Raw genomic sequence first — 115343 nt, forward strand, 5'->3', positions numbered from 1 at the left:
GGAAAACTCCCTGCTAAGGGGAGGAACGGACGCGGCGGGGGGGGGGTGCGCGCCGAACCCCCCTGGGGGGGGGGGGGCCAGGGGGGGGGGGGGGGGGGGCTGTTCCCCCCCCCCCCCCCCCTCACTCGTCGCTCCCGACGACCCCGCCCCGGTCGTCGGCGTCAACTCAGCGGCATCCGGGGGAACCTGCGCCCCGCCTCGGCCTCCTCGGCCTTGACGACGGCCGCGTACCGGTCGACGTACTCCTGCTCGGAGAGCGTCAGGATGGCGTACATGATCTCGTCGGTGATGGCGCGCAGGACGGCCTTCTCGCCCTCCATCCCGGCATAGCGCGAGAAGTCGAGAGGCTTGCCGAAGCGGATCACCACGGGATGGATCCGCGGGAGCTTGCGGCCCGGGGGCTGGGCCTCGAAGGTGCCGATCATCGCGCAGGGGATGACCGGGGCCTGGGCCCGCAGGGCCATCACCGCGACGCCGACCTTGCCCTTGTAGAGCCGGCCGTCGTGCGACCGGGTGCCCTCGGGATAGATGCCGAGCAGCTCGTCCCCGCGCAGCACGCCGAGTCCCTCACGGATCGCGGCCTGCCCCGCCTCCTTGCCGGAACGGTCCACCGGAATCTGTCCGGCGCTGCGGAAGAAGGCCGCCGTCAGCCGCCCCTTGACGCCTGGCCCGGTGAAGTACTCGGCCTTCGCCAGGAAGGTGATCCGGCGCTTCAGGATCGCCGGCATCAGGAAGTGGTCCGCGAAGGACAGGTGGTTGCCGGCCACGATCGCCGGACCCGAGGACGGGATGTGCTCAAGGCCCTCGATCCGAGGCCGGAAGACCAGTCTCAACAATGGACCCAGAAGCACATATTTGAGCACGTAATAAAACACTGGGGCGCTCCTCATTTCCCCCGGGGAGCGATCAGTGTAGGCGCGGCCGTCGCCGGGCGTAACCATCGCGGTGTCACCCTCTGTGGCCACTTGGCCGGTATCGAACCCCTTGCGTCACGACTTCCTCCAGGGCCCCGGGAACCGACCGGAGTTCCCCGGCCTCGAAGGTGAGCGGCGGCGTGGCCGGTTGACCGCGCGGTGCGTGTCCTTGACCGGAATCGCCTCGTCCTTCACCCCGGACCCCGTGCCCCTGGGGGGGAGGTGCGGGGCCCGAAGCATCCCGCCTGTCGTGGACCGCTGCCCGGGCCCGGCTCCGCCCGGCGTGCTGTCAGCGCGTTCCGGCTGCGCGGCATCCGGCAGGGCGTCGCCCGTGCCACCTCCGGGCCGCGCGGACTGACCGTCGCCACCGAGACCTGCGCGGCGGCCCGGGAACGTGTCCTTCACTCCCGACCGGCGCGACTGGTCGGCCTGTACACCGGGGCCGACGGGAACCTCCACGTGGCGGTCCCGGCCGACGGCGGGGTCCGGTGCTGGTCGGAGACCCGGGCGGAGGAATGGGCGTACACCGGGCTGTGGGAGGGGTGATCACAGACGTGGACGCCGGACCCGGCGCCCACGGACCGCGCCCGGAAAAACGCGGCCTCGGGCGGCGCTGCCGTCCCGGCGCCGGTAAGGCGGTCCGTCCGGCGCGGACGGGCGCCTCCGCGCCCGTCCCGGTCCGCCGCTCCGACGGGTTCCGCGGCGTGTACACCGTGGGATGCCGAACGCGTCGGCGGCCACGGACCGACGTGATCACACCCCTTGCGTCAGCACCTTCTCCAGGGACCCGAGAGCCGACCGGAGTTCCTCGGCCGTGATGGTGAGCGGCGGCGCCAGCCGGATGGTCGAGCCGTGCGTGTCCTTGACCAGGATCCCCTCGTCCATCAGGCCCCGGCTGATCTCCCGGCCCGTGCCGATGGACGGGTCGATGTCGACGCCCGCCCACAGCCCGCGCGAGCGGAAGCCCTCGACGCCCCGGCCCACCAGGGCCGTCAGCCCGTCCCGCAGCAGGACGCCCAGCTCGGCCGCCCTGCGCTGGTACTCACCGGTCTCCAGCAGGCCCACGACCGCCGAGCCGACCGCCGCGGCCAGTGGGTTGCCGCCGAAGGTCGAGCCGTGCTCACCCGGACGCAGCACCTCCAGCACGTCCCGGCGTCCGACGACCGCGGAGACCGGCACGATGCCGCCGCCGAGCGCCTTGCCGAGCAGCAGCAGGTCGGGGACGACCGACTCGTGCTCCACCGCCAGCGTGGTGCCGGTGCGGCCGAGGCCCGACTGGATCTCGTCCGCGACGAACAGACAGCCGGCGCGACGGGTGAGCTCACGGACGCCGGCGAGATACCCGTCGTCCGGGATGACCACGCCCGCCTCGCCCTGGATGGGTTCGAGCAGCACCGCGGCCGTCGTCTCGTCGATCGCCGCTTCGAGCGCGGCCAGGTCGTTGTACGGCACGACCCGGAAGCCGGGTGTGAAGGGGCCGAAGCCGGAGCGGGCCGTGTCGTCGGTGGAGAAGCTGACGATCGTGGTCGTACGGCCGTGGAAGTTGTCGGCCGCCACCACGATGGTGGCCCGGTCGGGCTCGACGCCCTTCACCTCGTACGCCCATTTGCGGGCCACCTTGATGGCGCTCTCCACCGCCTCGGCGCCCGTGTTCATCGGCAGGACCATGTCCAGGCCCGTCAACGCGGCCAGGGACTCGGCGAATTCGGCCAGCCGGTCGTTGTGGAAGGCCCGCGAGGTGAGCGTGAGCCGGTCCAGCTGCTGGTGCGCCGCCTCGATCAACACGGGGTTGCGGTGGCCGAAGTTGAGGGCCGAGTAGCCCGCCAGCATGTCGAGGTAGCGGCGGCCCTCGACGTCCTCGACCCAGGTGCCCTCGGCGCGCGCGACGACCACGGGCAGCGGGTGGTAGTTGTGCGCCAGGACGGGTCCCTCGGCTCGGATCAGTTCCTCGGAACTGCGCGCACCGGCGCCGGCGGACGCGGTCGTACGGGCGGGAGCGGTCATGAACGGATCTCCTGAGTGCAGCACTTGATGCCGCCGCCGGCCTTGTGGAACTCCGACAGGTCGACGGGGACGGGAACGTAGCCGTGGCGGACGAGCTGGTCGGCGAGGGCCTCGGCGCGCGGCGCGATGAAGACATGACGGCCGTCGGAGACGGAGTTGAGGCCGAAGACGAGGGCGTCCTCACGGGTCGCGAGCACCGCGTCCGGGAACAGCCGGCTCAGCACCTCGCGGCTGCCCGGCGAGAAGGCGTCGGGGTAGTACGCGATGTTGTCGTCGTCGAGGACGAAGAGCGCGGTGTCCAGGTGGTAGAAGTGCGGGTCCACCAACTGGAGGCTGATCACCGGGACGCCGAAGAACTCCTGGACCTCGCGATGGGCCTCGCGCGTGGTGCGGAACCCGGTACCGGCGAGGACATAGCGGCGCGTCGGGACGAGATCGCCCTCGCCCTCGCACACCGACTCGGGGCGGTAGACGTCGAAACCGGCCGTCTTGAACCAGGTGTCGTACGCGGTGGACTCGGGGCGGCGCTCGGGTGCGTGGAAGGACGAGCCGAAGACGCGGCCCTCCAGGACGAGCGCGCAGTTCGCGGCGAAGACCATGTCGGGAAGGCCCGCGACCGGTTCGACGCGGTCGACGGTGTGGCCGTACGCGCGATAGGCGCTGATCAGCGCCTGCCACTGATCGCGCGCGAGACCGACGTCCACGGGGGTGTCGGGACGCATCCAGGGGTTGATCGCGTACTGCACGGCGAAGTGTCTGGGTTCGCAGACGAGAAAGCGCCGGGGGCGCGGCACACGGCTGTCAGGCACGAAGAGGTTCCCTCCGCTTCCTGCGGTGTCGGCTGGTGGGATGTCTCCACGGTAAGAAGCGGGGGATACGGACGACAAGCGACGAGAGCTGCGTGTATACGCAGTACCGCTGCGTGATCGACCGGATCAGCGCACGTTTCCTGCGTCGTCCGGGGCCGCGGCGGTCGCCCCGGCCTCCGGAGCCTCGGGCAGCAGGTGGGACAGCACCATGTAGCTGATCGTCTTCCGGATGAACGGCTCCACCCGGATGCGCTCCAGGATCTCCTCGAAGTGCTCCACATCGACGGCCCGTACGTGCAGCAGCGCGTCCGCGCCCCCGGTCACCGTCATCGCCGCGGTGATCTCCGGATGGTTGCGCACCACCTCCGCGAGCCGCCGGGGCGGCGCGGCGCCCTCGCAGTACACCTCCACGTACGCCTCCGTGCGCCAGCCGAGCGCCGCGGGCTTCACCGTGGCCGTGAACCCGGTGATCACGCCCGTCTCGCGCAGCCGGTCGACACGGCGCTTGACGGCCGTCGCGGACAGTCCGACCGCCGCGCCGATCTCCGCGAAGCTCGTCCTGGCATTGGCCATCAGAGCCGTGATGATCTTGCGGTCGAGCTCGTCGAACATCGCGGGCTTGCTGTTCATGGCCCGACTGTATCCAGCGACAACCGCCGGCCGGCCGGGGGCAACGGCCATGTCCCGCACATGTCCAGCCATGCCGATCGCTCATACACTCCACTGTCATGCTGCGCGTGCTCGCCGTCGACGACGAACAACCGTCCCTCGAGGAACTCCTGTATCTGCTGAACGCCGATCCCCGGGTCGGCAGCGCCGAGGGCGCGAGTGACGCGACCGAGGCGCTGCGCAGGATCAACCGGGCACTGGAGTCCGGACCCGGCGGACCCGAGGCGATCGACGTCGTCTTCCTCGACATCCACATGCCCGGCCTGGACGGGCTCGACCTGGCCCGGCTGCTCGGCGGCTTCGCGCAGCCGCCGCTCGTCGTGTTCGTGACCGCCCACGAGGGTTTCGCCGTGCAGGCCTTCGACCTCAAGGCCGTCGACTACGTCCTGAAGCCCGTACGCCGCGAACGGCTCGCCGAGGCGGTCCGCCGGGCCGTCCAACTGCGGGACACCGCACCCCTGATCCCCGTCCACGAGCCCGACCCCGACCACATATCCGTCGAACTCGGCGGGGTGACCCGCTTCGTGGCCGTCGAGGACATCACCCACGTCGAGGCCCACGGCGACTACGCCCGGCTGCACACCGCGCAGGGCAGCCACCTGGTGCGCATCCCACTGTCCACCCTCGAAGAGCGCTGGCGCTCCCGCGGCTTCGTCCGCATCCACCGGCGCCACCTCGTCGCACTGCGCCACATCGGCGAACTCCGCCTGGACGCGGGCACGGTGAGCGTCCTCGTCGACTCCGTCGAACTCCAGGTCAGCCGCCGCCACGCCCGCCAACTGCGCGATCTGCTGCTGCGCCGGACCACGAGCTGAGGAGCACCGTGTGCCGCAGGACCCCACCGAACGCCGCGTGGTCGTCACCGGAGCGCCCCGGCGCACCCGCCGGACATCGGGCTACTACCGGCCGAGGACCGAGATCGACGAACAGACCACACTCGGCCACACCTACGTCCGCTCTCTGATGCGCAGTCAATTCCGCGCAGCCAGTGTGACGTTGGCCGTCCTGGTGCTGCTCGTCGGACCGTTGCCGCTGGTCTTCGCGGCGATGCCGGACGGCGCGACCCTGGAATGGGCCGTGCTCGGATTCTGCCTCTACGCGCCGCTGGTGCTGCTCGCCCGCTGGTACGTACGGCGGGCGGAGCGCAACGAGAAGGACTTCGTACGCCTGGTCGAGGACCGCTGAACCGTGAACGAGAACTACTCCGTTCCCGCCGTCGCCCTCGTCGTCGTCGCGACCGTCCTGGTCGGCGCGTTCGGGCTGCGCATCTCCCGGACCACCTCCGACTTCTACGTCGCCTCACGCACCGTCGGGCCCCGGCTCAACGCGGCCGCGATCAGCGGCGAATACCTCTCCGCCGCCTCCTTCCTGGGCATCGCCGGCCTGGTGCTCGTCCAGGGGCCCGACATGCTCTGGTACCCGGTCGGCTACACCGCCGGCTATCTCGTCCTGCTCCTCTTCGTCGCGGCACCGCTCCGCCGCTCCGGCGCCTACACGCTGCCCGACTTCGCGGAGGCGCGGCTCGGCTCCCAGGCGGTGCGGCGGCTCGCCGGGGCGTTCGTCGTCGGCGTCGGCTGGCTCTATCTGCTGCCCCAACTCCAGGGGGCGGGACTGACGCTGGCGGTGCTGACCGACGCGCCCGACTGGTTCGGCGGGGTGCTGGTCGCCGTCGTCGTGGTGGCGACGGTCGCCGCGGGCGGCATGCGCAGCATCACCTTCGTGCAGGCCTTCCAGTACTGGCTCAAGCTCACCGCCCTGCTCGTCCCCGCGGTCTTCCTGGCCCTCGCCTGGCAGTCCCACGGCGCCCCCCGCGACGCCTTCGACGAACCGCCGACCTTCCGCGAACAGCGCCTCGTCCAGGTCGACTCCACGCTCGACCTCAAGCTGTCCAGGCCGCTCACCGTCACGGCGACGGGCACCGTCGACGGCCGCCGGTACGAGGGCGCGCGGGTCCGGCTCCCGCGGGGCGCCCACCACATCGAGAGCGGCACCCGGCTGACCTTCGACCGGGGCGACCCGGTCCCGGCGGCCACCCCAGGCAGCAACGGAGCCATGTCGACCTCCCTGGCCGCCGGGCGCGAGGAACGCCCGCTCTACGCCACCTACGGACTGATCCTCGCCACCTTCCTCGGCACGATGGGCCTGCCCCACGTCGTCGTCCGCTTCTACACCAGCCCGCACGGAGTCGCCGCCCGTCGCACCACCGTCGCCGTCCTCGGCCTGATCGGCGCCTTCTACCTCCTCCCGCCCGTCTACGGAGTGCTGGGCCGGCTGTACGCCCCCGAACTCAGTCTCACCGGCGACGCGGACGCCGCCGTACTCCTGCTGCCCGACCGGATGATCGGCGGCGCCGGCGCGGACCTCCTCGGCGCGCTCGTCGCGGGCGGCGCCTTCGCCGCGTTCCTGTCGACGGCGTCCGGGCTGACCATGGCGGTCGCGGGTGTGCTCACCCAGGACGTGCTGCCCTCCCGCGGGGTGCGGCACTTCCGGCTCGGCACCGTCCTGGCGATGGCCGTGCCGCTCGCCGCGAGCGTGCTGGTGGGCGGGCTGCCCGTCGCCGACGCGGTGGGGCTCGCGTTCGCCGTGTCCGCGTCCTCCTTCTGCCCGCTGCTGGTGCTCGGCATCTGGTGGCGCCGGCTCACCCCGCCGGGGGCGGCGGCCGGGATGCTCGGCGGCGGTGGCGCGGCACTCCTCGCCGTCGGCGCGACCATGGCGGGCTATCCGGGGACGACGGGTTCCCTGCACGCGCTGCTCGCCTGGCCCGCGCTCTGGTCGGTGCCGCTCGGCTTCGTGACCATGGTGCTGGTGTCCCTGGCCACCGCCGGCCGCGTACCCGCCGGGACGGCGGCCATCCTCGCCCGGTTCCACCTCCCGGAGGAACTCACGGACGGTCAGGTCCGCGCGGCGGTCAGCGGAACAGCGAGCGCGGCAGCGGGCGCGAAGGAGTCCGAACGGTGAGGACGTCGGCCGACGGGCCGCGAGGTGAGGGGTCTTCGCCGGGGTCGCGGCGGGACCGACGCCCGCCGGGACGGCTGCGCGGGTGTGCTCTCGCGGGTGGGGTGATGGTCGGCGTGCGAGGTGAGGGGCCCCGGCCAGGGGCGCTGTCGGATCGGTGGCCGCCGGGGCGGTCGTACGGGTGTGGCCTCGCGGGTGGGGTGATGGCGGGGCATGAGGAGCGGGCCCTGCCGGGGGTGCTGCCGGAGCCGTGGTCGCCAGGACGGCTCCGGCGCGGCCTCGTGGGTGGGGTGGTGAGCGGGTGAGCGGGTTCATCGCCGGGCTCTGTGTGGCCGTACTCCCGCTGCTGGCGGCCGGGTTCTGGCTCGGCAGGCGGACCGCGCGGCCCGAGAACCTCGGCGGGCTCGGCACCCCGGTCGAGCACGCGACCTTCCAGACCCTGCACACCGCCTCGCTGGCCGCGCCCCCGCTGCGCGCCGGACTCACCGAGGAGACGGCCCGCCGGTCCGCCCGACGGCTGCGCACCCTGCTCGGCACGGACGCGCTGTGCCTCACCGACCAGGAGACGGTCCTCGCCTGGGACGGAGCCGGCGCACACCACCGCGCCGAGGTCATGGAACGCCTCGGCGGCCCGCTGGAGACCGGCCGCGGCGAGGCCTTCCGGCTGACCTGCGACGAACCCGACTGCCCCCTGCGCTGGGCCGTCGTCGCACCGCTCACCGTCGACGAACGGGTGCACGGAGCGCTCGTCGCCTGCGCGCCCCGCGAGTCCGCGGTCCTCGTTCGCGCCGTCGGCGAGGTCGCCCGCTGGGTCTCCGTCCAACTGGAGTTGGCCGACCTCGACCAGTCCCGAACGCGGCTGATCGAGGCCGAGATCAAGGCACTTCGTGCCCAGATATCCCCGCACTTCATCTTCAACTCGCTCGCCGTCATCGCCTCGTTCGTGCGCACCGACCCGGAGCGCGCCCGCGAACTCCTGCTGGAGTTCGCCGACTTCACCCGCTACTCGTTCCGCAGGCACGGCGACTTCACCACCCTCGCCGACGAACTCCACGCCATCGACCACTACTTGGCGCTCGTGCGGGCCCGCTTCGGTGATCGGCTGTCCGTCACCCTGCAGATCGCGCCCGAGGTACTGCCGGTCGCGCTGCCCTTCCTCTGTCTCCAGCCCCTGGTGGAGAACGCCGTCAAACACGGACTCGAGGGCAAGACCGACAAGAGCCACATCAGCATCACGGCGCAGGACGCCGGCGCCGAGGCGCTCGTCGTCATCGAGGACAACGGCATCGGCATGGACCCCGACCGGCTGCGCCGCATCCTGTCCGGAGAGGCCAGTCCCTCCGGGGGTATCGGCCTCTCCAACGTCGACGAACGGCTGCGCCAGGTCTACGGCGACGATCACGGCCTCGTCATCGAGACGGCGGTGGGAGCGGGCATGAAGATCACCGCCCGGCTCCCCAAATACCAGCCCGGCGTGCACTCGGCGGCACGGCGGCCCCGACAGTGACGGGCGCGGCCGGCGGGCCGGTAGCGGGGGAGAGGAGCGGCCGGCGCACCGCACCGGGTCCGGACGCGTCCGCGGCGGCGGGCCGGGGCCAGGTGCCGCGGGAGACGGGGTCAGGTGCTGTGGGAGACCACCATCCCCAGGGTTATCAGACCGAGCACGACCCAGCCGAACCACAGCCAGCCGTTACTGCCCAGCGCCACCGTGTAGGCCGTCACCACGACGAGCCCGCCCACGGTGAGCGCCCCCATCGTCTTCGTCGAACCGGGCATGGCGGCACCCTCCTCCAGGCGGGTCCGCGACGCGGACCGTTGCCTTTGGGGCCATTTTCACCCGGAGGGGGGCGCTTCGCCAGAGCCGCGCGGACTACTGCGCCCCCTGCGCCGGGCGTCGCCCCTTCTCGATGAAGCAGACCACCAGGTAGTACGGCTGAGCCCACACACCCGTACCGCGCACACCATGACTCCAGTGCGTGGAGGCGTCGTAGTCGTACCGTTCCGGCGGCGCGTCGACCGCGCACTGGTCGTCCGCCTGCTCCAACGGGTCCTTCCTGGGCCGGTGGACGCTGAGGTGGCGGACAGACGACGGTGTCGCTCGCGGTGTCGAACCCTTTCGGGTGGGCACGACGGTCATGCTCCTGACGTTCCAGGCGAGCCCGGTCGTCACCAGGGCCGGACGCGAACAGCGTCACCGACGCGCCCCACTCCAGGGCGCTGCCCTCGAACGGCTGAGAGGAAGTGACCTGGGCATCGCCCGAGGGCAGGGAGCTGCCGCCGTAGGCGAGGGCCGTCCCGGGTCCGCCGGCCGTCCGCTCGCTTTGGCGAAATGTCAGGCCCGTGACCCGTGGAACGGTGTTCTCCGCGTACGGGTCGAAGGGTGTGCCGCCCTCGCTCACCGTGCCGGGCAGGCGCGTGATCCTCCGGCCGGGGTTCTCGATGCCTACGAGCCGGAGCCGGTCGATCCGTCCGGATCCCGCGAGCCGACGACCGGGCGCGGAACGCCCGCAGGGAGGCCCGGCGGAGCCGGGGAACACTTCGCCGGGTCGCTGTTGCCCGAATGACGGCAGTGCGAAAGGGGGCCGGCGAAGTTGGTTCCGGCCGATCGGGTCCGGGTTGTCGTTGGTGACTGTCGGTGTCCGGATCGTGCGACTTCGGTATGCCTTCCGCCTCGGCCCTGGGCCCGGTCAGCGCGTTGCGCGGGCGCGGGCGTCCGGGTGTGCGCGGGTGGTGTACAACGACGCGGTCGCCGCCCGGGAACGGGCCCGGCGGGAGGATGCCGCGTTTCCGAGTGCGGGCGCACTGTCGAAGACGCTGATCACCGAGGCGAAGCAGAACCCCGGGCGGTGGTGGCTGTCCGAGGTGTCGGCGGTGGTCCTGCAGCAGGCGCTGCGGGACGTGGAGCGCGCCTACGGCAACTTCTTCGCCTCGGTGGAAGGAGCCCGCCAGGGGCCACGGGTGGGGGCACGACGCCGCCAGGAACCTCAAACAGGCCGCCGGACCGGCGGTGACAGCCTGTCGGGCGCGGGTAAGACCAGAACCTGTGGTTCCGGCACAGCGCGAAGAAGCAGGAAGCCACGGAATCCACGCCGGGGTCCGTGCCGCGCAGCGGCACAGCACTCAGTGAGGAAGGCCGGAATCTCCCTGCTTCAGGGGAGCAAGTCAATGAACGGAAATGCCTTTTCCCACATGCAAGCGCGAATGACGCGGTTAATTCAGCGACCGCGTGCGTTGAGTGAGGCCAGATAGGCGTTGTAGGCCTCGAGTTCCTTGTCGCCGTCCCGGTCCGCGGCCCGGTCCTGGCGCTTGGCCTGCCGCTGCTCGGAGCTGTACCACTGGAAGAGCAGCGCGAGAAGGACGAGGACGGAGGGGATCTCGCTGAACGCCCAGGCGATACCGCCCGCGGCGGTCTGGTCGGCGAGCGCGTCGATGCCGAGGGAGGCCGACGGGTTCTTGTACGACTCGACCATCGGCTGGGAGGCCATCATCAGCGCGATGCCGAAGAACGCGTGGAACGGCATGCCCGCGAACAGCTCCAGCATCCGCATCAGGTAGCCAGGGCGGTGCGGGCCGGGATCCACGCCCATGATCGGCCAGAAGAACACCAGGCCGACGGCGAGGAAGTGGCACATCATCACGATGTGGCCCGTGGTGGAGCCCATCAGGAAGTCGAAGATCGGGGAGAAGTACAGCGCGTACAGGCTCGCGATGAACAGCGGGAGGGTGAACGCCGGGTGGGTGATGATCCGCATGTACCGGCTGTGCAGGAACATCAGCAGCAGTTCACGCGGCCCCTTGTTGCCCCGCGTGGCCGCCACCGGCAGCGCGCGCAGCGCCAGCGTGATCGGCGCCCCCAGCAGGATCAGGATCGGCGACAGCATGCTGATCACCATGTGCTGGACCATGTGCACGCTGAACATGACCATGCCGTAGTCGTTCAGCCGGGTGCAGGTGATGATCAGTACGGTCAGTACGCCGACGACGAAGGAGGCCGTACGGCCCCACGACCACGCGTCGCCGCGCCGCGCCAGCCGCACGACTCCCCAGCCGTACAGTCCGAGCCCGAGCAGGCACGCGACGAGGAAGAACGGGTCCGCGGACCACTCGAACCCCCGCCCCAGCGTGAACGGCGGCAGATCCATGGTCATGCCGTGCCCGCTGTGATCCATCCGCCGGCTCCTGTTTCTGGGGGATACCTCCCAGGCCCTTTTAAGGCACTGGGGGAGGTTGTGCGCTGTCTGTCCGCACCAGAGTAGAACCGCCCCCGGCCGCCGCTGCGACCGGGGGCGGTTCCGACTGCGTACGTCTCAGAGCACGCACTCCGCCTCTGCGTACCGCTCGTCCGGAACCGTCTTCAGGGTCTCGACCGCCTCCGCGAGCGACACCATGACGATGTCGGTCCCGCGCAGCGCGGTCATCTTCCCGAACTCGCCCCGGTGCACGGCCTCCACGGCGTGCCACCCGAACCGGGTCGCGAGCACACGGTCGTACGCCGTCGGCGTGCCGCCGCGCTGCACGTGCCCGAGGATGACCGGCCGGGCCTCCTTGCCGAGCCGCTCCTCCAGCTCGATCGAGAGCTGCCGGGCGATGCCCGCGAAGCGCTCGTGGCCGTAGATGTCCTTGCCGCCCTCGTCGTACACCATCGAGCCCTCGCGGGGCTTCGCGCCCTCGGCGGCGACGACGATGGCGAACCGCTTGCCCGCCTCGAAACGCTCGCCGACCCGCGCGGCCAGCTCCTCGATGTCGAAGGGGCGCTCGGGTACGACGATGGCGTGGGCGCCGGCGGCCATGCCGGAGTGCAGCGCGATCCAGCCGGTGTGACGGCCCATGACCTCCACGATCAGCACGCGCTGGTGGGACTCGGCGGTGGTCTTCAGCCGGTCGAGGGCCTCGGTCGCGACGCCGACGGCGGTGTCGAAGCCGAAGGTGACGTCCGTGACCGCGATGTCGTTGTCGATGGTCTTCGGCACGCCGACGATCGGCAGGCCGCCGTCCGACAGCAGGCGGGCCGCCTTCAGCGTGCCCTCGCCGCCGATCGGGATGATCGCGTCGAGCCCGAGGTCCGCGACATGGCCCTTGGCCCGCTCCACGCCGTCACGCAGATGCGCGGGCTGGACCCGGGAGGAGCCGAGCATGGTGCCGCCGCGAGCGAGGATCCCGCTCACCGCGTCGAGGTCGAGCTTGAGGTAGTCGCACTCCAGGAGACCCTTCCAGCCGTCCCGGAAACCGATGACCTCGTCGCCGTGGTCGACGACGGCACGGTGTACGACCGACCGGATGACGGCGTTCAGGCCGGGGCAGTCGCCGCCGGACGTGAGGACACCAATGCGCATAGCCCGAAATACCTTCTCAACGTGGTCCGGGGACCGGACCACGTTGTCCGGCAAGGATCGACGCCACCCTACCGGCGGGAGGGGGCCCGGCCGCACTGTGCGTCCGCCTGCTGGACGCACCCGCTCACCTGTGCGGATACGGTTTCAGACGGGCTCCGGACGAGGCTGGACGGACCGTTTCCCGGGGTGGAAACGGTTCCTCCCGGGAAACGCGAAGAGGAACCGTTCCTCCTTGAGGAACGGTTCCTCTGGCCCGCCGGGCGGGTCGGCCTACGCGGGCTGCTGGGCGGACGCGATGCGCTCGGAGCGCAGCGCCTCGTACCAGCGGTCGTCGATCGGCGGCAGCGCGTTGACGTCGAGGGCCAGCTTCAGCAGCAGGTCCGCGATCTGCGGATTGCGGGCGAGGACGGGCCCGTGCATGTACGTACCGAAGACGGTGTCGTTGTACGCGCCCTCGGTGCCGTCGCCCGTGCCGTTGCCCTTGCCGAGCCGCACGTTCGCGAACGGGCGGGCGGTGGGCCCGAGGTGGGTGACGCCCTGGTGGTTCTCGAAGCCGGTCAGCGGGGGCAGACCGAGCCGCGGGTCGATGTCCCCGAGGACGTCACCGACGCACCGCTCGCCCTCACCGCGCACCGAGACCACGTCGAGCAGGCCGAGTCCCGGCTCGCGCTGGCCGAGGTCGTTGATGAACTCGTGCCCGAGGATCTGGTAGCCGGCGCAGACGGAGAAGACGATCGCGCCGTTGCCGACCGCGCGGTCCAGACCGCCGTCACGGCGCAGCCGCTCCGCGGCGAGCCGCTGCGGCCGGTCCTCGCCGCCCCCGATGAGGTAGATGTCACCGGAGGTCGGGATCGGCTGGTCGCTGCGCACGTCGACGCGGGCAACGTCGAGGCCGCGCTGACGCGCCCGGCGCTCCACGACGAGGGCGTTGCCCTGGTCGCCGTAGGTGCTCAGCAGGTCCGGATAGATCCACACCAGACGCAGGCTGTTGTCACTCATTCTCTTCGTCCTCCGTGGCTCAGTTGCCGACACGACGCCTCAAGTCCTGGAAAGCGGTGTAGTTCGCGATGACCTCGATGCGTCCGGGCGGTGCCTGCTGCACGGCCTGGTCGAGGTTCTCGCAGACCTGGAACTGCTGGTTGGCGACTTCGAGGCGTACGGCGAGGTCCAGCTTGCGGTCGCCGAGGACGAAGATCGGGTGTCCGGTCAGACGGGTGTAGTCGACGTCCCACAGCCAGGAGGTGTCGGTGCCGTCGGCGCCGCGCGCGTTCACCGACAGGATGACCGGGGTCGGCGGCGGGTCGATCAGGGAGAACGTCTCCAGCCAGCCCGCGGGGTTCTTGGCGAGCAGCAGACGCAGGTCGCGCTGCATGAACTGCACCACGTCGTAGCGTCCGGCCACCGCCTGCACCTGGTACATGCGCTCCAGGGCGACCTGCGGCGGCACGCCGAAGACGGCGGCCACGGCGGCCGAGGAGGCGGCGTTCGCCTTGTTGGCGCGGCCCGGCAGCTGGAGGTGGATCGGCCAGGCGGAGCCGTGCGGGTCGAGGACGTGGTCCCCGGACAGGGCCCAGGTCGGGTTCGGACGGCGGAAGCCGCAGTCGCCGCAGAACCAGTCGTCGCCGGGGCGCTGCATCACGCCGCCGCAGGACGGGCAGGACCAGGCGTCTTCCTTCCACATCTGGCCGGCCGCCACCCACATGACGTTCGGCGAGGAGGACGCCGCCCAGACCACCAGCGGGTCGTCCGCGTTGGCGACCACGACGGCCTTGGAACCGGCAAGACCCTCACGCCAGTGCTCCGCCATCATCCGCGTCTCGGCGGCCCGGTCGAGCTGGTCGCGCGAGAGGTTCAGCAGGGCGATGCACTTCGGGTCGGTGTCACGTGCCACACCGGCGAGGTACTTCTCGTCGACCTCGATGACCGCGAACTTGGCGTCCGATCCGCCGGCCAGCGCCGAGGTGATGCCCGCGGGCATGTTGGCGCCGAGCGCGTTGGACACGACCGGGCCCGCGGCGCCCAGGGCCTCCGCGATCAGCCGGGTCGTCGTGGTCTTGCCGTTGGTCGCCGACACCAGGATCACGTCCAGGTGCGTGGCGAGCCTCGCCAGCAGGTCGGGGTCGAGCTTGAGAGCCACCCGGCCGCCGATCACCGATCCGCTGCCGCGTCCGGCGGCCCGCGAGACGGCCGCCGCCGCCTTGCCCGCCGTCACGGCCAGCTTGGCCCGCGGCGACAGCGGGTCCGAGTTGCCTGACATCGTTTCTCGATCCTCCTTGCGTACGCGCCGCGCCCCTGCCCCCGGCACCGTTGGGGGCTCAGCCTATCGAGATCCGCTCACGGGCCCGAATCGCGGCACCACCTCGGTGCCGGCGCGACACGCGCGCGCCTACCAGGACCGTACCCTTGCCGCCATGCGACACGGTTCCATCCCGGGCGCCCACGGGCGCGTCCGGCCCCTCACCCTGCTCGGCGACCCCATATTGCGCGGGGCCTGCGAGGACGTCACCGACTTCGGCCCCCAACTCGCCGGGCTCGTCGAGGACATGTTCGCGACGATGTACGCGGCCGAGGGCGTCGGCCTCGCCGCGAACCAGGTCGGCGTCGGCCTCAGGGTCTTCGTATACGACTGCCCGGACGACGACGATGTCCGCCATGTCGGACATGTGGTGAACCCCCGTCTTGTCGAGGCGGACGGTGTGGTCCTGCGCGGACCGGAAGGCTGCCTCTCGCTGCCCGGTCTGGAGGCCGGCACCGAGCGGTACGACCACGCGGTCGTCGAGGGGCGCACGGTGACCGGCGAGCCGGTCACCGTGCACGGCACCGGCTGGTTCGCGCGGTGCCTCCAGCACGAGTGCGACCACCTCGACGGCGGGGTGTACGCGGACCGGCTCACCGGGTGGCGCCGGCGGCGGCTGCTGCGCCAGGTGGCGCGGGCTTCCTGGAGCGGCTGAGAGCGGTACCGCGCGGCCGGCCGATTCCGGCCGGCGGTGCCGTGCCCCTGACGGGGTGTCCGCGTGAGTACGGGTCAGAAACCCGGTCCGCCGACGCGGTCGCCCGCCGCCGCGAGGCGGCCCCACAGCAGGTCGGCGAGGCTGCGCACCAACTCGGCGCGCGTGCACGGCCGTTCGCCGAGCCACCAGTCCCCGGCGGCGTGCATCATGCCGACGATGCCGTGGCCCCACACCCGTGCGAGCTGCTGACTGCCCGGTCCGAGGTCCACCCGCTCCTCGATGACCTCGGCCAGTTCCTCGCCCATGCGGCGCAGTACCGGCGCGGAGTACTTGCCCACGTCGAAGCCGGGGTCGCCCGGCTGGCCGCCCTCCGCCGGATGCATCAGGAAACGGTAGACCTGCGGGCGCGCCTCGATGGCGGCCAAGTACGTATCGAGCGTCGCCTCGACGCGCTCACGCCGTTCGGCCGGGGCGTCCAGTGCCGCCCGCAGCGCTTCGAGGAGTGCGTCGGTGTGCCGCTTGGCGAGTGCGGCGTACAGGCCGCCCTTGTCGCCGAAGTGGCGGTACAGGATGGGCTTCGTGATGCCCGCCTCGGCGGCGATGGCGTTCATGGAGGCCCCGGGGCCGTCGCGGAGCACCACTCTGTCGGCGGCTTCCAGCAGTTCGCGCCGGCGGCGGTCGGCGGACCTCTGCTGATCGGTCCGCTGTGTGGTGTCCATGTGCTCTCCCCACCCGTGGTGATTCGGTGACGCCTGCGCAAACTAACACTGATCGCCGTATGGGTATCGAACGGGCTGCCGAGCAGAGCTCGGGAGTTGACTTTCTCTACTAGCCGGTAACAGACTCCAGTTACCGCAAGTAACAGTTTAGTGCAGCCCTGGAGGGGATATGGCCGAGTTCACCATGGAGCTCAACGACGAACAGAAGGAGGTCCGGGACTGGCTGCACGGCTTCGCCGCCGATGTCATCCGCCCCGCGGCCGCCGAATGGGACGAGCGCGAAGAGACTCCCTGGCCGGTCATCCAGGAAGCCGCGAAGGTCGGCATCTACTCCCTGGACTTCTACGCCCAGCAGTACTTCGACCCCACCGGCCTCGGCATACCGACGGCCATGGAGGAACTGTTCTGGGGCGACGCGGGCATCGCCCTGTCCATCGTCGGCACCGGCCTCGCCGCCGTGGGCGTCCTCGCCAACGGCACCGAGGAGCAGATCGGCACCTGGATCCCCCAGATGTACGGCGATGCCAACGATGTCAAGGTCGCGGCCTTCTGCTCCTCCGAGCCCGACGCCGGCTCCGACGTCGCCTCGATGCGTACGCGCGCCGTCTACGACGAGGCCAAGGACGAGTGGGTCCTGAACGGCACGAAGACCTGGGCGACCAACGGCGGCATCGCCAACGTCCACGTCGTCGTCGCGGTCGTCGACGCCGAACTCGGCTCCAAGGGGCACGCCTCCTTCATCGTCCCGCCGAACACCCCCGGCCTGTCCCAGGGCCAGAAGTTCAAGAAGCACGGCATCCGCGCCTCGCACACCGCCGAGGTCGTCCTGGAGAACGTGCGCATCCCCGCCTCCTGCCTGCTCGGCGGCAAGGCGAAGCTCGACGAGCGCCTCGCCCGTGCCCGCGAGCGCGCGAAGGCTGGTGGCGGCGAGCGCGTGAAGAACGCCGCGATGGCCACCTTCGAGGCGTCCCGACCGGCCGTCGGCGCCATGGCGGTGGGCACCGCGCGGGCCGCGTACGAGGTCGCCCTCGACTACGCCAAGACGCGCGAGCAGTTCGGCCGCCCGATCATCGACAACCAGGGTGTCGCCTTCCAGCTCGCCGACATGCGCACCTCGATCGACGCGGCGCGGCTGCTCGTGTGGCGGGCGTCCTGGATGGCCGTCAACGGCAAGCAGTTCACGGCGGCCGAGGGGTCGATGTCGAAGCTGTTCGCCAGCGAGACGGCGAAGAAGGTCACCGGCCAGGCGATCCAGATCCTGGGCGGCAACGGTTACACGCGGGAGTACCCGGTGGAGCGGATGCACCGCGACGCGGCCATCTACACGATCTTCGAGGGGACCAGCGAGATCCAGCGGCTGGTGATCGCCCGCACCCTGTCCGGGATGCCGATCCGCTGAGGCGCCGCGCGGTCCGGGGGCCGGTCACGGCCCCCGTCGCGTTCCCCGCACCGCTGACGAGGCGCCGCGGAGCACCGGTGTGCCCGGCGTCGGGGGCGGACGCCTGGGTAGAGGGCGAGCGCGTCCGCTTCGCCTTCGATGCGACCGTCACCCGTCGGACCTGCGACATCGCGTCGGACCGCTCGGAACCGGAGTGCCGGGGCCGGGCATGGCACCCTGGTCGAAGGGGCTCGGAGTCTGCCGGACCGAAGGAGCGCGCGATGACGCGGACGGCCAGGGAAGTGCTGGAGGACATCACCGGGAAACTCGCCCCGGACCCCCATGCCAACCGGCTGCTGCCCCTGATCGACCGGGGCGCCGCCCAGCGGACCACGCTCGCCGCCCTCGCCCTCGAACAACGCCATGTGATCGCCGCCGACCACCGCGCGTTCCTTCATCTGGCCGAACGCTCGGCGGCGGGTTCGCAGACGTCGGCCGCCGACCCGGCGAGCGCCGCCTTCTTCGAGATGCTCGCGGAGGGCGAGGCACTGGCGGGGGACCGGCTCACCGCGTTCGCCGCCGCGGTGGGAGCCGACGAGGAACAGGCGGCGGCGTACGAACCGCTCGCCGACTGCCAGGCCTATCCGGCGTACGTCGCCTGGCTCGCCCTGAACGGGGAGCCGACCGACGTGGTCCTCGCCCTCGGAGCCAACTTCGCCGCGTGGGGCGGCTATTGCGAGACCATCGCCGAGGCCCTGCGCCGGCACTACGGCTTCGACGACGAGGCCTGCGGCTTCTTCGACCTCTTCGCCGCGCCCGCACCCGAGCTGGAGAACAGGGCGCTGGCCGCCGTGCAGGCAGGGCTCGACGCCGGACGGATCTCGCGGGACGACGTCCACCGCCAGGGGCGGCTGCTCCAGGCCTACGAGGCGAAGTTCTGGCACGCCCTGTGGGAACTGGACCAGCGGGTCGTCTGAGTCCGGGAACGGCGGGTCGCCGGACGCCCGGCGACCGCTCGCGGCCCAACCGTCACCCGGCGCGGCGCTGTCGCCTCAGCGACCGCTCGTCCCGCTGCTGTGCGCGATGCAGGCCACGTCGATCCGGTCGGCCAGCTTGGCCAGTTCGATCGTGAGCGCGGCCACCGTGTCCTCGTCGAGGCCGTCCTGGCCGGCCTCCACCAGATGCAGCCATCGGCCGCCCACCGTACGCAGCAGCTTGCTGACGTCGGCGGCCGCCACCTGCAACGTGCCGCGGTCGTCGACGATCAGAGGGAGGGTCACTTCGCGGTTCACACAGGGGATCGTAACTGCGGAACGCTCACGCTCCGTGCCATACGGTGGTGATGTTGCAGAACTCGCGGATTCCGTGTCCCGACAGTTCACGTCCGTAACCCGACCGCTTCTCCCCGCCGAACGGGAACGCCGGGTGCGAGGCCGTCATTCCGTTGAAGAACACCCCGCCCGCCTCCAGATCCCGGACGAACCGCTCCACCTCGGCCTCGTCCCGCGTCCACACGTTCGAGCTCAGCCCGAACGGGGTGTCGTTGGCGAGGGCGACCGCCTCGTCCAGGCCGGCGGCCCGGTAGAGCGTGGCGACGGGACCGAAGGTCTCCTCCTGGTGGACGCGCATCGCGGGGGTGATGTCGGTGAGCACGGTCGGCGCGTAGTACCAGCCGTCCCCGAAGCCGTCGGGGCGTTCGCCGCCGCACAGCACCGTCGCGCCGTTCTCCACGGCGTCGTCGACGAGTTCCTCCAGGTCGGCGCGGCCCTGCTCGGTGGAGAGCGGGCCGATCTCGGTGTCCTCGTCGAGCGGGTCGCCGATCCTGAGGGCCCGCATGCCCGCCGCGAACCGCTCCGCGAAGGCGTCGAAGACGTCGGTGTGCACGATGAACCGCTTGGCGGCGATGCACGACTGCCCGTTGTTCTGCGCACGCGCTGTCACGGCGATCCGCGCGGCGCGTTCGACGTCGGCGGACGGCATCACGACATACGGGTCGCTGCCGCCGAGCTCCAGCACCGTCTTCTTCACCTCGTCCCCGGCGACCGAGGCGACAGCCCGGCCGGCCGGTTCACTGCCGGTGAGGGTGGCCGCCTTGACACGCGGGTCGCGCAGGACGCCCTCGACCGCCCCCGAGCCGATCAGCAGCGTCTGGAAGCAGCCCTCGGGGAAACCCGCCCGGCGGAACAGGTCCTCCAGGTACAGCGCGGTCTGCGGCACGTTCGAGGCGTGCTTGAGCAGGCCCACGTTGCCCGCCATCAGCGCGGGCGCGGCGAACCGGACCACCTGCCAGAGCGGGAAGTTCCACGGCATCACGGCGAGCACGGGCCCGAGCGGCCGGTAGCGCGCGAGGACCCGGGAGGCCCCGGAGTCCGCGGCGTCGGCGGGGGCGGCCAGTTCGTCGGCGAGCAGATCCTCGGCGTGGTCGGCGTACCAGCGCATCGCCTTGGCGCACTTGGCGGCCTCCGCGCGGGCCTGCTTGACGGGCTTGCCCATCTCGGTGGTCATCACCCGGCCGATGTCCTCCAGGTCCTCGTCCAGGAGATCGGCGGCCCGGTGCATGAGCCGCGCCCGCTCGGCGAACGAGGTGGTGCGATACGTGCGGAACGTGGCCTCGGCGGCAGCGAGCCTGCGCTCGATCTCCTCGGCGCCGAGGGCGTCGTACGTCTTGAGCGTCTCGCCGTTCGCCGGGTTCACCGTCGCGATGGGCATGGCCGACCTCCTGAAAGCGGGCTGTTCCCCGACCCTCCCGCGCGGAGCGGCGCGGCGCAACGCGGAGGGCTTTCGGGGTGAGCCGGCGCTTCTGGCCGAACGCCGGCTCTCAGGCCGAGTGCTCCGCCAGCCGGTCGAGAAACATCGTCTGCGCCTTCACCAGCAGCGTCCGGGCCCGCTCCGGGGCCATCCACTCCACCCGGTCCAGCTCGGGGAACTCCTGCCGCTGCCCCGACCTCGGCGGCCACTCCATCGTGAACGTGCCGGGGACCATGGCCGCCGGATCGAGATCCGCCTCGACCGCCCAGGCCGTGACGACCTTGCCGTTCGTCTGGGTGACCTCGCCGAGCGCGATGGCCTCCCCGTCGGGCGGCGGCAGCCCGAGCTCCTCCCGGAACTCGCGGCGGGCCGCGTCCCAGGCGGTCTCGTCGGGCTCGTACTCGCCCTTGGGAAGGGTCCAGGCCCCGGCGTCCCGCCGAGCGAAGAAGGGGCCGCCCATATGGCCGAGCAATACCTCCAGGCCGTTGTCGGTGTGCCGGAACAACAGCAGTCCCGCGCTCCTCCTTCCGTGCTGCTCGCCGCTCATCGCGTCACCTCCGGGTGGGCGGCCAGCAGGGTGTCGACCGTGTCGGCCTCGGCCGGTGTTTTGTCCTCGCGATAACGCACGACCCGGGCGAACCGGAGGGTGACGCCGGCCGGGTAGCGGGTGGACCGCTGCAGACCGTCGTACGCGATCTCGACGACGAGCTCGGGCCGTACGGCCACCACGTGGCCGTCGTCCTCGACGGCCAGTTCCCGGAGCCGTTCGGTCTGCCAGGTGAGCATCGCGTCGGTCATGCCCTTGAACGTCTTGCCGAGCATGGCGAAGGAGCCGTCGCCGGTACGGGCGCCCAGATGCAGGTTGGAGAGCTTGCCGGTGCGCCGCCCGTGGCCCCATTCGGCCGCGAGGACCACCAGGTCCAGCGTGTGTACGGGCTTGACCTTCAGCCAGGCGGCACCGCGCCGGCCCGCGCTGTACGGGGCGTCGAGGGCCTTCACCACGACGCCCTCGTGCCCCCGGGCCAGCGTGTCGGCGAGGAACGCCTCGGCCTCCGCCGCCTTGTCCGGCCCCGGCACGAGCGTCCGCCTGACCCGCATCGGCTCGGGCACCAGCCGGGCCAGTTCCGCGTGCCGTTCGGTGAACGGCAGGTCCAGCAGCTCCCGCCCGTCGACCGACAGGGCGTCGAAGAAGACGGGGGAGACGGGCACGGTCTCCGCGGCCGTCGCCACGTCCACGCGGGACCCCACGCGCCCGGCCGTCTCCTGGAAGGAACGCGGCCTTCCCTGTTCGTCCAGCGCGATCACCTCGCCGTCCACGATGAACCGCTCGCCCCGCAACTCCATTGCCGCGGTGGTGAGTTCGGGCAGCCGGTCGGTGATGTCGTCGAGGGTGCGGGTGTAGACACGGACGTCCTCGCCGTCGCGGTGGAGCTGTACCCGGATGCCGTCGAGCTTCTCCTCGACCGCGCAGGCGCCGAGCTTGCCGACCGCCTCGGACACGGAGGCGGCGGTGTGCGCCAGCATCGGCAGCACCGGCCGGCCGACGGTGAGCCGGAAGCCGTCCAGGGCCCCGGGGCCGTCCGCGAGGAGGGCCCGCGCGACGGCCTGCAGCGAACCGGCGAGCATCACCGCCCGTCGTACGTCCCCCGCGGGCGCGCCGGTCGCCTCGGCGAGCCCCTCGACCGCGACCGCGTCCAGAGCGCCCTGGCGCACCTCGCCGGTGAGCAGCCCGAACAGGAAGCGCTGTTCGTCCTCGGTGGCCGCCACCATCAACTCGCCCACCAGACGGGCTCGTTCGGCCTGCGATCCGGTTCCGGAGACCTGGCCGAGCGCGGTGAGGCGGGCGTCCACCTCGCGCACGGTGAGCGTGGGTTCGGCGGCGGGGGCGACCCGCTCGCTCAGCACCTTCCAGCCGATACCGAGCCTGCCCTGCGGCAGCCGCCCCGCCAGATACGGGATCACGATCGGCACGTCGTCCGCGTCGGCGTCACGGAACAGCTCCGCGAGCAGAGCGGTCTTCCGGGACCGCGCCGAGGTGGCGGCGACCTCCTGGGACACATGGGCGAGCCGGCTCAGCAGCATGCAGCCATGGTGCAACGCGGACGCCGGGTTCACACCCGTACGGAGGCGGAGCGCGTGCGGCTCCCTGGCCGCACGCGGTGGCGCCTCGGCGGCTGCGCCGGGGCTCGGGCTCGCCGGAGGGGCGGCCCCGTGGTTCGGGGCCGGCCGCGGGCACTCGGGCCGCGCCCTCGCGCGACGCCGGTCCGCCGTCCCGGACGGGCCCGCCAAGCCCGGCGCGCAGGGGTACCCGGCCCCCGGCTCCCCGGGGCGGCTCCGCCTGATGCCCGGGAGTTCAGCCCCGCAGGTGCGCGACGGGCGCGTTGCGCGGCTCGACGGCGTCGACGACGAGCGTGCCGCGCCACGCCCGGCCGGGGACCAGCGCCGCGGAAAGCCCCGCCGTGCCGCCTGGGACGACGACCACTTCGTCTGTCCCGGTCATGGTGGCCACCTCCGCGGAGAAGGTCGCCCGGTACTCGCCGGATTGACAAATGGCTTTGCCGATTCTGCAATGAGGGGATGAGGCATGGGATGAGTGACGGGATGAGCGGCGCGGCCCCCGCGGGTGTCAGTGGCGGAGCCGGGCAGCGAGCGACCGGCGACGCGGCGACGGACGAGGTTCTCGCCGAGGTGGGGCCCCGGCTGCGGCGGATCAGGAAGGAGCGCGGCGCGACGCTGGCCGGACTGTCCGAGGCCACCGGCATCTCGGTGAGCACGCTCTCGCGCCTGGAGTCCGGGCTGCGCAAGCCCAGCCTGGAGCTGCTGCTGCCCATCGCGCGGGCCCATCAGGTCCCGCTGGACGAGCTGGTCGGCGCCCCGCCGGTCGGTGACCCCCGGGTCCGCGCCGAGCCGATCGTGCGGGGCGGCCGGACGCACTGGCCGCTGACCCGCCAGCCCGGCGGACTCCAGGCGTACAAGATGGTCGAACCGCGGCGGACCATGGAACCCGACCCGCGGACGCACGAGGGCTATGAGTGGCTGTACGTGCTGTCCGGGCGGCTGCGGCTGGTGCTCGGAGAGCATGACGTCGTGCTCGGGGCGGGGGAGGCGGCGGAGTTCGACACCCGGGTTCCGCACTGGTTCGGGTCGACGGGGGAGGGGCCCGTGGAGTTCCTGAGCCTGTTCGGGCCGCAGGGGGAGCGGATGCATGTACGGGCGCGGCCCAAGGCGCGAGGCAAGGAGCTGTGAGAACCGAGGGGGGGCGGGGCGGCTCGGGCCGGGCGTGGTGAAGACGACGGCCGCCGGCTGTTCCCAGGTCGGCAAGCGACCGCTTAGTATGCGATCGACCCCGGTCAGACGACGCAGTCCCCTGGAGGCCCCGCATGCAGGCATGGCAAGTGCACCAGAACGGCGAGCCCGCAGAGGCGATGCGCCTCCAGGAGGTGGATCGGCCGACGCCCGGTGACGGCCAGGTCCTGCTCAAGGTGCGCGCCGCGAACATCAACTTCCCGGACGCGCTGATGTGCCGCGGCCACTACCAGGTCAGGCCGCCGCTGCCGTTCACGCCCGGCGTGGAGATCTGCGGCGAGACCGAGGACGGACGCCGGGTGATCGCCACCCCCGCGCTGCCGTACGGAGGATTCGCCGAGTACGCGGTCGCGGACGCCGCCGCCCTGCTGCCGGCGCCCGAGGCCCTCGACGACGCCGAGGCCGCGGCCCTGCACATCGGCTACCAGACCGGCTGGTTCGGCCTGCACCGCCGGGCCCGTCTGGAGGCCGGCGAGACCCTGCTCGTCCACGCGGCCGCCGGAGGGGTCGGCAGCGCGGCCGTGCAGCTCGGAAAGGCGGCGGGCGCGACCGTCATCGGTGTCGTGGGCGGCGCCGACAAGGCCGCCGTGGCGCGTGAGCTGGGCTGCGACGTCGTCATCGACCGGCGGTCCGAGGACGTCATAGGCGCCGTCAAGGCGGCGACCGGCGGACGCGGCGCGGACGTGATCTACGACCCCGTCGGCGGCGAGGCCTACACCCAGTCCACGAAGGTCGTCGCCTTCGAGGGCAGGATCGTGGTCGTCGGCTTCGCGAGCGGCTCGATCCCGAGCGCCGCGCTGAACCACGCCCTCGTCAAGAACTACGCGATCCTCGGCCTGCACTGGGGCCTGTACAACACCAAGAACCCGAAGCTGGTCCTGCACTGCCACGAGCGGCTCACCGAGCTGGCCGCACGGGGCGCGATCAAGCCGCTGGTGAGCGAGCGGGTGCCGCTGAGCGGGGCCGCCGCCGCCGTGCAGCGGGTCGCCGACGGAGTCACCACCGGGCGGATCGCCGTGGTGCCCACACTGGAGAACGGAGCCGCCGCATGACCGACGCAGCCGAACTGCGCCGCCGCACCCAGGAGTTGCTCGCCGCGCATCCTCCGCTGGAAACCGATCACCTGGACTTCCTGAAGGCACGCTTCGACGCCGGACTCGCCTGGGTGCACTACCCCGAGGGCCTCGGCGGACTCGGCGCCCCGCGCAGTCTCCAGGCCGTCGTGGACGCCGAGCTGGCGGCCGCGGGCGCGCCCGACAACGACCCGCGGCGCATCGGCATCGGCCTCGGCATGGCAGCGCCGACGATCCTCGGCTTCGGCACCGAGGAGCAGAAGCGGCGCTTCCTGCGGCCCCTGTGGGTCGGCGAGGAGGTGTGGTGCCAGCTCTTCAGCGAGCCCGGCGCCGGCTCGGACCTCGCCGCGCTCGGCACCCGCGCCGTCCGCGCGGACGGGGACGCGCCGGGGAGCGGCGGCGACTGGGTGATCAACGGGCAGAAGGTGTGGACCTCCAGCGCCCACCTCGCCCGCTGGGCCATCCTCATCGCCCGCACCGACCCGGACGTGCCCAAGCACCGCGGCATCACCTACTTCATCTGCGACATGACCGACCCGGGTGTCGAGGTACGGCCGCTGCGCCAGATCACCGGCGAGGCGGAGTTCAACGAGGTCTTCCTCACCGACGTCCGCATCCCCGACGCGCACCGCCTCGGCGAGGTCGGCGACGGCTGGCGGGTCGCGCAGACCACGCTGATGAACGAGCGGGTCTCCATCGGCGGCATGCGCATCCCGCGCGAGGGCGGCATGATCGGCCCGGTCTCCAGGACCTGGCGCGAGCGGCCCGAACTGCGCACCCACGACACCCACCAGCGGCTCCTGAAACTGTGGGTCGAGGCCGAGGTCGCCAGGCTCTCCGGCGAACGGCTGCGCCAGCAGCTCGCCCTGGGCCAGCCCGGCCACGAGGGAGCCGGCATGAAGCTCGGCTTCGCCCGCCTGAACCAGGAGATCAGCGGACTGGAGGTCGAACTCCTCGGCGAGGAAGGCCTCTTGTACGAGGACTGGACGATGCGCCGGCCGGAACTGGTCGACTTCACCGGCCGGGACGCCGGATACCGCTACCTGCGCTCCAAGGGCAACAGCATCGAGGGCGGGACCAGCGAGGTCCTGCTGAACATCGTCGCCGAACGCGTCCTGGGCCTGCCGTCCGAGCCGCGCACCGACAAGGACGTCGCATGGAAGGACCTCGCCCGATGAGCCAGGTGAGCACCGAGCCCGATCTGCTCTACACGGAGGAGGAAGAGGCGCTGCGCGCCGCCGTCCGCGACCTCCTCGCCGACCGCTGCGCCGCGGCCGGCGTCATCACCCGCACCGAGTCGGGCACTCCGCACGACCTCGAGCTGTGGAAGGCCCTCTCGGAGGGCATGGGCCTCGCGGGCCTGCTGGTGCCCGAGGAGCAGGGCGGCCAGGGTGCCACGCACCGCGAAGCCGCCGTGGTCCTGGAGGAGTTGGGCCGCGCGGTCGCTCCCGTGCCCTATCTGACGAGCGCCGTGGTCGCGACCGAGGCGCTGCTGGCCTGCGAGGGACCGGCCGCGGCGGACCTGCTCGCCGCGCTCGCCTCCGGCCGCACGGTGGGCGCCCTCGCCGTCCCGCTGAACGTCGGACCGGGCGCCGCCCACCAGGTCGTACGGCTGGAGAACGGTTCCCTGCACGGGGAGTTGACGGGCATCGCGGACGCGGCCGCCGCCGACGTACTGCTGGTTCCGGCCGAGGACGGCGGGCTGTACGCCGTCGACGCGGACGCCGTCACGCTCGTCCCGCAGGTCTGTCTCGACCAGACCCGGCCGCTCGCCCGGATCACCTTCGACGGGGCGCCCGCACGGCTGCTCACCGAGGACGCGCCCGCAGCCGTACGACGTGCGCTGCGGGCCGGTGCCGGACTGCTCGCCTCCGAGCAACTCGGGCTCGCCGACTGGTCGTTGACGGAGACCGTCCGCTACCTCAAGGAGCGCAAGCAGTTCAACCGGCCGGTCGGCGGATTCCAGGCGCTCAAGCACCGGCTGGCCCAGCTGTGGCTGGAGGTCGTGGGCACCCGCGCCGCCGCCCGGAACGCCGCCGACGCGCTGGCCACCGGCAGCGCGGACAGCGACCTGGCGGTCGCCGTCGCCCAGGCGTACGCGGCACCCGTCGCCGTGCACGCGGCCGAGGAGGCGCTCCAGTTGCACGGCGGCATCGGCATGACGTGGGAGCACCCGGCGCACCTGTATCTGAAGCGCGCCAAGGCCGACTCGATCGCCTACGGCACGGCGGGCGCGCATCGCGCGGCCCTGGCCGAACTGGTCGATCTCCAGGCGCCCTGACCCGATCCCGAGCGAAGCCCGCCCCACCTGGGGCGGGCTTTTTTCGTGCGCCCGCGACACACGGGGGAGGGGATAGGGGGAACGCCGGACCGCGCCCGGATCCGGCGAAGTGAACGCGTTCCGTCGGTCCGGCCAACTCCCTTCAGGGCAGGGTTTCTTGAGCCCTGTTCGCCGCATACTCCCTGACGTTCCGTACGGCACCCCTCAAGGGAGGCAGAGCATGGCCCCTACCACCCGGCGCAGAGCCCTCACCACCCTCGGCGCCGCCCTCGCGGGCTCGTTCACCCTGCCCGCGTCGCGGGCTCTCGCGGGCGAGGCGAAGCCCCGCACGCGCCCGCTGTGGCGAGCCCACGCCCACAACGACTACGAGCATCCGCGCCCCCTCTTCGACGCCCTCGACCACCGCTTCGGCAGCGTCGAGGCGGACATCCACCTCGTGGGCGACCAACTCCTCGTCGCCCACGACCCGGTGGAACTCGACCCCGCCCGCACGCTCGAATCCCTCTACCTCGAACCGCTGGCCGCCCGCGTCAGGGCCAACCACGGCTCGGTGTACCGGGGTTACCGCAAGCCGCTCCACCTGCTCATCGACATCAAGACCGAGGGCTCCTCGACGTACCTCGAACTCGACCGTCAACTGCGCCGCCACCGGCACCTTTTCACGACGTACGCGCACGGCCGGGTGCGCCCCGGGCCCCTCACGGCCGTGATCTCCGGGGACCGGGCCGCGCGCGAACCCATGGAGGCGCAGACCGGGCGACTCGCCTTCTACGACGGCCGGCTCGCCGACCTCGGCAGCGCCGCCCCCGCCTCCTTCATCCCGCTGATCAGCGACAACTGGACACTCAACTTCAGCTGGCCGGGCGAGGGCCCGTTCCCGGACGCCGAGCGCGAGAAACTGCGGAACATCATGGCGGCCGCGCACGCCCGCCGGCAGAAGGTCCGGTTCTGGGCCACCCCCGACCTCGCGGGTCCGGCACGCGAGGCGCTGTGGCGCGAACTCCTCGCCGCCGACGTCGACTACCTCAACACCGACGACCTGGGCGGTCTCGAAGAGTTCCTGGACGCCCACGACCGACGGTAGAAGACCACCCGTTCGGGGGACATGTCAGCCTCTCGGACGACCCCTCCGCTACGCCACACTTACGGCCGAACGCCGCGAAGTGACGTGGCGGAGGAGGTTGACGATGGCCATTTCCATCTCAGTGGTGCTGCTGCTCCTTCTGCTGGCAGTGATCTTCCTGCGCAACGGAGGGCTGAAGATCTCTCACGCGCTGGTCTGCGCCCTGCTCGGGTTCCTGCTGGCCAGCACGAGCATGGCCCCGACGATCCACAGCGGTCTCACCGCGACGGCTGACATCGTGGGCAGCCTGACGCCATGACCTGCCGCCGGGTCACGGGGCCCGCGAACACCCCGATACCGTTCGGGACGGGACGCTCGGCGCCGCCGCTCGGGTGGTTGAGGACACTGACGGCGTCCGCTCCCGCCTGCCGGGCGACCATCGTGGTGGATCCGCCGCCGTCCAGGCTGAAGGCGTCCCGCGACCCCAACCGCCTCATCGCCGCCGTCACTTCGGCGATGGTGAGCCCGTTGCGGTATTCCGGGGCGCCGTCCAGGGCGAGGAGCTGCATCCGGCGCCCGTGGTCGGAGAAGCCCACCGCGGTCCGTACGGCGGCGGTCCTGTCGTCCAGGCCCGGCAGCGGCACGCCGTCGGTCATCATCGGATAGCCCCCGACCGCGAAGCGGTACGGGACCCGGGAGGTCTTCGCCACCAGCCGGTGCCGCACCCCGACCCATTCGCCCACGGACAGCTTCCGCAGCTCCTGGGCACCCGCCTCGCGACCGACCAGCACCGTGGTGCCCGGGGCGATGGGTCCGCCGCCCGGAGCGTCGGCGGCGGACACGACCCGACCGCGGCGGACCGTCACCTCGTAGGTGTCGGTGCTGCACGGCGCGGCCCGGTCCGTGTCCGTACCGCAGGTCGCGCGCACCCGCGAGACGCTGCCCCAGTCCGCGGTGAACGCGCCGACGGAGCCGACCGGAAGCGCGTACTGGTTGAACCCGCCGAGCGGCCAGGTGCCGTCGGGGCTGCGGACGGATCCGTCGAGGGCCACGCCGTCCAGCCGGGCCCGGCGGTCGACGCCCACTCCGAACACGTCCTCGGTGGTCGTGCCGGGCGGCAGCGCCGGCCCGAACCGCTGGCCGTCCGGGACCGCGGCCTTGAGCCCGCGGCCGCTCGCGATCGCCGGCCCCACGGTCGCGCCCGTCGCCTCGACGCCCGGATGCTGGGTCTCCGTGATGTTGAAGAAGTCGCCGTTGACCCCGGCGACCGCGCCCTGGGAGTCGGCGAGCTCGGACACGGGTTCCCTCGACGCCACGGCGCCTGGGTAGAGGAGGTCGACGCGCACATGGGGATTGCGCAGATCGACGGTCAACACGTGGGCGTGCGCCACTCCCTTGGCCGCCGGGATGTCCAGCTGCGTGTACTCGACGCCGGGCGCGATGTCCGTCGCGTCCTCCGCGCCGCTGGCCGGTGCCGCCCCGGTCAGGGCCGCACCGGCCAGCGCTCCGCTTGCCGTGAAGACCGTCAGTGCCGTTCTGAACCGTCTGCCGCGACGTGTCACCGTGCCCCCTGATGTCTCGTCAACTTTCCCAGGACTCAGGGGAATTGCACCAGAGGTTGGTACCCGGGCCGGTGGCTAGGCGCCGACGACGCGGGAACGGATCAGAAAACGCACTCCTTCGGGTGCTTCGAGGGAGAAGCCGCTGCCCCGGCCCGGCACGACGTCCACGATCAGACGCGTGTGGTTCCACAGCGCGTACTGGCTCTTCGAGATCCAGAAGGTGATCGGCTCGTCGACGCCCTCGACCTCCAGCTCGGCCAGCAGCACGTCGGAGCCACCGGTGCGGAACTCGCCCTCCGGATAGCACATGGGCGCGCTGCCGTCGCAGCAGCCGCCCGACTGGTGGAACATCAGCGGTCCGTGCTGGGTGCGCAGTCGCCGCAGCAGCTCGGCTGCCGCGGGCGTCAGCTGCACGCGCGGGACGACGTCCATCGGCACTCCCCCTCGGGTCTCACGGCTCTCACGGCTCCTGCGCGGAGCACGGCTCAGCCGACCATCCCGGACGTTGCGAGAGGGTTGCAGACGCCGGACACGGAAGAGGCCGGCCCCCGGTGACGCCCGCGTGTCGCGGGTCGTCACCGAGGACCGGCCTCGGGAGTACGGGATGCGGGCGGACGAGGTGTCAGCCGATGGGGCGGCCGCGGGAGCGCGGCCGGCCGGCCTGGTGCCGGCGGACGAGGTGCCGCTGGATCCGGTGGCCGCGGACGCGGTGGGTCAGCAGATGCGCGGGAGTTGCTCCCCGAGCGGCATGTCCACCACGCGGGTGCCGCCCAGACCGGTGGCCGCGACGACCATGCCCGGGTGGTCCGGGACGCAGTGGCCGATCGCCACGGACTCCTTGCCGAGCGGGTGGGCGCGCATCGCCGCGAGCACGGCGTCGGCGTGTTCGGCCGCCACGAACGCCACCAGCTTGCCCTCGTTGGCCACGTACAGCGGGTCGAGGCCGAGGAAGGCGCAGGCGTTGGCGACCGTCTCCGGGACGGGCAGGGAGCGCTCGTCGAGCGCGATGCCGACCCGCGCCGCCGCGGCGATCTCGTTCAGGGAGGTGGCCAGACCGCCGCGGGTCGGATCGCGCAGCACGTGGATGTCGGGGCAGACAGCCAGCATGTCCGCGACCAGACCGGCCAGCGACGCGGTGTCGCTCTGGATCTCGACGCCGAACTCCAGCCCCTCCCGGACGCTCATGATCGCCACTCCGTGCACGCCGATCGGCCCGCTGACCAGCACCACGTCACCGGGGGCCGCGCGCTGCGGGCGGATGTCGACGCCGTCCGGGATCAGGCCGATCCCGGCGGTGTTGATGAAGATGCCGTCGCCGTGGCCCGCGTCGACGACCTTGGTGTCGCCCGTCGCGACCACCACCCCGGCCGTCCGGGCCGCCTCGCCCAGCGCCTCGGCCACGCGCCCCACGACAGACAGCTCGACGCCCTCCTCCAGGATGAACCCGCAGGAGAGGTAGGCCGGTACGGCCCCCGCCATGGCCAGGTCGTTGACCGTGCCGTTGACGGCCAGGTCCCCGATGCTGCCGCCGGGGAAGAACAGCGGCCGTACGACGAAGGAGTCGGTGGAGAAGGCGAGCCGGGCGCCGCCCATCAGCAGATGCGCGGAGTCGCCGAGCTCGGCGAGCACGTCGCTGCCGAAGGCGGGCGCGAACAGGTGCTCCACCAGTTCGGCGGAGAGCGTGCCGCCACCGCCGTGCCCCATCACGATCCTGTCGTGGTCGCGCAGCGGCGCCGGGCAGGTCCAGGAGGAGAAGTCGGCGGGAGCGTATGCGGAGTCAGCCAACGGAACTCGCCTCCTTGTCGGGGGTCTGAAGCCGCCGGTAGAGGTAGTAGGCGGCGCACGCGCCCTCGCTGGAGACCATGGTCGCGCCCAGCGGATTGCGCGGGGTGCACTCCTTGCCGAACGCGGCGCACTCGTGCGGCTTGATGAGGCCCTGGAGCACCTCGCCGCTGCGGCAGACGGTCGACTCCTCGGTCGCGATGCCGGTCACCGAGAAGCGGTGCTCGGCGTCGTACTCGCGGTACTTGGGGGACAGCCGCCAGCCGCTCCGCGGAATCATGCCGATCCCGCGCCAGGCCCGGTCGGTCACCTCGAAGACGTCGGACAGCATGGTACGGGCCGCCGGGCTCCCCTCGGCCTGCACCGCGCGCGGGTAGGCGTTCTCCACAGTGTGCTGTCCCGCCTCCAGTTGGCGTACCGCGCGGCGGATGCCCTCCAGGATGTCGAGCGGCTCGAAGCCCGTCACGACGATCGGCACCCGGTGGCGCTCGGCCAGTTCGGGGTACTCGCCCATGCCCATCACGGTGCAGACGTGCCCGGCGGCGAGGAACGCCTGCACCCGGCAGTCCGGCGAGTTCATGATCGCGTCGATGGCCGGGGGCACCTTGACGTGCGAGACCAGCAGGCTGAAGTTGGGGATGCCCAGCTTCTTGGCCTGATAGACGGTCATCGCGTTGGGCGGCGCCGTGGTCTCGAAGCCGATGCCGAAGAACACGACCTGACGGTCGGGGTTCTCCTGCGCGATCTTGAGCGCGTCCAGCGGCGAGTAGACGACGCGTACGTCCGCGCCCTCGCTCTTGACCTTGAACAGGTCGCGTCCGCTGCCGGGCACCCGCAGCATGTCGCCGAAGGAGCAGAAGATCACGTCCGGGCGGGAGGCGATCTCCAGCGCCTTGTCGATGATCTCCAGCGGGGTCACACAGACCGGGCAGCCCGGCCCGTGGATCAACTCGATCTCCTCGGGGAGGAGTTGGTCGATGCCGTGGCGGATGATCGAGTGCGTCTGTCCGCCGCAGACCTCCATGATGGACCAGGGCCGGGTGGTGACCGCCCTGATGTCGTCGAAGAGCCGCTTGGCGAGGACCGGATCGCTGAACTCGTCCAGGTACTTCATGACCGCGCCTCCTTCTCGACGCCCTCCAGGGGCGGGAGTCCGGTTCCGGCGGGGCGTTCGGCTCCCGCGTCCCGGGCGGCCTTGCCCCAGGCGTCGCCGAACTCCTCCTCCAGCACTCCGAGGTTCTCGAAGAGCTCCAGGGTCTGCTTCGCCGACTCCTCGTCCAGCCGCTGCAACGCGAATCCCACATGGACGATGGCGTAGTCACCGACCTTCATGTCCGGCACGTACTCCAGACACACGTCCTTGACGACACCGCCGAAGTCGACCTTGGCCATCCGCGTCGCGTCGCGTTCCTCGATCTCCAGCACTCTGCCGGGTACGGCCAGACACATGACTCGCTCCTGACTCGCTCCAGCGCTCCTGTTGCGCGCTAGTCCCGTGCTCGGGCGGCGACGATCAGCTGCCCGAGGGCCAGACCGCCGTCGTTGGGTGGAACCCTGTGGTGCCTCAGTACGGTGAAGCCGTCGCGTTCCAGGACGGCGCCGCAGCCCTCGGTGAGCAGGGCGTTGCAGAACACCCCGCCGCTGAGGGCGACCGTTCGGATGCCGGTGCGCTCTCGTGCCACCGCGCACACCTCCAGGACCAGACCGACGACGGCCCGATGGAACCGACGGGCCACCGGCCCGGCCGTGACACCGGCCCGGACGTCCGCGACGGCGGCGGCCAGGACCGGCGCCGGATCGGCGATCAGCGGCACCTCGGGGTCCTGACGGACCGCTCTCAGCATGAACCGGTACGCGTCGTTCCGCTCGTCGTCGGCGAGCGGCCCAGCCAGGTCGCCCAGCGCCGCGTTCTCCAGCTCCATCGCCGCCTGGGCCTCGTACTCCACCCGGTGGCAGACCCCCGCGAGCGAGGACACCGCGTCGAAGAGGCGTCCCATGCTGGACGTGGGAACGCAGTTGAGCCCGCGTTCCAGCTGCCGTTCGAGCAGCCGCCGCTCCTCGGGGGTGGCGGCCGCGGCGCACGGCAGCTCGTCCCGCCAGGGCAGTCCCGCCGCCCGCAGATGCGACAGCGCCATCCGGTAGGGGTTGCGTACGGCCGCGTCGCCGCCCGGCAGCGGCACATAGCCCAGATGGGCGAACCGCCGGTATCCGTCGTAGTCGGCGAGCAGCACCTCGCCGCCCCACACGGCACCGTCGTCGCCGTAACCGGTCCCGTCGAAGGCGATCCCGATCACCGGCGCCGAACCGTCCAGACCGTGCTCGGCCATCGCGGAGGCGACGTGGGCGTGGTGGTGCTGCACCTGGCGCAGCGTCAGGCCGCGGGACTCGGCGGCGCGCCGCGCCCACTGGGTGGCGCGATAGCCGGGATGCCGGTCGGCGACCAGCAGACGGGGTGCGACGGCGGTGAGGTCCGTCAGATGGCCGGTGGCCCGCTCGAACGCGGTCAGGGTGGCCAGGTCGTCCATGTCCCCGACGTGGGCGGACAGCCAGGCGTAACGGCCGTCCCCGGCGCAGAAGGTGTTCTTCAGGTCGCCGCCCACGGCCAGCGCCGGGACCACCGGCACCGGCAGCGCGATCGGGAAGGGGGCGTAGCCGCGCGAGCGGCGCACCGGGAGCTCGGCTCCCGCGCAGACCCGGACCACCGAGTCGTCGCAGGGCACGTGGATGGGCCGGTCGTGCGCGAGCCAGGCGTCGGCCAGTCCCGCCAGCCGGGTCAGCGCCTCGTCGTCGTCGGTGACGATGGGCTCGCCCGAGCGGTTTCCGCTGGTCATGACGAGGACGGCCGGACCCGGCGGATCACCGGGCAGCCCGAGCAGCAGCCGGTGCACGGGGGTGTACGGGAGCATGAAGCCGAGGTCGGGACTGCCGGGCGCGACTCCCGCCGCGATCTCGCCACCGGCGCCCGCCCGCCGCCGCAGCAGGACCACCGGCTTGCGCGGCCCGAGCAGCAACTCCCGCTCCGCCGGGCCGACATGGGCCAGCCGCCGGACGGTCTCCAGCGAGCCGGCCAGCACCGCGAAGGGTTTGCCGCCGCGGTTCTTGCGCTTGCGCAGGGTGCGGACGGCCGCGGGATCGCCCGCGTCGCACGCCAGGTGGTAGCCGCCGATCCCCTTGACCGCCACCACGGCACCCTCGGCCAGCAGCCGACGGGCCTCGGCGAGCGCCTGCCCGTCGCGCAGTTCGCCCGGATCGTCCGGCCCGGTGCGCAGGGTGAGCCGGGGACCGCAGGCGGGGCAGGCGATCGGCTGGGCGTGGAAGCGCCGGTCGGCCGGGTCCGCGTACTCCCGGGCGCAGTCCGCGCACATCGGGAAGCCCGCCATGGTCGTGCTGTCCCGGTCGTACGGCAGCGAGGTCACGATGGTGAACCGCGGCCCGCAGTGCGTGCAGGTGATGAACGGGTGCCGGTACCGCCGGTCGGCGGGGTCCGCGAGCTCGCTCAGACAGGCGTCGCAGGTCGCGGTGTCCGGGGAGACCAGCGTGCGGCCCGGCCCGCCGGAGGAGGGGCGGATGGTGAACACCGAGCCGTCGTTCTCCAGGGGCACGGCACGGTGCTCGACCGACTCGACGACCGCGAGCGGCGGCGGCCGGGTCCCGATCCGCGCGCAGAACACGGCCACGTCGGCCGCCGGGCCCTCCACCTCGGCCTCCACGCCCCGCGCGTTGTTGGTGACCCAGCCGGTCAGCCCGAGTTCCTCCGCGAGGGTGTACACGAAGGGCCGGAACCCCACCCCCTGGACGACGCCCGTGACGGTGACGTGCCTGCGCTCGCGCCCCGGGGCTCCTTTCACCGCGGGTGCCCCTGCGCCTGTTCCCGGCTCGGTCCGGCCCCGGCCTCCCGCGCGTGCGGGTGCCCGTCGGCGTGGACGTGGCTGTCGCCGTCGGCGTGCGGGTGCCCGTTGCCGTTCTCGTGGCTGTGCAGGTACCGCTCGTGCTGCCGCGCCAGGACGGGTACGTGCGTCTCGTCGCCGGCCGCGCAGCGCAGGATGTGCGCCAGCAGCGCGTCGACCCCCTGACCGGTGCGGGCCGAGGTCTCCAGGACCGGCACTCCGGGGTTGACCTGCTGGACACCCCGCAGGAACGCCTCCCGGTCGAAGCCGACGGCGTCCGCGATGTCGGTCTTGGTGATCACGACCAGCTGCGCGAGCCCGAAGGCCGCCGGGTACTTGACCGGCTTGTCCTCGCCCTCGGTCACCGACGCGAGCGCGATCCGCAGGGTCTCCCCGAGGTCGTAGGAGGCGGGGCAGACGAGATTGCCGACGTTCTCGACGAACAGCAACCGGCTGCCCTCGGGCAGCCAGCCCTCGAGCCGCCGCTGGAGCATGCCCGCCTCCAGATGGCACAGCCCGTCGGTGAGGATCTGCCGCACCGGCGCGCCGGAGCGGGCCAGCCGGGTCGCGTCGTTCTCGGTCGCCAGGTCGGCGGTGACGGCGGCGGCCGGCGTACCGCCCGCGACGGCGCGCGCCAGCAGCTGTTCGAGCAGCGCCGTCTTGCCGCTGCCCGGACTGGACAGCAGATTGACCGCCACCGTGCCGCGGTCACCCAGATAGCCCCGCAGGGCCAGCGCGTTCTCGTCGTTCTTGGCGAGCACGGCCTGATGCAGGTCAACGGTGCGGCACATGGCTCGCCTCCTCGTCGCGTACCGGCAGCCCGGACGGCGCGGCCCGTGGCCCGTCGCCCGCGCTCTTCCCGTCCGGGGGCCCGTCGGCCAGCGTCACCCGGACGATCTCCAGCTCCCGGCCGCTGAGCAGGGTCAGCGTGGCCCCGCACTCGGCGCACCACAGCACCGGAGGCATCCCGGTCGGCGCCTCGCGCCCGCAGCCGTCGCAGCGGCCCCGTGCATCGACAGTCTCGATCAGCAGGCGGGCCCCCGCCAGCGCGGTGCCCTCCGCCGCCAGCCCGAACGAGAAGTCCAGCGCCTCGGGCACCACGCCCGCGAGCTCGCCGATCCGCAGGGTCAGCGACGCGACCGGGCGCCCCTGTTCCCGTACGGCTTCCTCGACCTGTTCGACGACCGCCACGGCGATGGACAGCTCATGCACGGCCCTCACCTCCCGCCGCCGAGCCGCCGGGCGGCGCCGTGGCGCCCGGGTGTGAGGCTCGCGCATGCCTGGTTACTCTGAGAAGACGATGACCGGGCACGAAGTCGAGCGACGCGCTCTGCTCACCCCGGTGCTGCTCCTGTTGCTGGCCGAACGCCAAGGTCATGGCTACGAACTGGTGCAGCGCCTGGGCGCTTTCGGCTGCGGCGACGCGGATCAGGCGCATGTGTACCGGCTGCTGCGGGGCATGGAGAGCGGTGGTGAGGTCACCTCGCACTGGCACGCCTCGGAGAGCGGTCCCGCGCGCCGCGTCTACGCGATCACCCAGCAGGGCGCCATGAACCTCGCCCTGTGGTTCGTCCGCCTGGGCGAACTCCACAGCACCCTGCATCTCTTCCTCGAGCGCTATGTGCAGCTCGAGGACGTCGGTGGCCGCGCGGAGCGGCGCGAGGGCGGGGGTCCCGGCGCCGGCGCGCGTCCACCGGATCGTGCGCGGACGCCGGATCACATGCGCCGCATGCGCAAGTAGCGGCGGATGTCCGACAGGTTCCTCGCGACTCCGTAGGCCACTACGAGGCCCGCGGCCAGGCCCACCCATTGCCATTCCATCCTTGCCTCCATGGTGATCAGCTCCTCTGGGGTACAGAGGTAGCGCGGCGTACGAGGTCGAGCACCAGGTCGGCGGCGGCCTCCACGGCATCGGCCACCGGGGGTGTCAGCCCCATCCCCTCGTCCGTGTCGCGGGGTTCGCAGCCGATGACGTACACCTCCTTGGGGAGGGTGCCGCCCGCGCCGGCGTGCAGGTCGTGCAGCAGGGCCAGCACGGTGGCGGGGTCCATGGCGTGCGTGTCGAGCGGCCCCGGCTCGGGCCGTGCCGTGGGGGGTTCGGGGCCCACGTCGATCGTGTAGAGCGTGCCCGGCGGCCCTCCGCGGCTGACGATGTCCACCAGCACGAGGGCCTGATAGCCCTCCAGCAGCCGGTAGGCGAGGTGCACTCCGCGGATGCCGGTGTCCATCAGCTCGACGCCGGGCGGCAGTTCGGGCGTGCGGGCGGCGAGCCGCCGTACGGTCTCCACCCCGAACCCGTCGTCCTGGAGGAACACGTTGCCCACTCCGGCGACCAGAACGCGGCGGGTCCCGTCCCGTCCGGCCGTACCGTACGCCTCGGTGCCATCAGGTCCGGTCATGTCGCCTCCTCCTTCAGCGGGGCCACCTCGTCGGGCTTGAAGTACAGGAAACGGCCCTGTGTACGGCGTATGTCGGTGCCGGGATCGTCGTCCACGACGACGGCGAGATGCGTTTCGCCGTCGAGGTCGCCGACCACGGCCTCGACGGTGGCGTGCCGGCCGTGGAGGAAGGCGTCCTGGGCGTCGGAGCGGCGGGCGCCGGGGGTGAGCAGGACCCGGCTGCCGGCCCTTACGGCCTCGCCGTCGATGATGACGACGCCCGGCACCTCGGCGGCCCCGGCGTCCTGCGCCGGGTCCCACCAGGGGTGTCCGGGGCCCTGAGGCAGGCTCAGCCCGGTATCGGGAGCAGGGGGGAGCGGCTCGCCGGCAGGGTCGTCGCCGGTGATCTCGCGCAGCCCCCGGATCGCCCCGTGCAGCCGTTCGCGGACCGCCTCCGGCATGTCGTCGACCAGGTCGATGACCCCGGCGGCGCGGGCGTCCGTGCCGCGCGCCTCGCGCTTCTCCCGCTCGGTCAGCGCGGCCGTGCGCAGCGAGAGGATCTCGTCGATCTCGGTGGCGTCGTAGAGGGGCCCCGGGCTCTCCTCGGCGACAGCGGGGTGGTCCTCCAGGATGATCGGCGAGGACAGCATGACGTCGTCCGTGCCGGGCGGGCCCGCGAGTACGGGCCAGGTGTGCTCGTTCTGACAGCTCGCTGCCGCCGGGCGGCCCCACTCGGGCGGGTCGGTCAGCGACAGGAACCGTCCCCCGGGCACGCCGAGCAGCAGATGGGTGCCGATCAGGCTGTGGGCGAGGGCGGTCTCGCGGTCGGTGCCGGCGTGCTCGGGGGCGGTGGTGGTGTTGTGCACGCTCACGGTGAGCCGCAGGACCCGGTAGGGGCCCGGCAACTCCTCGACACGCGGGCGCAGTTCGCCCGTCAGGCGCTGCCTGCGCCGCACCAGACGGCCCAGTGTCCGGCCCTCGGCGTCGGTCACCGGCTCGTACTCGACGGCGTCCGGAAGGTCGAACCGTACGGCGTGGAAGGCGGCCTGATCACCCATCAGTTCGGCGAAGGTCTCATGGATCAGGACGCGTTCCTCGTGTCCCTCGTCCCACGGCACCAACACCCGGTCGGGGAGGTCGAGTTCGGGGACCTCCGTGTAGCCGCCGTCGGCGTCGAGCCGTTCCACCGTGCGGCGCCGCACGTGCAGGAAGCGCAGTTCGGCGTGCAGCCGGTCCCCGTCACGGGGCTCCAGCAGGCATTCGGTGCGCTGGACGGAGTGTTCTCCGGTCGTGGCGGTCCAGGCGGGCGGCACCAGGACGCCGAACTGCCAGCGCAGTTGGTTCTTCGCGGCCGAGGCGCGGTAGGGGTAGAGGACGTATCCCTCGAACAGGACGGCGTCCGCAATGGTACGGGCCTGCTCGAAGCGGTTCTCCAGGGGATTGCTCATCTCAGTCGGCCCCCTTCCTCGCGTCGGCGGTGGCGAGGAGTTCGTCGAAGACCCGCTCCCAGGACGGCAGGGCGCGCGAGGAGCGGTAGCGGCGCAGCGCGTCCAGCACGTCCAGCCGGACGCGCAGCCAGCCCGAGTTGGGGAAGTACTGCTCGATCATGTTCCGCCACACGTCCACCGGCATCCGGTACGACGTCTCCTTGTGCCAGGGCACCGGCTCGGCCCGGAAGCCGTCCCGGCCGGTGAACACCGTGCCGGAGAAGAGCAGGAGCAGCGGGACCTCACCGCGCGACAGCGCCCGGAAGTACGACGCGGACGCGACCTCGGTGTCGTAGGTGCACGGCACCGGGAGATCCACCTCCGTCGAACCGGTGAACCCCGGGACCGTGATGGAGGCGTGGGCGAACTGCAACGGCTTGAGCGTGCTGTTCCAGCGGCTCGGCTCGCCGAACAGGTCGCCCAGCATGCCGACCTCCTCCGGCTCGTAGGACCGCCCGGCGGGCTCGATACGGATCTGGCAGCGCAGCGCGAGGGCGTGCACGGGCTGGTGGTCGGCCTCCTCGATGCGCAGCCCGAACAACAGCGTGGGCCCGGCTCCGTACGGCTCGGGGCGTACACCGGTACAGGTGAACTGGAGATCGGTCACGGGGTGCCCCCGGAATGCCTGGCCGGGCCCGCGGATTCCTCCGGAGCGGCGGGGGGACCGGCTTCCGCCGACGGGGTGGGGGGTCCGGGGTGCGCCGACGCGACTGTGGGCCCGGTTTCCGGGTCCAGCGGCCGGGCGGCCGCCGTGATCCGGTCGAAGAACTCCGCGATGTCCGCGCGTGCCTCGGTACCGCCGTCGAAGCCCTTCCAGTGCAGCCGCATCCGGCCGACCAACTCGTAGCAGACGTCGACCGGGACGAGCGTGCACGTCACCGAGCCGCCGCGTCCGCGGTGCAGCAACAGCGCCTCCACGTCGGGTTCCAGCAGCTCCGCGAGCCGGCTGCGCCCGAGGACCGCGTCCCAGGTCTGGGGGTCGAGTTCGCTCTCGGTGGCGCCCGCCGGGCTCGGATAGAAGGCCGCGAGCCGGTCGAGCTCGGAGTTGCGGAAGAAGAAGGCCAGCGCGACCGGGATCTGCAGCCGGTTCCAGTCCGCCTCGTCCAGGTCGAACCCGGGATCGGTGAGATACCGGTCCGGGACGGCCCGGAAGCGTCCCTGCCCCGCGCCCGGCCGGGTGAAGAGCAGATAGCAGGGCGGGCAGGCGCATTTGAGGGACCGTCGGGAGGTGTCGACGAGATGCCGGTGCTCGGCGGGCAGCGGCTCCCCGCACAGGTCGCAGCGCTCGCCCTTGGGTGGCGGCCTCCGGGTGAACTGCCTGAGGACGTCGGTGGTCATGGCCCCGCCCCCAGCAGCTCGCCGGGCAGCGCCACCCGCACCGACCCGTCCTCCTCCAGCAGCGGTACGGGCTCCAGGTGGCCCTTCTCGCCCCGGCCCGCCCGGTGCACGTCGAACTCGGCGGCACAGCCCGCGCACCGCAGCAGTTCGCCGTCCAGGACCGCCGGAGCGAGGCTCGCCGCACAGACCGGGCAGCGGTCGCGGTAGGCGTACAGCTGCCCCGGCAGCCGGACCAGCAGCAGCGTGCGGCCGGCGACCTCGGTGACCCCGGTGGCCCGGTCGCCCAACGGCAGAGCGTGGGGGCCGAGGGTGTACCAGCGTGCCGGATCGGCCGGTTCCGCGGACGGCGCCGCCTCGCCCGGAGCGTCGTCCGGGCGGTGCGGCAGGATCTGGAGCAGCGCCGGCTGCGGGCTCTCCTCGGCCATTCCCTCGACCTCGATGTGCTCGACCTCGGGGGCGATCCGGGCGACCGCCTCCTCGATGGTCCAGCGCACGGTCTGGGTGGAGGAGGGACAGCCGTCGCAGCTCCCGCGCAGTTTGAGCCGTAGCGTCGGACCGTCGGCCGCCTCCAGGTCGAGCCCGGCCACCTCGACGTCGCCCGCGTGCGAGCCGAGGTAGGGACGGACCTTGTCGAGGGCGCGGCCCACCCGGGTCGCGGTGTCCTCGGGATGCAGATCGTGCAGGATCAGCAGATCGCTGACGAGTTCGTCGGCGGTGAGGACGGCGAGGGGATCCGCGCCGTCCGGGGCGGAGCGCAGCAGGCGTACGGTCCGGGCCAGGCCCTCGCCGTAGAACTCCATGAGGCAGCGCACGAGTTCGTCCGCGGTGTCGCGCGCCTCCGGTCCCGCCTGCTGCGCCAGCTCGTCGAGCAGCGCGCCTATCCGCTCGCCCGTCTCCTGTCCGGCCATCGGCAAGCCCCTCTCCTGACAAAGGTCAGATCCTGCGGGAGGTCAGACCCTGGGGAAGATCCAGCTCCTGGGGGAGGTCAGACCGCCAGTCCGCTGAGCCCGGTCGGCAGATGCGTCTGCTCGACGGTCCGGCCGCCGCCGACGTACATGTGCACGCCGCACGGCAGACACGGGTCGAAGCTGCGGACGGCCCGCATGATGTCGATGCCCTTGAAGTTCTCGGGCGGGTTCTCCTCGAAGATGGGGGTGTTCTGCACCGCGTCCTCGTACGGGCCCGGTGTGCCGTAGCTGTCACGCACACTGCCGTTCCACGGCGTCGGCGGGTACGGGTGGTAGTTGGCGATCTTGCCGTCCCTGATCACCATGTGGTGGGAGAGCACGCCCCGGACCGCCTCGGTGAAGCCGCAGCCGATCGACTCGTCCGGCACGTCGAACTTCTCCCAGGTCTGGGTGCGTCCGGCGCGTACCTCCTCCATCGCCTGCTCGGTGAAGTAGAGGGCGGCCGCGGCGGCGTACGCCTGGAAGTAGGTGCGGGCCCGGTTGCGTTCGAGGGCGTTGCTCCACTGCGGGATCTTCCACTCCAGCGCCATCTCCGGCTTGGTCATCGTGCGCGGCAGGTTGATCTGCACGCTGTGCCCGGTGGCCTTGATGTAGCCGATGTCGACCAGCCCGGACAGGGCCGTGGACCACAGCCGCGCGATCGGGCCGCCGCCGGTGTCCAGCGCCAGATGGTCGGTGCCGTCGAACCAGCGCGGCGACATCACCCAGCTGTACTTGTCGTCGAAGTCCCGCTTCTGCGGGGCGGGGATGGTGTGCTGGTTCCACGGGTGCCGTTCGTCGACGGGGTTGCCGAGCGGGTCCCGTTCGACGAACTTCTCCATGCCCGACCAGTCCTCGTAGTACGAGCTGCCGAGCAGGATGCGGATGCCGAGGTTGATGTCGACGAGGCTGTTGGTGACCAGCTTGCCGTCCACGACCACACCCGGGGTGACGAACATCCGCCGGCCCCAGTTCTCCATGTTGGCGTACTGGAAGTCGCAGTACTCCGGGTCGTTCAGCGCGCCCCAGCACCCCAGCAGCACCCGGCGCCTGCCCACTTCCTCGTACCCGGGCAGTGCCTCGTAGAAGAAGTCGAAGAGGTCGTCGTGGAGCGGGACGACCCGCTTCATGAACTCCACGTAGCGGGTGAGCCGGGTCAGGTAGTCGGTGAAGAGCTGGATGGTCGCGACCGTGCCGACCCCGCCCGGGTAGAGCGTCGAGGGGTGCACATGGCGGCCCTCCATCAGACAGAACATCTCCCGTGTGTAGCGGCTCACTTGGAGCGCCTCACGGTAGAACTCGCCCTCCAGCGGGTTGAGCGAGCGCATGATGTCGGCGATGGTGCGGTAGCCGTGGTCGGCCGCGTGCGGGGCCTCGGTGCGCTCGGCGAGTTCGAGCACGCCGGGGTTGGTCTCGCGGACCATCCGCTCGCAGTAGTCCACGCCGACCAGGTTCTCCTGGAAGATGTTGTGGTCGAACATGTACTCCGCGGCCTCGCCGAGATTGATGATCCACTCGCCGAGGTGCGGGGGTGCCACGCCGTACGCCATGTTCTGGGCGTAGACCGAGCAGGTCGCGTGGTTGTCGCCGCAGATGCCGCAGATCCGGCTGGTGATGAAGTGCGCGTCGCGCGGGTCCTTGCCGCGCATGAACACGCTGTACCCGCGGAAGACGGACGAGGTGCTGTAGCACTCCGCGACCCGCTTCGCCTTGAAGTCGATCTTGGTGTGGATGCCGAGACTGCCCACGATGCGGGTGATCGGGTCCCACGACATCTCCGTGAGGCCGTCACCGCCCGGCTTGTTCGTCGCCGTCGCCATGGTGCCGCGCCACCTTCCTGTCGAGTGTCCTGCTCAGCGGGTGGGTAACCGTGGTCACCACGGGGCCTTGTAGCCGGTCGTGAGCTCCTCGCCCTTGCCGCGCCACTTCGGTTCCTTGTCGACGGTCTTCGCGGTGATGTTCCGCAGACGTCGTATGACCGAGCCGTAGATACCGCTCGCCGTCGCGGACACATGGCCGCCCGGCGGCTCGTCCATGAACGGCATGAACTTGTCCGGGAAGCCCGGCATGGTGCAGGCGATGCAGATCCCGCCGACGTTCGGGCAGCCGCCCACGCCGTTGATCCAGCCGCGCTTGGGCACATTGCACTTGACGACCGGGCCCCAGCAGCCGAGTTTGACCAGGCACTCCGGAGATCCGTACTCGGTGGCGAACTGTCCCTGCTCGTAGTACCCGGCACGGTCGCAGCCCTCGTGCACCGTCGCGCCGAACAGCCAGGTCGGCCGCAGTTCCTCGTCCAGCGGGATCATGGGAGCCGCGCCCGCCGCCTGGTACAGCAGGTAGAGCAGGGTCTCGGAGGCGTTGTCCGGGTGCACGGGGCAGCCCGGGATGCAGACGATCGGAATGCCCGCCTTGGACTTCCACTCCCAGCCCAGATAGTCAGGCACCCCCATCGCGCCGGTCGGATTGCCGGCCATCGCGTGGATACCGCCGTACGTCGCGCAGGTCCCGATGGCGACGACGGCGAGCGCCTTGGGGGTGAGCCGGTCGAGCCACTCGCTGGTGGTGATCGGCTGACCCGTCTCCGGGTCGTCCCCGAAGCCGCACCAGTAGCCCTCCGGCTTGACCCGCTCGTTCGGTATCGATCCCTCGACGACCAGCACGAAGGGCTCCAGCTCGCCCCGGTCGGCCTTGAAGAACCACTCGACGAAATTGTCCGCGCCCTGCACTGGCCCGCACTCGAAGTCGATCAGGGGCCAGTGGACCGCCACCTTGGGCAGTCCCGGCAGGGCACCGAGCGCCAGCTCCTCGATGCTGGGCTGGGTCGCGGCGGTCAGCGAGACCGAATCCCCGTCGCAGCTCAGCCCCGCGTTGATCCAGAGAATGTGGACGGTCGGGTCCTCCTGCGCGTCGTCCTGGGCGACGGGGTCGGCCGTCGTGGCGGTCGGGGCGTTCATGAGCCCTCCTGGGAATCAGCTCATTCAGGTCATAGCTGGCCAAACAGCCTTCCCCATGGTTACCGCCCAGGAGCGCCCCGGGTAAGTGCGAACCGGCCCTATCGCCCTCGCGCACTATCGCCCCGCCCCGGCGGGTTCGTCGCGTGGCGGAGGCAGCGCCCTTCACTCCCGCCGCGCCAGGCGCCCACCGCGCGTTGCCGTAACCGCCGCGCGTGTCCCGGCAAGGCGCTGGCCGGGACGCCGGTCGAAGCGCAGGTCCTGATCATGTGTAACTTTTGCGTTTAATTTTCTCTTCATTTGTTGTGTTCGAGGCCCAGCCGGCTTGGCGCGGCAATTTCTTCCGCTTCATGGAATGGGCATTCCTGTTCGATGATCCGCCGTTGTCGATGTCTTTGTATTTCCTTTTGACTTGTCCGTCTTGTTTGGGCGGGTGTTTTGGATGTGGTGGGCAGATTCGGTCGGATCTGTTCAATCTGAACGCGATTGACAGGTGGAATGTTCTGAGCTTCGATCTTGGCCGATATGGAGATCGTGTGACCACGGGGTGGGGGCTATGGGGTTAACGGGGTCGCGTCGTGCTGTCGGCGCGAGGGAACGCGTCAGACGGTTGCTGGGGCGTCGGGTCTGTGTGGCGGCATCCGTGCTCGTTCTGCAGCTGGTGGGCACCGCCGGCGTGCAGGCGGTCGCCGTACAGGCGACGCCCGACGATGCGCAGGCGTCTGTCGACAGCGGTGACCTGTCGCCCGAGGCGGGCGCGTCGCTGAAGGCCGCGCAGTCGGGTTCGCCCGTCGCCGTGGACTCCGAGACGACGCCCACCCAACTGGTCACGGCGCAGCCGGACGGCACGTTCAGCGTCGAGTTCGATCCCGAAGCGGTACGTGTGCGGCAGGCGTCGGGCTGGGTGCCGGTCGACACTGACCTCGCGAAAGACTCCGCCGGCGAGCTTGCGCCGAAGGCCGCTGCCGTGGACATCACCTTCTCCGGGGGCGGCGCGCACGACCCCCTGGCGCGCATCACCAAGGACGGCAAGACCTACAGCGTCGGCTCACCCTGGACGCTGCCGACGCCGACGCTCTCCGGTTCCACGGCCACGTATTCGGATGTCATGCCCGGGATAAATCTGGTGGTCCAGGCGACGGCGGACGGCTTCAGCGAGAACCTGGTCGTCAAGTCCCGTGCGGCGGCCGACAACCCGGATCTGTCGAGCGTTCGCTTCCCCGTCTCGGTCGAAGGCGTCTCCGCGTACGACACTCACTCCGGTGGTGCGGCCTTCGTCGACGGCAAAGGGCAGCCGGTGTTCACTACCGGCAGCGCGCTGATGTACGACTCCTCGACGGCCGCTGCCACGACCGTGACGCCGAACGCGGCTGGCGCGTCCAAGGCCTCGACCGCGGCGGCCTCCAGGACCTCGGTCACGGCACCGACCGCGTCGCGTACCTCGTCCGACGTGACGACCGCCGCCCTGCGGACGGCCGTTGCCGAAGCCAGCGTCCTCGACGGTCCCGACCCCGGAGCCCGTGCCACCGCCATGGACGTGACCGCCTCGGACGACGCGCTGACGCTGCGGCCGGACAAGTCCTTCCTCGACGACCCGGACACCACCTACCCCGTGGTCCTCGACCCGCAGACGACCAGCGCGTCGCTCTCGGGGTGGACAACGGTGTGGACGAGTTCGCCGGACACGTCGTTCTGGAAGACCTCGCACGCGTTGGGCGTCGGCTACGACGAGTGGGTGGACAACAAGAAGGCTCGTTCGCTGTACCAGTTCGACACGCATACCCTCGGCGGCAAGAAGATCCTCTCGGCGACCTTCACGGCCCTTGAGGTGTGGTCGGCCAATTGCACCGACAAAGCCGTGCAGTTGTGGCGTACTGGATCGATCTCCTCGGGCACCAAGTGGTCGGCGCAGCCAGCCTGGTCCACTCAGGTCGACTCGGTCTCCACGGCCAAGGGCTACTCGTCCGCCTGCCCCGGCGGAAACGTCTCCTTCGACGCCACCAAGGCGGTGAGTTACACCGCCGGGGAGTCCGCGTCGACGACCACACTCGGGTTGCGGGCCGCAGACGAGGGCGACGACATCGCCTGGAAGCAGTTCGCGTCGCCGTCGGACCACAAGCCCAGCCTGTCGGTGACGTTCGTGTCCAAGCCGTCCGCACCGACCGGTGTGAAGCTGTCCAGCCCCAACCTGGCGTGTTCGACGACCCGCGCCACCGCGGCCGTGATCCGGGACACGACGCCCACGCTGGGTGCGGCGCCGAAGTCGGCAGACGGCTCGCAGTCGACGCTGCGGCCGAACTTCGAGGTGTACAAGTATGAGGCCGACGTCACTGACCCGCTGGCCGGTTCGGGCAGCCCGTCGGCGTACACGACCTCCGGCACGACCGGCACCTGGACGACCCCGGCACTGACTAACGGGCAGACGTATTGGTTCCGCGTCCGCAGCCAGTACCAGTACTCCTTCGACGGCAAGACCGCCTCCATGTACTCGTCCTGGACCAGCGGGTGTTGGTTCCGGATCGACTCCTCGGCGCCGGTGCAGCCGGACGTCGACTCGACGACGTACCAGGAGTGCGCGAGCCCGGACAGCCCGGACGACTGCACGGCCTACGGCGGTGTGGGCGCCCCCGCGACGTTCACGCTCAAGGCCAACGGGGCGACGGACGTGGTCAAGTACACCTACCAGCTCAACGACAACCCGGTGCGCACCAAGACCTTCACCACCGCCACCACCAGCTACGCGGTGCCCCTGGCGCCGGACGTGCGCGGGGTCAATACCCTGACCGTCCAGACTTGGGACGCGGCAGGCAACGCCTCCGGCAGCTACACGTACACCTTCAAGGTCGCGCCCGGCGCGGGCCCCGTCGCCCACTGGTCCCTCGACGAAGGCACCGGCACCGCGGCCACCGACTCGGTCAGCGGCCGGACGGCGACCCTGGCCGGTTCGGCCGACTGGTCCTCACTCGCCCGGCTCGGCAAGTCCCTCCAGACCAACGGGACTTCGTCATACGCGGCGACTGGCTCGACGGTCCTGGACACCACCAAGAGCTTCACGATCTCGGCGTGGGCCCGGCTGACCGGCAACTCCCACAACGCCGTCGCCGTCGCGCAGGCGGGAGTCAACGGATCGGCGTTCGCGGTCTACTACTCGACCTCCAACAACGCGTGGATCTTCAACCGGTACACCACTGACGTGGCGGCACCGACCATCGTCCGCTCGATCGGCACCACCACGCCCGAAGTCGGTGTCTGGACCCACCTGATGGGCGTTTACGACGCGCAGGAGCAGACGATCCAGCTGTTCGTCAACGGCCTGGCGCAGGGCGACCCGGTCTCCTTCACCACGCCCTGGCAGGGCACCGGCGGCCTCCAGATCGCCCGCGGTCAGATCGGCGGTGCGTTCAGCGACTACTTCCCGGGCCAGGTCGACGAGGTGACCGCCTGGAACCGGATCCTGTCGGAGGAGGAGATCGCCGACCTCCAGTCGATGACCGATGCCGGCACCGGCCAGGCACAGCCGGCGCTCGCCGCCGAGTGGGGCCTGGACGAGACCTCGGGGACCAGCGCCTCGGACTCCTCCGGATACGGTCACGCTGCCACGGTCGCCGGCGGTGGCAGCTGGGCTGCCGACGCTGACGGAGGCAAGGGCAACGTCCTGTCACTGGACGGTACTTCGACGGCCAACGCCACAGCGAACGGTCCGATCGTCGACTCCCAGGGCGACTTCACGGTGGTGGCCTGGGCCAAGCTCGACACGGCGTCGCTGGCCGACACTACCGTGGCCCACCACATGAGGATCGCCACCCAGTCCGGCGGCGTCCGTGACTCATGGGGCCTGTGGTACGACCAGGCGGCGGGCTCCTCGCAGGGTATGTGGGTCTTCGGCCGTACAACCGCGGACGTCTCCGGCACCGGCGCCACGGTCGTGAAGGTGCCCGCCACCACCGCTTCGGCACAGCTGGTTGATCCGGGCGACTGGACCCTGCTGACCGGCGTGTACGACGGTGCCCATCACCAGCTGTTCCTGTACGTCAATGGTGTTCGCCAGGGCGCGCAGGGAGACACGGACACGGACGACGACACCGGAGACGGCGTCGTGTTCACCTCGCCCTGGCAGGCCACCGGCACCTTCAACATCGGGCGCGGGCGGATCAGCACCGGCGCGTACAGCGACTTCGCCCACGGTCTCGTCGACGATGTGCGGGTGTGGACCGGTGTCATATCGGATACCGCTATCGACCAGATGTACGTCAACGAAGTGCCCATCCCGTTGTAACGGCGGCGCCGGTCGCGGCATGGGTCGCGGCGACAAGTACCGGTATGCGTTCCGAAGGCCTTCAAAACAGGGGGAGTTCAGACATGGGTGGGCTACGGCACGGGCGGCTGCGGCGGGCACGGCTGTGGGTGGTCGGCGTCACGGTGAGCGCGGTGGTGGCCGCAGGTCTTGGCACCGCCCCCGCGGTGTGGGCGAGCGAACGTCATGGCCACCACACGGTGGACGCGCCAATGGTCAAGAACGGTACGGCTGTTGCCTTCAAGACGAAGACCGTCAAGCGCAAGGACCCGGCGAAGGCAGCAGCGGCCCGTACCGCCGAGGCCGTCACCAAGCCCGTGATCTGGCCCACCGCCGCCGCCAAGGTCCTCGCGGTGGCCGGGAGTTCGGCCGCGACCGTCACCGTCGGCAGGCTCCCCGTGAGGCTTGCCGGCTCCGGCAAGGGCGCCGCCGCCACGAAAGTCACCGTCCGTACGGCGCCGCGAAGCACGGCCACCGCCCTCGGAATCCACGGCGCAGTCCTCGCTCTCACCCGTACCGACGGGTCAAGGACCGCCGCCAAGACCCGCTTCACGCTGGACTATTCGGGCTTCGCGAACGCCTATGGCGGTGACTACGCGTCCCGGCTCTCGCTGGTCCGGCTGCCCTCCTGCGCGCTGGCCACCCCTGCACTGAAGAAGTGCCGTACCGCGTCGCCGCTGCCCACGACGAACGACACGGCGGCGCACACCCTCACCGCCACCGCGCCGCTCACCCTTTCCACCATGGCCCTCGCCGCGACCGCCGCGGCGAAGTCGGGTGCCGGTTCGTACCAGGCGACGTCCCTGAACCCGTCCGCGTCCTGGAGCGCGGGTGGTTCCAGCGGCGACTTCACCTGGTCGTATCCGCTGTCGGTGCCCCCGTCCAACGGTGGTCCGTCGCCGAACCTTGCGCTCACGTATGACGCGCAGAGTGTGGACGGCCGGCTGCCGTCGACGAACAACCAGCCGTCCTGGGTCGGTGAGGGCTTCGACCTGACGACCGGGTACATCGAGCGGTCGTACGACTCGTGTGACGACGACGGGCAGTCCGGGAAGAACGACGAGTGCTGGGCGAACGACAACGCGACCCTGGTCCTGGGTGGCAAGTCCAGTCCGCTGATCAAGGATTCGACGACCGGCGAATGGCATCCCAAGGCCGACGACGGTGAGCGTGTCACCCACTCCACGGGGGCGACCAACGGAGACAACGACGGTGAGTACTGGACCGTCACCACCCAGGACGGCACCCAGTACGTCTTCGGCAAGAACCGTCTGCCGGGCTGGGCCACGGGGAACGCGGTCACCAACTCCACCTGGACCGCCCCGGTGTTCGGTGACGACTCCGGTGAACCGGGCTACGACCAGGGCAGCAGTTTCTCGGGCCGGGCGCTGACCCAGGCCTGGCGATGGAACCTGGACTATGTCGTGGATCCGCACGGCAACGCGATGTCGTACTGGTACACCAAGGAGACCAACTACTACGCGAAGAACGGCACCACGACCGACAACGGCACGGTGTACGACCGCGGTGGCTACCTGAACCGGATCGACTACGGGATCACGTCCTCGACGGTGTTCGGCACGGCGCCGGAGAAGGTCTCCTTCGGTACGGCCGAGCGCTGCCTGGTGACCAGCAGCGAGGACTGTTCGTCGCTGACCTCGTCCACGTCGTCGCATTGGCCGGATGTGCCGTTCGACGAGATCTGCGCATCGGGGAAGGTGTGCAGCGCGACGGGGCCGACGTTCTTCTCCCGTAAGCGGCTGACGGGTGTCACGACGAGTGTGTGGGACGCAAGTCTGTCGACTCCGGCCTACCGGGACGTCGACTCCTGGGCACTCGACCAGTCCTTCCCCGACCCTGGCGACGGTACGTCGGCCGGGTTGTGGCTGAAGTCCATCACGCGTACGGGCAAGGACGGTTCGGCGACGGCGATGCCGCCTGTCACGTTCGCCGGTGTGCAGTTGTACAACCGGGTGGACACGACGCACGACGACATCGCGGCACTGGTCAAGTGGCGGGTGCGGACGATCACTTCGGAGACGGGGTCGGTCCTCACGGTCAACTACTCCGACCCGCAGTGCGTCGCGGGTACGACGATGCCGAGCGCACCCGACTCCGACACCCTGCGCTGTTTCCCGACGTATTGGCAGCCGCCGTTCACGGCCGACCCCCAACTGGACTGGTTCCACAAGTACGTTGTCACCCAGGTGACGGAGTCGGATCCGACAGGCGGCGCGCCGCTGAAGGAGGCCGACTACACCTACGGCGGTTCCCCTGCCTGGCACTACGACAGCGACGACGTCACCGCGCCGGCCAAGCGCAGGACGTGGTCGCAGTGGCGGGGTTACGGGAGCGTCACCACGACGACGGGCGACGCGCAGTCGAAGCGGACGAAGACGGTCTCGACGTACTTCCGGGGTATGGACGGCGACAAGCAGTCCGACGGCACCACCCGCAGCGTCAAGGTCACCGACTCCACCGAGGCCTCGGTCACGGACGCTGATCCGCTGGCGGGCCAGACCCGCGAGTCGGTCACCTACGACGGCTCCGCCGAGGTCGGCGGCACGATCACCGACCAGTGGATCCACCAGACGGCCACGGACGGTATCCGCAGCGCGTATCTGACCCGCCCGGCGGCGGTCCGCACGCGTACGGATCTGGCTTCCGGCGGCACCCGCGACACCGCGGTGTCCACGACGTACGACCCGGCGACGGGTGCGGCGCTGACGGTCGACGACGCGGGCGACACGGCTGCCAAGGGCGACGAGCAGTGCACCCGCACGACGATCGCGAACAACACCACCGACTGGCTGATGGCCTTCCCGGTCCGCGTCGAGACGGTCGACGTGGCGTGCGACGCGACGCCGACTCGTCCCGACGACGTGATCTCCGACGTCCGCACCCTTTATGACAGTCAGTCCTACGGCACCGCCCCGACGCTCGGCGACGAGACGTCGACGCAGCGGCTGTCGTCGTACAGCAGCGGCAGTCCCGTCTACCAGACGGTGTCCACGTCCCACTACGACACGCAGGGCCGGGTCGACTGGGTCAAGGACGCGGATCAGAACACGGTCAGCACCACCAAGTACACGCCCACCACCGGCGGTCCGCTGACGAGCACGGTCACCACGGACGCCAAGACCTATCCGACGACCACCACCTTCGACCCGGCGCGTGGCCTTGCCACCTCGGTCGTTGACGCCAACAGCAAGCGCACGGACTACGGGTACGACGGCCTCGGCCGGCTGACCGGGCTATGGCTGGCCAACCGCTCCAAGTCCTCCGGACAGAGCGCCAGCCTCGTGTACAACTACGCGATCTCGAACACCGCCGCCTCCACGGTCTCCACCGGCAAGCTCAACAACGACGGCACGACCTACGACACGACCTATGCCCTCTACGACGCGCTGTTGCGGCCCCGCCAGACGCAGACCCCGGCACCGGGCGGCGGCCGGGTCATCGCCGAGACAAAGTACGACAGCCGCGGCGTGGCCGTGGAACAGGACGCCGACTACACCGACGACACCGCCCCGGCCGGGACCCTGGCGAACATCACCTCGGTGGTGCCGTCCCAGACCCTGACCAGCTACGACGGCGCGGGTCGCGCCACGGCGAAGGACTTCTACGCGCTCGGCATCAAGCGCTGGACGACCTCCACCGAATACGGCGGTGACCGCACCACCGTCACCCCGCCCAAGGGCGGCATCGCGACGACGACCTTGACCGACACCCTCGGCCGTACCACCGAGACCCGGCAGTACGACAACGGCACTCCGACCGGCTCCTACACCTCCATCAAGTACCACTACGACGCGAAGAGCCGGCTGAAGGAGGTCGTCGACGACGACGGCAACACCTGGTCGTACGACTACGACCTGATGGGCCGCAAGACGACCGCGACGGACCCGGACACGGGCACGACGAAGACGACGTACGACGACCTGGACCAGGTCGCCACGACCACCTCGGCGCTCGACACGGCCGACGAGAAGACGCTGAGCTACTCGTACGACATCCTCGGCCGCAAGACCGACATGTACGACGGCACGACGAAGGATGCGGCGCACGAACTGGCCAAGTGGACCTACGACTCGGTGGTCAAGGGGCAGCCGACGTCGTCGATCCGGTACGTCGGCGGCTCGTCCGGCCAGGCGTACATCAGCCAGATCGGCGCGTACGATTCGCTGTACCGGCCCACCCTGACCCGGGTCACGATCCCCTCCGCCACCGGAGAGGAGTCACTGGCCGGCACCTACACGTCGACGACCGGTTACAACCTCGACGGCACCATCCAGGTCACCTCCGATCCGGCCGCCGGCGGACTGCCCTCCGAGTCGCTGACCTACGGCTACAACGACCTGAGCATGCCGACGACGCTTACCGGCGCCACCGGCTACGTACAGAACACCGGTTACACCAAACTGAGCGACATCAGCCAGCTCACGCTGGGTGTTTCGTCCTCGGACACGGTTAAGTGGCTCCAGATCACGAACACCTACGAGGACGGCACCCGCCGCCTCAAGCGGGAACTGGTCACCGACGACGCGCAGACCGCACCCGTCCAGGACACGACGTACGCCTACGACGACGCGGGCAACCCGACAAAGGTCGCCACGCACGCCGACGGCACCGACGACGTCCAGTGTTACCGCTACGACGGCCACGACCGCCTCACCGAGGCATGGACGGCCACCGACGGCTGCGCCGCCGCCGCGTCTACCGCGGTCCTCGGCGGTCCCGCGCCGTACTGGCACAGCTATGCCTACGACGACCTCGGCAACCGCAAGAGCGACGTCGGCCATGCGACGACCACGGGCGGTTCGGACACGTCGACGTCGTACGGGTACCCGCCGCAGGGCGGCAGCCAGCCGCACACGCTGTCGTCGTCGACGACGACCAAGGGCTCCACGACGACCACGGACGCGTACACCTACGACGGTTCGGGCAATACCCACACCCGTACCCTCGACGGCAAGACCCAGACGCTGGTCTGGGATTCCGAGGGCCACCTTGCCAAGGTGACCAACGCGGACGGGACTTCGGCCTCGTACCTGTACGACGCCGACGGCAACCGGCTGCTCTCCCGCGACGACTCCGGCACCACCCTGTACTTGGGCGACACCGAACTGCACGTCGCCAAGGGCGCGACGACGGCCACGGGGACGCGCTACTACACCTGGGCCAGCCAGACCATCGCGGTGCGTACGAGCACGGGCGGCCTGCAGTGGCAGGTCACGGACGCCCACGACACCGCCGAGACAGCGGTGGACGCGACGACGCAGGCGTTGACCCGGCGGCGCCTCGACCCCTTCGGCAACGCCCGTGGCACACAGCCGAGTTCGAGCACGTGGCTTGGCGACAGGGGGTTCGTCAGTGGTGTCGCCGACGCCACGACGGGGCTGACGCACCTTGGGGCGAGGGACTACGACCCCACTATCGGCCGCTTCGTCTCGGACGATCCGGTCCTCGAACTGACCGACGCCCAGCAGATCGACGGGTACACGTACGCGGCGGACAACCCGGTCACGGGCAGCGACCCGACCGGTCTGGACGACTGGTACAACGACCCGACGATGAACACGTGCGCCATCGACTGCGGCACGACGACACCCGCGACGACCACGACGACCACCACGACCTCCAGCTCCCACAGTGGCGGTGGCGGCAGCTCGCACCACAGCTGCGGCTGGTCCTTCTCCTGCTACGCCAAGAAGGCCTACCACGTCGTCCAGCGGCACCCGGTGATCGCGGCAGTGGTGGCCACGGCGGCGGTGGTCGGGGTGGTCGCCTGCGTGGCCGCCACGGCGGGCGCCTGTGGAGCCGTACTGGCAGCCGGCGCCGAGGGCTTCACCGCTGGCGCCGAAATGGGCAGCCTCGGAGCAGCGGTGACCGGCGCCGCCGTCGGAGTGGCGGGCGAAGGTGGGGCGGTCATCGCCGGGACGGTCGGTATCGCCGGCGCCGGGGCGGCGGTGGTCGAGAAGAGCGTGGAGACCGGTGCCAAGGAGGAAGCCGCGACGTCGGCGGGTGCCAAGGCGTCAGAGGCCGACGCGGTGACCACGGCGTCGACGGGCACGGCGAGCGGTACAGCACGGGCTGCGAAGGCCGCGCCCAAGAGCGGTACGAGCGCCGCACGCGGAACCAGAGGCGCCAAGGGCAAGTTCCAGCCGAAGGTCACGATTCATCCGTCGACCGGGGACTGGGACCTGGAAGGCCGCGTGTCGGACGCGAACGCGCTCCGGGACGATGTCGGAACGGTCGCCACCGGTGACGCGAAATACCGTACGTACTCCTCCGCCATCAATACGACCAACGGAGATATCGCGGTCGGCTGTTCCGGGGGCGGGAACTGTGCGGAAGTGAACATTCTGGAGTTTACGGGTTGGGACCCGGAGAATGTCCTGTTCACGCGGGCAGGCAGGCTCATGGACATCGAGGACGGCCTTGGTAAGGTCTGGCAGGAGATGGAGATCTGCACAACTTGCCAGGGAATCCTCCCGCTGGAGTCGTTCGTTCCCGGAGCTCTTCTGGCGACGAAGCCGGGCCACAGCGGATAGGAGACGATGATGCTGAGTGCGGCTCTGCTTGAGCTGGAGAGGTACGACTGGTCGCTGTTGCGATGCGGTTGCGGAGAAGGTGCGGCGCACCTTCCGGTGACCTTTCGCAGACTGCTGGAGGCGAAATCACCCCAGGACGCAGTCGGTTACCGTCTCGACGGGCACGTCGAAGTCCAGTCGATGCTGTTCGAGGCCGCGGTCCCAGCCGTCTCCGTCATCCTGGCCGCGCTCACCGAGGATCTCGCGCCGTTCGTACGCAGTCACTTCCTGGTGACTCTGCTGTTCACGGTTTCCGGGGAGTCGCATTCCAGCGAGACGGCGGCAGGACGGGAGAGCCTCGACGAGGAGTGCTACGAGAAAGCCCGAGAAGGGCTGTGGGTGCTCTACCGCGAGGCGATGTCCGGAGATGCGGAGAACGCGTTGGACATTCTCGAAGTGATCGAAGAGGACGAAACTCGGTTCTCCCACTTCCGCACCGCTCTCGCGGACCGCCTCGCGAGACAGCAGAAGAGACGATCAGGATGAATTCCCACGGAGGACGAGAATGGTAAGCGACGGCAGACCGGTAGGACGCCGTGCCGCGGGTACGCAGACCGTGGTGGACGTGCTGCTGCGCTGGACGTGGGTCCGGCGCCGTACGCCCGCGCAGGACATCGAGGACTTCGAGAACGGCCAGGCCTTGCGGGTCGTGGGGTTCACGAAGAACATCGGCGGGGCGGTCACGCGCTCTGTCGGCAAGGGTAAGAGCATCGCCCGGCTGCGGCAGGGATACCTGCGGCTCGCCGCCGGTGAGGCTCCGGTCTGGAGCGACCGGCGGGGCGGCCGCACCGCCACCCTGCCCCCGCCGTACCGCCTGAAGCTCACGGCCGCGAAGGTGCGGATGGCACCCAAGTTCGACCGCTACGAACTCGTCGCCGCTGACGGGACGTACGACTTGATGGTGCCGAAGACGGACGGGGAGCTGATACGGCACGTGTTCGCCTCGGTCGAGGGCGGCTGAGCGGTCACTGTCGTGGCAGGCAGGTGAGGACTCCGTCGAGGGTGACGCGGGTGCCGTGGTCGACCAGGTACTTGCGGTCGGTGCGGTGTTGTAGGGCCGCGGCCGCGTCGGCCTCGGCGAACGTCGCGCCGCGCGGCGGGAAGAGGCCGAGCGCGCGGGCGAAGGAGGCCGCCGGATCACTGGACACTGAGCGTTTTCCAACCTCACGCTGACGCGTGGTGAAGGACGAGGACAGCCTTCACGACGTCGGTGATTCGGTTGGTGCTGCAGCGGAGCTTCCGTAGGAGGCGCCAGCCCTTGAGGGTGGCCATGGCCCGCTCGCCAAGGCAGCGGATCTTGGCGTGGCTGCTGTTGTGACGGTCACGTCCGCTGGAGTGGTGTATCGACGGCCACTCGGTGATCTCGTTTTGAGGCTATGCGGTGAGTTCGGTGGGCAGGTCGGTCTCGTCGGTTTCTGACTCGATCGGGTGGATCCGGGTCTTGGCCGGCAGGTCCGGCCCCATATAGCGGCGGGCCTCGGTCCAGTCGTCGTTCTGCTCGGCCAGCACTGCTCCGACCAGGCGGATCAGGGCGGTGCGGTCGGGGAAGATGCCGACCACGTCGGTGCGGTGGCGGATCTCCTTGTTCAGCCTCTCCTGCGGGTTGTTCGACCAGATCTGCCGCCAGATCTCACGCGGGAAGCCGGTGAACGCCAGCAGATCGTGCTGTGCGGCGTCCAAGTGGGCGGCGGCTTTGGGGAACTTGGCCTCCAGCGCGTCCAGGACGTGCCGCATCTGGGACTGGACCGCGTCGGCATCGGGCTGTTCGGAGACGGTCCGCAGCAGCGTGGCCACCCAGGGCTGGGCGGATTTCGGGACCTGGCTCAGCAGATTTCGGGCGATGGGGGTGCCCCCGTGCCCGTTCAGGGCGTGGGGGAGCGTGCGGCATCGCTGCCAGGAAGCGCCGGGCGGGACGGCGCCGATCGCGTTCACCAGGCCGGTGTGGGCGTCGGAGGCGACGGGCTGGACGCCGGAGAGGCCGCGGGCGGTCAGGGAGCGCAGGAAGGCGAGCCAGCCGGCGCCGTCCTCGGCTGTGGCGACGTCGATGCCGAGGATCTCGCGGTGGTCGTCGGCGTTGACGCCGACCGCGACCAGGGCGTGGACGTTGATGATGCGGCCGCCCTCACGGACCTTCTGGGGCAGTGCGTCGACCCGGACGAACGCGTAAGGGCCCTGGTCCAGGGGCCGGTTGCGGAACGCGGCGACCTGCTCGTCCAGGTGCTTGGCCATCGAGTTGACCTGGGACTTCGACAGCTGGGTGACGCCGGGGGATTCGGCGAGTTTCTCGACCCGGCGGGTGGAGACGCCGAGCAGGTAGGCGGTCGCGACCACCGAGATGAGGGCCTGTTCGGCCCGGCGGCGTCGTTCGAGGAGCCAGTGCGGGAAGTACGGGAAGTAACTGCCCTGCCTCAGCTTGGGGACGGCGAGCTCGACGGTGCCTGCGCGGGTGTCCCACTCGGGCGGGCGGTAGCCGTTGCGGTGGTCGACGCGCTCGTCGCTGATCTGCCCGTACTCGGCGTTGCAGAGGGCATCGGCCTCGGCGGACATGAGCGCGTCGGCGAACGTCTTGACCATCGCGCGCAGCGGATCGGGACTCGCCGCGGCGAGGTTGTCCTCGGCGATGGCGTGCAGGGGCAGACTGTGTGGTGCGGTCATCATGCTGATCTCCTTCGACACTTCGAAGATCAGCCGGTGGCCGTTCGTCTACGCGGGCACCATCCCGATGCCGGAGCAGACCCCCGGATCAGGTCGAACCCGTACACCACTTCCCTGGACGCAGCCGAGGCCCCCCGGAGAGTCTGTCGTGACCTTGGCGCGGTGGCTCGGGCACTCCTCTCCCGTGATCACCCTCGGTTACTGTGCTCACTTCATGCGGGAGGCCGGAAGCAAGGGGCGCACCGCCATCGACGGACTGCTCGGGGAGCGGGGGCAGGCCGGCTGAAACTCCCCAGATTCAACCCAGGCCCGTTGACGGGTGATTCCCGCTGCTACACCCCTCCAAAGTTGACCGTGGATTGCAAGCCTGAGTAGGCGGGTGGCCTGGGTAAATACTGAAAGAGGTCGCCGCGACCCGCTACATCACGCCGCTGCGCGAGGGCGGCTCGCTGCCGGGACTCGTCGAGGCCGACGACCTCGGGACGTACGTCATGAAGTCGTCTACCTGGGGCGCTGAGCTGCGGAGATGTGGCTGGGAACGTCTCTGGCCTGGGCTGATCCGTCTTTCTGGGCCTTTCATGCTCGTGCCCGGTTACGCCGTCGATTCTCCCCACGCGCTCCCCGGCGCCGCTCGTACTCCCCAGATTCTCCCCAGGGAGTTGCCCCGAGCGGGTTCGGTGGGGAGTGCCAGTGCCGTATCGAGCAACGTTCGCCCTGTTGTTGTCCTGTGTCACGAACCGCAGCGGGAACGAGTCGCTGCTGTGCGGCTGTTAGAGTCCCGGACCTACGAAGGGGGCCGCTCGTGGCCAAGGTCAACATCAGTCTCGATGCCGAACTGGTGGTGGAAGTGATGGTCCTGGCCGGGGTCGGCTCGCCTCAGGACGCCGTCGAAGCAGTCGTGCGTGACTACATCGCCCGGGGGCACCGCACCGAGGCACGCACCGAGCTCAAAGAGCAGAGCCTGCGAGAGGTCGAGGTCAAACCGCAGGATCCTCAAGGCTGACCACTGTGATCGTGTGACGTCGCTCCAGCTCCGTTGGCACGCGTCCAAGGCTCGGGGACAGGGCAGTTGAGAAGCATGAGCGCCGTTCCCAATCCGGCCCGAGTGCTTCGGCTGCTCGAGGCCGTTGCTCGCCAACGGGGGCGGGGTCCTCATCTTGAAGCATTCTTCGGTTGCGTGTACTTCGCGGCTATGCGGCCAGCTGAGGTCATCCATCTTCGGATCGATCAATGCCGCCTGCCGAAGACTGGACGGGGGATGCTCAACCTCTCGGGCGGGGTTGTCACATCGGGCAAGGAGTGGACCGACGACGGTGAGGTGCACGAGGTGCACTCGCTCAAGCGTCGAGCGGCAAGCGCGACGCGGCCTGTTCCCATCGTGCCGCAATTCGTAAGCATGCTGTGTGCCCATGTGAAACGGTTCGATGCGGCACCTGACGGTCGGCTCTTCCGGAACCAGGCTGGCAACTACGTGGACGCTGCCGCCTACGGCATCACCTGGGCGCGGGCCCGGGAACACGCTCTGACGCGTACTGAGCGCACTTCTCGCCTGGTCAAGCGACCTTACGATCTCCGGCACGCCGGGATCTCGTTCTGGCTCTACTCCGGAGTGGACCCGGCCGAGTGCGCCCGCCGCGCCGGCCAGAGCATCGAGGTTCTCTTTCGCCGCTACGCCAAGTTTCTTGACGGCCTTCGAGAGCAGGCGAACCGCCTCATCGAGCAGTCCATGAACGAGTGGCAGCGCGTCGGTCGAGGTGACACACCCGAGGGTTGAACCGGGGGTTTGGTCCGTGACTGGTCCGGAAGCACTGGTCAGGAGGGGTGCAGTCATGGGAGGAATTGGGAGTTAGCGTGCAAGCCTGGCTTGGTCGAGAGCGGGCTGAGCGAAAGGCGCCTGACGGGTGAGAACCCAGGTCAGGCGCCTTTTTCCGTGCGTCTAGAAGAAGCCCAGCTTCTTCGGCGAGTACGAGACCAGGAGGTTCTTCGTCTGCTGGTGGTACACGCGAGGCACCTGCTCTGACCTGCGGAAAAGGGAGCTTTGTCCGCAGCGGTTGGCGACTTGGTCCGGGAATGGCCCGGATCTTGGCCGCGGACACGAGGCCCGGACCAGCTACCGGGCGTCCAGCAGCTGGACGACACGCTTGCCGACACACCCTGCCCTCGGACTCCCAGGCCCTCTCCGCATCCTGCACCTGGTTGGGCACGGATACGTCGTGCAGGGCCCGGTCGGCGGTGATGAGCGCGCTCGCGGTCAGCGGCGGGCCGCCGTATTCGGATGCCGCCGCCATCAGACGTGCCGCTGCCTCCGGGCCGGTCTCGGGCGGGATCACCAGCAGGTCCCAGCGGCCGGTGCCGTAGGACAGCAGAAGAAGCTTGTGCGGGTCGAGTTCCGGGGTGAACCAGCCGACCTTCACGACGTGACCGCGGACGGGCACCTCGTGCGGGATGACCGGCCAGTGCTCGGGGTTGACGGCGACACGGGTGATGCGCCCCCACAGGGAGTCCAAGACATCAGTCTCCCGGGCGCTCTCGCGTGCGCCGGCGACGGATGTCGCGGAGCGGGCTGTTGCGACGCTGACGCTCACTGAGGCCACCAGGTCACCTTGGTCTCCAGATCGTCAATGCCGGGTCCTGCTCAGCCGGTGCTTGTGCCCCGGCCTGCGGCCGCTGACCCGGCGGTGACGGCCTCGTCCGCCCCTTCGTCGTTCGAGGTCGATTTTCCGATCAGTTTCAGAGTCAAGTCTCAAGGGGCCAGGGTGAGGTCACCATGGTTGGACTTGGCGAGCGACCGCCCGATGACCATGCGCTGAATCTGGTTCGTGCCTTCGAAGATCTGAGTCAACTTGGCCTCACGCATGTACCGTTCGACCGGGAACTCGCGCGTGTAGCCGACCCCGCCGAGGACCTGCACCGCATCAGTGGTGACACGCATCGCGTTGTCGGTCGCGACGAGCTTCGCGACCGACGCCTCACGGCTGAACGGCAGTCCCGCGTCCTTCAGTCGGGCGGCATGGAGGGTCGCAGCACGCGCTGAAAAGACCGCGGCCTCCATGTCGGCGAGCAGGAACGCGACTCCCTGGTGGTCGATGATGCGTGATCCGAACGTCTCCCGATCGCGTGCATAGGCGATCGCGTGGTCGAGGGCGCCCTGGGCGAGACCGACCGCGACTGCCGCGATACCGAGACGGCCGGAATCCAGGCTCGCGAGAGCGATACGCAGGCCGCCGCCCTCGGCGCCGATACGCCGCTCGACCGGGACACGGACGTCCCGGAGGACCATGGTCGCCGTCGTGGACCCGGTCAGGCCCATCTTCCGTTCGGGTACATCAGCGGTGAGGCCCTCGGTGCCAGCGGGGATCATGAAGCACGAGATGCCCGTGCGGTCCTCCGAGGTGCGGGCCATGACCTTGTAGTAGTCCGCGTGACCACCGTGGGTCGTCCAGGCTTTCGCACCGTTCAGGACGTAGTGATCGCCGTCCAGACGGGCCCGGGTCCGCAGCGCGGCCGGGTCCGAGCCGGCGTGCGGCTCCGAGAGACAGTAGGCACCCAGCAACTCGCCACCGAGCATCGCGGGCAGCCACTCCTGCTTCTGCTCCTCGGTGCCCATCGTCGCCAGGCCGAAACACGACAGCACGTGCACGGAGACGCCTACGCCGACCGAAGCCCACACGGACGCGATCTCTTCGACAGCCTGCAGGTACACCTCGTACGACAGGCCGCTGCCGCCGTAAGCCTCGGAGTACGGTAAACCGAGCAGGCCGACGCGTCCGAGGAGCCTGAACACGTCACGAGGGAATGCCTCGTTCGCCTCATCGGCATCCGCTCGCGACGCGAGTTCATCGGCCGCCAGTTTCCGGACCAGCCTGATGAGGTCAAGGGACTCATCGTTCGGTAGCAGACGACGCGCGCTCATGGCACCTTCCAACTGTCGGGGCGAAGGTCTTCCTTCTTGCGCGGTCAGGCAGATCAGCCCGGCCGACGAGGAGAAGACCGTTCTCTTGCCGCACGTTCACCCGCTCGCCGTGACCGTGCCACGCGTCCCGGTGAACGATCCGCCCGCCGTTCGCACCGCCAGCTTCGCCGCAGCGGCCTTCTTCGAACGGTGTCGGATCACTTCCATCCGGCGGGGCACCACCTTCGGACCAAGACCCTCCACCGCCTGCCGACAACACACCGGACCGGCGTACCCGGCCAGTACCGCAAGCAGATGTTCCAGAGCCTGGGGGTCCGGCGGATGTCCACCCCGGCGCGGGGCCGGGGACCATGGCGGTGGAGCCGGCAGGGGATACCGGCACCGGCTCGATTCGCGGCAGTTCACCGACGACTTCGCGCGCCGTTGAGATACGGGCCGGCTCCTGCTCACACATCACCGGCCGGACTGTGATCCGCTCAGCCTCGGCCCCAAGCCGTTCCGCTTCGCTGTGGCAGGCGGCCTCCCGCTCCCGGAGCAGCCGCAGCACCTCATCACAGCTCATCCGACCCACCTCCCGCGCCAGCTGATCAACCAGCTATCGCAACGAGACGGGCATCACGCCGGACACGGGCGACCTCGCTAACCTCACCCAACGGGGACACGCACCCGAGGTGAAGAACGTCCCCGGTCGGCCCGGGGCGCGCACGCCGGCTCATGGACGCGCGCGTTGAAGGAGTCCCGGCGGTGTCGAACTCGTGGTGCGCGGCTGAGGTGGCTCGATCCACTGTGTCCGGCGACGACGTTCGCCGAGCGGGTCGAGGGGCCGACCGGCCCGCAGCATCCGGTGGTACCTGATCGTCAAGGTCGTGGAGGCTCACACCAACGCCGTTAGGGTGGTTCTGTATGCCGAGCGGTGGCTCAAGGCGCTGCAACTGCCCGGCGGCACCTTGAGGGAACGGGATCGGGGGAGTGCTCAAGGGTCCGTTGCCTCGCCAGTACCGGCAAACATGTTCGCACGCTACGCGTTCGGTACCTGGTTGGACCGGGCGTTCCTCACCGCCCGGTTCGAGCGCTGTACCGATGACGCGGTGCGTACTGCGTCAGTGAGCGGCAGGCCGGACAAGGGCTGGCCGCGCTGGGAGACAGGCATGATCGTCGGCCTTTGCGCCGGTCAACGCGAAGGTGGCGGGCAGGCCGCGCAGGGTGCAGGTGCAGGCCGCGGAAGTGCATAGAGTGCGGCGTGGAGGGAGTCCAGGTCAGGCGTCACAGCCGACCTTTGGACTCCCTCGCCTCATCTCATGCGGGCCGGCAGGCCCTTGGCATCATTCATCCAGTCGGACCGGGAGTTGACACGTGAAACCTCAGACCACCGACGTGCGCCAGATCGCCGAACCGCGTCGGACGGCCGACCACGGCAGAACCGGCCATCGCGCCCCCACCATGCCGGCCACCGTCCACGCATCCACCGCGTCCCTCCCCGACCAGCACGACCACCCCGCCCTGCGTGCCGCGCTCGCCGCCGCCATCGAGGACACCATCATCTACGACCTGGACGGCATCGGCCGCCAGTACACCGCCCTGTGCGCCGAACTGCCCGGCGTCGCCGTCCGGTTCGCGATGAAGGCCTGCCCGGTGGACGAGGTGCTCGGCCACCTCGCCCGGCTCGGCTCCGGCTTCGACGCGGCGAGCCCGCAGGAGATCGCCCAGGCGCTGCGCACCGGGGTGGCCCCCGGGCTGATCCACTACGGCAACACCGTCAAGTCCGACCGCAACATCGCCGAGGCCTACCGGCTGGGTGTACGCGACTACGCCACCGACTGCCTGGAGGACGTCGGCGCGATCGCCGAACACGCCCCTGGCTCCCGGGTGTTCTGCCGGCTGGCGACCACCGGCGAGGGCGCGCTGTGGGGTCTCAGCCGCAAGTTCGGCTGCTCGCCCGAGGACGCCCTGCGGGTGCTCGGCGCCGCCCGGAGCGCCGGGCTGGTGCCCTCCGGCCTGTCGGTGCACGTCGGCTCCCAGCAGATGACCGCCGAGGCCTGGGTTGCGGCGGTCGACTCGCTGGTGGCGGTCCTGGAGGCGCTCAGCCGGCGCGGCATCACCCCGGACCGGATCAACCTCGGCGGCGGACTGCCCGCCCTCGGCGTCCTCGACCGGCGCGGCCGGCCGTTGGAACCGCCGCTGGACAAGATGTTCGTGGTGATCCGCGAGGGCATGGAACGGCTGCGTGCCGTCAACGCCGCCCCGCTGGACTTCCTGCTGGAGCCCGGTCGCCACCTGGTCGCCGATCACGGAGCGATCCGCGCCCACGTCGCCCGGCTCTCTTCCCGACACCGGCTCGACGGCACCCGCGAGGACTGGCTCTACCTGAGTTGCGGCAAGTTCAACGGCCTCTACGAGATGGACCAGTTGCAGTACCGCCTGGAGTTCCCCACCCATTCCGGTGGGCAGTTCGTCGGCGCCATGCTGGCCGGCCCGACCTGTGACAGCGACGACGCGTACGCCCAGGAGGACAGCCTGGTACGGGTCCCGCACGCGATCACCTCCGGCGACCCGGTGTGGGTCCACTCCTGCGGCGCGTACGCCGCCGCCTACGCCACCCGGGGGTTCAACGGCTTCGCGCCGCTGCCGTACGCCTGCGTCGGAGGCCCGGCTCCGGACGGAGGAGGCGCATGACCGACACCCGGATCCGGCTGTTCCGGGAGGAGGACTGGGACGATGTGGTCGCGCTGGAGGAACGCGCCTACGCCGCGAGTGGCCTGTCCGAAGGGCGGGAGGCGCTTCGCTCCCGGCACCGTGCCTCGCCCTCGACCTGCTTCGTACTGGAGTACGCGGGTGGCTTCGGAGGCTATCTGCTCGCATTGCCGTACCCGCTGTTCCGCTGCCCGGACCTGAGCCTGGCCGAGGAAGGCGCGGCACAGGAGGGCAACGGGGGAAGCAACCTGCACACCCACGACCTGGCGATCGTCGAGCGGGCGCGCGGCCGGCGCCTGGCCCGCCGGATGCAGCGGCATCTGGAGGAGACCGGGCGGGCGGCCCGCTACCGGACCCTTTCTCTGGTCGCCGTGCGCGGCTCCGAGGCGCTGTGGTCCCGGCTGGGCTACCGTGCCCGGCCCGAGATCGGGCTGCCCGCGAGCTACGGTGCCGAGGCGGTCTACATGGCGAAGCCGCTGCCACCCACTGTTGCCGGTTCGACTCTCGGATCCTCTTCCAGAGCCGAAGTGGGCTGATGCGGATGTCCTCCGTATCCGACGAGTTCCGCCGCTCTCGACTGACCGTCAAGGCACTGCTCTTCGTCCTCGGATTCCAGTACGCCACCTGGGTTTTGGACACGTGCCGAGTCGCGAACGCGTTCGTCTGGCCCGGACAGGCCGGCCGCAGCAGCACAACTGATCAAAATGCCGGGGTAATCGCCGGTCTCGGCAGCAGTACCGCCGACGCCACCGCGACCGTCCCCGGCGCCCTCGCCACCGTCGGCACTCCATCCAAGGCCACGGCCGCCCTCGCCGACGACCTGCTCGACCACCCTGCCGGGACGGTGAGACGTGGTGCCTCGAAGGAGCTGACTCCCCTCTCGGTGGGGCCGGCACCACTACCCACGCCGGAAGTCCCACCGAACGCACGAGTTGTCGAGCACCGACAAGTGGGCCTCGCCTCTCGGCACGGGCGACAAGCGTCTACACACCGAGGTGGCCGCCAGTCGCCTCGGGCAGGAACGTGGCGAGGGTCGTACGAAATGAACTTCGCCATGTGGAGCGACCGCCGCTCACGCGGTCCGGAGCGTGGGCGCCACATGCGGTGGGTGCGGGGTTGCCGCCGCAGAACGCCTGGTGTGTTGCCCGGTACCGGGTTCTGGTGCACACGTACGATGCTCAGCTCGCGCAGGTCTCCCGCAGCCTATGTCGGCAGGCGTGGCGCTCGACGGCAACGGCGCCTGGCCCGCTCCCCATCACCTCGGACGACGCCGTGCCTGCGACCGCTTCGCCACAGGCACAGGCACAGGCACAGGCGCAGCCACGGGCGCGGTCAAGGATCTGCTCCGCGCCTTCCGGGGCCGCATCCTGCTGAGCTCCGTGAAGCTTGGCGGCGACCAGCAGGCCTTCGACCAACTCATGGATGGGGAGCCGGAGGAACAGAGCCTGTGCTCGTCAGTAGCGCCAGCGGACGGCCTCGATGACGTCCGCATCCGTGTGCATCGCGAACAGCTCCGCCTCCGCCCGCCGGACGGCCAGCACGGCCTCGTACAACTCGGGACCGAGGGCCTGCCGCAGCAGTGCGGACTTCTCGTAGGCGTCGATCGCCTCCGGCAGGCTCGCCGGGAGGCGCTCGGCCGCGCCGAGGGAGGCGGGGTCGCTCGGGGTCTCGGGCGGGAGGGGCAGGCCGGTGTCCAGGCCGGCGAGTCCGGCGGCCAGCACGCCGCCGATCTCCAGGTACGGGTTGGCGGCGGCGTCGAAGCACTTGAACTCGGCATTGGCCTGCCCGGCGGCGGAGCCGGTGATCAGGCGCAGCGCCGCCTCACGGTTCTCCAGACCCCAGCAGCGGTAGGCCCCGGCAAAGCGGGAGGGGACCAGCCGCAGGTAGGAGGCGACGCTGGGCGCGCCGAGGGTGAGCAGGGCGGGCAGCTCGGCCAGTACGCCCGCGAAGAACTGTTCGGCGTCGGGGTGCAGCCCGTGGCGGCCGGGGCCGCCGTGCCCGAGGTTCCGGCCCTCTCGCCAGAGGCTGAGATGCAGGTGGCCGCCGTTGCCGACCGAGCCCTCGGTGAAGACGGGCGCGTACGAGACCCGCAGGCCGTGCCGGGCGGAGACGGCCCGGATGGTGTGGCGCACCAGCATCGTGGTGTCGGCCGCCTCGACCGGCCCCTCGGCGGCGACCGAGACCTCGAACTGCCCGGCGGCGTACTCGGGGTGGAGCTGGAGTACGGCCAACCCCTGGGCGGTGAGGGCGCGCAGCACCTCCCGCAGGTAGTCGGAGTGCTCGATGAAACGGGTCATCCCGTACGCGGGCCCGACCGTCGCGGGGGCCTCGGACGGGTCGGCCACCACCCACTCGACCTCGATCCCGGCTCGCACCGACAGCCCGCGCCGCTCGACGGCCTCGGTGACCTGGCGGGCGAATCGGCGCTGGCAGCCGGGGTGCGGGGTGCCGTCCTGGGCGTAGCGGTCGGCCGGGGCCCAGGCCCAGCCGGGCTGGGCGGCGAGCGGCGTGAGCCGGTCGAGGTCGGGGACGAGCCGCAGGTCGCCCACCGGGCCGGTACTCGAAGGCGCGGTGGTGATGGAGTCGTCGACCAGGGCGACGTCGAAGCAGGGTACGGCGCCGACGCCGTACTCGGCGGCGTGTTCGAGCTGGGCGAGCGGAACGGACTTCACCCGGGTCAGCCCGGCGTTGTCGACCCAGCCGAACACCACTCCGTCGATTCCGTCGGCGGCGAGCTGGGCTTCGGCCGCCCGGGCCTGGGCGGCCCGCTCAGCTCGGGGGTACGTGGTGGCCATGCCGATCATGCTGGCGTTCGCGGCAGCCGGTGCGCCAGTGGCCGGCCGGGAGTTCACTCGTCCGTGAACGGTCGGACCTGCGACGTGACTCAGGACGCGTGCGCGGGAAGTCTCCGGCGGAAGTCTCTCCGATCACTGAGCCTTTCAGGGCGGGCTCGGTGAGGTGAGTCGGAGGGCAGGGCGATGGCGGTGAGGCAACTGCCGACAGGTGGGGCCGGAGCTGGATCCTGCGTGACGCGCGGCGGAGTGTGCGGTCGAGGCCGTCGGGTGTGCCGGAGGCAATGCGGGTCATTGCTCTGCGCGCGAGTGACCGGACGGCGGCCTCGACCGGGTTCGGGCCGGGCGCGTACGGCGGCGGCCGGACCGCGGTGAGTGCCGGGACGGGACGTGCGGGCCTTCCGCGAAGCGGTGTCGGCAGGAGTCGCGCTGTCATTTCCCGCCCGGTGCCGGAGGATGGCGCGCGAACTCGGAAGTCACCATGAAGTAGATCACCGGTAATAGGTAAATGAGAAAAGCACTTCGCTCGGTGAGTTCGCCTACTGCAATTCGTGACGGTCAGAACAGGGATGGCACTCGCATGAGTGAAACCCGCCGAGACCGTTTGGCCTCGGCAGTCGTGACTGGGCTACGGTGATCGGCAAGCGGACGGTTTGCCTCATCGGCAAGGAATTCAACCCGGCAGGGAGTCCGGCACGGGATATCGAGAATTCCGGAAATGGGTGCTTCCGCCTTCCCCGCTGTGCGTGCTCCGGAGTGCGCAGTGCCCTGGGTCCCCTGTCATACATCTGCGTAGAGAAGTTGGAGCATCATGCCGCCCGTCGTTCCGCCGTTCCTGATCGGTCTCATCGTCGCGCCACTGGCCAAGCGTGTCCTCAAGCCACTGATGCGCGGTGTCGTCACGACGTCCGTCGGTCTTGTCATGGAGGTGAAGAAAGCGGCCCAAGAGGCCGGAGAGAACATCCACGACCTCGCGGTCGAGGTGGCTGCCGAGATGGTGGCGGCGCAGATCGCCTCCGGCGACGACCAACGGCCTACCGAGGGTGCAGCCTCGACCGCCGAGAAGGACGAGGCCAGGACTCCGAAGATCCGTGCGACCGTCGGTGCCGCGAAGGCGTAGTGACGCCCTGATGCCCGCCCGCCGCCTGGGCGCGTCTTCCTGCCGACCTCGGAAGACGGGTCCTCGCGGCGGTCGGCCGTGGGCCTTTCGGCCGCACCTCTTCCTCCCTCTCGGACTTTCCGCTCCGTCGCAGTGAATCCGCCGTGCGCCGAATTCCGTCGCGCCCGTTGACGGATTACCCGTGACCTCCGCAAACAGGTGATTGTACGCATGTCATCGCTACTGGGTGCCGCAGCCGGATTCCGGTCCGCGGAATGGGACGTGAACCCGCGCTCGGTGACTCCGGGCCGTCAGCGTTGGGACGTCAAGCTGGTGCTCGGACGGCCACGGACGGCCGAGTTCCTCGCCGCCGCGCTGCGCCGCATTCCCGGGATCACCGAGGCCCGGGCCAACCCGGTCACCGGCGGGGTGCTCGTCCGGCACGATGCGCGGCTGCGCGCCACGGACGTCGGCCGGATCGTCCGCAGAGCCGTCACCCTGGTCGCGGAGGATCCGACCGGAGCGGGACGCCCGACACCGGCCCGCCCCGTCGCCGCACCGGCCCCGCAGGTGGACCGCGGCCTGGTCGTGCGACCGGTGCTCGCCGTCGGCGGCGGGGTCGCGGCCGGGGTCGCGCTGATCAAGGGGTCGGCGCTGAGCAGGCAACTGGTGGCAGTGGGCGGGGTGGCCGCGTTGACCACGGCCGTCCTCCGGAAGGCCTGGCGCGGAACGGCCGACGCGCCCCAGGAAGCGGCCGGGCCCGGCGTCGAACGTCATCCCCTGCTGGAGATCGTCGGACCGCACCGACGCCGTCTCTACGAGGCCGTTGCCCTCTCCGTCGCCTGCCAGGTCTCGGAGATGGCGCTCGGTACCTTCCTCGGCTGGACCGGACTGGTCCTCATCAAGGGTGAGGCAGCTCCACTGGCTCGCCTCGGCCTGACCACCGCGTCCGCCCAACTCTTCGGTCTGGCTGGGCTGATGGCCGCCGCCTGTGCCGCCGTGGCGGGCCTCTCGTACGCCTCGAACCTCCAGTGGCGCCGACTCGGCCAGGACATCGAGCACGACTGGCGCAACCGGACGTACGCCCACGTGCAGCACCTCGAACTACGGCACCTGGAAGGCGAGCGGACCACCCGGATCGCCGGCGCGCTCACCGACGACGTCCGTCAACTGGGCACCTTCTTCGCCACCTCGGCGGGCGACCTGCTGCACCTCGGCACCAGCCTGGCCCTCCTGGTTCCACTCTTCCTGCTGCTGGCGCCACAGATCGCCTGGATCGCGTTCCTGCCCATCCCGGTCATCGCCTGGCTGTCGTTCCACTACCAGGACAAGGTCGCGGCCGACTACGCAGTCTCCGGCGAGCACCGGGCCAAGCTGCACAGCCAGCTGGTGAACACGCTGGACGCCGGTGCCACCGTCAAGAGCTTCTGCACCGAGGATTACGAGGCCGAGCGCATCGACCGGCTGAGCGGGGAGGTCCAGGACAGCAGCCGGCGGACTGACCGGAGCACGATCCGCCACGCCGAGATCGTCCGGGTCTGCACGACCAGTTCGATGGCCGGAACCCTGCTGATCGGCGGCCGGGCGGTGCTCGACGGCAGCCTGCCGTTCGAGGTGTTCAGCCCGCTCATCGGGCTGCCCCAGATGGTGTTGCTGCGGATGAACCGGCTCGGCGGCATCGTCGACCAGTACCAGCGCACGCTTGTCGCCTACGACCGGGTCCGGCGGCTGCAAGCCCTCCCCCTCGAGGTCGACGGCGACGGCGCGGCGCTCGACGCCCGGAAGGTGCGCGGCGAGATCGTCCTCGACGACGTGACCTTCGCCTATCCCGACCGGCCGCCGGTGCTGGAGGGGCTCTCGCTGGCCATTCCCGCCGGGCAGGTCACCGCCCTCGTCGGTTGCACCGGCTCCGGCAAGACGACCGTCGCCAAGCTGCTGATGCGCTTCGTGGAAACGGAGTCGGGCAGCGTGCTGCTCGACGGGCGGGACGTCCGCGACCTGCCGAGGCAGGATCTGCGCCACGCGATCGGGTTCGTCGCGCAGGACCCCTTCCTCTTCGACGGCACCATCGCCGACAACATCCGCTACGGCAGCTTCGGCGCCTCGGACGAGGCCCTGGCCGAGGCGGCCAGAATGGCCGAGGCCCACACCTTCGTCGCGACACTGCCGGACGGCTACGACACGGTGATCGGCGAACGCGGCGCAGCCCTCTCCGGTGGCCAGCGGCAGCGGATCGCGCTGGCGCGCGCGATCCTCAAGGACGCGCCGGTGGTGATCCTCGACGAAGCCACCTCCGCCGTGGACAACGAGACCGAGGCCGCCATCCAGCGCACGCTCCGTGTCTTCGCCGCCGACCGGACGATGGTGATCATCGCCCACCGGCTCTCCACGGTCCGCCACGCCGACCGGATCTACGTCATGGACACGGGCGGCGTCGTGGCCGAGCAGGGCACCCACGACGAACTCCTCGCCCTGCACGGACTCTACGCGTCCCTCTGGCAGCTCCAGGCCGGAGAACTCGTCGCCTGACCCCACCAGCCGTACCACCGGCCGCCCGCCACATGACGTCACCGCGGCCGGTGTTCCCTGGCGCGCCCTCCCCCCACCCTCCCCCCCCACGTCTGTCCCCCTCCCGGAGGTATCCCCCCATGCCCCGTCTCGACGGCGCCTCCCTTCCCCTGACAGCGGCCCAGCGCGAGATCTGGCTTGCCGAGCAGAGTTCCCGGACGCCGATCCCGGGCTACCGCGTCGGCGAGTGCCTGGAGATCCACGGGCCGGTGGACCGGGAGCTGTTCGAGACCGCGCTGCGCCGGGTGGTCGGCGAGGTCGACGCCCTGCACGTGACCTTCGTCGACGGCGGCGAGGGCCCGCGCCAGGTCCTCAGGGAGAGCTGGGACTGGGCTCCGGCCCACCTCGACCTCAGCGGGGAGCCCGACCCCCGGGCGGCGGCCGTGGAATGGATGGAGCGGGACCTGCTGCGCCCGCTGGACCTCGCCCGTGACCCGCTGTTCGGCCACGCGCTGATCAAGGCGTCGCCGACGGAGTACCTCTGGTACCTGAACTACCACCACGTGGTGCTGGACGCGATCAGCAGCTCCATGCTCCGGCAGCGGGTCGGCGAGGTGTACTCGGCACTGGCCGAGGGCGGCGCCGTGCCGCCCTGCCCGTTCGGCTCGCTGCGGGACCTGGTCGACAGCGACGCCGCCTACCGCGCCTCCGCCGACTTCGCCGCCGACCGCGCCTACTGGACCGAGCGCTTCGCCGACCTGCCCGCCCCGACCCGGCTCACCGACGCCTCTGCGACCGACCCGCACCGCGCCCTCCGGCTGGCCGAGGAGCGGGAACTGCGCCGCCCGGACGCCCTGCGGGCGGCGGCTGGACGTTCCGGCGTCCGGTGGTCCCGGCTGGTGGTCGCGGCGACGGCGCTCTACGCCCACCGGCTGACCGGCAACCGGGATGTGGTGCTCGCCCTGCCCGTCACCGCCCGTCGGGGCGCCGACCGCGACCTGACGGCGGTGCCGGGCACGACGTCCAACGTGGTGCCGCTGCGGCTGACGGTGCGGCCGGACATGACGTGGCGCGAACTCGTCGCCCAGGCGGCGCGGGAGGTCGAGACGGCCGTCGCGCACGAGCGCTACCGCAGCGAGGACCTGCTGCGGGACCTCGCCGCCCCCGGCGGTATCGGGACGGCGTTCCCGCTGATCGTCAACATCATGGCCTTCAACTCCAGGCCGAGCTTCGCCGGGCACCCGGCCTCCGTGCACCACTTCGTGTCCGGGTCGACCACCGACCTCGCCGTCTGGGTCTTCGACTACCGGGACGGCAACCCGCCGCTGCTCCGGCTGCACGGCTCGCCGGAAGCGTACGGCGACGACGACCTCGCCGCGCACCAGCAGCGGCTGCTCGCCCTGTTCGACGCCGTCGCGGACTGCGACCCGGACGAGCCGGTGGGGCGGATCGAACTGCTGACCGCCGAGGAGCGCCGCGAGCTGGCGGTGCTCGGCGCCGGGCCGGTGGCGCCGGCCCCGGCCGCGAGCCTGCCGCAGCTGTTCCGGGAGCACGTCCGGGCGACTCCGGAGCTGGTCGCGCTGGTGTGCGGCGACGTCTCGCTGACCTACGGGGAGCTGGACGCGCGGGCTAACCGGCTGGCGCACGCCCTGATCGCGCGGGGTGCGGGGCCGGAGCGGCTGGTGGCGGTGGCGCTGCCGCGTTCGGCGGAGCTGGTGGTGGCGATCCTCGCGGTGCTGAAGACCGGCGCGGTGTACGTTCCGGTCGACCCCGAGTACCCGGCCGCCCGGATCGCGTACCTGCTCGACGACGCGCGGCCGACGCTGGTGGTCACCGACTCCCGCAGCGGGGACCGCCTGCCGGACAGCGGTCCGGTCGACCGGCTGGTGCTCGACGCCCCTGAGACGGCCGCCCTGGTGGCGGATTGCCCGGCGGCCGACCCGATGGTGGCCGTCGACCCGGGTCACCCGGCGTACGTCATCTACACCTCCGGTTCCACCGGCAGGCCCAAGGGCGTGCTGCCGACCCACGGAGGCCTGCTCGACCTGCTCGCCGACCTCCGGCAGGTGCACTTCGCGCCGGTGCTGAAGGCACGGCAGCGGCTGCGGGTGGCGCTGACCACCTCGGTGTCCTTCGACGCCTCCTGGAACCAGTTGCTCGCCCTGTTCGGGGGCCACGAGCTGCATGTCCTGGAGCACGCGACCTGGACCGACCCCGACGCCTTCGTCGGTTACGCGGCGCGTTGCGGTCTGGACTACATCGAAGCCACCCCGTCCTATCTCCAAGTGCTCGTCTCCCACGGGCTGTTGAGTGACCCGCAGCGGCGCCCGGCACTGGTCGCGGTGGGCGGCGAGGCCGTCCCGGAGCGGCTGTGGGAGCAGCTGCGGGCGGCGGAGGGGGCATCCTGCCTCAACCTCTACGGGCCGTCCGAATGCACCGTCAACTCGGTGGTCGCGCAGCTGGGTTCGAGCGCACGCCCGGTGATCGGCCGGCCCGTCACCAACGCCCGGCTGTACGTGCTCGACAGTGCCCTGCGGCCGCTGCCGACCGGTGCGGCGGGTGAGCTGTACATCGCGGGCGCGGGGCTGGCCCGCGGCTACCTCGACCGGCCGGGGCTGACCGCCGGGCGGTTCGTCGCCGACCCGTTCGGGCCGAGCGGGTCGAGGATGTACCGCACCGGGGACCTGGTGCGCTGGAACGAGGCCGGGAACCTGGAGTTCCTCGGCCGCACCGACGACCAGGTCAAGATCCGCGGCTTCCGGGTCGAGCTCGGCGAGATCGAGGCCGTCCTCGCCGAGCACCCGCAGGTCGCCCGGGCCGCCGTGACGGTGCGCACCGAGGGGGAATCCCGGCTGGTCGCCTACGCGGTGCCCGAGCCCGGCGCCACCGTGACCGACACCGCCCTGCGCGACCACCTGCGGGACCGGCTGCCCCGGCAGCTCGTGCCGGCCGCGTACGTGCTGCTGGACGCGCTGCCGCTGACCCCGAACGGCAAGCTCGACCGGCGGGCCCTCCCGGCGCCCGAGCGAGCGCCCGCCGCGCCGGGCCGGGCACCGCGCACCGCGACCGAACACCTGCTCGTCGGGCTGTTCGCCGAGGTGCTCGGGGTGTCCGAGCCCGGGCTGGACGACAGCTTCTTCGACCTCGGCGGGCACTCCCTGCTGGCCACCCGACTGGTCGCCCGGGCCCGCTCGATCCTCGGCGTGGAGCTGCGGCTCGGCGACCTGTTCGACGCGCCGACGGTCGCGGAACTGGCGGCGGCGGTGGACGTCGCGGGCCGGGCGCGGCCGGCCCTGCGGCGGTGTGAGCGGCCCGAGGCGGTTCCGCTGTCGTTCGCGCAGCGCCGGCTGTGGTTCCTGCACCGCATGGAGGGCCCGAGCGCCACGTACAACATCCCGCTGGCGCTGCGGCTGTCCGGGAACCTGGACCAGCGGGCCCTGGAAGCCGCTCTGGCGGACGTGGTCGAACGGCACGAGAGCCTGCGCACCGTCTTCCCGGCGCTCGACGGCGTGCCCTGCCAGCGGGTGCTGGACCCGGGCGCGGCACGGCCGCGGCTGCGGGTGACCGAAGTGGGCGAGCGTGAGCTGCCGGAGCGGCTGGCGGAGGCGGCCCGGCACGGCTTCGAGCTCTCCGAGGAGTCGCCGCTGCGCGCCGAACTGTTCGGGCTCGGCGCCGAGGAGCACGTGCTGCTGCTGGTGGTGCACCACATCGCCGGTGACGGCTGGTCGACGGGGCCGCTCCTGCGGGATCTGACGAGCGCCTACGCGGCCCGTGCCGAGGGGGCGAAGCCGGAGTGGTCGCCGCTGCCGGTCCAGTACGCCGACTACGCCCTCTGGCAGCGGGAACTGCTGGGCGACGGCGCGGACCCGGGCAGTCTGCTGAACAGCCAACTCGCCTACTGGCGCGATCAGTTGGCGGACCTTCCCGAGCAGGTCGAGCTGCCGTTCGACCGGCCCCGGCCGGCGGCGATGTCCTACCGGGGCGCCCACCTGCCGGTGCGGATCGACGCCGAGCTGCACCAGGGCCTGCGCACGCTCGCCCGGGACGGCGGGGCCAGCCTCTTCATGGTGCTCCAGGCCGGGCTGGCCGCCCTGCTGGGCAAGCTGGGCGCGGGCACCGACGTACCCGTGGGCACGCCGATCGCCGGACGCACCGACGAGGCCGTGGACGACCTGGTCGGCTTCTTCGTCAACACCCTGGTGCTGCGCACCGACCTCTCCGGCGACCCGTCGTTCACCGAACTGCTGGGCAGGGTGCGGGCCGACGCGCTGGCCGCGTACGCGCACCAGGACGTGCCCTTCGAGCACCTGGTGGAGGCGCTCAACCCGACCCGGACGCTGGCGCACCACCCGCTGTTCCAGACCATGCTCGCCCTGCAGAACGCGCCGCTCGGCACGTTCGACCTGCCCGGGCTGCGGGTGGCGACCGACCTGGTCCACACCGGGACGGCCAAGTGCGACCTGACCTTCATCCTGGGCGAACAGCCGGGTGAGGACGGCCTGTCGGGCGTGGTGGAGTACAGCACCGACCTGTTCGACGAGGCCACCGTGACCGGGATCGTCGAGCGCTGGCTGCGGCTGCTGTGCGCCGTCGTCGCCGACCCCGGCCGGCGGATCGGCCAGGTGGACGTGCTGTCCGCCGACGAGCTCCGCGCGCTGTTCCCGGCACGCACCGACCGGGGCGAGGCGTCTTCGGAGAGCAGCCTGACCGCGCTGTTCGAGCGACAGGTACGGGCGAACCCGGCCGCCGTCGCCCTCACCGACGGCGAAGTCACCCTGACGTACGGCGAGTTGAACGCCCGCGCGAACCGGCTCGCGCACGCCCTGATCGACCGGGGGGTGGGGCCGGAGCAGCGCGTGGCGCTGGCCCTGCCGCGTTCGGCGGAGCAGGTCGTGGCGGTGCTCGCCGTGCTGAAGGCGGGCGGCGCCTACCTGCCGGTGGACCCGCGGTACCCGGCCGCCCGGATCGCCTACCTGCTCCGGGACGCCCGGCCCGCGCTCCTCGTGACCACGAGCCGGACCGGCGACCTGCCGGGCGCGGACCCGGTGGACCGGCTGCTGCTGGACACCGCCGACCTGGACGGGCTGCCGGACACCGACCCGGAGGTCTCCCTCGACCCGGGCCACCCCGCCTACGTCATCTACACCTCCGGGTCCACCGGCAACCCCAAGGGTGTGGTGGTCACGCACCGGAACGTGGTGCGGCTGTTCGGCACGACCGAGAAGCTGTTCGGCTTCTCCGCAGAGGACGTCTGGACGCTCTTCCACTCCTACGCCTTCGACTTCTCGGTGTGGGAGTTGTGGGGCCCGCTGCTGTACGGCGGCCGTCTGGTGGTCGTGGACCACGAGACCAGCCGCTCGCCCGGCCGCTTCCTGGAGCTCCTCGCCCGCGAGCGGGTGACCGTGCTCAACCAGACGCCGTCCGCGTTCTACCAGCTGATGCAGGCGGACGCGGAGGCCCCGGAGACCGGCCGCCCGCTCGCGCTGCGCACGGTGGTGTTCGGCGGTGAGGCGCTGGAGCACGCCCGGCTGGCGAGCTGGTACGAGCGGCACCCGGACGACGCGCCGCTGCTGGTCAACATGTACGGCATCACCGAGACCACGGTGCACGTCACGTACGCGGCACTCGACCGGTCCGGCGGCGCCGTCGGCGGGATCGGCACGGCCCTTCCGGACCTGCGGACGTACGTGCTGGACGCCCACCTGCGGCCGGTGGCCCCGGGTGTGCCCGGCGAGCTGTACGTCGCGGGTCCAGGGCCGGCGCGCGGTTACCTGAACCGGCCCGGCCTGACCGCCGGGCGCTTCGTGGCCGACCCGTTCGGACCGCCGGGATCGCGGATGTACCGCAGTGGCGACGTGGTGCGCCGCGCGGCGGACAACAGCCTGCACTACGTCGGCCGGGCCGACCAGCAGGTGAAGGTGCGCGGCTTCCGGATCGAGCTCGGCGAGATCGAGGCGGCGCTGGCCGAGCACCCCGGCGTCGCCCAGGTCGCCGTCCTGGCCCGGCAGGACCGGGCCGACGACACCCGGCTGGTCGCGTACCTGGTGCGGGCCGCGGGCGCCGTACCGAGTCCGGCCGACCTGCGTGGGCACCTGCGCGAGCGGTTGCCGGAACACATGGTGCCGTCGGCGTTCGTCGTGCTGGACACGCTGCCGCTGACCGCCAACGGCAAGCTGGACCACCGGGCCCTGCCCGTTCCCGACCTCGCCCCGACGGCAACCGCCCGCGCGCCGCGCACCCCGCAGGAGCAGGTCCTCTGCGAGCTGTTCGCCGAGGTGCTGGGCGTGGCGTCGGCCGGCGTCGAGGACGGCTTCTTCGACCTGGGCGGGCACTCGCTGCTGGCCACCCGGCTGGCCGCCCGGATCCGCGCGACGCTCGGCGTGGAAATGCCGCTGCGCACCCTGTTCGAGGCGCCGACCCCGGCCGGCCTGGCCGCCGCCCTGGTGGCGGCCGGACCGGCGCAGACCGCCCTGGCACGGCGCGAACGCCCCGAGGCGATCCCGCTGTCGTTCGCGCAGCGGCGGCTGTGGTTCCTGCACCAGCTGGAGGGCGCCGGCGCGAACTACCACATCTCCCTGGCCTGGCGGCTGTCCGGGGATCTGGACCGGCGCGCCCTGGAGTCCGCCGTGGCGGATGTGGTCGAGCGGCACGAGAGCCTGCGCACCGTCTTCCCGGCGGTCGACGGAGTGCCGTACCAGCAGGTGCTGGACGTCGAGGCATCCCGCCCGCGGCTGCTCGTCAGCCGGACCACCGAGTCCGAGCTGCCGAACGTCATGGCGGAAGCGAAGGCCCGTCGGTTCGACCTGGCGGTCGATGTGCCACTGCGTGCCGGGCTGTTCGAGCTGGCGGCGGACGAGCACGTGTTCCAGGTGGTCCTCCACCACATCGCGGGTGACGGCTGGTCGCTGGGCCCGCTCGCGCAGGGCCTGACCACCGCCTACGCGGCGCGCCGCCGCGGCGAGGAGCCGCAGTGGGAGGAGCTGCCGGTCCAGTACGCCGACTACACCCTGTGGCAGCACGAGCTGCTCGGCGACGCGGCCGACGGGGACAGCCTGTTCGCCCGCCAGGCGGCCTACTGGACGCGGCAGTTGGCCGATCTGCCCGAGCAGCTCCAGCTGCCCGGCGACCGTCCCCGCCCGGCGGTCGCCTCGCACCGGGGCGGTTCCGTGCGTGCCGGGCTGGACGCCGAGCTGCACCGCGGGCTGCGCGAACTCGCCCGCGCCCACGGCACCAGTCTGTTCATGGTGCTTCAGGCCGGTCTCGCAGTGCTGCTGAACAAGCTCGGCGCGGGCGACGACATCCCGGTCGGCAGCCCGGTCGCGGGCCGTACCGACCAGGCGCAGGACGAGCTGGTCGGCTACTTCGTCAACACCCTGGTGTTCCGTACCGACACCTCTGGCGATCCGACGTTCGCCGAACTGCTGGGCCGGGTCCGGGAGACCGCGCTGGCCGGGTACGCGCACCAGGACCTTCCGTTCGAGTACCTGGTCGAGGCCCTCAACCCGGTCCGGTCGCTGGCGCACCACCCGCTGTTCCAGGTCATGCTGGTGCTGCAGAACGCGCCCCGGGCCGACTTCGCGCCGTCCGGGCTGCGCGTCGGCGACATGCCGTCGACGTCGACCACCGCCAAGCTCGACCTGATCTTCACCCTGTCCGAGCGGCACGCGCAGGACGGTCCCCCTGGGCCTGGCGGCCCGGGAGGTGCCCCCACCCCGGAGGGGATCGACGCGTTCGTCGAGTACACCGGCGACCTGTACGACCCGGCCACCGTCGAGACGATGATCGAGCGGTGGGAGCGGCTGCTCCGCGCCGTGGTCGCCGACCCGCAGCGGAGGATCGGCCGGTTCGGCCTGCTCACCGCCGAGGAGCACGGCGAGTTGACGGCGCTGGGTACCGGCCCGGCGGCCCAGGCCTTCACCGAGAGCCTGCCGGAGCTCTTCCGGGCCCAGGTGCGTGCGACTCCGGACGCCGTCGCGCTGGTGGGGCCGGAAGCATCGCTGACCTACGCGGAGTTGGACGCGCGGGCGAACCGGCTGGCGCACGCATTGATCGCGCGGGGTGCGGGGCCGGAGCGGCTGGTGGCGGTGGCGCTGCCGCGCTCGGCCCAGCTGGTGGTGACGATCCTCGCGGTGCTGAAGACCGGCGCCGCGTACGTTCCGGTCGACCCGGAGTACCCGGCCGCGCGGATCGCGTACATGCTCGACGACACCCGACCGGTCCTGGTGGTGACCGACACCCGCACCCGGGGCCGGCTGCCGGACACCGGCCCCGCCGGATGGCTGGTGGCCGACGACCCGGAGACGGCCGCGCTGGTGGTGGGGTGCCCGTCGACGGACCCCGCGGTGGCCGTCGACCCGAGCCATCCGGCCTACGTCATCTACACCTCCGGTTCCACCGGCAGGCCCAAGGGCGTGGTGGCGACACACGGTGGCCTGTCCAACCTGTTCGCCAACCAGTGTCCGCTGGTCTTCCGTACGGGGGAGCGGGTACGGATGGGGCTGACCACGTCGGTGTCGTTCGACGCCTCCTGCGACCAGATGTTCGCCCTGTACGCCGGCCACGAGCTGCACGTCCTGGACGAGGCGACCTGGACCGACCCGGACGCCTACCTCGAGTACGCGGCGCGGGCCGGGCTGGACACGGTCGGCGGTACCCCGTCCTACCTGCAAGTCCTTGTCGACCACGGCCTGTTGGACAGCCCGCGGTGGCGTCCGTCGCTGGTCGGGCTGGGCGGGGAGACCGTTCCGGAGCACCTGTGGGAACGGTTGCGGGCGGCCGACGGGGTGTTCGCCCTGAACTACTACGGGCCGGCCGAGTGCACGGTGGACTCGACCGTCGCATCGCTGGAGTCGAGCCCGCGCCAGGTGATCGGCCGGCCGCTCGGCGGTGTCCGGTTGCACGTGCTCGACGCCGCGTTGCAGCCGGTTCCCGCGGGTGTGCCGGGTGAGCTGTACATCGCCGGTGCGGGGCTGGCGCGCGGCTACCTGAACCGGCCGGGCCTGACCGCGGGACGGTTCGTGGCGGACCCGTTCGGTCCCGGAGGTTCGCGGATGTACCGCAGCGGTGACCTGGTGCGGTGGGGACCGGACGGGAACCTGGAGTTCCTCGGCCGCATCGACGACCAGGTCAAGGTCCGGGGATTCCGGATCGAGCTCGGCGAGATCGAGGCGGCGCTGGCGGAACACCCGCAGGTCGCGCAGGCCGCCGTGACCGTCCGGCAGGACCGGGCGGGGGACACCCGCCTGGCCGCCTACCTGGTGCCCGCCACCGGGGCGGAGCTTCGGCCGGAAGACCTGCGGGCGCACCTGCGCGAACGGCTGCCCGACTACATGGTGCCGGCCGCGTTCGTCGCCCTCGACGTGCTGCCGCTGAACGCCAGCGGCAAGCTGGACCGGCGCGCCCTGCCCGAGCCCGAGTACGCGGCGTCGCGGGCCGGCCGGGCCCCGCACACTCCTCAGGAACAGGTACTGGCCGAGCTGTTCGCCGAGGTACTGGGCCTGCCTCAAGTCGGTGTCGACGACGACTTCTTCGACCTCGGCGGGCACTCCCTGCTGGCCACCCGGTTGGTGGCCCGGGTCCGTGCGGCCCTGGGCGTGGAACTGGCGCTGCGCACCCTGTTCCAGACCCCGACGGTGGCCGGGCTGGCCGCCGGGCTGGGCGGCGCGGACCGGGCCCGGCTCGCCCTGGGGCGGGCGGAGCGGCCCGTGGGGGCACCCCCGGCCGAAGGCTGGGGGATGGTGCCGCTGTCGTCCGCTCAGCGGAGGCTGTGGTTCCTGCGCCAGTTGGAGGGCGCCGACTCGGTCTACAACATGCCGCTCGCGTGGCGGCTCTCGGGGCCACTGGACCTGCCGGCCCTGGAGGCGGCGCTGGGCGACGTCGTCGACCGGCACGAATCCCTGCGCACGGTCTTCCCGGCCGTGGACGGAGTGCCCCACCAGCAGGTGCTGGCCACCGCGGAGGCGTACCCGAGGCTGTCGGTCGCCACGGCCGACGAGACGGACCTGCCGGAACTGCTGACGGGGGCCGCGGCGCGCGGATTCGACCTCGCGGCCGAACCGCCGCTGCGCGCCGAGGTGTTCGGGGTTTCGGCGGACGAGCACGTGCTGCTCCTGGTGATGCACCACATCGCCGGTGACGGCTGGTCGCTGGGCCCGCTGGCCGCGGACCTGGCCACCGCGTACGCGGCACGCCGCCAGGGCGAGGAACCGGGGTGGGCACCGCTGCCGGTGCAGTACGCCGACTACACCCTGTGGCAGCATGAGCTGCTCGGCGACCCGGCCGACCAGGACAGCCTCTTCGCCCACCAGCAGGCCTACTGGACCGAGCAGTTGGCCAACCTGCCGGAGCAGATCCGGCTCCCCGCCGACCGCCCTCGCCCCGCGGCCCCCTCCTATTCCGGCGGCCACCTCGCGATCGAACTGGACGCCGAACTGCACGCCGGGCTGATCCGGCTGGGCCGGGAGCACGGCGCCAGCGTGTACATGGTGCTGCAGGCCGCCCTGGCATCGCTGCTGGACAAGCTCGGCGCGGGAACGGACATCCCGGTCGGCAGCCTGATCGCGGGCCGGACCGACGAGGCCCTGGACGACCTCGTCGGATTCTTCGTCAACACCCTGGTGCTCCGCACGGACACCGGTGGCGACCCGACCTTCGCCGAGATCCTCGGCCGGGTCCGCGAGGGCGCGCTGGCCGCGTACGCACACCAGGACCTGCCGTTCGAGCACGTCGTCGAGGCCCTCAACCCGTCCCGGTCGCTCGCCCGTCAGCCGCTGTTCCAGGTGCTGCTCGCGCTGCAGAACGTGCCCCGCACCGAGTTCGCGCTGGACGGTCTGGCCGCTGAGATCGTCCTGGTGCGGACGCCGACGGCGATGTTCGACCTCGGCTTCCACCTGCTGGAGCGCGACGGCACCGGCGGGCCGGCCGACGGCATCGTCGGGCGGGTCGAGTACAGCACCGACCTCTTCGACCCCGCCACGGTGGAGGCACTGGTCGCCCGGTGGCTGCGTCTGCTGGCGTCGGTGGTCGCCGAACCGGACCGGCCGCTGAGCCGGATCGACGTCCTGACCGCCGAGGAGCGGCACGAGCTGCTGGTCGTACGCAACGACACCGCCTGCCCGGCTCCCGATGCCGGCCTGCCCACTCTGTTCGAGGCGCGGGTCCGGGCGACCCCGGAGGCTCCGGCGGTGGTGTTCGAGGACACCGTGCTGACCTACCGGGAGCTGAACCGAAGGGCGAACCGCCTGGCGCACGCGCTGATCGCGCGCGGGGTGGGGCCGGAGCAGGTCGTCGCCCTGCGGCTGCCGAGGTCGACCGAGCTGGTGGTCGCCGTCCTCGCGGTCCTCAAGACGGGTGCGGCGTACCTGCCGGTCGATCCGGATTATCCGGCCGCCCGCATCGCGTACATGCTGGACGACGCCCGGCCTGCCGTGGTGCTCGACGACCTCGCGGCCGTCACACCGGACGGGGACCTGCCGGAGCACGATCCGGCGGTCGCCGTGGACCCGCGGCACCCGGCCTACGTCATCTACACCTCGGGCTCCACCGGCAGGCCCAAGGCCGTGGTGATGCCCGCCGCCGGGCTGCTGAACCTGCTGGCGTGGCACCACAGGTCCGTCGGTGGCGAACCCGGCACGCGTACCGCGCAGTTCACCGCGATCAGTTTCGACGTCTCGGTGCAGGAGACGCTCTCCGCGCTGCTGTACGGCAAGACCCTCGTGGTGCCGACCGAGGAGCAGCGCCGCAGCGCCGAGCTGTTCGCCCGCTGGCTGGACCGGCACGGGGTCGAGGAGCTGTTCGCGCCCAACCTGGTGGTCGAGGCGCTGGCCGAGGCCGCCGAGGAGGCCGGGCTGGAACTGCCCGGCCTGCGGCTGGTCGCCCAGGCCGGTGAGGCGATGCGCCTCGGCGGTGCCGTGCGCCGCTTCCAGACCCGCCGGCCGGGCCGGGAGCTGCACAACCACTACGGGCCCGCCGAGACCCATGTGATCACCGCCTACCCGCTGCCGGCCGACCCCGCCGACTGCCCGCTGCCGGTACCGATCGGCCGGCCGATCGCCAACTGCCAGGCATACGTGCTGGATTCGGCGCTGCGACCGGTCGCCCCCGGCGTGCTGGGTGAGCTGTACCTCGCCGGGGCGGGACTCGCCCGCGGCTACCTGAACCGGCCCGGGCTCACCGCCACACGATTCGTCGCCAACCCGTACGGTCCGGCCGGCGCGCTGATGTACCGCACCGGTGACCTGGTCCGCTGGCGCGGCGACGGGGAGCTGGAGTTCGCGGGCCGGGTGGACCACCAGGTGAAGATCCGCGGGTTCCGGGTCGAGCCGGGCGAGATCGAGGCCGAGCTGGCCGCGCACCCGGGTGTCGCCCAGGTCGCGGTGCTCGCCCGGGAGGACCGGATCGTCGCGTACGTCGTCCCGTCGGCCGGGGACGGGGCGACCCCGGCGACGCTGTCGGCGTACCTGCGCGAGCGGCTGCCGGACTACATGGTCCCGTCCGCGTTCGTGGTGCTGGACATGCTGCCGCTGACGCCGAACGGGAAGCTGGACCGGGCGGCGCTGCCCGCGCCCGAGCCGGGCACGACCGTCGGCGGCCGGGCGCCGCGCACGCCGCAGGAGCAGATCCTGTGCGAGCTGTTCGCCGAGGTGCTGGGCGTGCCGCGCGTCGGGCTCGACGACGGCTTCTTCGACCTGGGCGGCCACTCCCTGCTCGCCACCCGGCTGGTCTCGCGGGTCCGGGCGACCCTCGGGGTCGAGCTGGAACTGCGCAGCCTGTTCCGGGCGCCGACACCCGCCGGGCTCGCGGCCGGGCTGCACGCCGCCGGCACCGCGCGGCAGGCCCTGGTACCCCGGCCCCGCCGCGATCCGATGCCGCTGTCGTTCGCACAGCGACGGCTCTGGTTCCTCCAGCAGTTCGGGGCGCCGAGCGCCACCTACCACATGCCGCTCGCCCTGCGGCTGTCCGGCGGCCTCGACCGGACCGCGCTGAGCGCCGCGCTCGCGGACGTGGTGGCCCGGCACGAGACCCTGCGCACGGTCTTCCCGCACACCGCCGGAGTCCCGTACCAGCGGGTGCTGGACGCCGGCGAGGTCGCTGTCCCGCTGACCGTACGCGCGGCCGGCGACGCGGAGGTGCCCGCCCTGCTGCGCGAGGCGGCGGTACGGGCGTTCGACCTGACCTCGGAAGTACCGCTGCGGGCGGAGCTGTTCGCGCTCGCGCCGGACGAGCACGTGCTGCTGCTGGTGATGCACCACATCGTCGGGGACGGCTGGTCCATGGGCCCGCTGGCCCGTGACCTGGCCACCGCCTACACCACCCGGCAGGGTGGCGGGGCTCCGGCATGGCCGCCGCTGCCGGTCACCTACGGCGACTACACCCTGTGGCAGCACGAGATCCTCGGCGACGAGCACGACACGGACAGCGTGTTCGCCCGCCAGGTCACCTACTGGACCGAGGCGCTGTCCGGGCTGCCCGAGCAGCTTCAGCTGCCTGCCGACCGACCGCGCCCGGCCACCATGTCGTACGGCGGCGACCTGCTGGAACTCCGGATCGACGCCGAACTGCACGCGGCACTGGTGGAGTTGGCCCGAGGGTCGGGTGCCACCCTGTTCATGGTGCTGCAGGCCGCGCTCGCCGCGCTGTACACGCGGCTGGGCGCGGGCACGGACATCCCGATCGGGTCTCCGATCGCGGGGCGTACCGACGAGGCGCTGGACGAGCTGGTCGGGTTCTTCATCAACACGCTGGTGCTGCGCACCGACACCAGCGGTGATCCGAGTTTCGCCGAGTTGCTGGGGCGGGTGCGGGAGACGGCGCTGTCGGCGTACGCGCACCAGGACGTGCCCTTCGAGCACCTGGTGGAGGCGCTGAATCCGTCCCGCTCGCTGTCGCACCACCCGCTGTTCCAGACCGGTCTTGTCGTGCAGAACGCGCCGGGCGGCGACTTCGAACTGCCGGGTCTCCAGGTCTCCGGGGTGACCGTGCTCACCGGGACCGCGCGGCTCGACCTGACCTTCGGGTTCGCGGAGGAGCACGGGCCCGACGGCGCGCCGGCCGGGATCGGCGGTGCGGTCGAGTACAGCACCGACCTGTTCGACCGCTCGACGGTCGAGGCCCTGGTCGCCCGGTGGACCAGGCTGCTGGCCGCGGTCGCCGCCGCGCCCGACCGGCCGATCGGCGGGATCGACCTGCTGTCCGCAGAGGAGCGCCGTGAGCTGCTGCCCGCCGTCCAGGCCGGGGCGGCCGGGGGGAGCCTGCCGGAGCTGTTCGCGGCGCAGGTGACGGCGACGCCGGACGCGGTCGCGCTCGTCTGCGGTGACGTCGAGGTGACGTACCGTCAGCTCGACGCTCGGGCGAACCGGTTCGCGCACGCGCTGATCGCCCGGGGCGTCGGTCCGGAGCGGGTCGTGGCGGTGGCGTTGCCGCGGTCGGTGGAGTCGGTGGTGGCGGTCCTGGGCGTGCTGAAGGCCGGGGCCGCGTACCTGCCGGTGGATCCGGGGTACCCGGCGGCACGGATCGCGTTCATGCTGGACGACGCGCGGCCGGCCGTGGTGGTCGACGATCCGGCACTGGTGACCGAGGCTTCCGGTCGGCCGGAGACCGATCCGGATGTCGTGGTGGACGCCCGGCACCCGGCCTACGTGATCTACACCTCGGGCTCGACCGGCCGCCCGAAGGGCGTCATGGTGAGCCACACCGGCGTGTCGGGCCTGGTGGCGGCGCAGGTCGAGAGGCTCGGCGTGGCGCCGGGCAGCCGGGTGCTCCAGTTCGCCTCGCCCAGCTTCGACGCGTCGTTCTGGGACCTGTGCGGCGCCCTGCTCACCGGTGCCGCCCTCGTCCTGGCCCCGTCCGAGGTCCCGCTGGAGGCCCTGACGGACCGCCGGCTCGACGTCACCCACGTGACGCTTCCGCCCTCGGCGCTGGCCGCGCTGGAGAGCTCCGACCTCACGGCCACCACCCTGGTGGTGGCCGGTGAGGCCTGCACGTCGGAGCTGGTGGCCCGGTGGGCGCCGGGCCGGCGGATGATCAACGCGTACGGTCCGACGGAGACGACGGTGTGCGCGACCATGAGCGACCCGCTGTCCCCGGGACGCGGTGTACCGTCGATCGGCCGGTCGGTCGCGGGCTTCCGGGTGTACGTCCTCGACGAGCGGCTGCGCATCGTGCCGCCGGGGGTGGCGGGGGAGCTGTACGTCGCCGGCCCCGGTCTGGCGCGCGGGTACCTGAACCGGCCGGGCCTGTCGGCCGGGCGGTTCGTCGCCTGCCCGTTCGGGGCCGGTGAGCGCATGTACCGCACCGGGGACGTGGTGCGCCGGCGCAACGACGGCGAGCTGGAGTACGTCGGCCGTGCCGACGACCAGGTGAAGGTGCGCGGCTTCCGCATCGAGCCCGGCGAGGTCGAGGCGGCCCTGGCCGAGCACCCCGCCGTCGCCCAGGCCGCCGTCCTCGCCCGGGACGACCGGCTCATCGGCTACGTCGCGGCCCGTCCCGGCACGGTCGTACGTCCGGCCGAGCTGGCGGCGTACCTGCGGGACCGGCTGCCCGACTACCTGGTACCGGCTGTCTTCGTGGTGCTGGACATGCTGCCGCTGACGCCGAGCGGGAAGCTGGACCGGGCGGCGTTGCCCGCGCCCGAGCCGGGCACGACCGTCGGCGGCCGGGCGCCGCGCACGCCGCAGGAGCAGATCCTGTGCGAGCTGTTCGCCGAGGTGCTGGGCGTGCCGCGGGTCGGGGTCGACGACGGCTTCTTCGACCTGGGCGGCCACTCCCTGCTCGCCACCCGGCTGGCCGCGCGGGTGCGCTCGGTGCTCGGCGTGGAGGTGGCGCTGCGCGCGCTGTTCCAGGCGCCCACCGTGGCCGGCCTGGCCGCGGCGCTGGGCGGGGCCGGCCATGCCCGCCCGGCGCTGACCACGCACGAGCGGCCGGAGGCGGTGCCGCTGTCCTTCGCCCAGCGCCGACTCTGGTTCCTGCACCGCATGGACGGCAGCGCCGCGACGTACCACATCCCGCTGGCGCTCCGGCTGACCGGGACGCTCGACCATGCGGCGCTGGACGAGGCGCTGGCCGACGTGGTGGCCCGGCACGAGAGCCTGCGGACGGTCTTCCCTGAGGTCGACGGCGTACCCTGCCAGCTCGTCCTCGACCCGGCCGAGGCCCGGCCCCGGGCGCGGCTGACCGAGGTGTCGGAGGCCGAACTGTTCGAGCAGCTGGCCGAGTTCGCACGACAGCCCTTCGCCCTGGAGGCCGAAGCGCCACTGCGGGCGAAGCTGTTCGTCCTCGCGCCGGACGATCACGTGCTGCTGCTGGTGATGCACCACATCGCCGGGGACGGCTGGTCCACCGGTCCGCTGGCCCGCGACCTGGCCGAGGCGTACGCCGCCCGGTGCGAGGGGCGCGCGCCGCAGTGGCCGGTCCTGCCGGTGCAGTACGCGGACTACACGCTGTGGCAGCGCGACCTGCTCGGCGACGCCGCCGACCCTCAGAGCCGGTTCGCCGAGCAGCTCGACTACTGGAAGCGTCAGCTGTCCGACCTGCCGGAGCTGCTCCAGCTGCCCGTCGACCGGCCGAGGCCGGCCGTCGCCGGCTGGCGCGGGGACCACGTCGGCCTGGAGCTGAGCCCCGAACTGCACGCGGCGCTGGTGGAGTTGGCCCGGAAGTCGGGCGCGAGCCTGTTCATGGTGCTGCAGGCGGCGCTGGCGGCGCTGTACACGCGGCTGGGCGCGGGCACGGACATCCCGATCGGGTCTCCGATCGCGGGGCGTACCGACGAGGCGCTGGACGAGCTGGTCGGGTTCTTCGTGAACACGCTGGTGCTGCGGACCGACACGAGCGGTGATCCGAGTTTCGCCGAGTTGCTGGGGCGGGTGCGGGAGACGGCGCTGTCGGCGTACGCGCACCAGGACGTGCCCTTCGAGCACCTGGTGGAGGCGCTGAATCCGTCCCGTTCGCTGTCGCACCACCCGCTGTTCCAGACCGTCCTGGCGGTGCAGAACGCTCCGATGGGCCGGTTCTCCCTGCCCGGCCTGGACGTCGCCACCTACGCGGTGGCCACCGGGACCGCCAAGTTCGACCTCGGTGTGAGCCTCGTCGAACAGTTCGGTCCGGACGGCAGCCCGGCGGGGATCGTCGGCGCGGTGGAGTACGCCACCGACCTGTTCGACCGCTCGACGGTCGCGGCGCTCGCCGGGCGCTGGACGCGCCTGCTGGAGGCGGTCACCGCCGACCCGGACCGGTCGATCGGACGGATCGAGCTCCTCGACGCCGACGAGTGGCACCGTTTGCTGGAGCGGGGCAACGCGACCGCCCGCGAGGTGGCGGCCGTTCCGGTGCCGCAGGCGTTCGCGGCACAGGTCGCGGCGACACCGGACGGCCTCGCGCTGGTGTGTGGCGACACCGAGTTGACGTACCGTCAACTCAACGCCCGGGCGAACCGGTTCGCGCACGCGCTGATCGCCCGGGGCGTCGGGCCGGAGCAGACCGTGGCCGTGGCCCTGCCGCGCTCGGTGGAGTCCGTGGTGGCGGTCCTGGGCGTGCTGAAGGCCGGGGCCGCGTACCTGCCCGTGGATCCTGCGTACCCGCCGGCGCGGATCGCGTACATGCTGGACGACGCCCGGCCGGCCCTGATGGTCGACGACCCGGCGCTGGTGACCGAGGTGTCCGCCTGGCCGGACACCGATCCCGTGGTCGCGCTCGACGTCCGGCACCCGGCCTACGTGATCTACACCTCGGGCTCGACCGGCCGCCCCAAGGGCGTGGTGGTCGGCCACGGTGGTGTCGCGAGCCTGGTCGCCGCACAGATCGAGCGGTTCGCGATCGAACCCGACAGCCGGGTGCTCCAGTTCGCCTCGCCCAGCTTCGACGCCTCGGTGTCGGAGATCTACACCGCCCTGCTGCGCGGCGCGGCCCTGGTGCTGCCCCCGACGGCGGACCCGGTCGCCGCGCTGACCGACCGGGACCTCGCGGTCACCCACATGACCGTGCCCCCGTCCGTCCTCGCCGCCGTGCCGGAGGGCTCGGTGCAGGTGCCGACGCTGGTGGTGGCGGGTGAGGCGTGCCCGCCGGAACTGGTGGACCGCTGGGCGCCCGGGCGCCGGATGATCAACGCGTACGGTCCGACCGAGACCACGGTGTGCGCGACCATGAGCGCCCCGCTGTCCCCGGGGACGGGCGTCCCGCCGATCGGCCGTCCGATCGCCAACACCCGGGTCTACGTGCTGGACGAGCGGCTGCGGCCGGTGCCGACGGGCGTGGCGGGGGAGCTGTACGTCGCGGGCGCGGGACTGGCGCGCGGCTACCTGAACCGGCCGGGCCTGTCGGCCGGGCGGTTCGTCGCCTGCCCGTTCGGGGCCGGTGAGCGCATGTACCGCACCGGAGACCTGGTGCGCCGGCGCAACGACGGCGAGCTGGAGTACGTCGGCCGTGCCGACGACCAGGTGAAGGTGCGCGGCTTCCGCATCGAGCCCGGCGAGGTCGAGGCGGCGCTGGCCGAGCACCCCGCCGTCGCCCGGGCCGCCGTGCTCGCCCAGGACGACCGGCTCATCGGCTACGTCGTCCCGCACCAGGGCGAGGCCCGGGACAGCGGCCTGGAAGCGGACCACGTGGGCGAGTGGCAGGACATCTACGACGCCCTGCCCATCACCCCCGAGGAAGCCGGCTTCGGCCACAACTTCGTCGGCTGGAACAGCAGTTACGACGCGAGTCCGATCCCCGTCGAGCAGATGCGCCAGTGGCGGGACGCCACCGTGGCCCGCATCCTGGCCCTGCGCCCCCGCCGGGTGCTGGAGGTCGGCGTCGGCACCGGACTGCTGCTCTCGCAGATCGCGCCGCACTGCGAGACCTACTGGGCGACGGACTTCTCCGCCACGGCGGTCGACGCGCTGATCGCGCAGGTCGGCCGACAGGACGACCTGGCCGGGCGTGTGGTGTTGCAGACCCGCCCGGCGCACGACACCGAGGGCCTGCCGGCCGGGTGGTTCGACACCATCGTGATCAACTCGGTGGTGCAGTACTTCCCGTCCGCCGACTACCTCGCGGACGTGATCGGGAAGCTGATGCGGCTGCTCGCCCCCGGCGGCACGCTCTTCGTCGGCGACGTCCGCAACCTGCGGCTGCTGCGCCCGCTGGCCACCGCGGTCCAGCTGCACCGCACCGCTGCCGACGGTGACCTCGCGGCGGTGCGCCGCGCGGTGGAGCAGGCCGTCAGGGTGGAGAAGGAACTCCTGGTCGACCCGGACTTCTTCACCGTCCTGCGCGAGCACGGCACGGACATCGGCGCGGTGACCGTGGAGGTCAAGCGCGGCCGTCACCACAACGAACTGACCCGCTACCGCTACGACGTGACGCTGCACAAGGCCCCGCTCGTTCCGGCGGCCCCGCGCCGGACGGTCGAGCTGGAGTGGGGACACCGGCTCGCCGGACTGGCCGAGCTGCGCGAACTCCTCGCCCAGCCGCCCGCCGACGTGCTGCGGATCACCGGAGTACCGAACCGTCGCGTGGTGCGGGAGGCCGCCCTATCCCGCGCGGTGCAGAACGGCGACGGCTCGCTCGCCGAACTGCTGGAGCGGCTGCACGGACCGGAGGAGAGCGAACTCCCCGACCCCGAAGACTTCCGTGTCATCGGGCTGGAGTTCGACCGCTGGGTGGGCGTCACCTGGTCGGCCACCGTGGCCGACGCCTTGGACGTCGTCTTCGCCGGCCCGCGGGCGCATCACGGCTCCCCGGCCGAGCCGTACCGGTCGGCCCGGACCATCAGCACGCCGTTGTCGTCGCTGACCAACCGCCCGACCGGCAGCCGGGGCACCGGCGCCCTCATCGGCGAACTCCGCGAATGGCTGCGCGGGCGACTGCCCGACTACCTGATCCCGTCGGCGTTCGTGGCGCTGGAGACGTTGCCGCTGACGTCCAGCGGCAAGCTCGACCGCCGCGCGCTGCCCGCGCCCGACCTGGGCCCGGCCGGAGCCGGGCGGGCGCCGCGGACCCCGCAGGAACAGCTCCTCGCCGAGCTGTTCGCCGAGGTGCTCGGCCTGGCCCAGGTCGGTGTCGAGGACAGCTTCTTCGACCTGGGCGGACACTCACTGCTGGCGACCCGCCTGGCCTCCCGCGTCCGGGCGACCCTCGGCGCGGAGCTCGAGGTCCGGACTCTGTTCGAGACGCCGACCGTGGCCGGACTGGCGGCCCGCCTCGACGGCTCCGGCACGGCGCGGCCCGCGCTGACCGCCCGGCCGCGACCCATGGGGGCACCCCCGGCCGAAGGCTGGGGGAAGGTCCCCCTGTCCTTCGCCCAACGCCGCCTGTGGTTCCTGCACCGGATGGACGGCCCGAGCGCCACCTACAACATGCCGCTCGCGCTGAGTCTGACCGGCGAACTCGACCGCCCGGCCCTGCACGCCGCGCTCGCGGACGTGATCGCCCGGCACGAGAGCCTGCGGACGGTCTTCCGCGAGACGGACGGTGTGCCGTACCAGGTCGTGCTGAGCGCCTCACAGGCGCACCCGGAGCTGCCGGTGGTCGAGCTCGACGAGAGCCGGCTGGCCGGGCGGCTGGCGCGGACGGCCCGGCGAGGCTTCGACCTGGCGGCGGAGCCGCCGGTCCGGGCGGAGCTGTACGCGCTCGCCCCCGACCGGCACGTGCTGCTGGTCGTGGTGCACCACATCGCCGCCGACGGCTGGTCGATGGGGCCGCTCTCCGGCGACCTCGCGGCGGCCTACACGGCGCGCTGCCGTGGCGAGGAACCGCGGTGGGCCCCGCTGCCGGTGCAGTACGCCGACTACACCTGCTGGCAACGCGACCTGCTCGGCGACACCGCCGACCCGGACAGCCTGTTCGCCCGGCAACTGGCCTACTGGAAGGACGAACTGGCGGGCATTCCGCAGCAGGTGCAGCTGCCCGCCGACCGGCCCCGGCCGCCGGTGGCCTCCCAGCGGGGCAGCCGGGTCGTGGTCCGGCTGGACCCCGAACTGCACCAGGCGCTGCGGGACCTGGCCGCCGAGCGCGGCGCCAGCATGTTCATGGTGCTCCAGGCCGGCCTCGCCGCGCTGCTCACCCGGCTCGGTGCCGGTACGGACATCCCCGTGGGCAGCCCGATCGCCGGCCGCACCGACCAGGCGCTGGACGACCTCGTCGGCTTCTTCGTCAACACCCTGGTGCTGCGCACCGACACGAGTGGCGATCCCGGCTTCGCCGAACTGCTCGGCCGGGTGCGGCAGAAGGCGCTCGCCGCCTACGACCACCAGGACGTGCCGTTCGAGTACCTGGTCGAGGTGGTCAACCCGGCCCGTTCGCTGTCGCACCACCCGCTGTTCCAGATCATGCTGGCCCTGCAGAACGCGCCGGTGGGCGAGTTCGCCCTGCCGGGCCTGGAGACCGGCCACCTGGAGGCGTCGACCGGGACCTCGCGGGTCGACCTGACGTTCAGCCTGGCCGAGCAGTTCCGCCCGGACGGCGACCCCGACGGCCTGGTCGGCGCGGTGGAGTACGCCACCGACCTGTTCGACCCGGCCACCGTGGAGCTGCTGTTCGAGCGCTGGGCGCGGCTGCTGCGCGCGGCGGTCGCCGACCCCGGCCGGCCGATCAGCCGGATCGACATCATGTCGGGCGAGGAACGCCGACGGCTGCTGTCCCGGTCCACCGGCGCCGCGGTCGAGCTGCCCGAGGCCGCGCTGCCGGAGCTGTTCGCCCGCCAGGTGCGCGCCACCCCGGACGCGGTGGCCGTCGTGGCGGGCGCCACCGAGCTGACCTACCGGGAACTCGACCAGCGGTCCAACCGTCTCGCGCGGGCACTGATCCGTCAGGGCGTGCGACCGGAGACACCGGTCGCGGTGCTGCTGGACCGCTCGGCGGACCTCGTCGTGGCGCTCCTGGCGATCATCAAGGCGGGCGGCGCCTACGCGCCCCTCGACTCGCGCTTCCCGCAGTCCCGGATCGACCTGATCCTCCAGGAGGCCGGGGCCGCCCTGGTGCTCACCGAGGACGTGCTGACCGCGTCGATCGAGGGCGAGCCCGATGCGTCCGACATCGAAGTACGCTGCGACCAGCGGCAGTTGGCGTACGTGATGTACACCTCCGGCTCGACCGGCCGGCCCAAGGGCGTGGCCGTCACCCACCGCGACGTGGTGGGCCTCGCGCTCACCCCCGAGTACCACGGCGGCGGACACGAGCGGGTGCTGATGCACTCCCCGACCGCCTTCGACCTCTCGACCTACGAGCTGTGGGTGCCGCTGCTGGGCGGTGGCCGGGTCGTGGTCGCACCGCCCGAGCGGCTCGACCTCGACCTGCTCCAGCACACGATCAGCACGCACGGCGTGACCGGACTGTGGCTGACGGCCGGCCTGTTCCGGCTGGTCGCCGAGGAGCGGCCGGCCCTGCTCGCGGGGGTCCGCGAGGTGTGGACCGGCGGTGACGTGGTCTCCCCGGCCGCCGTCGCCCGGGTGCTGGAGGCCTGTCCCGGCATCGAGGTGGTCAACGGCTACGGGCCCACCGAGGCCACGACCCTGGCCACCCGCCACCCGGTGCACAGCCTCCCCGAGAACGCCGCGACCGTGCCGATCGGCGGGCCGATGGCGAACATGCGCGCCTACGTCCTCGACGACCGCCTGCGGCCGGTGCCCACGGGCCTGGTCGGCGAGCTGTACCTCGCGGGGACGGGCGTGGCCCGCGGCTACCTCGGCCGACCCGGCCTGACGGCGGAGCGCTTCACCGCCGACCCGTACGGGCCGCCCGGGAGCCGGATGTACCGCACCGGCGACCTGGCGTGGTGGCCGGCCGAGGGCACACTGGAGTTCGCCGGACGGACCGACCACCAGGTCAAGCTCCGCGGCCTGCGGATCGAGCCCGGCGAGATCGAGGCGATCCTCGCGAGCTGCCCGGGCGTCGCCCAGGCGGCCGTCGTCGCCCGCGAGGACCGGCCCGGCGACAAGCGGCTGGTGGCCTACCTGGTGCCCGCCCCCGAGGGCGCGCCCGAGGCGGGCGAGCTCTCCGGGCGGCTGCGCCGTGACCTGCCCGACTACATGGTGCCGTCGGCGTTCGTCACCCTGGACAGGCTGCCGTTGACCGCCAACGGCAAGCTGGACCGGGCCGCGCTGCCCGCCCCCGAGTACGGGGCGCCGGGCACCGGACGCGGCCCCCGGACGCCGCGGGAGCAACTGCTGTGCGGCCTCTTCGCCGAGGTCCTCGGCCGGGAACAGGTGCACATCGACGACAACTTCTTCGATCTGGGCGGGCACTCGCTGCTGGCCGCCCGCCTGGCCTCCCGCGTCCGCGAGACCCTCGGCCTGGAGCTCGGCCTGCGCATGCTGTTCGAGGCGCCGACCGTGGCCGGTCTCACCGAGCGCCTGGTCATGGACGACCCCGCCGACGCGCTGGACGTGGTGCTGCCGCTGCGTTCGACCGGGACCGGTACGCCGCTGTTCTGCATCCACCCCGGCGGCGGCATCAGCTGGTCGTACAGCGGGCTCCTGAACCACATCGGTCCCCAGCACCCGGTCTACGCGATCCAGGCGCGCGGCCTGGGCCGGCCCGAACCCCTGCCGACGTCCTTCGAGGAGATGGCGGCCGACTACGCCGACCAGATCCGCAAGATCCAGCCCGAGGGCCCGTACCTGCTGCTCGGCTGGTCGGCCGGCGGGCTGATCGCCCACGCGGTCGCCTGTGAGCTGCAGGCGCGCGGCGGGCGGACCGCGTTGCTGGCCATCCTCGACGCCTATCCGGTGAAGGACGTGCAGTTCGAGGAGATGCCCGTGCCCACCGAGCGGGACGTGCTCGTCGGTGTGCTCGACGTCGACCCGGACGAGCTGGGCGACCGGGAGCTGACCTACGCCGAGGTCGCCGAGGTCCTGAACCGGCGGGGCAGCGCGCTGCAGGGCCTGACGGAGCAGCAGATCGAGGTCATCGTCCACATCATGATCAACAACGCGAGGCTGGCGGTCGACTTCGTCCCCGCCGGGTTCGACGGCGACCTGCTGCTGTTCAACTCGACGATCGACCGCGACGGGGACGACGCCGGGCCCGCGACCTGGCGCCCGTACATCGCGGGCCGGATCGAATCGCACGAGATCACCACCCGGCACAACCGGATGACCGAAGCCGGCTCGCTGGCCCAGATCGGACCGATCCTGGCCGCCCGCCTCGCCGAGGTCGCCGGTGACACCCCAACCCACCACCAGGAGGACTGATTCCCATGACCAACCCGTTCGACGACGAGGACGGCACCTTCCTCGTGCTCACCAACGACGAGAACCAGCACTCGCTGTGGCCGCGGTTCGCGGACGTCCCCGACGGCTGGAGCGTCGCCCACGGACCCGACACCCACGCCGCCTGCCTGGAGTACGTCGAGCGGTCCTGGACCGACATGCGGCCCAAGAGCCTCGCCGACGCCATGAACGCCCAGCGGTAGCGCGGCTCTTAGTGAACCTGACCGAAACCACCGACGAGGCCCGCGCCGGCGCGGGCCTCGCCCGGTCCGACGACCTCGCCGCGGCTCTGCTCACGCCCGAGGCCCGCCGGGACCCGTACCCGTTCTACGCCCGCATGCGCCGTGAGGACCCGGTCCACCGCAACGCCCAGGGCATCTGGTACCTCACCCGGTACGCCGACGTCGAGGCGGCCCTGAGCGACCTGCGGCTGTCCAACGACCGGGACCGGATGACCCGCGCCTACAGTGCGCTCGGCGGCGACCTCAAGGCCTTCAGCCGGCTCACCGACCGGCTCGGCCGGGTGATGAGCAACACCGACCCGCCGGACCACGCCCGGCTGCGCAGGCTGGCCAACCGTGCCTTCACCGCCCGGCGCGTCGAAGCCCTGCGCGACGGCATCCAGCGGATCGTCGACCGGCTCATCGACGAGGCGGTCGCGGCCGGGCCGGCCATGGACCTGATCGAGGCGGTCGCCTCCCCGCTGCCGCTGTCCGTCGTCTGCGAGCTCTTCGGCATCCCGCCCGAGGACCTCCCGCGGGTCAAGACCTGGTTCCACCGCTTCGGCCGGCTGAGCGAGGACATCGACAAGTCCGAGGCGGCGATCGAGCAGTACGAGGAGTACCTCGCCCGGCTCGTCCGCCGCCGCCGGGCCGACCCCGGCGACGACCTCATCAGCGCCCTGGTCGCCACCCAGGCGCAGGACGACCGGCTCACCGACTCCGAGCTGCTGTCCACCTGCTTCGTCCTGATCACCGCCGGCGACGAGACCACCACCCACCTGGTCGGCAACGGCATGCTCGCCCTGCTGCGCCACCCCGACCAGCTGGCCCGGCTGCGCGAGGACCCGATGCTGATCCGCACGGCCGTCGACGAACTCGCCCGCTACGACACGCCGACCCAGGCGATCGTCCGGGTCGCCGCCGAGGACGTCGAGATCGGCGGGCGGACGCTGCGCGAGGGCGAGCTGGCCTACCTGTTCCTCGCCGCGACCAACCGGGATCCCGAGCGCTTCGAGGACCCCGACCGGCTCGACCTGACCCGCCCGGGCAACCGGCACCTCAGCTTCGGCAACGGCCCGCACTTCTGCCTCGGCGGCCCGCTGGCCAAGCTCCAGGCGGAGGTGGCCGTCGGCACGCTGGTCCGCCGGCTCCCGCACCTGCGGCTCGCTGACGGCGCGGTACTCGACTGGCGGCCCAACCCGCTGCAACGGCGGCTCACCGCGCTTCCGCTCACCTACTGACCCATGAACGACGAAGGAGAAGTGACCATGGCCCGAGAGCTCGAGGTCCGCCGGGAACAGGACCTGCCCGCCACGCCCGAACAGGTCTGGGACGCGGTCGCCACCGGCGCCGGCAACCTCGGCTGGCTCTACCCGATGGAGGTCGAGCCTCGCGTCGGCGGAAAGGCCACGCGCGGCGACAGCACCGTCCTGGCGTGGGAGCCGCCGCACCACTTCGCGGTCCGGGCCACCCAGGACGGCGGGTTCTCCAACACGCTGACCTACCGCATCGAGCCGGCCGACGGCGGCGCGAGCCACCTGCGGATGGGAATCCACTGGGTGCACACGGGCGTCGTCGACGACACCTGGAACTGGGACACGAAGGCGGACGCGGCCGAGAAGCACGTCGACTTCTACCAGCACTCCCTCCCCGAGTACCTGAGGCACTTCGCCGGCCGCCCCGCCGTCTACGTCAGGGCCGCCCGTGGCGAGTCCACCGAAGACCCCGCCGACTTCGCCGCCCTGCGCCGGCGCCTCGGCCTCGACGACGACGCGGCCGTCGGCGACGAGTTGTCGCTCGACATCCCGGGTGCGGACGGCGGTTCGACGGAGGTGGTCGTGGACTGGCTGAGCCCCGACTTCGTCGGCCTGCGAGGCCCGGACGCGCTGTACCGGTTCTTCAACGGCAGCTCCTGGAACTGGCCGATCTGGCTGGGCCACCACCTGTTCGCCGAGGACGCGGACGAAGAGCTGGCCACCAAGGCCTGGAACGCCTGGCTCAACGGCGCCTGACCCCGCCGCACGACACGACCGAAGGAACCCTGGTGGAAACACTGCTCTACGCCGCCGAACTCGTCGAGGAAGACGGCACCTACAAACTCGTGGTGCAGGACGTGGTGCGGGACACGGTCCAGGTCACCCCGGTTCCCGAATCCGCGGTGGCCAGGCTCCCGATCTTCCTGTCGGTGCTGAGTTCCAAGCTCGGCTCGGCGTCGGCACGCGGCCGCCGGTAGACCGCTTCCGGATCAATGAGGCCGGTGCCGTCCCGCACATCGACTTCCGGACGGCGCCGGCTTCGTGAACGGGCGCTGATGGCCGAACGTCAGCCCATGACGGTTCGAGAGGCGGCACCCTCGGCCAGGGGCCGTCTGCGGGAGAAGGCACCGAGGTCGACGACGACGCCGGTGTGTTCCCCCGTGTACCGCAGCGGATCGTGGTCGTGGTCGTGGCCGGCCTCGACACGGTCGACCAGGGTGGCGAGGAACCGGCCCGCCAGGGGAGCGTTCTTGAACTGGTTGCCGCTCGTGCCCATGGCGACGTAGAAGCCGGCCAGATCGGTGCGGTCGTAGATGGGGGACCAGTCGTCGGCGGCGTCGTAGACACCGGCGATGCCGGTCGGCCGGTTCGGAACGCCGAGGAGCGGGAATCGGCGTGCGGCCCTGGTCACCTGGGTCTCGAACCGGGCGGGCGTCGGATGCGGGCTGCACTCGTCGGGATCGTCGAGCCAGTCCCTGGGGTCGCAGGCGGGCAGTGTGCTGCCGATGAGGAGGTGTCCGCCGGAGGGGCGCAGATAGGTGCCGAGGTCGACATCGGCCACGATCGGGCCGGACGTGGTCCCGGTGCCGCCCGGGCCCGAGATGCTTCCGTCGCCCTGACGGACCGGCGCGGCCACCTGGTGGACCTCCTGGCGCAGCGGGCGCACTCCCACGGTGAACTCTGCCCCGACCCCGGCCGTCCGGTTGAACCCGCCCGACCAGGGCCCGGCGGCGTTGACCACCACCGGTGCCGTGATCGCGCTGCCGTCGGCGAGCCGGACGCCCGCCACCCGGTCCTCGCCGCGCAGCACACCGACGACCGCGCGCCGGAAGAGGAAACGCACCCCGATGCGGGCTGCCGCGTCCGCGAGGTTCTGTGCCGCGAGCTGTGGATCGTCGACGAAGCCCGCGTCGGGTGTGAACAGCGCGCCGAGTTCACCTTCGGGACCGGAGAAGAAGGCATCGTCGAGCAGGGACCTGGGAGGCCCGTAGCGTCCCGCGTCGATACCGGGGATCCGGCTGCGCAGCGTCGCGGCGTCCCAGCGCTCGTACGGCACACCGGCACGCTCGAACAGCGCGACGACCTCCGACGTCCCGGAGCCCGGCGCGTCGAGGAGTACCGCTCCGGTCCGCCGGAACGCCGCCAGACCAGCGCCGCGCACGGTGCCCAGGTGCTCCGCCCATCGTGCCCAGCAGTGCCGGGATTCCCATGCGGTGGCGACACCGTCCCAGGTCGAGTAGTTGAAACGGATGATCGCGCTCGACGCGCTGGTGGATCCGTGGCCCACGCCGCCGGACTTGTCGACGACCACGACGCGCCGGTCGGTGCGCGCCAGTTCCAGTGCCACCGCGGCACCGATCACACCGGCCCCCACGACGACCGCGTCCGCGCCGGACGGAGGCGTGTCCACTTGCCCGGCCGTCATGACGGCCGGTCCTCGGGGGGTCGCGGAGTCCGGTCACCCCGCGCGTCCGGGGGAACGCGACCGGACTGGGGCGGGCGGTCGTCGGCGCGGTACGGGAAGTGGCAGGCGGCGCGATGCGGCTGACCGGCCGCGTCCGGCTGCGGGTCCCGCGCGGCGCAGACGTTCCGTCCGGGACGCCGGTCCGGCCCGACGGGGCAGCGGGGATGGAAACGGCAGCCGGTCGGCGCAGCCGGCGTCGAGACCGACCGAGCCCTGGGAGACGACACGGTCCGGCGGTGCATGGCGCTCATCGTGCCATCACGATCGACGGCGTCGGCCGGGCTTTCCCGGCCCGGACGCGAACATGCGGGACTATTTCCCCCGTCCGAGTGAGGCCGCCCGACGCGCGGTTCACGGCCTCGTTGCTGACGCTGCGTCACCTCAAGGCGCACACTGGCGCCATGGTCATCAATCCAGGAGGCTCCCCGGACGACTCCACGGAGCGAGAGATCGACCGACTCGCGACCTCGTACTGGGACTTCCTGCTCGCACGCGAGCCGTCGCTGCGCACGCGCCGCGGGCTGCCGGTCGAGTCGCTTCCGGGGGTGTCCGCGGGGGAGGCCGACGAGCGCGCCGGGTTCGCTGCCGGGGTGCTGAACCGGCTGAGTGCGCTGCGACCGGCGGAGCTGTCCGGTCCCGCCGCCGACACGGCGGGCTTCCTCCGGGCACTGGCCGAGCAGGAAGCGGAGGCGGGACGTTTCCACTGGCTCACCCCCACCGCCACGCCGTACCAGCTCTTCCGCCTCCAGCAGTACGGTGACACCGTCTTCCGCCCGTTCCGCTTCGAGCACCGAGCCGACGCGGACCGGTACGTGACCCTCGTACGGGACCTGGCCCGTTGCGTCGTGACGATCGGCGACAAGGCCGCCGGGCAGGCGGAGCGGGGCTTTCGCATCCCCGCTCCGGCACTGACCGGCGTCCACACCACACTCACCCGCCTGCGGGAGTCGGCGGCACAGTGCGTCCGGGTGGACGCCGAGCGGCTCACCCGGCTCGACGCGGCGAGCCGGGGGCACCTGCGCGACACGGTCGAGCGGCTCGTGGCCACCGAACTGGAGCCGGCGTTCGACCGCCTCGTCGCCCTCGTGGGCGACCCGCACTACCTCCGGCGGGCGCCGCAGGCCGTCGGCTGGGCCCGCTACCCGGAAGGCGAGGCGGCGTACCGGGCCTTCGTCAGGACGTACACCTCCGGCGACACACCACCCGAGCGCCTCCACGAACTCGGCCGTGAGCACTGCCGAGAACTCGGCGAGCGGATGCGGGAGATGCGCGACACGCTCGGTTTCGCGGGGACCGAGGCGGAGTTCAACGAACGGCTCGCGACCGAGCCGCGCCTGTACGCCGCCACCCCGGAGGAGGTCGAAGCCCGCTACCGCGGACACCTCGACCGCCTCACGCCGCTGCTGCCGCGCTGGTTCGCGGTCCTGCCACGCGCCCCCTACGACGTGGCCCGTCTCGACCCGGCGCTGGAGGGGTCGATGACGTTCGGGTACTACGAACCGCCGACCGCCGCGCAACCCGTGGGACGCTACCGCTACAACGCCTCGGACCTGGCACACCGGTCACTGCTCGGCTCGGCCGCGCTCATCTACCACGAGCTGTCGCCCGGACATCACTTCCACCTCGCCCGCCAGGCCGAGAACACCGCGCTGCCCGACCTGCGGCGCGAGCTGGCTGCCTTCAGCGGGTTCGAGGAGGGCTGGGCGGAGTACGCGGCAGGGCTCGCCTGGGAGATGGGGCTGTACGACGACCCGTGGGACGCGTACGGACGACTGGCCCATGAACGGTTCACCGCGCAGCGCCTCGTCGTCGACACCGGCCTCAACCTCGGGACGATGACACTGGACGAGGCACGCACCTTCATGCGGGCCCACGCGGCAGCCGAGTCCGAACGGCAGATCACGACCGAGTCGTTGCGCTACGCGACCGATCTGCCGGGGCAGGCGCTGACGTACCGGGCGGGTCATGCGGAGTTCACGGCATTGCGGGCAGCGTGCGAACGCGGCGCCGGCGCCGCGTTCGACGTGCGCGCCTTTCACGAGACCGTGCTGACCGGCGGCACACTGCCGTTTTCCGTCCTGCGCCGACGGGTGGAGAGAGAACTGCACGGGGCATACGGCCGAACAGACTTCCAGGGAAAGCCGCTCTACTCGAATGAGTGAAGGCCACGGGGAATTCGTAGTCGCTTACCCGCCCTTGGATACTCTCTGTGATGGAACGTGCGGGTCCGCTGAAGCGGAGTGCGTCCATCCAATCATCACCTCCTCGGCAGAAGAGAAGGATGTTGTGCCATGCCGCCTGTAGTACCTCCTTTCCTGATCGGGCTGATCGCCGTATCCCTGGTGAAGAGGCTGGGCAAGCCCTTGGTGCGAGGGGTCGTCAAAGCGTCGGTGGGCCTGGGAATCGAGGTCAAGAGGGCCGTCCATGAAGCCGGCGAGGGCATCCATGATCTCGCTGCCGAGGCGACTGCCGAGGCGCTCGCAGCCCAGACGACACCGGGAGCCGGACACGGTGTCGGCGCCCCGGAGGACGGCACCACGGGCCGGGCCGGAGCGGCCGCCAAGCCGGCGCCCGTAGCGGCAAAGGCCCACGAGGGACGGACCGGCCGCCAGGCCAAGCCCGCCGGCAAGGCCCGTAGCGCCGGTTCGGTCGCCACCAAGGCTCACTGAGTCTGCCCGCCGACTCTCCGTGTGATTCCGGCTCGTCCCGATGTCACGGGCACGTTTTCGTCTGCGTAACCGGTCGAGACTGCCAAGTCCCGGCCGGAGCAAGCCCGTTCCTTTCCGCTCAAGTCCCTCCGTGACAAAGTTGACTTTGTTCCATGGAGTCTTCGGCGGACACAGTGGCCGTTCGTCGGCCCGGTCTCCCGCATGCGACCGTCACGCCACCGGCGACATGGTGGACTGCTCCGTATCGGCCATCACGACACCCTGATGGAGGCAGGTCAGATGTATGCGACCGGAACCCCCCTGTATTCCGCGGAACTCATCCAGGAAGGCGGTGCCTGCGGACTCGTCGTGACCGATCGTCGGCGCCACACCGTGCGGCCCGCATACGTATCCACGAAGGCGGTGGAGCAGCTTCCCGTCTTTCTCGCCGAGCTCGGCTCCCTGCACCTGCGCGGGATCCGTCGGCGATGACGGCGACCGACGCGAAGAAGTGGTTCCGTGTTCACCGGCGTGCGGCGGACCCCAGGCTCCGACTGGTGTGTTTCCCGCACGCCGGCGGCACGGCACAGCTGTTCCACGGCTGGTCCGCGCTGCTGCCGACGGACGTCGAGGTGCTCGCCGTGCGGTACCCCGGCCGCCAGGACCGGCTCGCGGAAGCCTGCATCGAGGACATGGCCACCCTGGCCGACACGATCGAGGACGCACTGCGGCCCTGGCTCGACCAGCCGCTGGCGCTCTTCGGGCACAGCATGGGCGCCTGCGTCGCCTACGAGGTGGCCCTGCGGCTGGAGACCCGCGGCATGGTCCCCGAGCACCTGCTGGTCTCCGCACACGAAGCCCCCGGGTGGGCCGAACGCGTGGCGCTGCACGACGCCGACGACGAAACCCTGATCACCCACGTCCGGCACCTCGGAGACCTGCACTCGGAGGCCTACGACATCCCGGAGCTCCGTGACCTGCTGCTGCCCGCCCTCCGTTCGGACTACCGGCTGATCGAGGGCTACGACCCCCCGAATCCGGCTCCGGTCAAGGCGCCGATCACCGCGTACGTCGGCCAGGACGATCCGAGTTGCGCGCTCGACGGGGTCCTCGCCTGGTCCGGCCTCGCCGCCCCGGGCTCCTTCGAGTTGTGCCCGTTCCCCGGGGATCACTTCTACCTCGCAGCCCGGGAAGCCGAAGTGGTCGCGGACGTGGCAGCACGTCTTGCGCGCGCGTGAGGCGCCGGTCGGGCCTGACGGCGAACGCCCGTATCGAGAACCTGGAAGTCCATGGCGCACGCCCACAGCTCCCGGACCGTGCGCGGTCGGTTCCTGGCAGGGTCTGTACGGTGTCGGCGGCTGCCCGGCTGTGACGGAAGGCGGGGTCCCGGCACCGCGCATGGCGCCCGCGGGGTTCCCAGGGGACGATGGTCGTACCGGTCGCTGAGACGTGCGGTGTCCCCGGCAGCGGCCGCTAAGGCTGGGACGGAGAAGGGACCATGCGACCGGGAAGACGTACCGTCGACGCGATACTCCGGCTGCTCAGCCGGGACTGGGCCGGGCTGGGCATCGCTCTGCTGCCGGCGGCCGCGGGTGCACGGTGTGTATCCAGAGGTACCGGCCGGCGGATTCTCGGCGGTGTGCTGTGGGCCGTGGCCCTCGCACTCGGTCTCGGGTCGTTCCGCCATCTGGTGCATGTGGGCCGGATACGCGGGAGGTATCCGCCACCCGGGCGAATGGTCGACGTGGGCGGCTACCGCATGCATGTCCTGGCCGAGGGAGACGCCGGACCGAGGCCCACCGTGGTCTGGATGCCGGGCGGCCATGCCGGCGGATACGCCATGTACCGGCTGCACGCGCTGGCACGGGAACGGATGCGTTCGGTCCTGGTGGACCGTCCGGGGTCCGGCTGGAGCGACCCGGGCCCGTTCCCCCGCACGACGGCGGCAGAAGCCGTCGAACTGCTCACGGCGCTGGAACGGGCCGGTGAAGAGGGGCCCTATGTCTTCGTGGGGCACTCGTTCGGGGGGCTGCTCATGGCCAACGCCGCCAGGCGCCGCCCTGACCTGGTGGCCGGTCTGGTACTGCTCGATCCCACCCCGCCCGATGCCGTCGCCTTCGGCCCGGCGCTTCCGGCCCTGCGACGTGCCCCGAGGGACCAGACCGTCCTCGCGCTGCGTCACCTCTTCGGCCTCCACCCTCTCGCGGGCAAGGAGGAGACACACACCTCCGACGACCCGGCGCAGGTTCTCGCCGAGATCGAGCTCAGGACCAAGGCGAGCTGCGCCGCGGCGTCGATCCTGCGAGAGCTGTCGCCGGACGGCATCACCAGAGACGGCTGGCAGACGGCCGTACACGACGGGGAGCTCGGCTCGCTGCCCCTCCTCCTCGTGGCGCCACGCGATCTGACGGGCGGCGGCGAGATCTTCGACGCGGTCGACGATCCGCAGGAGAGCGCCCGGGTCCGGCACTTCTTCCTCACCGTGAGAGAACGGTTCCTCGCGGCCTCCAGCAGAGGGCGGAGGGTTTACACCCCAGAGGGAACCGGCCACGACTTCCCGGATCGCGTACCGGAATTCGTTGTGCAGGTGGTGGACTCGCTGCTGGACCAGTGCGGGCCGGGGGCGCCGAAGCCGTTCTGATCCCGTTGCGCAGCCACGGTCCGCTCCGGCGAGCGTCCGCCCGACCGAATGAACAGCGCCTGCGTCTACGGGCACATCGACCAAGGTCCGACTATCGTGTTTTTGGTGGGGGTGAAATTCCTGCCCAGCTTTGTCGGCCGGACGGTATCGGCCCGCGCGGCGTCGGCGGTCGTGCTGTGCACACAAGAAGAGGGTTCACACATGCTCCCTGTCGTTCCTCCCTTCCTCATCGGCGTGATTGCGGCCCCTCTGGCCAAAAGAGTGGCGAAACCGCTGGTGCGAGGCGTCATCAAGACGTCGGTCGGCCTGACCCTTGAAGTCAAGCGTGCAGTCATCGAGGCCGGGGAGGAGATCCAGAGCCTCACCGCTCTGGCTGCTGCCGAGAAGATGGCGAGTTCGGCTCGCACGGGTGGTGTGGAGTCGGCCGTGAGGTGACGGCGCACGGTGCCACGGCCGGCTGAAGTCCGTCGACCTCGGCCTCGCCGAAGAACTGCAACGCGGGCAAGAGACCCTGCACAGTCGCGGCGGACTCCGCGACTGGCAGGGGAGTGGTCTGCGCTGGAGTGCCCCGGGTTGAGGCGACCGAGCCCGACGGGCCGACGGAATTCGTGACGCGTACGCGGCATCCGCAAGGCGGCTGCCCCCTCACGGAGTTGACGTCCAGCTGCGTTCGCTCTCCGGACTGGAGCCGACCCCCCGTGGGGACTCGCCCACCGGACAGGCTCCCGCAACCGTCGAAGACCACCGTGCGCCAGCGGCGGCCAGGCGGCGGTGAATGCCGCTGACCAAGGCCATGTTCGGTCCAGGTGGAGGATGCGGCGTCGAGCGTGGGCGGTGATGCGGGCGGGCAGGTGGTAGAGCTTCATCCGGATGGTCTCCGGTTCCGCGGCGGCGAGTTCGGGTTCGTCGTGCAGGAGGAGGAGCCGGGTCCACGCGTCGAGGTCGGCGGCGATCGTGGCGGCCGGCACCCAGGCCGTGCTGAGCTGCCAGGACCTCGATGGCAGCAGCCCGAGGCCGACCCGCTTGATCGCTTTCACCCGGTCCTCGACCTCGGCGTGATCACGGTAGAGGGCGTCGAGGAACCACACCTGCCCGGAGGCGGAAACCCCGGAAAGGCCCTGGTGGGCGAGGATGTTCGTGGCAACGATCTGGTAGCGCCAGCCGGTGTGCTTCTCGAAGGCGGTGAGCTTCTTCGCATCGCGCCGCGAGGGCTTGCCCCGGCGCACGATCAGCCGGATCCTCCGTGGCCGGCCGGCCGGCCGGTCAGGTCACGGACCCCGGTCAACTCGGCGACCTGGTAGGAGACCCACTCGCCGTCGAGACCCTTGAGCTCGTGGACCCCGCCGTCCTGCCGCAGCGCGGTCGTCCACACCTTCTCGGGCAGCAGTGCGATGGCCTGCTCGTCCGTGGCGTTGATGGCCCAGCCGGTCACCCAGCGCACCCGGCGCCGGCTGGTGGTCAGGCTCTGGAGGCGGTCGAGAACCTCGTGGCTGAAGGCCGCGCCGTCGATCCGTACCAGCAGTTTCGACCACAGCGGCAGCGGGAGCTGCCGCAGCGCGGCGGACAGGACCCTCTTGCGGTCGGCGGCGCGTTGCCGGGCCGCAGCAGCATCGCGACGCACTCGCGGGTGTTGGCCACCCACGCCCCCAGCGGCATGTGCCCGAAGCTGCCCTTGAAGGTGCCCGCCGCTCCTTCTTTCTGGCTGGCGCAGGTGACGATGGTCGCGTCCAGGTCCAGGACGTACCAGCCGGTCAGCTCCCTCGCGCACACCTGGATCCAGGGGAAGCCACCGGGGCGCAGGGCGAGCAGCATCCACACCACGCGGCGGATCGCGGCGCGGGCGCGCTCGATCCGGGCCGCGACCGGGGCGTCGATAGCCGCCAGGGTGCGGCGCAGGGTGCTGTCCGAGATCGGGCGGGGGAACAGGCGGCGCCAGTGGTACTGGAGCTGCTCGGCCTCCAGGACGTTCGTCGCACCGAGGGCGATCGCGCAGGCCAGTTGGACCAGCGCCATGCCGCGGTCCCGCCAGCCTGGCCCGGTGCCCTTCGATAACGCCGTGGACAGGCCGACGCGCCGACGCGGTCGGCGACCTTCCGCAGCAGCACCACGCCCGCGTGGCCGATCAAGTTGCCGTCATCGGCCCGGACGTCGAGCCGGTGGTCCCAGGCGGTAGTCTTCATCCGTTGGGTGTCTCTTCTTTGCGCTGTTCTTGATCTAGACAGTCCAGATCATCGCAGGCCGGGGCACCCTTTTGCTGTTGGAGCGTCAGCTCGCTTTCTCAACTGAATACATGGGGCTTGAGCATCTGGTCTTTGCTCTCCACGACCACCCCGGGCTCCTTCCCGCGCTTGCGGTGGATGCCTGCGAGCGCATCGTCCAGCACGCAGGCCGCGGCCTCGGAGACATCCGGACGCATCGCACAGCAGACGGCCACTACTTGGTCTCGGTCGTCCTCCGCCTGTATCGGCGAAGCCCGCAATCCCGACGGATTCGCTGCCTGGACATCATCGACAGGCTCGCGCAAGTAGGTGCCTACAGCTTGAACGCTGCTCTGGAGTACGAGCGCTGATCGGAAACTCCCGTTCCTGGTCACCAACAGCTTGGTCCTCCTTCGCCCAGCGGAACCTGGCACGCTGGCTCACCGAAAAGTCCCCCTCGCACCTCCCAGCTGAAAGGTCTGGATGCTGCGGAGGGTGTCGATGATGTCGATCTCGACGATCTTGTTCCACTCGTCGGCATTGAGCCTTTTCCAAGCTGGCGGTGTTGACCGCGCGTTGGACAGTCCTGCGCAGCGACGAAGCTCCTGGCAGACGGGTTCTCGATCAAGATCACCTGTGTCCGTCAGGAGCTTCGCGTGCTTGTCCACCCGTCCTCGGTTGATCTGTCCAGCCGCACCCTGCGGTTCCTGACCGGACAACTGACAGCCGGGCGGCAGGAGATCGGAACACGGTGGCGGCGCCTTTCCGCCGCACGTCAGGCCCCGCTCGCCCCGGCCCATCCACGGTGCGGTGACACCTACGCCCAACTCGCCGCCGGATTCGGCATCGGGACCACGACCGTCTACCGCCACATACGTGAAGCCGTCGACACCCTGTCCGCCCCTGCCCCGCCCCTGACCGAGGCGATGAGGACGATCCGGGCGAAGGCGTCCGTCATCCTCGACGGCACCCTGCCGCCGATCGACTGGGGGCACCTCCCGGCCGAAGGCTGGGGGACATCCCCGCCGACACCCCATACCACTCCGGGAAACACAAACGCCACAACATGAACGTCCAGATCCTCACGGATCCGTTCGGACGGCCGCTCCGGGCCTCGCCGGCTCCGCCCGGTTCGACGCACGACCTGACCGCCACGCGACAGCACGGGATCATCGAAGCCCTCGCCGACGCGGGGCTCAAATACTGCGCGGACAAGGCGTACCAAGGAGCCGGTGAACCCGTCCGGGTCCCGTTCCGGGGCCGCCGGTTGAAGAGATGGAAGCGCCGCCACACCACCACCCACGCCAAGATCCGTTGCCCTGGCGAGCCGGCCATGGCCACCCTCAAGGGCTGGCGCCTCCCACGGAAACTCCGCTGCAGCACCAACCGAATCACCGACGTCGTGAAGACTGTCCTCGTCCTTCACCACGCGTCAGCGTGAGGTTGGAAAACGCTCACCTCGACGAGCACGCCCTTGAGTTGGCGAAGCGCCCCTACGACCTGCGCCACGCAGGAATCTCGTTCTGGCTTGCCTCAGGTGTTGACCCTGCGGAGTGCGCGCGCCGGGCCGGACAGAGTATCCAGGTCCTCTTCCGCTACTACGCCAAGTTCCTGGCCGAGGCGCGGAATCATGCCAACACCTTGATGGAGGACTCGATGCGGCGGTGGGAGGGGCCCGATGTCCCACCGCAGGACGTGTGCGCCGCGCCTTGGCCCGGAAATGCCCCGGAACAGCTGGTCAGGGGTGGGATAGGAGTGGGAGATATCGGGAGGAACCTTGTATCTCGCTCCGCGGCCCAGATGTGGGCCAGGAAGGGCACCTGTCGGGCATCCGCCCTGGTCAGGCGCCCTTCTTTCTGAGCCTAGAAGAAGCCCAGCTTCTTCGGGGAGTACGACACCAGTAGGTTCTTCGTCTGCTGGTAGTGCTCCAGCATCATCTTGTGGTTCTCGCGGCCGATGCCGGACTGCTTGTAGCCGCCGAATGCGGCATGTGCTGGATATGCGTGGTAGCAGTTCGTCCAGACCCGGCCCGCCTGGATGGCGCGGCCCGCCCGGTAGGCGGTGTTGATGTCCCGCGTCCACACGCCGGCGCCGAGCCCGTACAGCGTGTCGTTCGCGATCTTGATGGCGTCGTCGAAGTCGTCGAACGACGTCACCGAGACGACCGGTCCGAAGATCTCCTCCTGGAAGATCCGCATCCGGTTGTCGCCCTCGAAGATCGTCGGCTGGACGTAGTAGCCGCCCTTCAACTCCCCGTCGTGCTCGACGCGTTCACCGCCGGTGAGCACCTTGGCGCCCTCCTGCCTGCCGATGTCCAGATAGGAGAGGATCTTCTCCAGCTGGTCGTTGGACGCCTGGGCGCCGATCATCGTGTCGGTGTCGAGCGGGTTGCCGGGCTTGATGAGCTCGGTGCGGGCGACCGCCGCTTCCATGAACTCGCGGTAGTGGCCGCGCTGGACGAGGGCGCGCGAGGGGCAGGTGCACACCTCGCCCTGGTTGAGCGCGAACATCGTGAAGCCTTCGAGTGCCTTGTCGCGGAAGTCGTCGTTCTGCGCCCACACGTCGTCGAAGAAGATGTTCGGCGACTTGCCGCCGAGCTCCAGCGTGACGGGCTTGATGTTCTCCGAGGCGTACTGCATGATCAGCCGCCCCGTGGTGGTCTCACCCGTGAACGCGACCTTCGCCACCCGCGGGCTGGACGCCAGCGGCTTGCCCGCCTCCACGCCGAAGCCGTTGACGATGTTCACCACACCCGGCGGGATCAGATCCGAGATGAGGCTCATCCAGTAGTGGATGGACGCCGGTGTCTGCTCGGCCGGTTTGATGACGACCGCGTTGCCCGCCGCCAGCGCCGGAGCGAGCTTCCAGACCGCCATCAGAATGGGGAAGTTCCACGGAATGATCTGCGCGACCACCCCGAGCGGCTCGTGGAAGTGGTATGCGACGGTGTCGTCGTCGACCTCGCTGAGCGCGCCCTCCTGAGCACGGATCGCCCCCGCGAAATAGCGGAAGTGGTCGATCGCGAGCGGGATGTCGGCCGCCAGCGTCTCGCGGACCGGCTTGCCGTTCTCCCAGGTCTCGGCGACCGCCAGCTTCTCCAGGTTCGCCTCCATCCGGTCGGCGATCTTGAGCAGGATGTCGGCACGGGCGGTGACGGAGGTACGCCCCCAGGCGGGCGCCGCCGCGTGTGCCGCGTCCAGCGCGCGCTCCACGTCCTCGGCGGTGCCTCGCGCGACCTCCGTGAACGGCTGCCCGTTCAACGGGCTCGGGTTCTCGAAGTACTGTCCGCGAGCCGGCGCGACGTACTCCCCGCCGATGAAGTGGTCGTACCGCGCCTGGTAGGAGACGATCGCGCCCTCGCTGCCGGGCGCCGTGTAACGGGTCATGCTGGTTGCCTCCCGGAGAAGCGCTGCCCGCCGTTGGGCAGCTCTCGCCGCGAGGCTAGGAACCCGGACGTTGCAACGACGTTGCGCGGCCCCGGAACCGTCGCCCCGCCCCGCAGCTGGGGCCGCATCCACTCCGTCAGCGCGGCTGCGGTCGCATACGGCCGTTGCGTGCGGAGTGCCCCCATCCGGCCGGTGCGGCCTGCTCCGACTCCAGCTCCGCCAGGCGCGCGTGCACGGCCGCGGCCGGGCGCAGCGCGGACAGCGCCCGCCAGACGTCGAGATCGTCCTCGCCCCACGGCGCACGGGCCCAGTCGGCCAGCAGATCGGGGTCCCGACGGGCGATGATCGCCGTCCGCAGCCCGTCGGCGAGCCTTCGCCGCAGCCGCACCACCGCCGGCGCCGTCGAACCCGGCAGCAGCGGACCGGCGTACACCGCCGCGGCCGCCGTCACCGCGCCGCTGCCGAGCCGCCGCTCCACCACCGCCACATCGGACTCGACCGGCCGGGTGAGCCGGTAGGGACGCGAACCCAGCAGGCCCGGCCCGAGGATTCTGCGCAGCCGCGCCAACTCGGCCCGCAGGGTCACCGGCGTCACCGACTCGTCCTCGTACAACGCGCACTGCAACTCGTCGCCGGTCAGTCCTTCCGGATGCCGCGCCAGCAGCACCAGGATCTCGCTGTGCCTGCGACTGAGCCTGATCTTCCGCCCGTCCGACACGAGTTGAGCCTCGTCGCGCCCCAGCGCGGTCAGCTCGAGGGCGCCCGCCATGGCCTGCGGCGGTGCGAGCAGCGCCAGATGGGCCTCGGCGGCCCGTGCCACCGCCTGCACGAAGCCGAGGCTGTGCGGATGCGCCAGCCCGTCCCCGCCGGTGATGTCGACCGCGCCGAGCACCCGCCCGGTGCGCGGATCGTGGACGGGGGCCGCCGCGCAGGTCCAGGGCTGCACACGCCGGATGAAGTGCTCGGCCGCGAACACCTGCACCGGACGGTCGACGGCGACCGCCGTGCCCGGCGCGTTCGTACCGACCGCCGTCTCCGACCACCGCGCGCCCGGCACGAAGTTCATCCGTCCGGCCTGCCGCCGCGTCCCCGGATGGCCCTCGACCCACAAGAGCCTGCCCTGCGCGTCGCACACCGCCAGAAGGTGCTCCCCGTCCGCCGCGAACGTTCCCATCAGCTCCCGGAACAGCGGCATCACCCGCGCGAGCGGATGCTCCGCCCGGTAGGAACCGAGTTCCCCGTCCATGAGTTCCACCCTCGCGGTGCCCTCCGGAACGACGCCCGCCCGCGCCGAACGCCGCCACGACTCCGCCACCACGGCACGCACCGGCCGCGGCACCGTCCCGGCCTCCGTGAACGACTCGTAAGCGCGGCGCAGCAGCCGAACCCGCTCGGCGGGATCGGTCCCCGGTTCCAGGGCCACCCAAGGATCGGTCAACTCGGCCTCCCGGAAGGCGATGCGACTGGGTCCATCGTCACTCCCGGTGCGGGCCTCGACAACCCGTGTGACGCTCCCCTTCCGTTCGGTGCCTCACGGCGTGCCCGCTCGGGCCGCCGCGAGGCCGCCGCTGGTCAGGCGAAGTTGACGAGCCTGATGTAGCGCGTCCAGTCCCAGTTCGGCCCGGGATCGGTGTGATCGGTGCCCGGCACCTCGTAGTGACCGAGGATGTGGGCGCGGTCCTTGGGGATCCCGTACTCGTCGCAGATCGTGGCGGTGAGCTTGGCCGACTCCTCGTAGAGGGCGTCGGTGAAGTAGGCGGGTTGGTCCACCCAGCCCTCGTGCTCGATGCCGATGCTTCTCGTGTTGTAGTCCCAGTTGCCCGCGTGCCAGGCGACGTCGCGCTCCCTCACGCACTGGGCCACATGGCCGTCGGCCGAGCGCACGACGTAGTGGGCGGACACCTTCTTCTGCGGATTCTGGAAGATGGACAAGGTGTTGGTGTATGTCGCCTGCGTGACGTGGATGATCACATAGTCGAGTTCGTAACTGTCGGGGCGTTCGGACGCCGTGTAGTTGGAGCTGGTCGCCGGAGTCCACTCGGCACCCGGATAGTCGACGACCGCCGCTTGCGCCGTCGCTCTGACATCGGGGAGCAACGCGTAGGGGAGGGCCGCGAGAGCTGCGCCCTTGAGCAGCGTCCGCCGGCTCGGGAACGACCGTGCTCGCTCCATGGATAGTGGGCCTTTCATCGGTGGGGGGTGGGGGCTTGAGGTCTTGAGGCTGTACGTCGGTGGGCTGAGTGCTGAGTGCTGAGTGTGGAGGTGGGGGATGTGGGCCGTGCGATCAGTGCCGGAGCGACGCGGCGGTCTCGCGCAGTCGGGCGTGCAGTCCGCGATGTGTCTCACGCGCGGGCAGCCAGTCCTTGCGCAGTTTGGCGACACACGTGTAGTTGGTGTCGCAGACGTTGGCGATGGGGGACTCGACCGTCTGCGTCGCGAACTGGTAGGCGTCGAGCTCGCTGAACCCGTAGTCGCGCACCAGCCACTGCACGAGGTCGAGCTGGGATATCCGGAAGGCGTCCTCCAGCGGGCGTGCCGAGCCGGTCGAGATGATGTGGGTGTCGGACTCGATGCGCGGCCAGGGAGTGGCGACCCCCTTGAGGAGTTCGACGATCACCACCGTGTTCATCGCGCATTCGACAGCGACTCCGCAGGTCTCGCCCTCACCCTGCCGAGCGTGGCCGTCGCCGAGGCTGAGCAGGGCGCCTTCGACGTTCACCCCGAGATAGCAGGTCACTCCGGCTCGCATCTCCGGCGTGTCCATGTTCCCGCCGTGCGCGTCGGGAACCAGGGCGGAACGCACCTCCAGGTTCGCGGGCGCCACGCCGACGGTGCCGTGCATCGGATCCATCGGCAGCTCGATCCGGAGGTCGCTGTCCCGCGCGCTGAAGAGCGCGGTCCGCCGGTCCCGGTCGAGCTGCCAGATCCACACGGTCTCCGGCAGTGGCGGCTGCAGGGACGCCGTGGTGTGCGTTGAGGTCAGGGCGCCGAAGAGCGGGACCGTCGTCGACGCCGCCCAGTCACGGGCCGGCTCGATCGAGACGAAGTGGACCGCGACCGTGTCACCCGGCTCCGCTCCCTCGACATGGAAGGGACCGGTCTGCGGATTGAGGAACGGGAACTCGCACACCTCGGACACCAAGTCCTTCTCGGAGCGCACCCGTCCGGCGAAGCAGTCCTCGGTATAGAGATCGAGCACCGTCCCCGGCGCGATACGTGCCACGGGTGGTGCGCCGCCGAACGTCCAGGCGAACTCGCCCGGCGCGGGGCGCACGGTCAGGATCCGGGGGTCGCTCATGGCTGCACGGCTCCGCTCTGCGAAGGGGCGGGGGTGGAGGTCTCGTCGAGGTGGACACGGGCGGTCTCGGCTATGCGCCCGGGATGACGGCGCAGCAGGAAGATCAATATCACGACACCGGCCGACATCCAGACACCCACGACCGGCCCGGCGTACGACACGGGCGCGGTCAGCTCGGTCACGAAGTCGAAGGCCGGCAGACCCGCCGCCGTGAGCAGCGCGGGGACGAAGGCGATGATGCCGAGCAGCGGGAACACCAGATGCCGGACAGGCTTGAACAACTCGGGTCTGCGGCGCAGGAAGTAGCCCGCACAGGCGAGATTGACCACGATGTAAACGCCGATCACCACGGTGACGATCACGGTCGCGAGGAGCAGGAACGCGGTCACGGGGTCGTACGAGAGACCGAGTCCCAGCATGGCCGCCACGGCCACGACGCACTGCACGGCCACCCCGGCCGCGGGGGAGCGGTGTCTCGGGTGCACGCGCGCGAAAAGCGCGGGGAAGATCCGAATCCGGGCCAGAGCGAAGGCCGTTCGTGTGGAGACGGTGGCGCACGCGTTGGCGTTGGCGATCGTCGAGTTGACCACCGCCAGGAACACGAACACCCAGAACAGCCCGAACGAAGCGCGGGCCACGCCTTCCCACGAGGCGGCGCCGGAGGCCCCGAACCCCGCGAACCGGTCGGGACCGAAGTACACCGACATGGCGTACGTCGTCAGGACGTAGACGAGACCGATCGCGAACGCCGCGCCGAGGACGGCCCGGTGCATCGTGCGGCGTGGGTCCTTGGTCTCCTCCGCCAGCGGGGCCGCCGCCTCGAACCCGGCGAAGGCGAGCACGGTGTACACCGACCCCGCGAACACACCGCTGATCCCGCCGTACCCCGCTGCGGTGTGGGATGTCCCGAACACCGACAGCGTGTTGTTCCCGCCGGCCTTGGCGATCAGCCACACCGCGAAGACGAGGAAGACCAGCACCTCGAAGACGCCGAGGACGGTACCGAAGCGGGCCGAGGCACGTACTCCCAGATAGCCCGTTAACGCGATGACCGCCGCGCCCGCGAGCGACCAGGGCCACCAGAGGTCGTCCGGATACGAGGACCACTCCTGGTGCAGTGTGCCCGCCGTGGTGAACCCGAGCTGAAGAAGGAGCAGAGGCGGCACCAGGGCTTCGACGAACACATAGCCCCAGCCCACAAGGAATCCGACGGACGGATGCAGCCCCTGCGCGGTGTAGGTGGCCACCGATCCCGCGGCGGGCATTTCCCGTGCCAGCTCCGCCACGCACGACGCGGTGAACAGACAGGCCACCAGGGCGATCAGTACGGACAGCGGCAGGCTGCCGCCCGCGAACGCCGCACCGGACGGAATGGACGCGGCGACCGCCGCGGCCGGCGCCATGGCCGTGATGCTCTGGAACAGGACCTCGCGCAGGCCGATCGCCTCACGCCGCAGCCCCGGAACCGTCCCCTCCGACATCTGCCCCCCCGATCCGACCGGAACACAGCCATCGGCAGGACGGCTGCGCCTCGCGTGAATCACGGTACGGCGCTTGCCTGTTGGGCAGGAAGAGCGAGGCGCGATTCCGTGGACAGCCCGCGGATTGTGGACAAGACGATCACCCGCAAGGGGGAACGTTCTCGTTGCGCCTACACCCCTTGTGCCTGCGACCGTCCGGCCACCGCCGCCGGGTCGTCCAGCACCCCTCGTACCACCGAATGTGCCGCGCCCAGCAGCGGCCCCTCGGATCCCAGCCGGGAGACGGACACGGGGCAGGCGGGGCCCGCCGTGCGGCGCGCCAACTCGCTCTCCAGCGAAGGGAGCAGCCAGGGTGCGAGACCGGCGAGGGCCCCGCCCAGCACGACCGTCTCAGGGTCCAGCAGATTGACCGCCCCGGTCACGGCTATGCCGAGCGCGGTTCCGGCGTCGCGGAGGGCACGGCGTACGTCCGGATCGCCTTCCGT

At 71.2% G+C, this 115343-nt stretch carries 85 protein-coding genes and 6 pseudogenes (1 of these 91 running past the window's edge); 42 read left to right on the forward strand and 49 right to left on the reverse strand.

The window, feature by feature from the left end:
• Nucleotides 1–161 precede the first annotated feature (161 nt).
• Nucleotides 162–875 (reverse strand): lysophospholipid acyltransferase family protein, encoded by a 714-nt coding sequence (locus ACZ6KY_RS18370; RefSeq protein WP_469311318.1) that lies wholly within the window; start codon nucleotides 873–875, stop codon nucleotides 162–164.
• Nucleotides 876–1136: 261 nt separating this feature from the next.
• Here ACZ6KY_RS18370 and ACZ6KY_RS18375 point away from each other — a divergent pair, with 261 nt between their 5' ends.
• On the forward strand, nucleotides 1137–1460 hold the full coding sequence (locus ACZ6KY_RS18375; protein WP_469311319.1) for a hypothetical protein: 324 nt from the start codon (nucleotides 1137–1139) through the stop codon (nucleotides 1458–1460).
• A gap of 207 nt (nucleotides 1461–1667) precedes the next feature.
• Here the strand turns inward: ACZ6KY_RS18375 and rocD are convergent, their stop codons facing one another.
• From rocD to ACZ6KY_RS18390, 3 genes are all read right to left on the reverse strand, one after another.
• On the reverse strand, nucleotides 1668–2918 hold the full coding sequence (rocD, locus tag ACZ6KY_RS18380; RefSeq protein WP_469311320.1) for an ornithine--oxo-acid transaminase: 1251 nt from the start codon (nucleotides 2916–2918) through the stop codon (nucleotides 1668–1670).
• On the reverse strand, nucleotides 2915–3727 hold the full coding sequence (gene ddaH / locus ACZ6KY_RS18385) for a dimethylargininase (RefSeq protein ID WP_469311321.1): 813 nt from the start codon (nucleotides 3725–3727) through the stop codon (nucleotides 2915–2917). Before ddaH ends, rocD begins: the two co-directional genes overlap by 4 nt.
• 126 nt (nucleotides 3728–3853) lie before the next feature.
• A complete protein-coding gene (locus tag ACZ6KY_RS18390) occupies nucleotides 3854–4357 on the reverse strand; it encodes an Lrp/AsnC family transcriptional regulator (RefSeq protein WP_469311322.1) in 504 nt (167 codons plus the stop codon).
• A gap of 98 nt (nucleotides 4358–4455) precedes the next feature.
• On the opposite strand from ACZ6KY_RS18390, the gene ACZ6KY_RS18395 reads away from it, so the two are divergent.
• The 4 genes from ACZ6KY_RS18395 (at nucleotide 4456) to ACZ6KY_RS18410 (ending at nucleotide 8858) form a co-directional block, all read left to right on the forward strand.
• On the forward strand, nucleotides 4456–5211 hold the full coding sequence (locus ACZ6KY_RS18395) for a LytR/AlgR family response regulator transcription factor (protein WP_365870555.1): 756 nt from the start codon (nucleotides 4456–4458) through the stop codon (nucleotides 5209–5211).
• 10 nt (nucleotides 5212–5221) lie between these two features.
• Nucleotides 5222–5581 carry a hypothetical protein gene (locus tag ACZ6KY_RS18400; RefSeq protein ID WP_469311323.1) on the forward strand — a complete coding sequence of 120 codons (360 nt, stop codon included), beginning with the start codon at nucleotides 5222–5224 and terminating at the stop codon, nucleotides 5579–5581.
• 3 nt (nucleotides 5582–5584) lie between these two features.
• Nucleotides 5585–7354 carry a sodium/solute symporter gene (locus ACZ6KY_RS18405; RefSeq protein ID WP_469311324.1) on the forward strand — a complete coding sequence of 590 codons (1770 nt, stop codon included), beginning with the start codon at nucleotides 5585–5587 and terminating at the stop codon, nucleotides 7352–7354.
• Between the two features lie 298 nt (nucleotides 7355–7652).
• Complete coding sequence (locus ACZ6KY_RS18410; RefSeq protein ID WP_469311325.1) at nucleotides 7653–8858, forward strand: sensor histidine kinase; 1206 nt, start codon at nucleotides 7653–7655, stop codon at nucleotides 8856–8858.
• A 110-nt stretch (nucleotides 8859–8968) separates the two neighbouring features.
• Here ACZ6KY_RS18410 and ACZ6KY_RS18415 read toward each other — a convergent pair whose 3' ends face one another.
• Together ACZ6KY_RS18415 and ACZ6KY_RS18420 are read right to left on the reverse strand one after the other, a co-directional pair.
• Nucleotides 8969–9127, reverse strand: a complete 159-nt coding sequence (locus tag ACZ6KY_RS18415; RefSeq protein ID WP_469311326.1) for a hypothetical protein — start codon at nucleotides 9125–9127, stop codon at nucleotides 8969–8971.
• A 94-nt stretch (nucleotides 9128–9221) separates the two neighbouring features.
• Nucleotides 9222–9488: a hypothetical protein gene (locus ACZ6KY_RS18420; protein WP_469311327.1), complete on the reverse strand. Its 267-nt coding sequence runs from the start codon at nucleotides 9486–9488 to the stop codon at nucleotides 9222–9224.
• Between the two features lie 302 nt (nucleotides 9489–9790).
• On the opposite strand from ACZ6KY_RS18420, the gene ACZ6KY_RS18425 reads away from it, so the two are divergent.
• A complete protein-coding gene (locus ACZ6KY_RS18425; protein ID WP_469311478.1) occupies nucleotides 9791–10600 on the forward strand; it encodes a helix-turn-helix domain-containing protein in 810 nt (269 codons plus the stop codon).
• Here ACZ6KY_RS18425 and ACZ6KY_RS18430 read toward each other — a convergent pair.
• From ACZ6KY_RS18430 to ACZ6KY_RS18445, 4 genes are all read right to left on the reverse strand, one after another.
• A complete protein-coding gene (locus ACZ6KY_RS18430) occupies nucleotides 10567–11520 on the reverse strand; it encodes a cytochrome c oxidase assembly protein (protein ID WP_469311328.1) in 954 nt (317 codons plus the stop codon). The genes ACZ6KY_RS18425 and ACZ6KY_RS18430 overlap by 34 nt on opposite strands.
• A 138-nt stretch (nucleotides 11521–11658) precedes the next feature.
• Nucleotides 11659–12684, reverse strand: coding sequence for a 6-phosphofructokinase (locus tag ACZ6KY_RS18435; RefSeq protein ID WP_328556917.1), 1026 nt, complete (start codon nucleotides 12682–12684; stop codon nucleotides 11659–11661).
• Nucleotides 12685–12954: 270 nt separating this feature from the next.
• On the reverse strand, nucleotides 12955–13683 hold the full coding sequence (locus ACZ6KY_RS18440) for a type 1 glutamine amidotransferase (RefSeq protein WP_328556918.1): 729 nt from the start codon (nucleotides 13681–13683) through the stop codon (nucleotides 12955–12957).
• Between the two features lie 19 nt (nucleotides 13684–13702).
• Nucleotides 13703–14941 (reverse strand): MurT ligase domain-containing protein, encoded by a 1239-nt coding sequence (locus tag ACZ6KY_RS18445; RefSeq protein WP_469311329.1) that lies wholly within the window; start codon nucleotides 14939–14941, stop codon nucleotides 13703–13705.
• A gap of 154 nt (nucleotides 14942–15095) precedes the next feature.
• Between ACZ6KY_RS18445 and def the strand changes: the two genes are divergently transcribed.
• Entirely contained in the window at nucleotides 15096–15635 is a 540-nt protein-coding gene (gene def / locus ACZ6KY_RS18450) for a peptide deformylase (protein WP_469311330.1), read from the forward strand.
• 74 nt (nucleotides 15636–15709) lie between these two features.
• Here the strand turns inward: def and ACZ6KY_RS18455 are convergent, their stop codons facing one another.
• Nucleotides 15710–16354: a TetR/AcrR family transcriptional regulator gene (locus tag ACZ6KY_RS18455; protein WP_328556921.1), complete on the reverse strand. Its 645-nt coding sequence runs from the start codon at nucleotides 16352–16354 to the stop codon at nucleotides 15710–15712.
• A 169-nt stretch (nucleotides 16355–16523) separates the two neighbouring features.
• Here ACZ6KY_RS18455 and ACZ6KY_RS18460 point away from each other — a divergent pair, with 169 nt between their 5' ends.
• Nucleotides 16524–17753, forward strand: coding sequence for an acyl-CoA dehydrogenase family protein (locus ACZ6KY_RS18460; RefSeq protein ID WP_469311331.1), 1230 nt, complete (start codon nucleotides 16524–16526; stop codon nucleotides 17751–17753).
• A 260-nt stretch (nucleotides 17754–18013) separates the two neighbouring features.
• Entirely contained in the window at nucleotides 18014–18709 is a 696-nt protein-coding gene (locus tag ACZ6KY_RS18465) for a transcriptional regulator (RefSeq protein WP_469311332.1), read from the forward strand.
• A 75-nt stretch (nucleotides 18710–18784) separates the two neighbouring features.
• Here ACZ6KY_RS18465 and ACZ6KY_RS18470 read toward each other — a convergent pair whose 3' ends face one another.
• The 5 genes and pseudogenes from ACZ6KY_RS18470 to ACZ6KY_RS18490 form a co-directional block, all read right to left on the reverse strand.
• Nucleotides 18785–19024 carry a DUF6213 family protein gene (locus ACZ6KY_RS18470; RefSeq protein ID WP_261704260.1) on the reverse strand — a complete coding sequence of 80 codons (240 nt, stop codon included), beginning with the start codon at nucleotides 19022–19024 and terminating at the stop codon, nucleotides 18785–18787.
• A 25-nt stretch (nucleotides 19025–19049) separates the two neighbouring features.
• Nucleotides 19050–20441 (reverse strand): NADP-dependent succinic semialdehyde dehydrogenase, encoded by a 1392-nt coding sequence (locus ACZ6KY_RS18475; RefSeq protein WP_469311333.1) that lies wholly within the window; start codon nucleotides 20439–20441, stop codon nucleotides 19050–19052.
• Nucleotides 20442–20550: 109 nt separating this feature from the next.
• Nucleotides 20551–21027, reverse strand: coding sequence for an NUDIX hydrolase (locus ACZ6KY_RS18480; protein ID WP_469311334.1), 477 nt, complete (start codon nucleotides 21025–21027; stop codon nucleotides 20551–20553).
• Nucleotides 21024–22562: an ATP-dependent DNA ligase gene (locus ACZ6KY_RS18485; RefSeq protein WP_469311335.1), complete on the reverse strand. Its 1539-nt coding sequence runs from the start codon at nucleotides 22560–22562 to the stop codon at nucleotides 21024–21026. The genes ACZ6KY_RS18480 and ACZ6KY_RS18485 overlap by 4 nt, the downstream gene beginning before the upstream one ends.
• A 274-nt stretch (nucleotides 22563–22836) precedes the next feature.
• Nucleotides 22837–22980, reverse strand: a pseudogene (locus tag ACZ6KY_RS18490) (thioredoxin reductase); the annotation flags it as partial.
• Nucleotides 22981–23081: 101 nt separating this feature from the next.
• On the opposite strand from ACZ6KY_RS18490, the gene ACZ6KY_RS18495 reads away from it, so the two are divergent.
• From ACZ6KY_RS18495 to ACZ6KY_RS18520, 6 genes are all read left to right on the forward strand, one after another.
• Nucleotides 23082–23726, forward strand: a complete 645-nt coding sequence (locus ACZ6KY_RS18495; RefSeq protein ID WP_469311479.1) for a helix-turn-helix domain-containing protein — start codon at nucleotides 23082–23084, stop codon at nucleotides 23724–23726.
• A 134-nt stretch (nucleotides 23727–23860) separates the two neighbouring features.
• On the forward strand, nucleotides 23861–24838 hold the full coding sequence (locus tag ACZ6KY_RS18500; RefSeq protein WP_469311336.1) for an NADPH:quinone oxidoreductase family protein: 978 nt from the start codon (nucleotides 23861–23863) through the stop codon (nucleotides 24836–24838).
• Entirely contained in the window at nucleotides 24835–26037 is a 1203-nt protein-coding gene (locus tag ACZ6KY_RS18505; protein WP_469311337.1) for an acyl-CoA dehydrogenase family protein, read from the forward strand. Before ACZ6KY_RS18500 ends, ACZ6KY_RS18505 begins: the two co-directional genes overlap by 4 nt.
• A complete protein-coding gene (locus tag ACZ6KY_RS18510; protein ID WP_469311338.1) occupies nucleotides 26034–27140 on the forward strand; it encodes an acyl-CoA dehydrogenase family protein in 1107 nt (368 codons plus the stop codon). The genes ACZ6KY_RS18505 and ACZ6KY_RS18510 overlap by 4 nt, the downstream gene beginning before the upstream one ends.
• A gap of 220 nt (nucleotides 27141–27360) precedes the next feature.
• Nucleotides 27361–28224, forward strand: a complete 864-nt coding sequence (locus ACZ6KY_RS18515) for a phosphatidylinositol-specific phospholipase C/glycerophosphodiester phosphodiesterase family protein (RefSeq protein WP_469311339.1) — start codon at nucleotides 27361–27363, stop codon at nucleotides 28222–28224.
• 103 nt (nucleotides 28225–28327) lie between these two features.
• Nucleotides 28328–28522, forward strand: coding sequence for a hypothetical protein (locus ACZ6KY_RS18520; protein WP_355772382.1), 195 nt, complete (start codon nucleotides 28328–28330; stop codon nucleotides 28520–28522).
• Here ACZ6KY_RS18520 and ACZ6KY_RS18525 read toward each other — a convergent pair.
• The 8 genes from ACZ6KY_RS18525 to ACZ6KY_RS18560 all read right to left on the reverse strand — a co-directional run bounded on the left by ACZ6KY_RS18525 (nucleotide 28482) and on the right by ACZ6KY_RS18560 (nucleotide 36646).
• Nucleotides 28482–29765, reverse strand: a complete 1284-nt coding sequence (locus ACZ6KY_RS18525; RefSeq protein ID WP_469311340.1) for a phosphodiester glycosidase family protein — start codon at nucleotides 29763–29765, stop codon at nucleotides 28482–28484. The two genes, ACZ6KY_RS18520 and ACZ6KY_RS18525, sit on opposite strands and share 41 nt — an antisense overlap.
• Nucleotides 29766–29840: 75 nt before the next feature.
• A complete protein-coding gene (locus tag ACZ6KY_RS18530; RefSeq protein WP_469311341.1) occupies nucleotides 29841–30197 on the reverse strand; it encodes a DUF779 domain-containing protein in 357 nt (118 codons plus the stop codon).
• A 282-nt stretch (nucleotides 30198–30479) separates the two neighbouring features.
• The gene (hypE, locus tag ACZ6KY_RS18535; RefSeq protein ID WP_469311480.1) at nucleotides 30480–31469 is read right to left on the reverse strand and encodes a hydrogenase expression/formation protein HypE; all 990 of its coding nucleotides are present in this window, start codon (nucleotides 31467–31469) and stop codon (nucleotides 30480–30482) included.
• 73 nt (nucleotides 31470–31542) lie between these two features.
• A complete protein-coding gene (gene hypD / locus ACZ6KY_RS18540) occupies nucleotides 31543–32661 on the reverse strand; it encodes a hydrogenase formation protein HypD (RefSeq protein WP_469311342.1) in 1119 nt (372 codons plus the stop codon).
• Nucleotides 32658–32996 (reverse strand): HypC/HybG/HupF family hydrogenase formation chaperone, encoded by a 339-nt coding sequence (locus tag ACZ6KY_RS18545; RefSeq protein ID WP_401331920.1) that lies wholly within the window; start codon nucleotides 32994–32996, stop codon nucleotides 32658–32660. The genes hypD and ACZ6KY_RS18545 overlap by 4 nt, the downstream gene beginning before the upstream one ends.
• A gap of 38 nt (nucleotides 32997–33034) precedes the next feature.
• Nucleotides 33035–35395, reverse strand: coding sequence for a carbamoyltransferase HypF (hypF, locus tag ACZ6KY_RS18550; RefSeq protein ID WP_469311343.1), 2361 nt, complete (start codon nucleotides 35393–35395; stop codon nucleotides 33035–33037).
• Nucleotides 35392–36225 (reverse strand): hydrogenase nickel incorporation protein HypB, encoded by an 834-nt coding sequence (gene hypB / locus ACZ6KY_RS18555; RefSeq protein ID WP_469311344.1) that lies wholly within the window; start codon nucleotides 36223–36225, stop codon nucleotides 35392–35394. The genes hypF and hypB overlap by 4 nt, the downstream gene beginning before the upstream one ends.
• Nucleotides 36209–36646, reverse strand: a complete 438-nt coding sequence (locus ACZ6KY_RS18560) for a hydrogenase maturation nickel metallochaperone HypA/HybF (protein ID WP_469311345.1) — start codon at nucleotides 36644–36646, stop codon at nucleotides 36209–36211. The genes hypB and ACZ6KY_RS18560 overlap by 17 nt, the downstream gene beginning before the upstream one ends.
• Before the next feature lie 88 nt (nucleotides 36647–36734).
• Between ACZ6KY_RS18560 and ACZ6KY_RS18565 the strand changes: the two genes are divergently transcribed.
• Complete coding sequence (locus tag ACZ6KY_RS18565; RefSeq protein WP_469311346.1) at nucleotides 36735–37175, forward strand: helix-turn-helix transcriptional regulator; 441 nt, start codon at nucleotides 36735–36737, stop codon at nucleotides 37173–37175.
• Here ACZ6KY_RS18565 and ACZ6KY_RS18570 read toward each other — a convergent pair.
• From ACZ6KY_RS18570 to ACZ6KY_RS18605, 8 genes are all read right to left on the reverse strand, one after another.
• A complete protein-coding gene (locus tag ACZ6KY_RS18570) occupies nucleotides 37151–37267 on the reverse strand; it encodes a DUF6893 family small protein (RefSeq protein ID WP_392180883.1) in 117 nt (38 codons plus the stop codon). The two genes, ACZ6KY_RS18565 and ACZ6KY_RS18570, sit on opposite strands and share 25 nt — an antisense overlap.
• A gap of 5 nt (nucleotides 37268–37272) precedes the next feature.
• A complete protein-coding gene (locus ACZ6KY_RS18575) occupies nucleotides 37273–37833 on the reverse strand; it encodes a hydrogenase maturation protease (protein ID WP_469311347.1) in 561 nt (186 codons plus the stop codon).
• Nucleotides 37830–39260 (reverse strand): hypothetical protein, encoded by a 1431-nt coding sequence (locus ACZ6KY_RS18580; RefSeq protein ID WP_469311348.1) that lies wholly within the window; start codon nucleotides 39258–39260, stop codon nucleotides 37830–37832. The genes ACZ6KY_RS18575 and ACZ6KY_RS18580 overlap by 4 nt, the downstream gene beginning before the upstream one ends.
• Before the next feature lies 1 nt (nucleotide 39261).
• Nucleotides 39262–39906: a DUF6084 family protein gene (locus ACZ6KY_RS18585; protein WP_469311349.1), complete on the reverse strand. Its 645-nt coding sequence runs from the start codon at nucleotides 39904–39906 to the stop codon at nucleotides 39262–39264.
• Nucleotides 39903–40637: a DUF5947 family protein gene (locus ACZ6KY_RS18590; RefSeq protein WP_469311350.1), complete on the reverse strand. Its 735-nt coding sequence runs from the start codon at nucleotides 40635–40637 to the stop codon at nucleotides 39903–39905. The genes ACZ6KY_RS18585 and ACZ6KY_RS18590 overlap by 4 nt, the downstream gene beginning before the upstream one ends.
• The gene (locus tag ACZ6KY_RS18595; protein ID WP_469311351.1) at nucleotides 40634–41545 is read right to left on the reverse strand and encodes a NifU family protein; all 912 of its coding nucleotides are present in this window, start codon (nucleotides 41543–41545) and stop codon (nucleotides 40634–40636) included. The genes ACZ6KY_RS18590 and ACZ6KY_RS18595 overlap by 4 nt, the downstream gene beginning before the upstream one ends.
• 77 nt (nucleotides 41546–41622) lie before the next feature.
• Nucleotides 41623–43404 carry a nickel-dependent hydrogenase large subunit gene (locus tag ACZ6KY_RS18600; RefSeq protein ID WP_469311352.1) on the reverse strand — a complete coding sequence of 594 codons (1782 nt, stop codon included), beginning with the start codon at nucleotides 43402–43404 and terminating at the stop codon, nucleotides 41623–41625.
• A gap of 54 nt (nucleotides 43405–43458) precedes the next feature.
• Nucleotides 43459–44541 carry an NADH-quinone oxidoreductase subunit B family protein gene (locus ACZ6KY_RS18605; protein WP_469311353.1) on the reverse strand — a complete coding sequence of 361 codons (1083 nt, stop codon included), beginning with the start codon at nucleotides 44539–44541 and terminating at the stop codon, nucleotides 43459–43461.
• Between the two features lie 640 nt (nucleotides 44542–45181).
• Between ACZ6KY_RS18605 and ACZ6KY_RS18610 the strand changes: the two genes are divergently transcribed.
• From ACZ6KY_RS18610 to ACZ6KY_RS18625, 4 genes are all read left to right on the forward strand, one after another.
• Nucleotides 45182–48814, forward strand: coding sequence for a LamG-like jellyroll fold domain-containing protein (locus ACZ6KY_RS18610; RefSeq protein WP_469311354.1), 3633 nt, complete (start codon nucleotides 45182–45184; stop codon nucleotides 48812–48814).
• Nucleotides 48815–48897: 83 nt separating this feature from the next.
• The gene (locus ACZ6KY_RS18615; RefSeq protein WP_469311355.1) at nucleotides 48898–55386 is read left to right on the forward strand and encodes an RHS repeat domain-containing protein; all 6489 of its coding nucleotides are present in this window, start codon (nucleotides 48898–48900) and stop codon (nucleotides 55384–55386) included.
• Nucleotides 55387–55482: 96 nt separating this feature from the next.
• The gene (locus tag ACZ6KY_RS18620) at nucleotides 55483–55911 is read left to right on the forward strand and encodes a hypothetical protein (protein WP_469311356.1); all 429 of its coding nucleotides are present in this window, start codon (nucleotides 55483–55485) and stop codon (nucleotides 55909–55911) included.
• Nucleotides 55912–55984: 73 nt separating this feature from the next.
• Nucleotides 55985–56386, forward strand: coding sequence for a hypothetical protein (locus ACZ6KY_RS18625; protein WP_469311357.1), 402 nt, complete (start codon nucleotides 55985–55987; stop codon nucleotides 56384–56386).
• 4 nt (nucleotides 56387–56390) lie between these two features.
• Here the strand turns inward: ACZ6KY_RS18625 and ACZ6KY_RS18630 are convergent, their stop codons facing one another.
• The 3 genes and pseudogenes from ACZ6KY_RS18630 to ACZ6KY_RS18640 all read right to left on the reverse strand — a co-directional run bounded on the left by ACZ6KY_RS18630 (nucleotide 56391) and on the right by ACZ6KY_RS18640 (nucleotide 58080).
• Entirely contained in the window at nucleotides 56391–56573 is a 183-nt protein-coding gene (locus ACZ6KY_RS18630; protein WP_469311358.1) for a hypothetical protein, read from the reverse strand.
• Nucleotides 56574–56589: 16 nt separating this feature from the next.
• Nucleotides 56590–56745: pseudogene (locus ACZ6KY_RS18635) on the reverse strand (transposase family protein); the annotation flags it as partial.
• 54 nt (nucleotides 56746–56799) lie between these two features.
• Nucleotides 56800–58080 (reverse strand): IS256 family transposase, encoded by a 1281-nt coding sequence (locus ACZ6KY_RS18640; RefSeq protein WP_469311481.1) that lies wholly within the window; start codon nucleotides 58078–58080, stop codon nucleotides 56800–56802.
• A gap of 148 nt (nucleotides 58081–58228) precedes the next feature.
• Between ACZ6KY_RS18640 and ACZ6KY_RS18645 the strand changes: the two genes are divergently transcribed.
• The 4 genes and pseudogenes from ACZ6KY_RS18645 to ACZ6KY_RS18660 all read left to right on the forward strand — a co-directional run bounded on the left by ACZ6KY_RS18645 (nucleotide 58229) and on the right by ACZ6KY_RS18660 (nucleotide 59854).
• Nucleotides 58229–58366, forward strand: a complete 138-nt coding sequence (locus ACZ6KY_RS18645; protein WP_469311359.1) for a hypothetical protein — start codon at nucleotides 58229–58231, stop codon at nucleotides 58364–58366.
• Nucleotides 58367–58472: 106 nt separating this feature from the next.
• Nucleotides 58473–58577, forward strand: a pseudogene (locus ACZ6KY_RS18650) (HipA family kinase); the annotation flags it as partial.
• 305 nt (nucleotides 58578–58882) lie between these two features.
• Nucleotides 58883–59083 carry a type II toxin-antitoxin system VapB family antitoxin gene (locus tag ACZ6KY_RS18655; RefSeq protein ID WP_328556973.1) on the forward strand — a complete coding sequence of 67 codons (201 nt, stop codon included), beginning with the start codon at nucleotides 58883–58885 and terminating at the stop codon, nucleotides 59081–59083.
• A 255-nt stretch (nucleotides 59084–59338) separates the two neighbouring features.
• Nucleotides 59339–59854 carry a hypothetical protein gene (locus ACZ6KY_RS18660; protein ID WP_469311360.1) on the forward strand — a complete coding sequence of 172 codons (516 nt, stop codon included), beginning with the start codon at nucleotides 59339–59341 and terminating at the stop codon, nucleotides 59852–59854.
• A gap of 373 nt (nucleotides 59855–60227) precedes the next feature.
• Here the strand turns inward: ACZ6KY_RS18660 and ACZ6KY_RS18665 are convergent.
• Together ACZ6KY_RS18665 and ACZ6KY_RS18670 are read right to left on the reverse strand one after the other, a co-directional pair.
• A pseudogene (locus ACZ6KY_RS18665) lies at nucleotides 60228–60674 on the reverse strand (DUF5994 family protein); the annotation flags it as partial.
• Nucleotides 60675–60823: 149 nt separating this feature from the next.
• The gene (locus ACZ6KY_RS18670) at nucleotides 60824–61993 is read right to left on the reverse strand and encodes an acyl-CoA dehydrogenase family protein (RefSeq protein WP_469311361.1); all 1170 of its coding nucleotides are present in this window, start codon (nucleotides 61991–61993) and stop codon (nucleotides 60824–60826) included.
• 866 nt (nucleotides 61994–62859) lie between these two features.
• Between ACZ6KY_RS18670 and ACZ6KY_RS18675 the strand changes: the two genes are divergently transcribed.
• The 3 genes from ACZ6KY_RS18675 (at nucleotide 62860) to ACZ6KY_RS18685 (ending at nucleotide 65220) form a co-directional block, all read left to right on the forward strand.
• Entirely contained in the window at nucleotides 62860–63225 is a 366-nt protein-coding gene (locus ACZ6KY_RS18675; protein WP_469311362.1) for a hypothetical protein, read from the forward strand.
• Between the two features lie 208 nt (nucleotides 63226–63433).
• Complete coding sequence (locus ACZ6KY_RS18680) at nucleotides 63434–64666, forward strand: type III PLP-dependent enzyme (protein ID WP_469311482.1); 1233 nt, start codon at nucleotides 63434–63436, stop codon at nucleotides 64664–64666.
• Nucleotides 64663–65220 (forward strand): GNAT family N-acetyltransferase, encoded by a 558-nt coding sequence (locus ACZ6KY_RS18685; RefSeq protein ID WP_469311363.1) that lies wholly within the window; start codon nucleotides 64663–64665, stop codon nucleotides 65218–65220. The genes ACZ6KY_RS18680 and ACZ6KY_RS18685 overlap by 4 nt, the downstream gene beginning before the upstream one ends.
• Before the next feature lie 918 nt (nucleotides 65221–66138).
• On the opposite strand, the gene ACZ6KY_RS18690 is transcribed toward ACZ6KY_RS18685, so the two are convergent.
• A complete protein-coding gene (locus ACZ6KY_RS18690; protein WP_469311364.1) occupies nucleotides 66139–67479 on the reverse strand; it encodes a type I glutamate--ammonia ligase in 1341 nt (446 codons plus the stop codon).
• An 808-nt stretch (nucleotides 67480–68287) separates the two neighbouring features.
• Between ACZ6KY_RS18690 and ACZ6KY_RS18695 the strand changes: the two genes are divergently transcribed.
• The 7 genes from ACZ6KY_RS18695 (at nucleotide 68288) to ACZ6KY_RS18725 (ending at nucleotide 97719) form a co-directional block, all read left to right on the forward strand.
• Nucleotides 68288–68596: a DUF5132 domain-containing protein gene (locus tag ACZ6KY_RS18695; RefSeq protein ID WP_469311365.1), complete on the forward strand. Its 309-nt coding sequence runs from the start codon at nucleotides 68288–68290 to the stop codon at nucleotides 68594–68596.
• Between the two features lie 210 nt (nucleotides 68597–68806).
• Nucleotides 68807–71104, forward strand: coding sequence for an ABC transporter ATP-binding protein (locus ACZ6KY_RS18700; RefSeq protein ID WP_469311366.1), 2298 nt, complete (start codon nucleotides 68807–68809; stop codon nucleotides 71102–71104).
• Nucleotides 71105–71223: 119 nt separating this feature from the next.
• The gene (locus ACZ6KY_RS18705) at nucleotides 71224–95247 is read left to right on the forward strand and encodes a non-ribosomal peptide synthase/polyketide synthase (RefSeq protein WP_469311367.1); all 24024 of its coding nucleotides are present in this window, start codon (nucleotides 71224–71226) and stop codon (nucleotides 95245–95247) included.
• A gap of 5 nt (nucleotides 95248–95252) precedes the next feature.
• Nucleotides 95253–95468 carry an MbtH family protein gene (locus tag ACZ6KY_RS18710; RefSeq protein WP_469311368.1) on the forward strand — a complete coding sequence of 72 codons (216 nt, stop codon included), beginning with the start codon at nucleotides 95253–95255 and terminating at the stop codon, nucleotides 95466–95468.
• A gap of 11 nt (nucleotides 95469–95479) precedes the next feature.
• Nucleotides 95480–96727: a cytochrome P450 gene (locus ACZ6KY_RS18715; RefSeq protein WP_469311369.1), complete on the forward strand. Its 1248-nt coding sequence runs from the start codon at nucleotides 95480–95482 to the stop codon at nucleotides 96725–96727.
• 27 nt (nucleotides 96728–96754) lie between these two features.
• Nucleotides 96755–97498, forward strand: coding sequence for an SRPBCC family protein (locus ACZ6KY_RS18720; RefSeq protein ID WP_469311370.1), 744 nt, complete (start codon nucleotides 96755–96757; stop codon nucleotides 97496–97498).
• 32 nt (nucleotides 97499–97530) lie between these two features.
• Complete coding sequence (locus tag ACZ6KY_RS18725; RefSeq protein ID WP_469311371.1) at nucleotides 97531–97719, forward strand: hypothetical protein; 189 nt, start codon at nucleotides 97531–97533, stop codon at nucleotides 97717–97719.
• A gap of 89 nt (nucleotides 97720–97808) precedes the next feature.
• On the opposite strand, the gene ACZ6KY_RS18730 is transcribed toward ACZ6KY_RS18725, so the two are convergent.
• Nucleotides 97809–99167, reverse strand: coding sequence for an NAD(P)/FAD-dependent oxidoreductase (locus ACZ6KY_RS18730; RefSeq protein ID WP_469311372.1), 1359 nt, complete (start codon nucleotides 99165–99167; stop codon nucleotides 97809–97811).
• Between the two features lie 440 nt (nucleotides 99168–99607).
• On the opposite strand from ACZ6KY_RS18730, the gene ACZ6KY_RS18735 reads away from it, so the two are divergent.
• The 6 genes from ACZ6KY_RS18735 to ACZ6KY_RS18760 all read left to right on the forward strand — a co-directional run bounded on the left by ACZ6KY_RS18735 (nucleotide 99608) and on the right by ACZ6KY_RS18760 (nucleotide 104930).
• Nucleotides 99608–101368, forward strand: a complete 1761-nt coding sequence (locus ACZ6KY_RS18735) for a DUF885 domain-containing protein (protein WP_469311373.1) — start codon at nucleotides 99608–99610, stop codon at nucleotides 101366–101368.
• Nucleotides 101369–101497: 129 nt separating this feature from the next.
• Nucleotides 101498–101875: a DUF5132 domain-containing protein gene (locus ACZ6KY_RS18740; protein WP_469311374.1), complete on the forward strand. Its 378-nt coding sequence runs from the start codon at nucleotides 101498–101500 to the stop codon at nucleotides 101873–101875.
• A gap of 279 nt (nucleotides 101876–102154) precedes the next feature.
• Nucleotides 102155–102346, forward strand: coding sequence for a hypothetical protein (locus tag ACZ6KY_RS18745; RefSeq protein WP_469311375.1), 192 nt, complete (start codon nucleotides 102155–102157; stop codon nucleotides 102344–102346).
• On the forward strand, nucleotides 102343–103092 hold the full coding sequence (locus ACZ6KY_RS18750; protein ID WP_469311376.1) for a thioesterase II family protein: 750 nt from the start codon (nucleotides 102343–102345) through the stop codon (nucleotides 103090–103092). The genes ACZ6KY_RS18745 and ACZ6KY_RS18750 overlap by 4 nt, the downstream gene beginning before the upstream one ends.
• 260 nt (nucleotides 103093–103352) lie before the next feature.
• Nucleotides 103353–104495 carry an alpha/beta hydrolase gene (locus ACZ6KY_RS18755; RefSeq protein WP_469311377.1) on the forward strand — a complete coding sequence of 381 codons (1143 nt, stop codon included), beginning with the start codon at nucleotides 103353–103355 and terminating at the stop codon, nucleotides 104493–104495.
• 48 nt (nucleotides 104496–104543) lie between these two features.
• Complete coding sequence (locus ACZ6KY_RS18760; RefSeq protein ID WP_469311378.1) at nucleotides 104544–104930, forward strand: DUF5132 domain-containing protein; 387 nt, start codon at nucleotides 104544–104546, stop codon at nucleotides 104928–104930.
• A 386-nt stretch (nucleotides 104931–105316) separates the two neighbouring features.
• Here ACZ6KY_RS18760 and ACZ6KY_RS18765 read toward each other — a convergent pair.
• The 3 genes and pseudogenes from ACZ6KY_RS18765 to ACZ6KY_RS18775 form a co-directional block, all read right to left on the reverse strand.
• A pseudogene (locus ACZ6KY_RS18765) lies at nucleotides 105317–105721 on the reverse strand (IS1380 family transposase); the annotation flags it as partial.
• Between the two features lie 2 nt (nucleotides 105722–105723).
• Nucleotides 105724–105927 carry a hypothetical protein gene (locus ACZ6KY_RS18770; protein ID WP_469311379.1) on the reverse strand — a complete coding sequence of 68 codons (204 nt, stop codon included), beginning with the start codon at nucleotides 105925–105927 and terminating at the stop codon, nucleotides 105724–105726.
• A 26-nt stretch (nucleotides 105928–105953) separates the two neighbouring features.
• Entirely contained in the window at nucleotides 105954–106508 is a 555-nt protein-coding gene (locus tag ACZ6KY_RS18775; protein WP_469311380.1) for a hypothetical protein, read from the reverse strand.
• A 244-nt stretch (nucleotides 106509–106752) separates the two neighbouring features.
• On the opposite strand from ACZ6KY_RS18775, the gene ACZ6KY_RS18780 reads away from it, so the two are divergent.
• A complete protein-coding gene (locus ACZ6KY_RS18780; protein WP_469311381.1) occupies nucleotides 106753–107064 on the forward strand; it encodes a hypothetical protein in 312 nt (103 codons plus the stop codon).
• A 69-nt stretch (nucleotides 107065–107133) separates the two neighbouring features.
• Here the strand turns inward: ACZ6KY_RS18780 and ACZ6KY_RS18785 are convergent, their stop codons facing one another.
• Nucleotides 107134–107361, reverse strand: a complete 228-nt coding sequence (locus tag ACZ6KY_RS18785; protein ID WP_469311382.1) for a hypothetical protein — start codon at nucleotides 107359–107361, stop codon at nucleotides 107134–107136.
• On the opposite strand from ACZ6KY_RS18785, the pseudogene ACZ6KY_RS18790 reads away from it, so the two are divergent.
• Nucleotides 107350–108134 (forward strand): annotated as a pseudogene (locus tag ACZ6KY_RS18790) (transposase family protein). The gene ACZ6KY_RS18785 and the pseudogene ACZ6KY_RS18790 sit on opposite strands and share 12 nt — an antisense overlap.
• A gap of 421 nt (nucleotides 108135–108555) precedes the next feature.
• Here the strand turns inward: ACZ6KY_RS18790 and adh are convergent.
• The 6 genes from adh to ACZ6KY_RS18820 form a co-directional block, all read right to left on the reverse strand.
• A complete protein-coding gene (gene adh / locus ACZ6KY_RS18795) occupies nucleotides 108556–110079 on the reverse strand; it encodes an aldehyde dehydrogenase (protein ID WP_469311383.1) in 1524 nt (507 codons plus the stop codon).
• A 136-nt stretch (nucleotides 110080–110215) separates the two neighbouring features.
• Entirely contained in the window at nucleotides 110216–111517 is a 1302-nt protein-coding gene (locus ACZ6KY_RS18800) for a GAF domain-containing protein (protein ID WP_469311384.1), read from the reverse strand.
• Between the two features lie 134 nt (nucleotides 111518–111651).
• Nucleotides 111652–112251, reverse strand: coding sequence for an N-acetylmuramoyl-L-alanine amidase (locus ACZ6KY_RS18805; RefSeq protein ID WP_469311385.1), 600 nt, complete (start codon nucleotides 112249–112251; stop codon nucleotides 111652–111654).
• A 112-nt stretch (nucleotides 112252–112363) separates the two neighbouring features.
• Nucleotides 112364–113377 carry an acetamidase/formamidase family protein gene (locus ACZ6KY_RS18810; RefSeq protein ID WP_469311386.1) on the reverse strand — a complete coding sequence of 338 codons (1014 nt, stop codon included), beginning with the start codon at nucleotides 113375–113377 and terminating at the stop codon, nucleotides 112364–112366.
• A complete protein-coding gene (locus ACZ6KY_RS18815) occupies nucleotides 113374–114858 on the reverse strand; it encodes an APC family permease (protein WP_469311387.1) in 1485 nt (494 codons plus the stop codon). Before ACZ6KY_RS18815 ends, ACZ6KY_RS18810 begins: the two co-directional genes overlap by 4 nt.
• Before the next feature lie 170 nt (nucleotides 114859–115028).
• Nucleotides 115029–115343 carry the final stretch of an ROK family protein gene (locus ACZ6KY_RS18820; RefSeq protein ID WP_469311388.1) on the reverse strand. The gene runs 909 nt beyond the window's last position, so the window shows 315 of its 1224 coding nt (coding positions 910–1224); its start codon lies off the right edge, out of view — the gene reads right to left on this strand; the stop codon is at nucleotides 115029–115031.

Source organism: Streptomyces sp. NPDC042002 (genome assembly GCF_055588305.1).

What these genes read in the sequence shown, in the direction of transcription:
- ACZ6KY_RS18735 (WP_469311373.1), top strand. Translation starts at nt 99,608, where the DNA reads ATGGTCATCAATCCAGGAGGCTCCCCGGACGACTCCACGGAGCGAGAG.
- ACZ6KY_RS18415 (WP_469311326.1), bottom strand. Translation starts at nt 9,127, where the DNA reads ATGCCCGGTTCGACGAAGACGATGGGGGCGCTCACCGTGGGCGGGCTC.
- ACZ6KY_RS18425 (WP_469311478.1), top strand. Translation starts at nt 9,791, where the DNA reads ATGCCTACGAGCCGGAGCCGGTCGATCCGTCCGGATCCCGCGAGCCGA.
- def (WP_469311330.1), top strand. Translation starts at nt 15,096, where the DNA reads ATGCGACACGGTTCCATCCCGGGCGCCCACGGGCGCGTCCGGCCCCTC.
- ACZ6KY_RS18495 (WP_469311479.1), top strand. Translation starts at nt 23,082, where the DNA reads ATGAGCGGCGCGGCCCCCGCGGGTGTCAGTGGCGGAGCCGGGCAGCGA.
- ACZ6KY_RS18565 (WP_469311346.1), top strand. Translation starts at nt 36,735, where the DNA reads ATGACCGGGCACGAAGTCGAGCGACGCGCTCTGCTCACCCCGGTGCTG.
- ACZ6KY_RS18545 (WP_401331920.1), bottom strand. Translation starts at nt 32,996, where the DNA reads ATGTGTCTGGCCGTACCCGGCAGAGTGCTGGAGATCGAGGAACGCGAC.
- ACZ6KY_RS18590 (WP_469311350.1), bottom strand. Translation starts at nt 40,637, where the DNA reads ATGACCACCGACGTCCTCAGGCAGTTCACCCGGAGGCCGCCACCCAAG.
- ACZ6KY_RS18510 (WP_469311338.1), top strand. Translation starts at nt 26,034, where the DNA reads ATGAGCCAGGTGAGCACCGAGCCCGATCTGCTCTACACGGAGGAGGAA.
- ACZ6KY_RS18465 (WP_469311332.1), top strand. Translation starts at nt 18,014, where the DNA reads ATGACGCGGACGGCCAGGGAAGTGCTGGAGGACATCACCGGGAAACTC.
- ACZ6KY_RS18460 (WP_469311331.1), top strand. Translation starts at nt 16,524, where the DNA reads ATGGCCGAGTTCACCATGGAGCTCAACGACGAACAGAAGGAGGTCCGG.
- ACZ6KY_RS18710 (WP_469311368.1), top strand. Translation starts at nt 95,253, where the DNA reads ATGACCAACCCGTTCGACGACGAGGACGGCACCTTCCTCGTGCTCACC.
- ACZ6KY_RS18435 (WP_328556917.1), bottom strand. Translation starts at nt 12,684, where the DNA reads ATGCGCATTGGTGTCCTCACGTCCGGCGGCGACTGCCCCGGCCTGAAC.
- adh (WP_469311383.1), bottom strand. Translation starts at nt 110,079, where the DNA reads ATGACCCGTTACACGGCGCCCGGCAGCGAGGGCGCGATCGTCTCCTAC.
- ACZ6KY_RS18730 (WP_469311372.1), bottom strand. Translation starts at nt 99,167, where the DNA reads ATGACGGCCGGGCAAGTGGACACGCCTCCGTCCGGCGCGGACGCGGTC.
- ACZ6KY_RS18600 (WP_469311352.1), bottom strand. Translation starts at nt 43,404, where the DNA reads ATGGCGACGGCGACGAACAAGCCGGGCGGTGACGGCCTCACGGAGATG.
- ACZ6KY_RS18760 (WP_469311378.1), top strand. Translation starts at nt 104,544, where the DNA reads ATGAACAGCGCCTGCGTCTACGGGCACATCGACCAAGGTCCGACTATC.
- ACZ6KY_RS18815 (WP_469311387.1), bottom strand. Translation starts at nt 114,858, where the DNA reads ATGTCGGAGGGGACGGTTCCGGGGCTGCGGCGTGAGGCGATCGGCCTG.
- ACZ6KY_RS18575 (WP_469311347.1), bottom strand. Translation starts at nt 37,833, where the DNA reads ATGACCGGACCTGATGGCACCGAGGCGTACGGTACGGCCGGACGGGAC.
- ACZ6KY_RS18720 (WP_469311370.1), top strand. Translation starts at nt 96,755, where the DNA reads ATGGCCCGAGAGCTCGAGGTCCGCCGGGAACAGGACCTGCCCGCCACG.
- ACZ6KY_RS18660 (WP_469311360.1), top strand. Translation starts at nt 59,339, where the DNA reads ATGCTCAACCTCTCGGGCGGGGTTGTCACATCGGGCAAGGAGTGGACC.
- ACZ6KY_RS18420 (WP_469311327.1), bottom strand. Translation starts at nt 9,488, where the DNA reads ATGACCGTCGTGCCCACCCGAAAGGGTTCGACACCGCGAGCGACACCG.
- ACZ6KY_RS18745 (WP_469311375.1), top strand. Translation starts at nt 102,155, where the DNA reads ATGTATGCGACCGGAACCCCCCTGTATTCCGCGGAACTCATCCAGGAA.
- ACZ6KY_RS18615 (WP_469311355.1), top strand. Translation starts at nt 48,898, where the DNA reads ATGGGTGGGCTACGGCACGGGCGGCTGCGGCGGGCACGGCTGTGGGTG.
- ACZ6KY_RS18395 (WP_365870555.1), top strand. Translation starts at nt 4,456, where the DNA reads ATGCTGCGCGTGCTCGCCGTCGACGACGAACAACCGTCCCTCGAGGAA.
- ACZ6KY_RS18475 (WP_469311333.1), bottom strand. Translation starts at nt 20,441, where the DNA reads ATGCCCATCGCGACGGTGAACCCGGCGAACGGCGAGACGCTCAAGACG.
- ACZ6KY_RS18605 (WP_469311353.1), bottom strand. Translation starts at nt 44,541, where the DNA reads ATGAACGCCCCGACCGCCACGACGGCCGACCCCGTCGCCCAGGACGAC.
- ACZ6KY_RS18680 (WP_469311482.1), top strand. Translation starts at nt 63,434, where the DNA reads ATGCCGGCCACCGTCCACGCATCCACCGCGTCCCTCCCCGACCAGCAC.
- ACZ6KY_RS18750 (WP_469311376.1), top strand. Translation starts at nt 102,343, where the DNA reads ATGACGGCGACCGACGCGAAGAAGTGGTTCCGTGTTCACCGGCGTGCG.
- ACZ6KY_RS18515 (WP_469311339.1), top strand. Translation starts at nt 27,361, where the DNA reads ATGGCCCCTACCACCCGGCGCAGAGCCCTCACCACCCTCGGCGCCGCC.
- ACZ6KY_RS18440 (WP_328556918.1), bottom strand. Translation starts at nt 13,683, where the DNA reads ATGAGTGACAACAGCCTGCGTCTGGTGTGGATCTATCCGGACCTGCTG.
- ACZ6KY_RS18805 (WP_469311385.1), bottom strand. Translation starts at nt 112,251, where the DNA reads ATGGAGCGAGCACGGTCGTTCCCGAGCCGGCGGACGCTGCTCAAGGGC.
- ACZ6KY_RS18775 (WP_469311380.1), bottom strand. Translation starts at nt 106,508, where the DNA reads ATGGCGCTGGTCCAACTGGCCTGCGCGATCGCCCTCGGTGCGACGAAC.
- ACZ6KY_RS18705 (WP_469311367.1), top strand. Translation starts at nt 71,224, where the DNA reads ATGCCCCGTCTCGACGGCGCCTCCCTTCCCCTGACAGCGGCCCAGCGC.
- hypD (WP_469311342.1), bottom strand. Translation starts at nt 32,661, where the DNA reads ATGAAGTACCTGGACGAGTTCAGCGATCCGGTCCTCGCCAAGCGGCTC.
- hypE (WP_469311480.1), bottom strand. Translation starts at nt 31,469, where the DNA reads ATGGGGCACGGCGGTGGCGGCACGCTCTCCGCCGAACTGGTGGAGCAC.
- ACZ6KY_RS18570 (WP_392180883.1), bottom strand. Translation starts at nt 37,267, where the DNA reads ATGGAGGCAAGGATGGAATGGCAATGGGTGGGCCTGGCCGCGGGCCTC.
- ACZ6KY_RS18530 (WP_469311341.1), bottom strand. Translation starts at nt 30,197, where the DNA reads ATGGACGTCGTCCCGCGCGTGCAGCTGACGCCCGCGGCAGCCGAGCTG.
- ACZ6KY_RS18695 (WP_469311365.1), top strand. Translation starts at nt 68,288, where the DNA reads ATGCCGCCCGTCGTTCCGCCGTTCCTGATCGGTCTCATCGTCGCGCCA.
- hypB (WP_469311344.1), bottom strand. Translation starts at nt 36,225, where the DNA reads ATGTGCCGCACCGTTGACCTGCATCAGGCCGTGCTCGCCAAGAACGAC.
- ACZ6KY_RS18810 (WP_469311386.1), bottom strand. Translation starts at nt 113,377, where the DNA reads ATGAGCGACCCCCGGATCCTGACCGTGCGCCCCGCGCCGGGCGAGTTC.
- rocD (WP_469311320.1), bottom strand. Translation starts at nt 2,918, where the DNA reads ATGACCGCTCCCGCCCGTACGACCGCGTCCGCCGGCGCCGGTGCGCGC.
- ACZ6KY_RS18505 (WP_469311337.1), top strand. Translation starts at nt 24,835, where the DNA reads ATGACCGACGCAGCCGAACTGCGCCGCCGCACCCAGGAGTTGCTCGCC.
- ACZ6KY_RS18430 (WP_469311328.1), bottom strand. Translation starts at nt 11,520, where the DNA reads ATGGATCACAGCGGGCACGGCATGACCATGGATCTGCCGCCGTTCACG.
- ACZ6KY_RS18480 (WP_469311334.1), bottom strand. Translation starts at nt 21,027, where the DNA reads ATGAGCGGCGAGCAGCACGGAAGGAGGAGCGCGGGACTGCTGTTGTTC.
- ACZ6KY_RS18485 (WP_469311335.1), bottom strand. Translation starts at nt 22,562, where the DNA reads ATGCTGCTGAGCCGGCTCGCCCATGTGTCCCAGGAGGTCGCCGCCACC.
- ACZ6KY_RS18755 (WP_469311377.1), top strand. Translation starts at nt 103,353, where the DNA reads ATGCGACCGGGAAGACGTACCGTCGACGCGATACTCCGGCTGCTCAGC.
- ACZ6KY_RS18390 (WP_469311322.1), bottom strand. Translation starts at nt 4,357, where the DNA reads ATGAACAGCAAGCCCGCGATGTTCGACGAGCTCGACCGCAAGATCATC.
- ACZ6KY_RS18595 (WP_469311351.1), bottom strand. Translation starts at nt 41,545, where the DNA reads ATGGCCGGACAGGAGACGGGCGAGCGGATAGGCGCGCTGCTCGACGAG.
- ACZ6KY_RS18670 (WP_469311361.1), bottom strand. Translation starts at nt 61,993, where the DNA reads ATGAGCGCGCGTCGTCTGCTACCGAACGATGAGTCCCTTGACCTCATC.
- ACZ6KY_RS18640 (WP_469311481.1), bottom strand. Translation starts at nt 58,080, where the DNA reads ATGACCGCACCACACAGTCTGCCCCTGCACGCCATCGCCGAGGACAAC.
- ACZ6KY_RS18690 (WP_469311364.1), bottom strand. Translation starts at nt 67,479, where the DNA reads ATGGCCACCACGTACCCCCGAGCTGAGCGGGCCGCCCAGGCCCGGGCG.
- ACZ6KY_RS18685 (WP_469311363.1), top strand. Translation starts at nt 64,663, where the DNA reads ATGACCGACACCCGGATCCGGCTGTTCCGGGAGGAGGACTGGGACGAT.
- ACZ6KY_RS18740 (WP_469311374.1), top strand. Translation starts at nt 101,498, where the DNA reads ATGCCGCCTGTAGTACCTCCTTTCCTGATCGGGCTGATCGCCGTATCC.
- ACZ6KY_RS18445 (WP_469311329.1), bottom strand. Translation starts at nt 14,941, where the DNA reads ATGTCAGGCAACTCGGACCCGCTGTCGCCGCGGGCCAAGCTGGCCGTG.
- ACZ6KY_RS18500 (WP_469311336.1), top strand. Translation starts at nt 23,861, where the DNA reads ATGCAGGCATGGCAAGTGCACCAGAACGGCGAGCCCGCAGAGGCGATG.
- ACZ6KY_RS18520 (WP_355772382.1), top strand. Translation starts at nt 28,328, where the DNA reads ATGGCCATTTCCATCTCAGTGGTGCTGCTGCTCCTTCTGCTGGCAGTG.
- ACZ6KY_RS18455 (WP_328556921.1), bottom strand. Translation starts at nt 16,354, where the DNA reads ATGGACACCACACAGCGGACCGATCAGCAGAGGTCCGCCGACCGCCGC.
- ACZ6KY_RS18580 (WP_469311348.1), bottom strand. Translation starts at nt 39,260, where the DNA reads ATGAGCAATCCCCTGGAGAACCGCTTCGAGCAGGCCCGTACCATTGCG.
- ACZ6KY_RS18700 (WP_469311366.1), top strand. Translation starts at nt 68,807, where the DNA reads ATGTCATCGCTACTGGGTGCCGCAGCCGGATTCCGGTCCGCGGAATGG.